Consider the following 113,464-nt stretch of genomic DNA (forward strand, 5'->3'; position numbering starts at 1 on the left):
GCCAGGAAGTCGCTGCGGACCCGGACCGCGTGCGCGTTCAGCGGGAAGCCCCGGCGGCGCAGCGTGCCGTAGATCGCCGCGTACGCCGAGTCGGCCGCCTGGTACCGCTCCTCCAGCAGCGTCTTCCACTCGGCGATCGGCTCGTCGACCCGGGACGCGAGCAGCACCAGCCAGAACACCGCGAACGACAGCAGCGAACCGATCGTGAACAGCCCGCCGCCGGGGTTGTTGCCGGAGAAGATCGACGGCTCCGAGCCGAGCGTGACGAGCACGCCGAGGAAGGCGAAGACCGCCCAGACGAGGAACGCCGACACGGCCGCGCCCAGCCAGAGCCGCACGATGGTCCAGGTGGACACCGATTCGTCGAAGCCGAGCTCGATGCCGCCGTACCGCAGACCCTGCATCCGGTACGCGACGTCGCCACTCCCCGGACCGACCGGGGACGGCTGCCGCGGTGCCTCACCGGGCATGCTCATGAAGGATTCCTTCCACTCGTGTGCCGTCAGGCCAGGGTGACCTGGATGCCGGTCGCGGACGCCTCGGCGATGCCGGTGACCCGGAAGGCCGCCTCGCCGCTCTCGGTCTGTCGCGTGCCGGAGAAGTCGGTGTACTTCGCGGTCCAGCGGACCTTGCCGGTCCCGTCGTCGGAGATCGTCGCGCCGGCGCCACCGCCCAGCCAGCCGCCCTGCGCCGGCGCCACCGAGATCTTCGGGTACGCGGTGACGCTCCACTGCACGCTGGCGTCCTGCCCCCACACGTTCAGGGCGAACGGGCAGCCCGCGGTCTGCGCCACGGTCGTCGCCGCGCACTTGTCGATCGTCGCGCGCACGGTCGACTCGATCTCCTCCTGCGCGCCGGCGGCGAGGACAGGCGTGCCGAAGTCCAGCGTGGTGGCGTAGATGCCCTGACCCATCCGCGCCGGAACCCCGGTCGCGGTGGCCCCGGAGTAGAGCGCGTTGCCCGCGACCTCGGCGGTGAACCAGCCGGGGAAGGCGGCCGGTTCGGCGAGCGCCGCCTCGGTCAGCTCGACGCCGTTGACGGTGACCGCCCGGCCCTGGACGCCGGTCAGCTGCAGCGCCACGAACGGCGCGAGCACCTGGTAGTCCTCGTCCTCGGCCGGCCGGACGACCAGGATCTGATGGTCGACCTCGGTGTCACCGGCGCGGTAGTGGACATCGACGAGCTGGGCGTCCCGCCCGTACGGGATGTCGGCCTCCCTGCTCTCGCCGACCGTGACGTCCGTCGGGCGCACCGCCGGGTCGCTGAGCGCGGCGTCGCTGATCAGCGGGTACCGGGCGGTGTCGAGCTCGCTGATCCGGTTCACGTGCTGGAGGGCGCGGCCGGCGTCGCCGTCGGCGAGCGCGTCGAAGTAGTCCTCGACCACCGACTGCGGGGTGTCGGCGAGCAACCGGGTCCCGGCGATCACGGCGGTGCCGGCGAGCAGGACCACGAGGGCCGCCCCGATCGCCACGATCAGCGGGCGGCGGGACGGCGGCGGTGGTGCGCCGAACGCGACCTCCGGCATCGGCGCCGGCGGGGTGACCGGGGGCGGCGCGACGACGGCCGGGGCGCCGGCGCCGACCAGCTCGGGCACCACCGGCATCCCGCAGTAGCGGCATGAGCCCTGGTCAGCGGTGACGCTGCCGCCGCAGCGGAAGCACACGCCGGCCGCGGTCGCCTCGGCTGATCCCATAACCGCAGAACCCCTGTCCGATACAGGAAGAATGGACCATGGTCATCTTAGGTGACCGCGGTGACCGATTGGGGGCCTCGGTCAGCGTGGGCCGTAGACCAGCCGTTGGATCGCGGTGACCAGGTCCTCCACGGCGTCGTGCAGCTCGGCGTCGGTGGCGCCGGCCAGCCGGTTGTAGCGCGAGTCGCGCAGCGCCGAGATCATCTCGGCGAGCCGGTCGGCGGCGATGTCGCTGGTCGCGGTGCCGTCCGCCTGGTCGCGGCGGATCTTGGCGGCGGCCCGCTGGTCGTACCGGATCTTGGTCTGGGTGAGCAGCGTGCGCAGCGGCTCGGAGGAGGCGGCGGCGGTCGCCGAGCAGGAGAGCAGCCCGGCGTTCTCCCGCCACAGCGTCGCCGAGGCGAGCAGTTGCTCGCGGAGCAGCTCGGGGGAGGGGCCGGCGCTGTCGAACCACACGTGCGAGGCGGCGAAGTCGTCCGAGACCTGGGTCATCAGCGCGGTCAGGACCGCGGGCTTGGTCGGGAAGTAGAAGTAGAAGCTCGTCCGCGAGATGCCGGCGCCGCAGGCCAGGTCGTCGATGGTGACCGCCTCGTAGGACCGCTCGGCGAACATGCGCTTCGCCACCTGCAGGATCGCGGCCTCGCGCAGGTCGCCCTTGGACGGGCCGACCCGGCGGCGTGACGGTGTTGCCTGACTCATGTCGAGCAGTCTCCCACTGTGATCATCGACGCGCCGACCAAAAAACTCGACGCGGCGTCGAAAAACAAGGTTACTGTACGACCGTGACCCCTCCCGTACGCCCGCGGCTGCTCCTGCTCGCCGCCGCAGCAGCCAGCTTCCTGCTCTCGTTGATCCAGTCCATCCCCGTCCCGGTGCTGCCGCAGATCGCCCAGCAGCTCGGCGCGGACGCCACCACCGTGGGCTGGGTGTCCACCGCGACACTGCTCGCCGCGTCCGCGTGCACCCCGCTGCTCGGCCGTCTCGGCCACGTCGTCGGCATCAAGCCGGTCTTCATCGGGACGCTGATCGTCACCCTCGTGGGCAGCCTGATCGCGGCCACCGTGCAGGACGTGACCTGGCTGATCGTCGCCCGGGTGCTGCAGGGCACCAGCTTCGGCCTGTTCCCGCTCGGCATGAGCCTGCTGCGCCACGAGCTGCCGCCCGCGAAGCTGACCAGCGGGATGGCGACCGTCGCCTCCACGCTCGGCGTCGGCGGTGGCGTCGCGCTCGTCGCCTCCGGCCTGCTCATGCAGGGTGACGGCGACTACCGGCGGATCTTCTGGCTCTGCGTGGCGGTCACCGCCCTCGCGCTGGCGCTCGCGTTCACGCTGCCCCGCCGGGCCGGCGCCGGCGGACGGGTCGACGTGCTCGGCGCGGTCGTGCTCTCGGCCGGACTGGTCAGCCTGCTGCTCCCGATCTCGCAGGGGCACACCTGGGGCTGGACCTCGGCCCGCGTGCTGCTGCTCTTCACCGCCGCCGTGGTCATCCTGGTCGGCTTCTACCTGCTCGAACGCCGGACCGCCGCGCCGCTGGTCTCGGTGGAGATGCTGCGGCACCGCCCGATCCTGGTCGCCAACCTCGCCGCGATGGCGGTCGGCTTCGCGATGTTCGCCCTTCAGCTGTCGACCAGCTACTTCGTGCAGAGCCCGCGGGCGTACACCGGGTTCGGGTTCAGCGCGACGGTGCTGGAGACCAGCCTGGTCTTCCTGCTGCCCGGCGCCGCGGCCAGCGTGGTGGTCGGCCCGCTCGCCGGTGTGCTGATGGGCCGGATCGGTCCCCGCAACGTGCTGGCGCTGGCCTGCGGCCTCGCGGCGGCGGGGATGGCGTCGCTGACGCTGCTGCACGACAACCGGGTCGAGACGATCACCGCGTTCGTGGTGGCGAGCTGCGCGATCGCGATGGCCTACGCGGCGATGCCGGCGCTGCTGGTCAGCCACGTGCAGCCGGCCGAGACGGGCATCGCCAACTCGGTGAACTCGATCATGCGTACCGTCGGCGGCACCATCGGCGGCGCGCTGGTGATCACGATCCTGGCCGCGCGGACGCACTCCTACGGCACGCTGGCGCTCCCGACCGAGAACGCGTTCCGGCTCAGTTACGGCATCGGCGCGGTCATCTTCGCGATCGGCGGCCTGCTGGTGCTGCTCTTCATCGACCGGCCCGCCCGGGCCCGCGCCGAGGAGCCGGTCGTCGCGGCCCCCGCACCGGCCGTGGTGTAACGCAGCCGCACCTCAGGCGCACCCCCGGCCGACTCGTCGCCGCCGCTGCCGCACCGACTTCTCTGGCATGAGCCCCAGGTGGAAGCAGGTCGCGGCAGTGGCGGCGACAGCGCTGATCAGTGTGACCGGCCTCCAGGCGGCCGGTCCGGCCCAGGCCGCGCCGGTCACCGGTTCGAAGACGGTGTACTTCACGTTCGACGACGGGCCCGGCACGGGTACGGCCGAGCTGCTCGACGCCACCGCCGCCTACGACGCCAAGGTCAGCCTCTTCTACACCGGCCGGCACGGCGAACAGTCGCCGGAGCTGGTGGCCCGCGCGGCCGCCGAGGGGCACGTCATCGGCAACCACACCTACAGCCACCGGCGGCTGCCCACCCTGACCGGCGCCGAGGTCGAGCAGGAGCTGATCAAGGCACGTACCGCGCTGGAGCCGTACGTCAGCAACTGCTGGCGGCCGCCGGGCTGGCAGACCTCCCCGGCGATCGAGCAGATCGCGAAGAGCCTCGGCCTGCGGCAGACCCTGTCGATCATGGACCCGATGGAGAGCCGCCGGGTGTTCATCCCGGCGTCCTGGACGGACGAGGACCAGATCGTCTCGACCGTGCGGGAGAAGGTCTTCGACGGCGCGATGGTGACGCTGCACGCCGAGACGTCCGGCGCCGGGGCGCAGCTGCGGGCGTTCGAGCGGCTGCTGCCGCTGCTGACCGCTCAGGGGTACCGGTTCAAGGCGCTGCCGTACTGCGGGATGCCGACGGTGAAGCTGCTCGCGGTGGGCGACGGCATCTCCGGCGCCGGCGAGTACCGCACCGAGCTGGACGCGCTGCTGCGCCGGGGCGCCGAGCCGCACGGGCTGAACTTCCGCTGGGTCGGCGACGTGGCCGGCAACCCCCGGGTGGGGATCAGCCACGACGAGTACGCAGGCTGGACCACGCAGCAGGTGGACCGCAACATCAGCCGCCTGCAGAGCGCCCACCAGCCGGACGTCATCCTGGTGAACGCCGGCGGTGTCGACATGCAGCGGGGCGCGACCGCGAACACGGTCGCCCGCCGGACGGCCGCGCTGCTGGCGCACATCCGCGAGAACCAGCCGGACGTCACCGTCCTGGTGTCGATCCCGACGGCCCCAGCCGCGACCCCGGCCCCGGCAGCGCGGCGCAGCACGGTCACGCTCGAAGCAGCGAAGCGCAAGGGAGCCAAGCCCAAGACAGCCAAGCCGAAGAAGGCGCAGCCGAAGGCGGCCAAGCCCAGCGCCGCGCAGCAGAAGGCCGCGAAGCAGACCGCGGCTCTCCAGCGTGCGATGCGGGCCGTGATCCGTGACGCCGGCGCCGGCTTCCACGCCGTCGACCTGCGCGGCCTGGCCTTGGACGGCGGCGACCGCGCCCAGCGCACGGTCGCGAACCGGTACTACCGGGCGCTGCGCGGCGCCGTACCGGGCAGCAGCACCTGGGCAGCCGACCCGCAGCCCTGACCGCGCAACAGCCCGCCCCGGAAGGGGCGGGCTGTTCGCGTTAGCGAACGTGTCCGAACCTGTTTCCTTCTGTTGACGTCAGACATGCAAATGGGCCAATGTGATCGCAATGTGTCGTTGATCGAAGGGAAACATTCGATGCCGCGATCACCCTGGAGACCCCTGTTCCTCGCCGCCCTGCTGGTCCTCTCCGTCCTCGTCGCGCCCGCCGGCGCCGCGTCCGCCCGAGAACCCGGGACGGCAGCCGCCGTGCACGGGCTCAAGGGCGAGTACTTCCGGATGTCCGCGCCGGGCGCCCGGGACTTCGCCGACCTCGGCGGGATCGCCCTCGACCCGAACATCGACCTGCCCGGCCTGGCCGGCACGTTCGAGGCGTTCACCGGGCGCACCGAGCACACCACCGCCCGCTGGACCGGGAAGCTCACCGCGCCGGCCACCGGCGACTACACGTTCCACATGATCGGCGACAACGGGTTCCGGTTCTTCCTGGACGGTCAACCGGTGATCGATCACTGGGTCGGCGACTGGGACCGCGAGCAGGTCAGCGCGGCGGTGCCGCTGGTGGCGGGGGAGGCGCACGACGTACGCATCGAGATGTTCCAGGACATCGGCGGTGCGAACCTCTTCCTGCGCTGGTCGGGCGCCGGACTCGACAAGCAGATCGTCCCGGAGAGCGCTTTCACGCCGCCGGACGGCTTCCAGATCTTCCCGGTGGACCTCACCGTCGGTCTCGGCGGCACCACCCTGGTCGCCGACTTCGCCGCCCCGGTCACCGCTCTCGGCGACCTCACCGGGCACCTGAGCGTCGAGGTCGACACGACCCGCTTCCCGATCGCCGCGGCCCGGATCGACCGCCGCGACACCTCCAAGGTCGTGATCACGCTCGGTGAGGCGGTGCAGAAGGGCCAGAAGGTCCGGGTCAACTACGACGGCGGTGGTGGCCTGACCGTCGGCGGCGAGACCGTCCCGCAGGTCATCCGCTCCGCGACGAACACGTCCGAACACCGGCTGACCACCCCGTGGGGCGACCGGGTCGACAAGCGGCGCCCGCTCCCGGAGTACCCGCGTCCGCAACTGATCCGCAAGGACTGGCTGAACCTCAACGGGCAGTGGGAGTTCGCCGGCGCGCAAGCCGGGGAGCAGCCGGTCTTCGGCCGCAGGCTGGCCGAGCGGATCACCGTGCCGTACCCGGTCGAATCGCTGCTTTCCGGCATCGAGCGCCGCGAGGACCACATGTTCTACCGCAAGCTGGTCACCGTGCCCGGCGGCTGGAAGGGCAAGCGGATCAAGCTGAACTTCGGCGCTGTCGACTACCAGGCGACGGTGTGGGTGAACGGCACGCTCGTCGCCTCGCACACCGGCGGCTACACGGCGTTCACCGCGGACATCACCGCCGCCCTGACCGGGCGGGGCCCGCAGGAGATCATCGTCGGGGTCACCGACGTGACCGGTCCGGATCAGCCGAAGGGCAAGCAGTCGCTGAACCCGGGCGGCATCGTCTACGAGCCGTCGTCGGGCATCTGGCAGACGGTCTGGATGGAGCCCGTCGCGCCGGTCGCGGTCGACGACGTGGTGATCACCCCCGACGTGCCGTCCGGTTCCGCGGTGGTCCGGGTCGCCGCTGCCACGAACGCGCCGGTCACCGTGGTGGCCCGGGACAAGAAGGGCCGCATCGCCGGCCGGGCATCGGGTACGGCCAATGCCGACCTGCGCGTGGCGATCAAGAATCCGCGCCTGTGGAGCCCCGACGACCCGTACCTCTATGACCTTGATGTTCGTCTCGGCGCCGACCGCGTGCGCGGCTATTTCGGAATGCGTCAGGTCGAGGTGAAGAACGTCGGTGGGTTCCCGAAACTCGTGCTGAACGGCTCACCGGTCTTCTCGCTCGCCACGCTCGATCAGGGTTTCTGGCCGGACGGCCTCTACACCCAGCCGAGCGACGCGGCGCTGCGATTCGACCTGGCCGAGACGAAGAAACTCGGCTTCAACGCGGTCCGCAAACACATCAAGGTGGAATCCGCCCGCTGGTACCGGCATGCCGACGAGCTCGGCCTGCTGGTCTGGCAGGACTTCGTCTCCGCTGACATCACCGGCCCGGCCGGCCAGGACGCGTTCCTGAGCCAGGGCACGGCGATGATGAAACAGCTGCACAACTTCCCGTCGATCATCGGCTGGATCGTCTTCAACGAGGGCTGGGGCGAATGGGACCGCACCGCCACCGGCAAAATCGCCGACGAGGTGAAGGCGCTCGACCCGTCCCGCATCCTGAACGCGCACAGCGGCGTCAACTGCTGCGCCTCCAAGGGTGATTCCGGGCGGGGTGACGTCATCGATCACCACGATTACAACAACACCGATCCGGCCTATCCGGACGCGACCCGGATCGCGATGGACGGCGAGCACGGCGGATTCACGCTGCGCACTCCCGGTCACATGTGGCCCGGGCCGCCCGCCGTCATCTACAGCGGCGTCGCCGACAAGGCCGCGCTGACCGCCAAATACGTCGACAACACCCGGCGGTTCTACCTGGAAGCGGCCGGCGCGGAGCTCTCCGGCTCGGTCTACACCCAGATCACCGACCTGGAGACCGAGCTGAACGGCCTCTGGACCTACGACCGGCGAGAGATCAAGGTCGACCCCGCCCCGGTACGGGAGATCAACCGCGCCGTGATCGCGGCCGGAGCGGCTGCCGCGGCGAGAACCTACCCCGGTCGCGCGGACTGGACACTGGACGAGGGGAGTGGCACGACCGCGGCCGACAGCAGCGGCGGCGACGCGGATCTGACGCTGGCCGGCGACACGACCTGGACCACCGGCGTGACCGGTTCTGCCCTGTCCTTCGACGGCGACGGCGACCATGCCGACACCGCCGGGCCGGTCCTCGACACGACGCGGGACTACACGGTCGCGGCGTGGGTGACGCTGGACGAGCTGCCCGGCAACTACGCCACCGCGGTCAGCCAGGACGGGCGCCGCACCGAGAATCCGTTCTACCTGCAGTACGGCCAGGGCGCCTTCGCGTTCAGCACGCCCGGCGGCAACCGGGCCCGGCTCATCACCACGCCCGAGCTGAACCGCTGGTACCACCTGGTCGGCGTCCGGGACCACGCCAGCGGGCAGATCCGACTGTTCGTCGACGGCGAGCGGGTCGCCACCGTCGCGGCCGGGCCGGACGTGGTCAGCACCGGGCCGCTGTCGGTCGGCCGGGCGAAGTATGCGGGCAACGACACCGATTACTGGTCCGGATCGGTCGACCGGGTGCACGTCTACGGGCGTACCCTCAGCGACGCCGAGGTCTCCGCGCTGCATGCGCAAGAGGCCCGCTGAGCTCTCGTGAGGAAAGGCCCATCCCGCCGGGATGGGCCTTTCGGATCTCCGCTCTTACTTCTCGCGCGCCTTGCGGGTGCTCTTCGCGTTGGCCTTCTGGATCGCGTCGACCAGTTCGGACTTGGTCATCTTCGAACGGCCGCTGATGTCGAGCTTCTTCGCGAGGTCCTTCAGGTGCTCCTTGCTGGCGTTCGCGTCCACCCCGCCGGCCGTCTTCGCCTTGGTGTCGCGCCCGCCGGCGGCCTTGGAATCGCTCGGGCCCTTCTTGGCCTTCGGCTCCCAGTGATCGCCGACCTTCTCGAACGAGTGCTTGACCGCCGAGAACGCGGTCCGGTGGGCGCGCTCGCCCTCGCCGTACTCCTTGACCGCGGCGTCGTGCGCCTTCACGTAGGTGTCCTGAGCCTTCTTCGGCGAACGCTTCAGCGTGCTCGGCATGTCCTTGCTCGCGGGCATCACAACCTCCTCGTCCGGTCTCCGACATTCCAGTCGTGCCCTTCCCGGGCGGCCCGAAACGCCGGGTGGCGACCACCGGCGGAAATTCGGTGTCGCCGCCGCCGGGCATCCGATAGGAAGTTACGGTGAGTGAAGAGACGCTTCCGGGCGGCAACATCACCGGCGCGGTACGGATCGGCGACGTCGTCCACAAGCCGGCCGCGCCGTGGACGCCGACCGTGCACGCGCTGCTGCGGCACCTGGCGAGCGCCGGCTTCGGCGGCGCGCCCCGCCCGCTCGGCTTCGACGAGCAGGGCCGGGAGAAGCTGACCTACCTGCCCGGCGAGGTGATCGGCGGGCAGGTGCCGTGGCCCGCCTGGGCGCGCGCCGACGCGACGCTGGTCCAGGTCGGGCAGTGGCTGCGACGGCTGCACGACGTGACGGCGGATTTCGTGCCGCCGGCGGACGCGCGCTGGTTCGCCGGCGGCCAGATGCGGCCCGGCCTGGTCGTCGGGCACCACGACGCCGCGCCGTTCAACGCCGTGTGGGACGAGGAGCGGCTGGCCGGATTCGTCGACTGGGACACGGCCGGGCCGTCGACACGGGAGTTCGACCTGGCCTTCTCCGCGCTGTCGTGGGTGCCGCTCTACACGCCGGAGGCGGCCCGCCACTTCGGGTTCGACCGCCCAGAGGACCGGTCACGCCGCCTTCACCTGCTGCTCGACGCGTACCGCTACGAGGGCGACAGGCATGCCTTCGGCGAGGTGGTCGTCGCCCGGGCCACCCGCCAGGCCGCCGTCATCCGGGGCATGGCCGACAGCGGCGACCCGGCCGCCGCGGCGCTGCTCCCGGTGGCCGCCAACCTCGAACGGTCCGCCGCCGAGACACGATCCCTGCCGCCCGGGTTCTGGAGCCGCTGACTCCCTAGCGCCGCCGCTTGCGTCGCTGCCGCCGCTCCGGGCGGGGGACGGGCGCGGGGCCGCGCCGCGCGCGCAACGGCCGGGGATCGTCGTCGTGCCCGTAGCTGATCTCGATGTCCGGCAGCTCGTTCTGCAGCAGGTGCGCCAGCCGCAGCCCCTCCTGTCCCCAGGCCTCCTCCACCTCGGCGCTCCGAAACTCGAAACCGGTCAGGGCGATGCCGTTGAACTCGGCGTTCCACGCCCGCAGCGCCGCGATCAGCGGCTCGCTGACCCCGAGTTCCGCCAGCTCCACGGGATCCATGAGGTCCCCGTCGCTAGCCCAGACCGGGTCGTCGTCCCCGTACTCCGCCCTGACCCGCAGCGCGTCCGGGCGGTACCACTCCTCCATCAGATGATCATGGCAGGCGGGCGCAGGGGCGACCCGCGTGGCCCTTTCGGTCATGGGTCGGCGTCGCGGCTCGGCAACGCGCCCGCCGCGTGGCTGAACTGGTGGCATGCCGGACACCACCCATCAGACCGCCCGGTTCGCCGAGGCGGGTGGTGTCTCCTACGCCTACCGCCGTCTCGGCGCGGGCGGGGAGACGCCGCTGGTGCTGCTCCAGCACATCCCGGACCTGTCCGCGCACGCCACGATCTTCCAGTCCTGAGGAGAGTCACATGAGCACCCTGATCGACGACATCTTCGACGGGTACGGTGGGCGCCGCGCCTGGCAGGAGGCGGAGCGGATCAGCGCCCGGCAGTTCTTCGGCGGCGTCCTGTGGGCGATGAAGGGCCACCCCGGCGCCCTCGACGACGTGCAGGTCACCGTCGACCTGCACCGCGAGCACACCCGGCAGGAGCCGTTCTTCGACGCGGGCCACCACACCGACTTCACGCCCGGCCGGATCGCGGTGGAGACCGAGGACGGGCAGGTCGTCGAAGAGCTGCTCGACCCGCGGGCGTCGTTCGCCGGGCACGAGCTGACCACGCCGTGGACGCGGTTGCAGCTGGCCTACTTCTCCGGGTACGCGATGTGGACGTACACGACCGAGCCGGCCTCCCTCGTCCTGCCGGGCGTGACGACCGAGGAGATCGGCACGTGGACCGAGGACGGGCAGACGTTCCGGCGACTGGCGGTGACGTACCCGGACAGCATCGCCACCCACACGCCGCACCAGATCCTCTACGTCGACGCCGACGGCCTGATCCGCCGGCGGGACTACACCGTGGACATCGCCGGGAAGGCGGCGAGCGCCCAGTACGCGCTCGACTTCACCACCGTCGACGGCCTGGTCGTCCCGACCAGCCGCAAGATCTACAGCACCGACGAGAACAACCGGAAGGTCCCGGACCCACTCATCGTCTCGATCGACCTGAAGGACGTCACGGTCCACTGACGCGGCGGCGGGGGCCGGCTCGCTCCGGGTTCGCGGCTCGCTCCGGGTTCGCGGCTCGCTCCGGGTTCCCGGCTCGCTCCGGGTTCCCGGCTCGCTCCGGGTTCCCGCGCGAGGGCTGGCGGGATCGCCTCGTGCCGGGGACCTGGTAGCGGCTCGCTCCGTTGGTCGCGGGGCCCGTAGCGTGGCCGATCCGCCCGCGCGTGTGCGGCTCAGCGGCCGGCCGCGTGTGCGGTTCGGCGTCTGCCCGTGTGTGCGGTTCGGCGTCTGCCCGTGTGTGCGGTTCGGCGCCTGGCCGTGTGTGCGGCTCGGCGCCCGGCCGTGTGTGCGGCTCGGCGCCTTCCCGTGCGTGCGGTGTGGCGCAGAGCGCTGTCCGATCCTTTCCGTCCCGCCCCGCGGCTGTGTCACGGTTGATGCCGATCGACGGAAGGAGGTAGTCCCATCATGAATGCCGCACCGGTTGCGTCCGCCGGCATCTCGATCATTCTGCTGGTGCTGGCTCTGCCGGCGTTGCTCCTGCTGGCGAACCCGCGCGCGCTGCGGGACCCCCGCCTGGCCACGCTGGAAACGGTCGGGGTGCTGCGTCGCCTCCGCACGGACCGGTCCCGCCGGCGCGAGCAGGCGCTGGAGGCGTTGCGGTACGCCGCGGAGGTCCGGGTGGCCACCGAACGCGCGCACCACGCCGCGCAACGTTGGCAGGACATCTGGCGTCAGTCCGAGGAGCACGTCGAGGAGGCGTGGCAGGCCTGGCAGAACGCCGAGGACCGCCTGGCCCGAACCCGCGAGGCCGCAGCGTTCCCCACGCCGCACGCACCACAGACCCCGACCGAGTACGCCGACCGCGAGCAGTCCCTGCACCGCATGCTCCAGACCGCCGCCGCCCGAGGCGACCTGCCCACCGAGGCCGTCGTCGGTGGTCACTGGGACCCGAGGCTGCACCCGGTCGAGCAGGAACTGCAGGTGCACCGCGCCATCGCCGCGCACCGGCACCGGCTGTACCGGCAGGCCGTCGCCGCCGAACGTGCCGCCTGGCACGACGCTCAGCTCGCCGTGGCCACCCGCGACAGCCTGCGCCGCGAGTGGGCAGCCGCCGCCCGCACGTCGAGCGACCTGCGGATCCCTGAGCCCATGGCGGTGCCGGCCCGGCTGCGCCGCTGGGCCCAGCGACGCGTGGTCCAGCGCGCGGCGTGACGTGACGTGCCCGGGCGACGGTTCGCCGCCCGGGCACGTCGGCGTCCTTCGGCTAGGACTCTTCACTCGCCGGAGCGAAGTGCTGCACGCCGAACGCGACGGCGGCCGCGATGTCCTCGTCGCTGGTTCCCCAGGCCTTCTGCACCGCCGCGCCCCAGGCCTGACAGCTTCGCGTCGCGAACTCCTTCGCCTCCGCGGAGTCCTCCCAGGTGGCCGGGTCGATCGGTTCGCCGCGCAGGTGCAGGTCCAGGCCGAGCAGGGTGAGATCCCACCCGCCGCCGATCCCGATCGTGCCGCCCGGACCGTACATCCGCACCAGCTCGTCGACGATCTCCGCCGGCGAGGAGTGCTCCAGCTCGAACGTGGTGCGCTCGTCACCGTCGGCGGTCAGCCGCACCTCAACCTCGGTAGCCATGCCCTCGCCGAGCACCCAGGACACCTTGAGCAGGTGCGGCTGCTCGCAGCGCAGAATCTCACCGCCGGCGTTGTCCTTGAGCTGGAACGTGCCGCCGAGCCTGAAGTCCCCGTCCACCTGGCCCAGCCAGCGACTGAGCCGCACCGGATCGGTGCAGGCGTCCCAGACGTATCGGCGCCGCGTATTCCCGCCGCAACAGCAGCGACCGGCCCGGCCCACCCGACACCGGCAGCTCGCCGATCTCGCGGTGAGTGGCGTTGATCTGATTGACGATGTCGATCACCTGTTCTCCTCACTGTCGGTGCTTGCGGTGCTTGCGGTGCTTGCGGTGCTTGCGGTGCTTGCGGTGCTTGCGGTGCTTGCGGTGCTTGCGGTGCTTGCCGTGCTTGCGGTGCCGTCCGGGCTTGGGCGGTCACTGCCCCCGCTGCCGTTGCTGGGACGCTCCGAGCCGGGCGACGTGTGCTTGCGGCGCCCGCGTGCCAGCTCGGTGGCCAGGGCGTCGAGCCGCTGGTTCCAGAAAGGACGGAACCTCTCCAGCCAGACATGGGCCTCTTGGAGGGGCTCCGCCTCGACGGCGTAGAGGCGGCGAGTGCCCTGTGCCCGGACCGACGCGAATCCGGACTCCCGCAGAACGCGGAGGTGCTGAGACACAGCGGGAGCCGAGATGCCGAACTCCGCCTTGATGGCGTCGCTGATGGCACCGGCGGACTGCTCACCGGCGGCCAGCAGCTCCAGGATCCGTCGGCGAACCGGGTCGCCGAGGATGTCGAACGCATGCACCTCCGAACTATTTCAGTGACGGCTTAATTAAGTCAATAGTGAAGTAAGTATGCCTGGTCGGGCCGCTGTCGACCCGTACCCGGGAAGGAAGCGCGAAGCGGATGGCGGCGCCGGACCACCTCGGTGTTTTCGGGTGCCGGAACCGGGCAATGAGGTCGCATGTTCCCAGCTGAGAACCTGCGTGACTGGCGCGGCGAGAACGTCGTCGACCCGGAAGGCGACAAGATCGGCGAGTTGGAGGCCGTTTACGTCGACACGGTCAACGACGAACCGGCGTTCGCCACTGTCCGCGTCGGCATCATCGGGCGGCACCGGCTCGTCTTCGTGCCGCTCGCCGGAGCGACCGTCAGTCCCAAGGCTGTGCGTGTCCGCTACGACAAGAAGCTGGTCGGCAATGCGCCCGGCATCGGTGTGGACGGCGAACTCGCCGCCTCCGACGAGCCGTCGGTCTTCGCGCATTACGGCCTGCCCTACGATTCCGGGTTCTCCGGGGCTCGGCGCCTCGCCCGCCGCTGAAATCCGCTGCGCTGCGCTGCGCTGCGCTGCGCTGCGCTGCGCGAGGTGTGAGGTGCGAGGTGCGGGGGCGTCGACCGGCCGCGGCTCCTCGCGCGCCTGAGAGGACGCGCCGGGACCGCCGCTGCTCAGCGCTGCGACTCGAAGTGCTCCTTCATCGCCGGGTAGTAGTCGTCGAAGGTCGGCGCCGGAGTGCCATCGCGGGAGGCGACCAGCAGGTCCAGGTAGTACTCCCAGCCGGGACCGACCTCGCCGACACTCTCCTTGCCGGTCAGGTGCTGGGTGAAGCGCAACTCGGTCACGCCGGCGGTCTCGGTCAGCGTGAGATCCAGGTGCCAGGCGCCGTAGTCGTCCACGGCGGAGAGCGCCAGCCGGCGCGGTCGCTCACAGGCGTCGATCGTCATGTCCATCCAGGGCTGATCCTCCTCCTGCGCCATCTGCACCTTGATCGGCCGGCCCGGCGCCGCGTCACCCTGCCACGGGCCGAACCAGCGAGCCGTCCGGTCCGGCTCGGTGAGGCTCGCCCACACGTCGTCGATCGGCGCGCGGAACGTGCGGGTCAGCACCAGGTCGTCGCCGAACAACCGTCCGGTCGGGGTGGGGCTCATGCGATCTCCTCCTGAGGTGATGGGCGCCGCTCGCGGCGAGTGCGGTAGACCTCGGTCTCGAGGGCGTCGAAACGGTGGTGCCACCCGGACGGGCGCTGCACCTGATCAAGCCAGGAGGACAGCTCGCCGAGCGGGGCGGTGTCGAGCGTGTAGACGCGGTGCCGGCCCTCTGCGGTGTCCTGAACCAGCCCTGACCTGCGCAGCACCCGCAGGTGGCGGCTGACGGCGGGCCGGCTGATGTCGAACCCGTCCGCGATCTGGCCTGCGGTGAGCGCGGCGTCGCGCAGCATCAGCATGATCCGTCGTCGAACCGGGTCGGCGATCGCGCCGGCCACCTCGTCCATTTGCTCCACGGGAAAAGCGTAACCTCCCGGTTACGCGTCAACAACTGGCGACTTCGGTGGCTACACGGTGGTGTCGGCGGTGAGTTCGTTGAGCCACGCTTGCGGCGCGGTGCGGAACTGCTCGTCGACCGGGACGGCAGCATCACGCAGCGCGCGCTGCCAGGCCACCGCCCGTGACACCCGGGTGACCCGGCAGGCCAGTGTGACCGAGCTGCGCAGCGTCGGCAGATCTGCCAGGTCGGACCACGGTTCCAGGTAGGCGTCGCGCAGCCGGCCCAGCTCGCGCTGCCGGTCCGCGGCATCCATGGCGTCGTGCATGACGTTGAGCGCGACCAGCAGCGAACCGAACGGGTGGGCGATGCTCGCGTCACCCCAGTCGAAGAAGCGCAGATCGGCGAAGACGTTGCCGTCGTGCAGGTCGTCGTGCTGCAGAGCCGGCGGGATGCCGTCGGCGGAGAGGGCCGCGCACCACTCGCTGAAGTTTGCCTGCTCGGCCGGGCCGATCGTGGCGTGCACCTGCGGGTCGGAGAGCAGGGCGGTCAGCGTCGCCGGAAGCATCGTGACGCGCTGATCGGGCACGCCGAGCGCGAGCAGCGCCGTCACGTGCGGGGCGGTGGCTCGTTGCAGGGCGGCGTATGCCTGCAGCATGTCGATCCAGGTCGCCGTCCGGTTGGCGGCTGTCCGGGTCTCGCGCAGCGTGGGTCCCGCGTCGGCGGTCACCATCCAGCCGCGCTCCGCGTCGGTCGCCAGCGGCGCGAGCGTGGCGCCGGGGGCGATCCCGGTGAGGGCGTCGGCGAGCGCGGCTTCGTACCGGCAGGCCGTGATGTTGGCTTTGAACCAGCGGGTGCCCGCGGCGGTCGGCGCACGATGGGTGACCGACCAGGGGCGGACGCGGACCCGCTCGATCGGGCCGGTCGGCGGGGTGCCGAGTTCGTCGAGCCGCGCGGTGAGCCATGCGTCGGCCTCGCTCTGCCAGCCGATGTCGTTCCAGTCGTTGGTGCGCACGAGGGTGACAGTAAAGCGCGGCGCGCACGAGGGCGACAGGAGAGCTCGGCGCGCACGAGGGCGACAGGAGAGCGCGGCGCTCCCGAGGGCGACAGGAGAGCGCGGCGCTCCCGAGGGTGACGGGAGAGCGCGGCGGGTCGCCGATCATCCGGGATCCGGCGGCGATGGCCGGCCCGGCGCCAGTGGTGTCGCGCCGGGCCGAATCGGTCACGGTCAGACGTCGATGAAGATCGGGTTGGTGTAGAACCAGGTGTCCAGCCAGGGATCGCCGTCACCGGGGGTGTGCGCCACCGGGCCGTGCGGGTCGATCCTGGCGCCGAGCAGGCCGGGACCGTTGCGGCGGCCGTCGCTGCCGCGCAGGCGCAGGTACGTCGGCTCCCGCACCGGGTCGATCGGGATGCGCAACGTGTACGTGCCGGAGCGTCCACTCACGTCGACACTGCGCGCCACCTTGGTGGCGGGCGCCCGCCACGACGTGCGGTCGGCGGCCGGGCCGCGGACCGCGCCACGGATCACGTCGACGTGGGCCAGCTCGGGCAGCACGCCGTGATAGTTCGGCCGCGACGCGGTGGTGACCGTGACCAGCAGCGTGAGCTTCTGACCCTTGCGAACGCGCAGCCGGCCACCGAGGGTCGCGCCACGCCCGGACCCGCCGGCGACCAGGCGCACGTCGATCGCGTCGATCAACTGCCCGTGATCCACCCACACACGGCCCGCCCGGAGACCCGCCATCACCTCGCGGTAGCCGTACCGAGTGACGCCGACGTGGGTGCGGCTGAACTGACCGGGCCAGAAGTCGCTGCCGGCCTGCGGGGTGCTCGTCTGCACCGGATCGGGCAGTTTGCCGGTGTTGTCGAAGTTCTTGCCGGGTGCCCAGTCACCGTTGCGCCAGGTGTCGTACACCGTACGGTGATTGTCGGAATTTGATGTGATCGAGAAGAGCTTGCCCTCGGCGAGGAGCGCGTCCCACATGCCGCCGACGGTCGCGGTCATCCAGTCGAAACCGCCGTAGGTCACATACGACTCGGCGGGGTAGCCGGTCCAGGACTGGGCGGACGGCTTGTTCTCGTACTCCCCGCGGATGCTGTTCGCGCCCCGCCAACCCGGCAGCGCGGCGCCCTGAGCACCCGGAGCGCCCTCCATGCCGATCATGATGCCGGGTGCGGCGTCACGCCATCCGCGCAGCTCAGTGGGGGAGTCGATGCCGAGCCGGGACGGGTGGTTGGCAAAGACCAGCGCGTCGGGCACGTCACCGGCCCGCTTGCGGGCGGCCAGCCATTTGAGCGCCTCGACGGCGAGAGCCTGGTTCTCCGGGGTGTCGGTGGTGCGATTGAGGAGCTTTCCGTCGTACGCCAATTCGAACTGTCGCAGGATCTCCGCTTCGTTCGGGCCGGGCGCGGTGAAGACGGTGGCGTGCTCGGCGGCCGGGATGTACCACTCCAGGCCTTGGAACAGCAGCATCCGCGGGTTCTCGGCGCGGGCCGTGACCACCTCGGCATGCTCGGCGAGGGCGCCGCCGGCGTTGGCGTGACCGATGTTGCTGTGCTCGGTGAGCACCATCCAGTCCAGACCGAACTGGGCTGCCCGCATGGCCTGCTGGCTGAACGTGTACTTCGCGTCGTGGCTGTAGACGGTGTGCACGTGGTGGTCGCCCGCCAGGTACACGAAGTCGGGATCGTCGTCCCCCTGGGACGGGCGTGACGCGCTGGTGGCGGCAGAAGCGGCGGCGGGGGAGGCGAGCACGCCGGCGGTCGCGAAGCCCGCGCCGAACAGGCCGGCGTTACGCAGCAGGCCGCGCCGGGACACGCCCTGCGCGTCGAGCTGGTCGGCGGAGACGGCGGGATCCGCCCACTCCGGCAATGGTTGTTCCGTAGACATGATCATGGAGGCTTGCCGACACGGCCGTCCGGCACACCAACGCCCGGTCAACGGTGGGCAGCCGATACCCCAACTCCTCACCGCTCAGCCTCGCTCCGCGCTACGGCGGCGGGGCGCGATGAGGCCGGACTCGTAGGCCCAGACGACCAGCTGTGCCCGGTCGTGACAGTGCAGCTTGATCATCGCTCGGTTGACGTGGGTCTTGGCGGTCAGCGGACTGATCACCATCTGGTCGGCGATCTCGTCGTTGGTCAGGCCCCGCCCGACGAGCTCGACGATCTCCTGCTCGCGGGCCGTCAGCACGGCACGGCCGGCGGCCGGGTCCCCCGGCGGCCGGCTGGACACGAACTCGCTGATCAGGGTGCGTGTCACGGTGGGGGCGAGCAGCGCCTCGCCGCGAGCCACGGTGGTGATCGCCTGCAGCAGGGTGGCAGGGTCGGCGTCCTTGAGCAGGAACCCGCTGGCCCCGGCGCGCAGGGAGGCGAAAACATACTCACTCAGCTCGTAGTTCGTCAGGATCAGCACGCGGACGCCGGCCAGGCCGGGGTCGGCGTTGATCCGGCGCGTGGCCTCGATCCCGTCCATGCCGGGCATCTGCACATCCATCAGGACGACGTCGGGCCGCAGTTTCCCGGCCATGTCGACGGCAGCGGCACCGTCGCCGCATTCACCGACGACCTCCAGACCCTCCTCGGCGTCGAGCAGCGCCCGGAACCCGGCCCGCATCAGAGCCTGGTCATCAGCGAGAAGCACCCGGATCACGCGGGGTCCCTCAGCGGGAACGCGGCTCGGACGGTGAACCCGCCGTCCTCGTCATGCGCGGCGTGCAGCGTGCCGCCCAGCCCGGTGACCCGCTCGCGCATGCCGCTCAGGCCGATCCCGGGCGCCACCGCGGTCTCCGCAGCGGGCTTGCCGTCGTCGGTGACCGCCACGGTGAGCTCGGTGGGGGAGTAGCCGACGTGGACCCAGGCGTTGGCGGGACCGGCGGCGTGCCGGGTGACGTTGGTCAGCGCCTCCTGGACGATCCGGTAGCCCGCCTGGTCCACCTCGACCGGCAGCGGCATCGGTGGGCCGGAGAAGGTGATCTCCACGGGAACGCCGGCAGCCCGGGTGCGCTCGGCCAGCTCGTCGACCCGGGACAGACCGACACGGTCGGCGTCTTCGGGAGAACGCAGGACGGCGAGGGTGGCGCGCAGCTCGCGCATCGCCGCACCACTGGCCTCCTGGATCGCCATCAGCGCCGGTGACGGCTCCTCGCCATTCTTACGATTCAGATGTACGGCTATGCCCGCCTGCACCTTGATCACCGAGATGTTGTGGGTCAGCGAGTCGTGCAGGTCCCGGGCGATTCGCAGCCGTTCCTCGCCGGCGCGCCGCAGAGCCACCTGCTCGCGGGTGCGCTCCGCCTCGAGGGCACGTTGCTCGGCCTGCTCCAGATAAGCGCGGTGCTGGCGGGCGACCAGACCCGCGACGTTGGCCGCGACGAACCAGCCCAGCAACAGGCTGGTGCGCTCGACGAGGAGTTGCGCGGGCCGGCCGTCGGGCGCGGTCGCGATGTCACGGACCAGGAAGCCGGCGAGGAACAGCACGCTGGTGACACCCGCCGCGAGCCGGCGGCCGCGCCACGCCGCCAGATAGACAGCCGCGAGGACGGGGAAGGAGGCGGCCACTCCGGCGTGCACCCGGACATGGAAGGCCAGCATCGTGCCGGCGACCACGCCCAGGGCCACGACCGGATAGCGGCGGCACAGGGCGAGCGCGGCCGCCATCACCAGGACCAGGGCAACATCGATCACGCTGAGCGGCGCGGCGTCGGGTGACAGAACCGCGTTGCCGAGCAGGAGGGCGCCGAGTGCGGCGCCTCCGAGGGCGTAGGGCAGGTCCGAGCGCATGTGCGAACTGTAGGACGCGCATCGACGGATAGGCATCCCGCGGTTGCGGTATGTGGACAGTACTGCGAGCGCGGTATCGGCGCCCCGTCAAGTGCCTGCGGCGGCAGGACGCTTCGCCGGCCCGCCCGGACGAGCATCGACGGCATGGCATACCGCTTCTTCGCGCCGCCGCCGGCCAGGGCAGCGACCGGCCGCGTCGCACAGGTCTATCAGCAGATGCGCGACGACTTCCCCGGTCCGGCGCCGACGTTTCACGCGCTCTCGGTCGCTCCGGACGTCATGGCCGCCACCTGGGCGCTGATGCGCGAGTCATTGCTGGCGAGCGACGACGGCCCCCACGAGAGGGGGAACCGGGTCGACCGGGAGGTCGTCGCTGCCGTGGTGTCGCGCGCCAACGGCTGCCGGTTCTGCACCGACGCCCACGTGACTCTCCTGCACGCGCTCGGCGAGCACGAGCTCGCCGAGACGATCGCCCGTGGTGGCTCCCCGGGCCAGCCCGGCCGGGCCGAGCTGGCCCGGTGGGCCGCGGCGAGCCGCCACCCGCGCGCGACCGGCTGGACCGGACGATCTGACCCTCGGCTGACCGGCACCCTGCTCGCCTTCCACTTCATCAACCGGGTCGTCTCGGCGCTCCTCACGCCGGACCTGCTGCCCGGCGGCCTGCAACGCTCGTCCGCCGTCCGGGCCGCCGGCGGCCGCCTCCTCGCCCGCCGACTCCGTGCACCAGTTGTTCCGGGCCGCGGCCTGGCTCTCCTGGACGATCCGGGTGAGCGACCGCCCGCGTGGGCCGGGCATGACCCGGTCGGCGTGGCCTGGGTGGCTCTGCGTGACGCCGCGGCACGCGGTGGTGACCTGCTGGGCGACCTCGCCCGGCACACCGTGACGGCGACCGTCCGCTGGGAGGACGGTGGCCATCCCGCGGACCCGGTCGCCTGGGTCGGTGACCTGGTCCGAGACCTGCCCGCCGGCGAGCGGGCCGGCGCCCGCATCGCACTGCTGGCCGCGTTCGTCCCCGAGGCGATCACCGTCGGCGACACCGGTCTCTGGCGGTTGACCCATCCGTCCGACGCCGGCCTGGTCCGGCTCGTCGCCTACGGCGCCGTCACCGCGACCGAGCACGTCGCCCGGGCGCTCGACCCCGCGCCCGCCCTGACCCACGCCCACGATGCCGACCGGGAGGAACCGTCGTGCGCAGAGCTTTCGTGATCACCAGTGGTGCGCTCCTCGCCGCGTTCGCGCTGCAGTTCGTGTTCGCCGCCGTCGGCGCCTTCACGCAACCCGCCGAGGACGGCTCCTACCTCTTGCACAGCTTCACCGGCATGGCCGTGATACCCGCACTGTGCCTGCTGACCACGTTGTTCGCGGCCCTGGCGCGGGCGCCCGGCCGGGTCATCGGCCTGACTCTGCTGCCGCTCGGGCTGGTTCTGCTGCAGGTGCTGCTCGCCGCACTGGCGAATGCCTTCACCGACCCGTCCGGCGCCAGCACGCCGCTCGGTCTCACCATCGGCGGGCTGCACGCGGTCAACGGCATCGTCGCCGTGCACGTCGTCGCCGGTGTCCTGCGCGAAGCCTTGAAGCCGTCCCCGCAATCGAGCATGGCGGGTGCCGGCGCATGACCACCGGCACACTGATCGCCCTCGACCTGGTCGTCGCCGTGGTCGCGGCCGCCGGTTGGCTGGGTGCCGGGGCTGCGGCCGCCGGTGGTCACCGCCGGACCGCGCGGATCGCGGGGACGGCTGCGCTCGCCGTCACCCTGGCCCGGGCCGCGACCGTGATCCCGCTGGCCGGCGCCGGGTGGTGGTTCGCCGCGGAGAAAGTGCTGCTCGGGGCCCCGCTGGCCCTCACCGGCGTCGTGGTCGCGGCGCCGCGCTTGGTCCGGCCGCCCGGCGACATCCGCCGGGCTATGCTCGCGCTGCTCTTCGCTGGGTACGCGCAGAGCAGCGCACTGCTCGTCACAGTGCTGCACGGGTACCCGCTGTCCACGGGGGTCGTGCTGCTCGCGCTGGCCGGAGTGGCCGCGGCGACGCTTGTCACCGGCCGGTTGACCGGTGCGCGGTCGGCACCGATGGTTCCGCGGGTGGCCGGTGTGGTGACCCTCGCGGCGGTGGCGGCCGGTGCGGGACTCGTGGTCGACGCGGGTGCCGCCGTGCCCGTTCATGATCACTCAGGTCTCTCCGCGCCTGCCGTCGGCGAACCGACCAGGCGTTTCACCCTCACAGCCGGGACGGCTGTGGTGAAGGCCGGGGGACGTGATGTGGCGGCGTGGGCGTTCGACGGGCGGGTGCCGGGCCCACCGCTCACCGCGTCGCTCGGTGACGTGATCGAGGTGACGCTGCTCAACCGGGACATCGCCCGCGGGGTGACGCTGCACTGGCATGGCTACGACGTGCCGAACAGCCAGGACGGCGTACCGGATGTCACCCAGGACGCGGTGCTGCCCGGTGAGAGATTCGTCTATCGGTTCCGTGCCGACCAGACGGGGACGTACTGGTATCACACGCATGCGGTGTCCGATGTCGGCGTGCGGATGGGGCTCTACGGCACCCTCGTGGTCGCGCCGGCTCGATCGGCGCCAGCCGTCGACGTCGTCGTGCCGGTGCACACGCTCAGCGGGCGGCTCCTGCCGGACCCGGTGGTGCAGCCCGTGAGCCCGGGAAGGGCGGTGCGGCTACGGCTGATCAACACGGACAGCGTGACCCACCGATTCGCGCTGGCGGGTGCCGGTTTCCAGGTCGCCGCGATCGACGGGATGGACCTGCGCGGGCCGCCCGAGGTGACGGAGACAGCGGTGCTGATACCGGCGGGTGGCCGATACGACCTGACGTTCACCGCCTCCGCCTCGTCGGTGGGACTGCTCGTCGACGGGCGGATCGTGTGGTCCACCGGGCCCGTCGCGGCGGAGACCGGTGGGTGGGCCGTGCTCGATCCGCTGACCTACGGAAAACCGGGGCCGGCGCCCTGGGCACGGATCGACCGGGAGTTCACGCTGGTGCTCGACCGAGGGCTGGACCTGCGGAGGCTGCTGCCGCGGTACGCGCACACGGTCAACGGGGCAGCCGCTCCCGGCATCGCGGATCAGTCCGTGCGGTACGGAGAGATCGTGAAGCTGACGATCGCGAACCGGTCACTGGTGGTGCATCCGTGGCACCTGCACGGTCATCACGTGCGGGTGCTGCGCCGGGACGGGCAGGAGTCCCGGGGTAGTCCACTGTGGCTGGACTCGTTCGACGTGCTGCCGGGCCAGGTGTGGGAGGTGGCGTTCCGGGCCGACAACCCCGGGATGTGGGCCAACCACTGCCACAACCTGCCCCACGCCGAGCAGGGGATGACACTGCATCTGAGGTATCGATGAGCTGTCTGTCGTGGCCCGGCTGCCCCCTGGTTCACGGTCGGCACCGCGGACCGGGGGCACCCGGAGGGATGTCAGAAGTTCTCGCAGTTGACCGTCGTCCCGCCGGCCAGGCTCAGTCGGCAGGTGTCACCGGCCTCGGTGCGGTTGGTGCCGCCGTCCAGCGCGTCCGGCCCGTCGAACTCGCTCACCCCGCCCTCCAGGTAGTCGTCGCCGCCCAGACCGGAGATGGTGTCCTGGCCGCTGCTGCCGTACAGCGCGTTGTCGCCGCCGTTGCCGATCAGCACGTCGTCCGCCGTGGTCGCGGTGATGTTCTCGATGCGCAGCAACGAGTCGCCCTCGCCGGGCTCACCGTCGTCACCGCGCGCGTTGTCGAGGTCGGCCACGATGCCGCTGGACCGCTCGGTGTAGAAAGCGCCGTCCCGGCCCGCGCCACCGTCGTGCAGGTCAGCGCCGAGCCCGCCGATCAGCTCGTCGTCACCGTCCCCGGCCAGCAGCAGGTCGTCGCCGTCCTCCCCGTAGAGCGCGTCGTTGCCGCCCGCGCCGTCGAGCAGGTCCCTGCCCGGGCCACCGGACAGCTGGTCGGCGCCGGGGCCCCCGCTGACCGTGTTGTCGCCGCCCCGGCCCTGCACGCTGTCGGCACCGCCCTCGCCACGGAGGTGGTCCGCCGCGACGTCCGAGCCGATCAGCGTGTCGTCGCCCGGTCCGCCGGAGGCGAGCAGCCCGATGGCGGTGTCGTTGATGACGGTGTCCGCGCCGTCGCGGACGTTGACGACCAGGCCGAGCGCGACAGGCGGTGCCCCGAGATCACAGGTGACCTGCGTGGGGTCGCCGTCCACGGATGCGCAGCCCGGCCCGGCGGTGATCGTGACGTCGTCGTCGAACGTCACGACCTGCCCGCCGCCGGTGATGAGCAGATTGTTGGCCTCACCGGCGGCGGCGGTGAAGCGGACGCTGCCGGGCGCGGTCACCGAGGCGGAAGCCGCTGCCGGCGCCGAGAAAGCCGGAACCGCGCTGAAGGTCAGCCCAGCGGCGGCGACCGCGGAAAAACCGGCGACCGTGGAAAAACCGGCGACGGTGGAAATGCCGGCGAATCGGAACATGGAGTCCCCCGTGGAGTCGATGCCGCACATCGGACGAGCGGCACGGTGATCACCATGAATACCCGAGAGCGCCCCGCACCGCGACCCCAATCCACCCGGCCGCACCGCGGATCCGAGAGCTCCGCGTCGGCGCGACCCTCGCCAAGACCGAGGTGGAGGTCGCCGCCGACGCGCTGCTGGATGCGATGGACGACATCGAACCGGCCGAGCCGCCGGTGTCCCGGGGGGCGGTTCACCGGAGCGCCGTCGTCCCTGCGTCTGCGGTTCACGCCGGCGGTTCACGCCAGCGGTTCACGGCGGCGGGCTAAGGCAGTCTCTCGGCGAGTTTGACGGCTTGCGTGCCGAGCACGTCGTCATGCCGGGCGATCTCGGCACCGTCGCGGTAAACGGTGACGCCGCCCTGCCACGCGCAGTATTCGACCTGCTGGTAACGACTGACGCTGTCGTCGTGGTGGTGAACTTCGAGGACATCCGCTCCGGTAGCAGCCATGGGTGGGACCGCCTTTCCTCATGTGGTCCGGGGACACGACCTATCGGCCGGGTGCCCGTGCACTGAAGGATTCGGGTGCGACGGGGTTGCGGATGGCTGGTTAGCTTGGTGGGGGGAGGGGTGACTGTGGACAGTGACGGTGACTACGGCATCGATGCGGTCGATGCCCCGGAGCTCAGCTCCCCGGAGTCGCGGGTCCTGGAGAGCTTCCCGGTCCGGACCCTCTGGATGATCAGCATGCTGACCGTGTTCTTCGGGTGGACGCCGCTTTATCTGCTCGACTGGGAGGAGCACTCCTGGAACGACGAGCATGCCTTCTGGTGGCGTTTCACCCTGGTCGCCTGGATCGTCAGCATCGTGATCGTGTCCGTCATCGCGGCGGCCGAGCGCATTGCGCATCGCCGCCTGCTCCGACGCCTCTCCGGCGACTCGGAGGCCTGACCCGCAACGCGCTGCGCACCGGCGAGTGCATTTCGTGCTACCGCTCGTTCATGTCGTCCTATCGATGGCTGTCGCCGCTCGCTGAGGATGTTGGTCACGCGGGTGCAACACCTCTGCCATGAAAACGAAACAATCCGGCAGCCGCGCCGATGAAACGATTCACCGTCGAGAGGACGAGCCGATGCGACTCCGATTGCTGGGGGCGGCGCTGCTGCTGACCCCCGTGGCAGCCGTGCCCGCGGCGGCGCCGGCACAGGCAGCCCCCGCGGCCACTCCGGCGCAGGCGGCCCTACCCGCGGCCACTCCGGCACCGGCATCCCTGCCCGCGGCCACTCAGGCGCAGGTGACCCAACCCTCGGCCACCCCAGCGCCGGCGGCCCCACCCGCGGTCAGTCCGGCACGGGCGAGCGGCTGCGACGCGTACCCATGGATGGACAAGCGCAAGCCGCCCGCCCAGCGTGCCCACTCGCTGCTGGCAGCGAGCACTCAACACCAGAAGTACCGCTGGCTGGTCGAACAACCCGCCAACAACCCCCAGCAGACCACCTGGCCGGACGGCGTCGTCTACCCCGAGCAACTGCCCTGCACTCCGGCCGTCGTCTACACCGACGGCCCGGACGGGATCCGCTTCACCGACGGCGTCACCGCGTTCCCGGCCACGATCGCCACGGCCGCGACCTGGAACGAGAACCTCGCGTACCTCAAGGGCGCCGCTCAGGCCGACGAGGCGTACGAGAAGGGGAAGAATGTGATTCTCGCCCCGGGTATCGCGAGCGGCCGGACCCCGCTCTCCGGCCGCACCCCGGAGTATCTCGGCGAGGACGCCCTGCTCAGCGGCCTGATGGCGGCGGCCGGGACCCGGGGCATCCAGAGTGACGACCGGGTGCTGGCGACGCTCAAGCACTATGTCGCCAACGAGCAGGAACTCGACCGGCAGACCAGTTCGTCGAACGCCGACGAGCGCACCCTGCGCCAGGTGTACGACCTGCCCTTCGAGATCGCCGCGAAGCGCAGCGACCCGGCGAGCGTCATGTGCTCCTACAACCAGATCAACGGCGTGTACGCCTGCGAGCATCCCCGCCTGAACACCGTCCTCAAAAAGAAATTCGACGGCTACGTGATGTCCGACTTCGGCTCGGTGCACTCGACCGCCGCCAGCCTGGTCAACGGTCTGGACCAGGAGCTCAACCGTCCGATCTGGTTCACCCCGGCGAAACTCGACGCCGCTCTCGCGGCCGGCCAGATCACCCAGCGGCAGATCGACGCCGCAGCCTTGCGGGTGATCACCGCGTACGTCCGGGGCGGCCTCTTCGACAACCCCCTCCCGGCCACGCCCGCCGCCGACGTCTCCACGGAAGCGCACAAGGCGATCGCCAGGACGATGGCCGAACAGGGTTCGGTGCTGCTCAAGAACAACCGCGGAACGCTGCCGCTGCGACCGCGCGCGGGGGACACCATCGCGGTCATCGGCCCGACCGCGCAGGAAACCGCGCACGAGGTGTGCAGCCTGCCGTGGCGGTTCGGCAACCCGACCACGCTGCGCTGCGAGGACCTGGTCACGCCGCTGGCCGGGATCCGGGAGCGGGCCGCGCGTGCCGGTGCGACGGTCACCTACGACAACGGCAGTGACCTGGCCGCGGCCGCCGCGAGCGCCGCCGCTGCCGACACCGTTGTCGTCTTCGGATATCAGCGGGCCGGCGAGTTCACCGACCTGCCCGATCTGCGGCTGCAGGGTGGCGGCGACGAGCTGATCGCCACGGTGGCGGCGGCCAATCCCCGTACCGTGGTGGTGCTGCAGACCGGCAGCGCGGTCGAGATGCCCTGGCTGGCGTCGGTGCCCGCGGTGCTGGAGAACTGGTACGGCGGCGAGCAGATGGGCCCGGCCCTGGCGTCGCTGCTGTTCGGCGACACCAACCCGTCCGGCAAGCTGCCGATGACGTTCCCGCGTTCGCTCGCCGACACCCCGACGGCCGGCAGCCCGGAGCGGTACCCCGGCGTACGCCCGGAGGGGGAGACGATCCGCCAGGTCGACTACACCGAGGGGCTGAAGGTCGGCTACCGGTGGTACGCCGCCGAGGGCATCGAGCCGCTGTTCCGGTTCGGCCACGGGCTGTCGTACACCTCGTTCGCCTACCGTGATCTGCGGGTGACCGGGAACAGCCGGACCGGCGTGAAGATCCAGTTCCGGCTCACCAACACGGGTAAGCGGGCCGGCGCCGAGGTCGCCCAGGCCTATGTCACGCTGCCCGCCTCGGCCGGCGAGCCGGGACCGCGTCTGGCCGGCTGGGAACGCGTCACGCTGGAGCCGGGCCGCAGCCGTACCGTCACCATCGATCTCACCCGGTCCGACCTCGCCGACCTGCACCTGCTGCAGTACTTCGACGCGGGCCGGGACGCCTGGGTGACGCCGCGCGGCACCTACGGGTTCACCGTCGGCGGCTCCACCGCCCGCATCCGCTTCGTCGACAACGCGCGATAGGCGGACGCGCTCAGCCCGTAGTGCGACTTGAACCGCCGGGCGAAGTAGTTCGGATCCGGCCAGCCCACCGACTCACCGATCGCGCTGATCGGTGAGTCGGTGTGCAGCAGCCGCGCGGCGGCCAGCTCGATGCGGTGCCGGGACAGATACGCCATCGGCGGTAGCCCGGTCGCCGCCTTGAACAGCCGCACGAGGTAGCCCGGCGCGACATGCAACTGCGTCGCGAGGTCGGTCAGCGTCCACGGATGGGCGGGTTTCGCCTCCATCAGCCGCATCCCGTCGAGCACCGCCGGATGACTGACGCTCGCCCACGACCCCGGATCGGCGGGCCCCAGCGCCCGAGCCAGCGCACTGAGAAACAGGGTCAAACCCCCGACAAGATCCCCCTTGTACGCCGAGACCGGCCTCCCGCGCAGACTCTGCAGCCGTTCGAGATGCTCCACGCACTCCCCGAACGCGGTGCCCTCGACGTGCCCGGTCAGCATGCCCCGCCGCTGATGCGCGTACGGCCCGGTCCACAACAGATGCCCGATCCGCGGATCCTCCCGGGTCCACGCCAGCTCCCGGCGCAGCAGCTCGGACGTGAAGCAGCAGTTGTAGAGGTCCAGGGCGCGGCACTGCTCGTACCCGTGCCAGACGCCCGGCCGCAGCAGCAGCACGTCACCGACGGTGAGCCGCTGCTGCCCGGCCAGGCTGTGCTGCACACCGGACCCGCCGACCACGACGGCGACCTCCACGAAGCTGTGCGTGTGCGTCGGGTGCGAGCCCTCGTGCAGGTACCGTCCGGCGAACGCCGGCGAGCCGTCGACGATGTGCATGAGCGCATCGACCTGCTCCACCGGAAGGTCGCCCATCCGGGTCAGCTGTCCTTGTTCACCAGCGTGGGGTGGTCGAGCAGGAACTGCGCCACGGAGTCGGCCTTGACCGCGTCGAAGAACTCCTGCGCCAGCTCCGGCTGGGTGAACTCCTCGCCGAGATAGTCGTTGGTGCCCTGCTCGAACTTGCCGCCACCGGGCAGCTTGATGGTGACCATGTCGTCGACGTTGACGCCCTTGAGCGCCACCGCCCACTCGATCGGGCTGTTGCCGCCGCCGGCGAACGTCAGCGACTCGCCGGCCGCTTCCAGGATCTTGCCCATCTTGCCGACGTCGGTGATGACGTCCTTGCTCATCGCCTCTTTCGCCATGGCCTTGATGAACTGCTGCTGGTGGCGCTGACGGTCGTAGTCGCTCATCGGCGGGCCGCCCTTGAACCCGTAGCGCTGGCGCACGTAGTCCAGCGCCTGCCAGGGCTCCAGCCGTACCGGCTTGGTGCTCTTCTTGTAGTAGGCCTGCGGACCGGTGTACGGGTGCTGGCAGTTGCCGCTGATCGGGCAGCTGCGCAGACGCGGCCGCTGCTTGCCCTCGGGATCGAGGTGTTCCGACTTCACGTCCATGTCGATTTTCATGGAGACGCCGCCGAGCGCCTCGACGATCTCCTTGAAGCCGCCGAAGTTGATGATCGCGGCGGCGTCGAACTCCTTGATGCCGGTGTACTTCGTGATCGTCTTCGACAGCACCTTGAAGCCGTTGACCACGTCGATCTTGCCGTTGACCTGACTGCCGTTCGCCATCGCGGAGTTGATCTTCGCGTGGTGCGAGCGGAGGCCGGCCTTCTCGTCGGCGGCGATCTCCACGTAGAGGTCGCGGGGGATCGAGAAGAGGTACGCCGTGCTCATGTCCTTCGGGATGTGCGCGATCAGGATCGAGTCGGAGAGCGGCGGCGTCGTCGGCTTCCGCGGGTCGATGCCGACCAGCAGGATGGTCAGCGGGCCCTTGATGTCCTTCTTCCCGGCCTGCGCGGCGTCGGTGTCGAGCAGCGCGTCGTTCGTGATGTCACCGGTGTATTTCGAGATCAGACTCTGCCCGGCGACCAGGGTGCCGCCGCTGATCACCATCAGCGAGCAACCGAAGACGGCACAGAGCCGCGCCCACAGTGGCGCGCGGCGTTTCGCTGTCGTACCCAACCCGCTGTCTCCAACCCCGTGCTCGGATATCGAGCACGCATGATTCCACGACCGGTCAAGAACCGGCATCTAAGGTATGGCAGTGAAGATTTCCCATCGCGCGCAGGCCGTCGCACCCTTTTACGCGATGGAAGTCGCCAAGCACGCCGCCATGGTAGAAGCCGACGGCCGTCACGTCATCCGGCTCAACATCGGCGAACCGGATTTCGGCGCCCCGCCTGCGGTTCGCGAGGCGATGCGCGAGGCCATGGACGGGCGCCCGATGCCGTACACGGCGGCGCTCGGCCTGCCCGCGCTGCGCCAGGCGATCAGTGGCTTCTACCGCGACGAACACGGCGTCGAGGTGGATCCGGCCCGGGTCGTGGTGACCGCCGGGGCGTCCGCCGCGCTGGTGCTCACCGCGGCCGCGCTCGTCGATCCGGGCGACGAGGTGATCATCGGCGACCCGTCGTACCCCTGCAACCGGCAGATCATCGAGAGTTTCGGCGGCCGGGTCCGCCTGGTCCCCACCACTGCGGACACCCGCTTCCAACTCGACCTTCCTTCGGTACGGGCACACTGGTCTCCCGCCACCGCCGGCGTGATGATCGCCACCCCGTCCAACCCGACGGGCACCTCAATCCCGCCCGCCGAGCTCGCCGCCGTGTGTGAACTGGCCCGCTCGCACGGCGCCTGGCGGATCATCGACGAGATCTACCTCAACCTCGCCCTCAACCCGTCGCCGACCGCGCTGAGCTGCGACCCGGACGCCATCGTCATCGGCAGCTTCTCGAAGTACTTCGGCCTGACCGGCTGGCGGCTCGGCTGGTGCGTGCTCCCCGAGGCCCTGATCCCGGCCGTCGAGCGGCTAGCCCAGAATTACTACATCTGCGCATCCGCGCCGGCCCAGCAGGCCGCCCTCGCCTGCTTCACCCCGGAGGCCCGCCAGGTCTGCGAGGACCGTCGCGCCGAGTTCGCGGCCCGCCGTACCGTGGTCCTCGACGGCCTGGCCCGGATCGGGCTGCCGGTGCCGGTCCCGCCGGACGGAGCGTTCTACTGCTACATCGACGTGAGCGGCACCGGGCTGGGCTCGTGGGAATTCTGCGAGCGGGCGCTGCAGGAGGCGCACGTGGCGCTGACCCCGGGCCGCGATTTCGGTCATCACAGCGCGGAAACCCACGTGCGCCTCTCCTACACCGCGTCCATGCCGGACCTCACCGAGGGACTGAGGCGTCTGGAGCGCTTCGTTGCCACCCTCTGACGATCGTCAGGGGGCGCCGCGCCCGTTCGGCCCCGGCTCGCCGGTCTGATAGAGCCAGGGCCGATTCGACCGGATCCACCGGTCCACATCGGCGATGTCCCACACCTTGCCCATCTGCAGCACCTGATAGGGCTCCGGGAAGTCCGCCCGGTTGATCAGCTGATAGGCGCGCTGCCGCGACACCCGCAGCCACAGGCGAATCTCTGCCGGGCCCACAAGGACCAACTTCTTCATGCCTGTCGAACCTAGTCCCAGGCCTAGTAGTGCGCGACAACTTGTCCCGGGCTTGGCACACTCCGGCAGCCCGGTTCCCCCGCACGGGGTATCCCGGCGTCGCCCTCTCGGCGTGGCCCGCGCCGCCTACGCTGTGGCCGTGAAGATCGGTGTGCTCGAGTGGGTCGCTCGGCGGCGTGTGCTGGTGCTGGCCGCGAGTCTGGTGGTGGTTGCCGTCTTCGAGGTTCTGCACGAGGTCACCGAGATCGGCGACGTGTGGTTCCTCGTCCTCGCGGCGCACGCTTTTCTGATGATCGGGCTCATCGTGTACTCCGGGACCGCCACCCGGCTCTACCACCCGCCGCTGCTCGTCGCCCGTCCTGACGTGCCCGCCTTCGACGTGCCGGCCAGCCCCGGCCCGGTTCTGGCCGCGGCCGGGTTCACGATCGCCGGCGCGAAGATGGGGATCGGCACCGGCCGGGACGTGGTGGCCGGGGTGGACGTCGCGTTCGGCGCGCCCCTCCTGGCGCTGTGGCTCGTGCTGATCGTGGCTCTCTGGGTCGCCGCGCTGGGCCGGAACGGTGTTCGGCTGCGCCCGGACGGCATCGTCGACCGGCAGATCTTCGGGAGCCTCTTCGTGCCGTGGGAGGCGCTGTCCACTCCGCACGCGGCGTACGCTGCCGACCCGTACCGGATCTCGCTCTTCCTGGCGCACCCGGAGCGCACCCGCCGGCGCGGCCTGCGCGCCGGGAAGCGGACGATGCTGCCGGCCACCGGCGTCGACGCGGAGCTGCTGGCCCGCGCCATCCACGAGTACGCGAACCGGCCCGACCTGCGCGATGCCATCGGCTCGCCGGACGAACTGAACCGCTTCCTGGCCGTCACGCCGGTCCGCGGGGCCCGCGCGGCGTCGTGAGAAGACCATAAGTCGTGAGAAGACCATAAGTCGTGAGAAGACCATAAGTCGTGAGAAGACCATAGGTCGTGAGAAGGCCATAATCGGACGCATGACGTATCCGCCGCCGCTCTACCACGGTTCCGAGGGTGAGGTTTCCGCGACCCACCGCCGCGCCGATGCCGCGCCCGAGCTCGTCTATCCGAACGGGACCCGCATCCACTACCTCTCCACCGGGGAGTCGACAGGTGGGCTGTTCGGCCTCTACCGCTGGGAGTGCGGGCCGGACGTGACAGGCCCCGAGCCGCACTTCCACCACACCCTGTCCGAGTCGTTCTACATCCTGTCCGGGGTGATGAACATCTATGACGGCAGCCGGTGGATCGAGGCCGAGCCCGGCGACTACGTGCACGTCCCGCCGGGCGGCATCCACGCGTTCAAGAACCGGTCCGGCGCACCGGTGTCGATGCTGCTGCACTTCTCGCCGGGCGCGCCGCGGGAGGGCTACTTCGAGGGCCTGACCCGAGTGGCGGAGATGACAGAGGCCGAGCGTACGGCCTTCTACCTGGAGCATGACAACATCTGGCAGTGACGAACGCGAACCCGCTCGTGCTGATCTCGCCCGCCATGGGGATCGGATCGAGGTACTACCGCCCGCTCGTGCAGGAGTTCGAGGCCCGGGGCTGGTCGGCGACCGCGCTGCCGCGCCGCGGGTTCGAGACGGGTGATCCGCGGGCGTCGCGGGAGCACGACTGGTCGTACGGTGACGAGATCGACGAGATGGCCCGGGCGGTGGACGCCGCGCGGGCCGGGGCGCCCGGCCGTCCGGTGATCCTTCTCGGGCACAGTCTCGGCGCGCAGATCGCGGCGGGACACCAGCTCAGCAGGGTTCCGGCGGACGGGGTCGTCACGGTCGGTGGCTGCCTGCCGTACCACCGGGACTACCCGTGGGGTGGCCCGCATCTCCTGCTGATGGGCGGGGTGATCGTGCCGGCGCTCACCGGCCTCTTCGGTCACCTGCCGAAACCCGCGTTCGGCGGCCCCGGCGCGCGCACGCTGATGCGCGAGTGGGCCCGGATGGCGGTCACCGGCCGCACACCGTTCCCGTCCACCGGAACGGTCGGCTCGCCGTCACTGGTGATCGCGCTGGAGGGCGACCGGCTGGCGCCGCCGGCCGCGGTGGACCGCTTCGCCACCCGCCTTTTCACCGCCGGAAGCGTGACGAGCTGGCTCTACCGTCACGAGGACGTCCCTGAGGGCGCGAGCAACGATCACATCTATTGGGTACGCACCCCGGCGCCCGTCGTCGACCAGGTGATCAGCTGGTCGGTGGCGGCCTCGCTGTGCTCTCCCACTTCTAAGCTATAGCCGAGGTGGGGCCTTGCCGCAAGACCGGGGGGATCGCGCAGAATCGCCCGGTCTGCGAACGAGAGGACGGTGGGCGGGTGTCCCGCTACGTCGTGAACCTGGAAGAGCTCGGCCTGGATGAGACCGGCCGGGCCGAATCCGGTGGCAAGGCCGCGCACCTCGGTGAGCTGTCCCGGATCGGCGGCATCCGGGTTCCGCCCGGCTTCTGCGTGACGACCGGCGCCTTCGAGCGGGTCGTGGCGGCCACCCCGCCGATCCGGGAGCTGCTGGGCCGGCTGGCGAAGGCCGGCCCGGACGACCGGGAGGCGATCCGGGTGCTCAGCGCGGGGCTGCGCCTCGCCGTCGAATCGGCCGATCTGCCGGACGACCTGACCGCCGAGATCAGCGACAGGGCCGGTGACGAAACCGCGTGGGCCGTGCGGTCCAGTGCGACGGCCGAGGACTCGGCGGCGGCGTCGTTCGCGGGACAGCACGACACGTACCTCAATGTCATCGGCCCGGCGGCGGTCCTCGACGCCGTCCGCCGCTGCTGGGCCTCACTCTTCGCCGAGCGGGCCCTGACCTACCGGCTGAGCAACCGAAACACCGACCGGGCCGACGACGCGGGCCTCGGCCTGCGGATGGCCGTCGTCGTGCAGCGCATGGTCCTCCCTCGGGCGGCCGGGATCCTCTTCACCGCCGACCCGGTCACCGGCAACCGCCGGATCACCTCGATCGACGCCGGGTTCGGCCTCGGCGAGGCGCTGGTCTCCGGGCTGGTGAACGCGGACGTCTACCGGGTCCGCGACGGCGCGGTCATCAGCCGCACGATCGCCACGAAACGCCTCGCCATCCACGCCGTGCCGTCCGGCGGGACCGAGCACCGGGAGATCGAGCCGGACCGCCGGGAGCGCCGGGTGCTGACCGATGCCGAGATCATCGACCTGGCCGCCCTGGGCCGGCGGATCGAGGAGCACTTCGGCGCTCCGCAGGACGTCGAGTGGTGCCTGGACGACGACGGGTTCGCGATCGTGCAGAGCCGTCCGATCACCACCCTCTTCCCGATCCCGGAGACAGCGGACGACAACCCCCATGTGTACGTCTCCGTCGGTCACCAGCAGATGATGACCGAGGCGATGAAGCCCCTGGGACTGTCGGTGTGGAAGCTGACGTCGCCGGGGCACATGGTGGACGCGGGTGGCCGCCTGTTCGTCGACGTCACGCCGAGGCTGGCGTCCCCGGCGGTCGGTGCGGCCATGGTGCGGATGCTGGGCCGCTCGGATCCGCTGATCGGCGACGCCTTGCAGGCGATCCTCGACCGGGACGGCTTCCTGCCACCGCCGCCGGAGTCCGGTCCCGCCGTCACGCCGCCGCCCGGTCTGCGGGAGGAGCCGATCGGGACGGACCCCGCCGTGGTGGCCGAGCTGATCGCGACCCGCGAGGCGTCCCTCGCCGAGCTGAAGCGGGCGATCCGGGACCTGACCGGGACCGCGTTGCTCGACTTCGTCACGGCGGACATCCAGGGCATCCGGCAGATCCTGTTCGACCCGCGGAACATGCCGGCAATCATGGCGGGGATGGAGGCGGCCTGGTGGCTCAACGAGAACCTGGAGACCTGGCTCGGTGAGCGCGGCGCCGCCGACACGCTCAGCCTGTCCGCGCCGGACAACGTCACCGCGGAGATGGGGCTGGCGCTGCTCGACGTGGCGGATGTGATCCGCCCGTACCCCCGGGTGGTGGCGCTTCTGACGGACGCCGGGGACGACGGCTTCCTGGACCGGCTGCCGGAGGTGGCGGGCGGGCCGGAAGCACGCGAGGCGATCCTGGACTACCTGGACAGGTACGGGATGCGTTGCGTCGGCGAGATCGACATCACCCGGCCGCGGTGGAGCGAGCACCCGGCCGCGATCGTGCCGCTGATCCTCAGCAACGTGCGGAACGCCGCCCCCGGTGAGCGCGCGCGGCGATTCGAGGAGGGCCGCCGGCGGGCCGAGCGGAAGGAGGCGGAGGTGCTCGCCCGCCTTCGCGAGCTGCCCGGCGGGGCGGAGAAGGCGGCCGAGACGAAACGGATGATCGACCGGTTGCGGACGTTCATCGGCTACCGGGAGTACCCGAAGTACCACCTGGTCAGCCGCTACTTCGTCTACAAGCAGGCGCTGCTCGCCGAGGCGCGGCGGCTGGTCGCGGCCGGGGTGCTCGCCGACACCGAGGACGTCTCCTATCTGACGCTGGCGGAGTTCGCCGCGGTGGTCCGCGAGCAGCGGGTGGACACGCGGCTGCTGGCCGAGCGCAGGGCGGCGTTCGCGTCGTTCCGGTCGCTGTCCGCGCCGCGGGTGCTGACGTCCGAGGGGGAGGCCGTCACCGCCACGTACCGTCGTGACGACCTGCCGCCGGGTGCGCTGGCCGGGCTGGCGGTCTCGGCCGGAACCGTGGAGGGCCGGGCCCGGGTGGTGCTCGACATCGCGGACGCCGACTTGGAGCCGGGGGACATCCTGGTCACCGCGTACACCGATCCCAGCTGGTCGCCCGCGTTCGTCACGATCAGCGGCCTGGTGACCGAGGTGGGCGGCCTGATGACCCACGGCGCGGTGATCGCCCGGGAGTACGGCCTGCCCGCCGTCGTCGGAGTGGAGAACGCCACCAGGCTGATCACCGACGGTCAGCGGATCCGCGTGCACGGCGGGGACGGTTACCTCGAGGTCCTCTAGTCGTCGATGGCCGGCAGCGTCCGATCCGGGGACGCGCCGGCCTCGGCCGCCTGCCGGTCGGGGAAGACCCGCAGCTCGTCGCCCTCCCGCACGACTAAGGGCGTGGTCCAGCGCTCGTCCGCGGTGGGCTCCAGCACCCGGGTCGACGACCGGTCCGCGTCGTGGATCAGCACCGAGTTGATCACGGCGCCGCCGAACCCGTACTCCTGCTTCGGATGGTCGTCCGGCCCGTTCACCTCGATCACGTAGAACCGGTCGTCGAGCCACCGCCCCCACTCGCCGAGGAACACGTCCTCGCCGACCGGGGCGCCGTCGATCCAGAGCCGCCCGGTCAGCACCCGGTCGTGCCAGAGCACCGCGCGATGCCTCTCGCCGGCGCTGAACGCGACCTGGAGTCTCTCCTCCGGGCCGAGGTCGCCGTAGAACGTGTCGCACGCGCCAGGCAGCGGCCCCTCCCGGTGCACCTCACGATCATCCGGCGACCGGTCCTGCGAACAGATCTCCGGCCCCTGGCACGCCCGGTCCATCCGGCGGGTGCAGCCGAACCGTGCCGCCGCGCAGTCACGCGGTTGCGCGCGACCCAAAATCCCGATCAATTGCTCCCGGTACGCGTCATCGCCGAGCAGATATCGATACTCGTCCCGTGCCGTCGCCCGGGTGTACAGCTCGACGCCCGTCGCGGATCGGCGCAGCCAGTCCTGCCAGTGATCCATCGCGTCCCGCCAGCGCCGGGCGCCCCGCACGTGGAGAGGCTCCGGCGGCCGCAGCAGCGCCCGGATGATCTGCTCCTCACGGCTGACCGAGCGCGGGGCTTCAGCGGAGTCTCTGCGCCACCATCTCACCCGGTCATCATCGCCACCGATGTCAACGGGGATTCGCGTGCCGTGTCCGGGATCTGCCCATAAGGTGATCTTCATGAAGATGCTGGCGGGACGGTTGCACCTCAAGGAACGCGGGCTGCGGATGGAGACGGTGGACGTGCCCGAGCCAGGACCGGACGAGGTCCTCGTGAAGGTCACCGCAGCGGGCGTGTGCCTCTCCGACGTGCACCTGATCGAGGGTGGCCTGACCCCGCGGCTGCTCGACGGCGACGTGGTCACCCTCGGGCACGAGACCGCGGGGATCGTCGATCGGCTCGGCGACCGGGTGGAGGGCTGGAAGCCCGGCGACCGGATCCTGCTGCAGGCCGGTCAGCGCGACCGGCGGGGCACCGTCTACACCCGTGGCGTGGACTACGACGGCGGCTGGGCGGAGTACGCGGTGGCCCGCGCCGACACGCTCGTGGCGATCCCCGACGACCTGCCGTTCGAGCAGGCCTGCATCATCCCCGACGCGGTCTCCACGCCGTGGGCCGCGATCACCGCGACCGCGCAGGTCAAGCCCGGTGACGCGGTGGCCGTCTGGGGTGTCGGCGGGCTGGGCGCCCACGCCGTGCAGCTGCTCCGGCTGATCGGCGCGGCGCCGGTCATCGCGGTGGACCCGCTGGCACCGGCCCGGGAGCGTGCCCTCGCGCTCGGCGCCGACGTCGCGCTGGACCCGAGCGAGGCGGGCACGATCCGGGAGCTCACCGGGGGCGGGCTGGCGGTCGCGCTGGACTTCGCCGGGGTGCCCGCGGTCCGCGAGCAGGCCCTGACCGTGCTCGGACGCGGCGGGAAGCTGGTGCTGGCCGGCATCGCGAACCAGCCGGTCACGATCAGCTCGGACAGCTTCTTCAACTACCTGAAGCTCTCCATCCACGGGCACTACGGCTCCGACCCGGAGCACGTGGAGGAGTTGGTCCGGCTCGCCCGCCGGCAGCGCCTCGACCTGGCCGCCTCGATCAGCGACGTGCTCCCGCTCGCCGACGCGCCGGCCGCGGTGGAACGCCTGCAGCGCAAGGAGGGCAACCCGATCCGGCTGATCCTGCGCCCCTGACCGGGCTGCCTGCGGCCTACCCCGCACGGGCCGGGCGTTTCCGTGCTGCCCGCCCGTGCGGTCAGACGCGGGCCAGCTCCGTCGACAGGCTGACCATCGTGTCGCTCACCTCGCGCGCCTGGTCGTGCAGGTCACGCAGGAGGTCGGCGGAGCCCTCCGGGTGCCGGACCGCGCGCTCCTCGAGGTCGGCGCAGATCGCGGCGAACCGGTTCGCGCCGAGCGTCGACGACGAGCCCTTCAGGCCGTGCGCCAGCCGGGCCAGGTTACGGGTGTCGCCGGCTGCCGCGGCGTCATCCATTCTGTCGAGCACCACCGGCAGCCGGTCGGCGAAGTTGTGCAGGATCTCGGCGATCCGCTGCCGGTCGTCCGGGACCGCGCCGGCGATCGCGCCGACACAGGCCCGGATGCTGGCCGGCTCCTCGGCGTCCGAGTCGACGAGCGGGCTCTGACCGGCCAGCCGCACGTCCGCGTGGGCGGCGGCGGCCGCCAGCACGGTGTCCAGGTCGGTCTCGTTGATCGGCTTGGCGAGGAAGCCGTCCATGCCGGCCAGCCGGCTCGCCTTGCGGTCGTCGACCAGGGCGTTCGCGGTCAGCGCGACGATCCGGGGCGCGCCGTGGGCGGGCGGGTCGGCGCGGATCATGCGGGTGGCGTCCAGGCCGTCCAGGACCGGCATCTGCACGTCCATCAGGACCAGGTCGTACCGGGTACGCATGACCGCCTCGACGGCCGCCTCGCCGTCACTGACGATCTCCACACGGTGACCGCGGCGTTCCAGCAGGAGCTGGGCGACCCGCTGGTTGACCGGGTTGTCCTCGGCGACCAGCACCAGCAGCGATCGGGCCGTGGCGCTGCGGTGTGCCGGGGGAGCGCTCCGGTCGTACCCGATGAGGGTGTGGGTGGACTCGGCCAGGCGCAGGGTGACCGCGAAGGTGGAGCCGTGGCCGGGCTGGCTGTCCACGGTGATGCCGCCGTCCATCGCCTCGGCCAGTCGCTGGCTGATCACCAGGCCCAGGCCGGTGCCCTCGTAACTGCGCGCGGTCGTCGCGTCCACCTGGCTGAACGGCAGGAAGAGGCAGTCCAGCCGGTCCGCCGGGATGCCGATGCCGGTGTCCCGGACGGCCAGCCGGATCGCCACCCGGCCGCTCTGCCCGGCGGCCAGATCGGGCGCCGTCGAGACCGCCACGGTGACCGCGCCGTGCTCGGTGAACTTCACCGCGTTGCCCAGCAGGTTGACCAGGATCTGCCGGATCCGGGCCTCGTCGCCGCAGACCATCTCCGGACACTCCGGCGCGAAGTGGCTGGACAGGTGCAGGCCCTTCGCGTCGGCGGTGAGCGCCACCAGGTTCATCGCCTGCTGCACGCACGCCCGCAGCACGAACGGCCGCTCGTCCAGGGTCAGCTCGCCCGCCTCGATCTTGGAGAAGTCCAGCACGTCGTTGATGATGACCAGCAGCGACGCGCCGCTCGCGTGCACGGTCTCCACCAGCTCCCGCTGCCGGTCGTCCAGATCGGTCTCCATCAGCAGACCGGTCATGCCGATCACCGCGTTCATCGGGGTACGGATCTCGTGGCTCATGGTCGCCAGGAACGCCGACTTCGCGGCCGTGGCGGCCACCGCCTCGTCATGCGCGGCCAGGATCGCGCTCATCGACGTGTTCACCGCCTGCGCCATCTGCGCCAGCTCGCGGGGCGACGTCACCTCCGCCCGCCGGGTCAGGTCACCCTCCGCCACCCGCTTCGCCGCCGCGGTGATCTGCTTCGTCGGCTGGGTGATCTTCTTGGTGATCCAGCGGGCGCAGAGCGCGACGAGCACCGACGTGGCCACCACGAACCACAGGATCAGCCAGCGGGTGTTCTGCGCGCTGTCCCGGCTCTGCGCCAGCTTGCCGGCCAGCTCCGCCTCCTCGTGCTGGTGCATTTCGCTGACCAGCGGGAACAGCAGGCTGACATCACCCTGCGGCGCGGTGATCCGCTCCTCGACCAGCGGTTCCAGACGGTTCAGCAGCTCCTGGTGGGTGGTGTCGCCGGCGGCCGCCGTACGGACGTCCCGCAACCGCCGCTCGACGGTCGCCGCGGTGCCCTCGAACGCGTCCACCCACTCGGCGCTCGGCGGATCCTGGCGACTGCGGGACACCCGGTCGAGGGCGTGGATCGCGTCACCGAGGCCGCCGATCTGACCGAGCAGCACATGCGAGTGACGCAGCGGCGCCTGACTCTCCACCAGGCTGCCGATCCGGACGTAGGCGCTGATCCCGACGACCGCCAGGGCGACGAGGGCAAGAAGGAAACCGGCCGCCAGCATCCGGCCTACGGTCCACCGGGACATGAGACTCACTCTAGGTTTTTGTGGTCGATCTGGTGGGCGTATCCGTTGTACGGGGTGACGGTTAGGTTACGCTGGGTGAATAGCTAGGGGGCGGCGATGACGTCGGTGCTGGTGGTGGACGACGATCCCACGATCCTGCAGATCGTGGAGACGGTGCTGCGGTCGGGTGGGCTCGACGTGGACACCCGTAGCACCGGACGGGACGGGCTGGTCGCCGCGCATGAGCGGCTTCCCGACTGTGCGGTGCTCGACGTCAGCATGCCGGACATGACCGGGCTCGAGGTGTGCCGGGCGCTGCGGGACGACGTGGAGACCGCGGACATCCCGATCCTGCTGCTCACCGGGCGGGGGCAGTGGCTCGATGTCGCGTCCGGGTTCGACGCCGGGGCGGATGATTACCTGGTGAAGCCGTTCACGGCGCAGGATCTGCTGACTCGGGTGGAGGCCCTGACCGCTCCGTTCGCCGGCTGACCGTCCCCGTCGCCGGCTGACCACGCTGCTCGCCAGCTTGCGCGCCCGTCGCGGGCTGGCTGCGCCCGTCGCGGGCTGGCTGCGCCCGTCGTTGGCTGACTGCCCCCTCGCGGGCTGGCCGTGCCGCTCGCCGGCTGGCCGTGCCGGCCGCGCCCGTCACCGGCTGGCCGCCCCTCGCGGGTTCGCCGTGCCGCTCGCCGGCTGGCCGTGCCGGCCGCGCCCGTCACCGGCTGGCCGTGCCCGCCATGTGCCGGTCGCGTCGCTCGCCGGTCCCGGAGTTGCGGATCTTGGAAATGGCGAGGCCGGCTGGTGCTCAGCGTTCACAAAACGGGCGCCCGGGAGCACTGCGAACCAGCCGGGCGAGGCGAGCTGGCTGTCAGTGCTCTCGAGGGCGCTCCACAAAGCACTGGGAGCCGGCCGGACCGGCTGGTCGACAGTGGCAGCGCTGGGAGCCGGCCGGACCGGCTGGTCCATAGTGCTTGCAGCGCTTCCTCAGCGTGCGCTCAGCCGCGGTTATGGATGCTGTGGGCCGTGACATCCATGATCCACGGTTTACACCTGACCATTCCCGAGCTGGCCGTCATAGTGGGCTCGATCGTGCTGGTGCTGGCCCGGTGGCTGCCGCCGGCCGCCCGTGGCCGCGCCGCTGTCGGCGCTTCGGTGGTGGCGCTCGCCGGCGCCGCCGGAACACTGCCGGAACCGCGCTGGCAGATCCTGATGGTGCTGGCCGCTGATCTTCTGATCGGGGCGGCGACCGGCGCGGCCTGGCTGCTGGGCCGCCGCAGGGCACGGCGCGGCGCCGGGCATACCGGGCAGCGCGGCGACGGCTCCGGCGAATGGCGCGGCGACGGGCCCGACGGCCAGCGCGGCGACGCGTCCGGCGAGCGGCGCGGCGACGGCTCCGGGGAGCAGCGCGGCGACGAGTCCGGCGAGCGGCGGGGCGACGGGTCCGGGGAGCGGGGCGCGGGGCGGCGTGACGGCGGTGGGGTTCGGGCTCGGTGGTGGGTGGCGCTGCCGGGGTCGCTGCTCTGCGCCGCCCTCGTGCTCGGCGGCGGCGTCGCGGCATGGGCGCTGCCCATCCCCGCGTTCCCGGAGCCGTCCGGCCCGTCCTCGGTCGGCACCACGGTGCTGCAGTGGACCGATCAGAGCCGCGAGGAGCCGGCGACCAGGGACGATGCTGACCGCCGTACCGTGGTGGTGCAGTTGTGGTATCCGGCGCAGGGCGCCGGCGCGGACCGCGCGCAGTATCTCGGACGCACCCGCCGGGAGGCGGACGTCGTCGCCGGAGCGGTGGCCGGTTACCTCGGGGCGCCCGGTTTCCTGCTCGACGGACCGACCCGCGCGCGCACGCACGCGGTGACCGGAGCGGCGCCGGCGGAGGGGCGCTTCCCGGTCGTGGTCTTCTCGCCGGGGCTCGGCGGGGTGCGCACCCAGAACACGGCGTGGGCCGAGGACCTGGCGAGTCGAGGGTACGTCGTCGCGGGCGTCGACCACCCCTACGACTCGGCGGCGGTGGTGCTCGACGACGGCCGTACCGTGAAGACGCGGATCGCGGCGACCGGCGACCGGGCCGAGGGCGAGCGGCTGCGGACCGCCTGGACGGCGGTGCGGGCGGAGGACCTGCGCTTCGTGCTCACCCAGCTCGGCCGCCTGGACTCCGGTGAGATCGCCGGGCCGTTCGCCGGGCGGCTGGACACGGCGCGGGCGGCGGCGACCGGGCATTCGATCGGTGGCGCGGCCGCCATGGAGGCCGCCGCGGACGATCCACGGTTCACCGCGGCGATCAACATGGACGGCGGTCTCAACCCCGGTCAGGGGCCGTTGCGCCAGCCGGTTCTCGCTCTCACCCATGAGGTACGGGATCAGGCGGACGCCGAGTTCGTGGCGAAGGTGGACACCGTTCTCGGCGGTGGCGCTGCGACGAGTTACCGGCTCAGTGTGCCCGGCAGCGCCCACCTGACCTTCACCGACGCCCCGCTCTACCTGCCGCCGGTGCCGGCGCTCGTCGGGTCCCTCGGCGGGTCCGGCAGTGTGCGGATGACCGAGGCGACGACTGCCGCGTTCCTCGACGCCACGCTGTCCGGCCGGGCCGTGGACCTGCGTGCGAGGCTCGCCGAGTACGGGACCCTGTCCGTTCACGATCACTGAGAATCGGCTACCGGGGGAGGGTGGCGCACAGGTACGGCGTACCCCGCAATGTTTCGACGGCGACGTGACCGCCGTGCCTGCCCACCACCGCCCGGGCCAGCATCAGCGCCATGGCGTTGCCCTGGCCGCCGCCGCCCGTGAACAGCCTGTCGGTGGGCTGTTCCGGCGGCAGGCGGAACGCGACCTGCCAGTGCCCGTCCACCACGGCCACCTCGATCGTGCCGTCGCCGCCGAGGGCGCGGACGGCCGCCAGCAGCCGCCGGAACGCCTGACCGAGCCGCTCCCGATCACCCGTGAAAGAGCCGCCCGTGACAGAGCCGCTCGTGAACAAGTCACCCGAGGCCGCAGCGGAAGCCGAGGCCGCAGCGGAAGCCGAGGCCGCCGCGGAAGCCGAGGCCGAGCCGCCGCCGGCCACCTCAGCCACCAGCTCCGGCAGATCGAACGGCACCTGATCAAGCTGGATCGTCCCGTTCTCGATCCCGCTGATCATGGCGATTTCGCCGACCACGTCGTCGATCCGGCGCAGATTGCGGGAGAGGATCGGCAGCACGTCGTCCAGCGCGGGGTCGCCGGTCTGCTCGGGCAGCAGCCCGATCACGGCCAGCGCCGCCGCGAGCGGGGTGCGCAGTTCGTGCAGCAGGGCGCTGACCAGCTCGGTCTTGGAGGCGGTCAGTTCGGCGAGGGCGCGGTTCTGCTGCCGCTGCCGGTCCCGGTCGTGCCCAGTCGGCAAAGAGGACTCCTGCGGATCAGTGAACGGCCACAATGCGAACATGAGCACAGTAACGGGGCAAAGCCGGTCCAAACGGCGCGTTCGATGGATCGGCGCGGCGATCGTGCTGGTCGCCGCGGTCGCCGGCGGGATCACGCTGGCCGTGGCGGGGGAGGAGACCACCACGACGATCAAGGTGGTCACCGTGGCGGTGGACCGCGGCGAGGTGACACTCGACGTCGCGACCACCGGGACCGTCGAGCCGGCCACCACCCGGAGCCTGGCGTTCGCGACCGGCGGCACTGTCGCGTCGGTCGCCGTGCGGGCCGGGAACAAGGTCGAGGCGGGGGACCAGCTCGCCGTCCTGGACAAGACCGACGCCACCGAGGACGTGACCGGCGCGCGGGAGAAGCTCGCCGACGCGCAGGCGCGGCTCGCGGACGCCGGCGACAACGCGGCGGCCGCCACCGCGAGCGCGACCGCGTGCGCCGTTGCCACTCCCACCGCCGCGCCGGTGGTCGCGGCCGGTCAGCCGTCGGCGCCCGTCGTGGCGGCCGCCACCACGGCGGCCACCCCCTGCGCCACCCGCGGGTTCCCGAACACCGGCAGTGACCAGGTGCTCAGCGCCGAGCAGGCGGTCAACAACGCCGTGGTGCAGCTGGAGAAGGCCGCGGAGGCCCTGGCCGGGACGGTGATCAAGGCGCCGATCGCCGGGACCGTGGTGTCGATCGCCGGCAGCGTGGGCGACCAGGTCAAGGCGGGGTCCACGTTCATCGGGCTGGCCGACACGTACGACATGCAGGTCTCCGCGGACTTCCCGGAGGCGGACGCCGGTTCGCTGGCGAAGGGGCAGACCGGCACGGTGACGCTGGCCGACTCCGACGAGTCCTACGACGCGAAGGTGGTGCAGGTCGATCCGGTCGGCACCTCCGACGGCACGCTGGTCCGCTACGGGGTCCTGCTCGCGTTCACCGACGCGCCGTCCGAGCTGCTGGTCGGGCAGAGCGCCCAGGTCCAGGTACGGACCGGCGAGGTCACCGCCGCGATCCGGGTCCCGTCGACGGCGGTGCACGACGTGGCCGGCGAGTCCGGGACGGTGCTCGTCCGCGGCGGCGAGGGCTCGGTGGAGCGGACCGTGACGGTCGGCCTGCGCGGCGACCAGTACACCGAGATCACCGACGGGCTGACCGAGGGCGAGCTGGTGGTGCGATCGTGGTGACCGGATCGTGGTGACCGGATCATGGCGAACAAGCCACCACGAACCGGTACTACCGGACAGAATGCAGATGTGAAAGCGCTTCGTCGTCCCAGTACGGCCGTGAACGCCCTGCTGGCGCTGCTCATCGTCGGCGCCGCGTTCTGGGGCTGGACCCTGCTCTCGGACACCGACTCGGACACCGAGGCGAATGCCTCCGGCCTGCGCACCGTCGCCGTCGAGCAGGGCACCGTCACGAAGACCGTGACCGCCGACGGCAGCGTGGAGAGCGCCTCGACGGCCACCGCCACGTTTGCCACCTCGGGCACCGTCACCGGCATCAAGGTGAAGGTCGGTGACAAGGTCAGTTCGGGTCAGCTGCTGGCACAGGTGGACGCCACCGACGCCGAGCGGTCCCTGGACCTGGCCGAGGCCAACCTGGACGCCGCCCGGGACGCGCTGGACCGGGCGCAGGACGCCGGCACCGACACGAGCAGCGCGACGAACGAGGTCACCCAGGCGGAGCTGAGCGTCGACGAGGCGCAGGCCGCTGTCGCGGGCACGAAGCTGACCGCCCCGATGGCCGGCACGGTGACCGCGGTGAACGGCACGCTGGGCGGCTCCAGCAGCGGCCAGTCGGAGAGCGGCAGCGGCTTCGTGGACCTCGCTGACCTGACGAGACTGCAGGTCACCGCCGCGTTCTCGGAGGCCGACGCGACCGAGCTCAAGGAGGGCCAGTCGGCCACGATCGCCTGGAACGCGCTGCAGGGCGCGGAGACCACCGGTCAGGTCGTCGCCGTCGACCCGGCCGCGACGACCACGAACAGCGTGGTCACCTACGGCGTCACGGTCAGCCTGCCCCACCCGCCGTCCGGCGCGAAACCCGGCCAGACCGTCGCGGTCTCGGTGATCACCGGCAACGTCGAGAACGTCGTTGCGGTCAACTCGGCGGCGGTCACCACCACCGGCAACCGGCACACCGTCACGGTGCTCGGCACGACCAACGGGCAGGAGACGCGACAGGTTCAGGTGGGGCTGGAGGGCGATGACACGTACCAGATCGTCTCGGGCCTCACCGCCGGGGAGCGCGTGGTGATCCCGACCTCGGCCACGACGTCCACCTCGACCACCACCGGCCGCACCGGCGGCGGGCTGGGCACCGGCGGTGGCGGACTCACCGGTGGCGGTGGCGGCGCACCGCCGGGCGGGCGCTGACCCATGGCGAATCGGCCGGTCCTGGACGTCCGCTCGATCACCAAGGTGTACGGCGACGGCGACACCACCGTGCGTGCCCTCGACGACGTGTCGCTGCGGGTGGGACACGGCGAATACGTGGCGATCATGGGCTCGTCCGGCTCCGGGAAGTCCACCCTGATGAACATCCTGGGCTGCCTGGACGTGCCGACGACCGGCACCTACCTGCTGGACGGCGTGGACGTGAGCCGGCTCAGCGACTCCCAGCTGGCCCTGGTCCGGAACCGGCTGATCGGCTTCGTCTTCCAGGCGTTCAACCTGATCCCGCGGACCAGCGCCGCGGCGAACGTGGAGCTGCCGCTCGCGTACTCCGGGATGCGGGCCGCCGAACGCCGCCGCCGCGCGCTCTTCTCCCTCGACCTGGTCGGCCTCGCGGACCGGGCCGGCCACGAGCCCAACCAGCTCTCCGGTGGCCAGCAGCAGCGGGTCGCGGTGGCTCGCGCGCTGGTCACCGAGCCGGCTCTGCTGCTCGCCGATGAGCCGACCGGCAACCTGGACAGCCACGCGACCGAGGAGGTGCTCGCCGTGTTCGACGACCTGAACGCGGCCGGCCGGACGATCGTCCTGATCACCCACGAGAACGAGGTGGCGGCGCGCGCCGACCGGCTGATCAGGCTCTTCGACGGGCACGTCGTGGAGGACGCGCGAGTCGGGCGGCACGCGGCATGAACTTCGCGGAGATCGTGCGCTTCGCGCTGCGCGGGATCGGCGCCAACAAGCTGCGCTCGGTCCTCACCATGCTCGGCATCCTGATCGGTGTGGCGGCCGTGATCCTGCTGGTCGCCGTCGGCAACGGCTCCGCGCAGTCGATTTCCGACCGGATCGAGGCGCTCGGCACCAACACGCTCACCGTGATGAGCACCAGTCGCGGGACCGGCGGCCTCACCCCGGAGGTCGCCGAGGCGCTCGATGATCGGGTGCTCGCCCCCGACGTCGCCTCCGTCTCGCCGGTCGTCAGCACCTCGGCCACGATGACCTACGAGGGCGCCGAGCACGAGATCAGCTCGTTCGTCGGGACCACGCCCGGCTGGTTCACCGCCTCGAACTTCCCGGTCGAGTCCGGCGCCGCCTTCACCGCCGACGACGAGGCGCAGGCCCGCCGGGTCGTGGTGATCGGCCAGACCGTCGCCGAGGAGCTGTTCAGCGGCGTCGACCCGGTCGGCAGGCAGGTCACCGTCGGGGGAGCGCTGTTCACGATCACCGGCGTGCTGCAGGAGAAGAGCTCGTCCGGATTCCAGGACGCGGGCGACACCGCGGTCGCGCCGATCAGCGCGGTCCAACAGGTCCTCTCCGGGTACGGGGCACTCAGCTCCATCCTCGTCGAAGCGCGCGACGCCGGCATGGTGGACACCGTCCAGTCCGAGATCACCACGATCCTGAACCAGCGGGCCGGTGCGGACACCTACCGCATCCAGAACGCGTCGCAGCTGCTCGAGACGCAGACCGAGACCGCCGACACGTTCACCACGCTGCTCGGCGCGGTCGCCGCGATCAGCCTGCTCGTGGGCGGCATCGGGATCACGAACATCATGCTGGTGACGGTCACCGAACGTACCCGGGAGATCGGCATCCGCAAGGCACTCGGCGCGCCCCGGCGGGTGATCCTCAGCCAGTTCCTCATCGAGGCCACCCTGCTGAGTGTTATCGGTGGAGGGCTGGGAGTCGCAGCCGCCGTGATCGGCAGCCGCTTCGAGATCGTCGGCGTGCAGCCGGTGATCGTGCCCAGTTCGGTCGCGCTCGCCCTGGGCGTCTCCGTGCTGATCGGACTCTTCTTCGGCGGCCTGCCCGCCGCCCGCGCCGCCCGGCTCCGGCCGATCGACGCCCTGCGCTACGAGTGAGGACCTGTGACCCCAGCGAACGACGACACCGAGGTGCTGCCCCGCGCCATCGACGACCCGCCCCCGTCATCGCCCGACGGCGATCTGAACAGCGCCATCGCCGCCGCCGCGCCGAAACGCTGGTGGAACCGCACCACCCTGGCACTGATCGGCCTGGTCCTCGCGATCGGCGGTTTCCTCGGCGGCGTGCAGGCCCAGGAGCGCTGGGGCTCGGACTCCACCGGCGGAGGCGCCGTTCCCCGCAACGCGGGCATGCCGAGCGGCGGCTTCGGCGGCAACCGTCCCGCGGCGGCGGCCGGCACGTCGGGAACGGTCAAGCTGGTCGACGGGAGCACGCTTTACGTGCAGACGGCGGAGGGCGAGACCATCACGGTACGCACGAGCGGCACCACCGCCGTGAAGCTGGCCCGGACGACGACGCTGGATCAGTTGTCCACCGGCCAGCAGGTGACAGTGCAGGGCCAGACCGACGGCGAGGGCGTGGTGACGGCGACAACCGTGACTGCCGGCTGACCCGCACCCGTCACGGGCGGCCGCGGTGGCGGCGGACCAGGACGAAGGCGAGCGCCGCCGCGAACGCGTCCACCGTGATCAGCAGCCCGGGCCAGTCGAAGAGCAGCATCACCAGCGGCACGGCGAGGAACAGCAGCACACAGAGCACCGGAATCGTCGGGAACGCCACCTCGCCGCCGCCCGGCTCGAACTGCTGCTCCAGGTCGGCGAGGATGCGGCGCTCATCATCGTCGAGCATCGATCCCCTCTCCGGAGTATCGACAAGCTTAAACCTCCGCGAGGGCCGGCAGGAGGGCGGCGAGCAGGGCGATCCGCTCACTCACCCCGGATTTCGACACCCATTCGGTACGGGCGTGAGCACCCCCGCCCCGCGGAGCGAGCCCGTCCACGGTCGGCACGCCGAGCGCTCCCGTGGTGTTGGTGTCCGCCGCCCCGTCCGCGGGCCGGCCGTCCAGCGGCTGACCGATTCCGGTCGCCACCGCACGGATCCGGTCCAGCAGCGCCGATCCGCCCGGCTGCCAGGTGGGCCGGTGCGACAGCAGTTCCGCGGCGACCCGCGCCTTCGCCCGCACCGGCCGCAGCCCCCGCAGCAGTCCGAGCACCGCCTCCTCGTCCGCCGGGTCGGCGAACCGCAACCCGAGATCGGCGTGCGCCTCGCCGGCCACCACGTTGGTCCGCCCGCCACCGGCGATCGTCCCGGTGTTGAGCAGCACCGGCCGGTCGGCGACCCCCGCCCGTACCCGCAGAAGCTGGTCGATCAATTCGTCGATCGCGTTGGCCCCGGCGTCCGGGTCGAGCGCCGCGTGCGCCTCCACCCCGGTCACCGTGATCCGCGCGCGGGTGCTGCCCCGGCGCCCGGTCTTCAGGTCGCCGCCCGGATGCGGCGGCTCCAGCCCGAGCACCGCCGCGGCCCGTCCCGCCTCCGAACGGACCAGGTCACCGGCGGTGGGCGAGCCGACCTCCTCGTCCGCCACCACGATCACCCGAATCTCCGGGTGCGGACCGGTCATCCCGGTCACGGCTGCCAGGAGCGCGGCGATCCCGGCCTTCGTGTCGTAGACGCCCGGCCCCCGGATCACGTCACCCTCGATCGACCACGGCATCGTGGCGAGCGTGCCCACCGGCCAGACCGTGTCGTAGTGGCTGAGCAGCAGAATCGGTCCCCGCGCGGTCCCGCTGGCAGGCAGGCTCCAGAGCAGATGATCCCGCTCGCGGGTCACCGTGAGACCGGCCCGCACAGCGTCCGCCTCGAGCACCTCCGCCAGCGCCGCCAGTGCCGGCGCGTCCCCGGTGGGCGACTCCAGCAGTGTGTACCGGTGCAGCGCTTCAAGAGCGGCAGCTGTCATATCCGGAACCTAAGTTGCGCCTTCCCGGTTGTCAACGTGCTGGTATACGGTCAATGTGGCAAGGATACGATCGCTATCCTAGGCACCCGGAGGTGCTCATGGCAGAGATCCGCAGCCTGGACGGGCTCGCCGAGCAGAAGGCAGCCGCCCGCCTCTACCGCTCCGTCTTCGGATACGTCGAGCCCGAGTGGGGGCTCAGCCCGCGCCTGCTCGCCGCGCTCCGGGAGAACTCCGGGACGGCCATCGGCGCGTTCGACGAGGACGGCACGCTGATCGGTTTCTGCTACGGGTTCACCGCGGTCGAGGCCGGCGAGATCTACCACTACAGCCAGGCGGCGGTGGTCGCGCCGGGCGCGCAGGGCGGCGGCATCGGGCGCCGGCTGAAACAGGCGCAGGCCGCCGTCGCGCGCGACACGGGGGCGCGATCCATGCGGTGGACCTTCGATCCGTACGCGTTGCGCAACGCCCATTTCAACCTGATGGTCCTGGGCGCCACCGGCATCCGGTTCCACCCCGATTTCTATGACGAGCCGGACACCGATCGGATCGTCGTCAGCTGGGATCTCACCGGAGCGCCGCCCGCTCGTACCGGAATGGCGGAAAGCGTGGTGACACCCGCGAGTGACCGGATCGCCGCGCCCGACCCGGCGGATCGCAGCCGGCTGCGGTGGCGATTGGCCGACCATTTCGGGGCCGGCCGCCGGCTCGTGGCGGTGACCCGCGCCGGGGACGCCGTCACCTACGCGTTCGAGAATGGCGAACCGTGACCTCCACTCCCTCCGAGCGTTTCGACCGCAACGTGCAGCGCCGTTCCGCGCAGTTGCTCAAACAGCGGGTGCTCGACCAGCAGCGCGTCGAATTCGAGAAGGCCCTCGCCTGGGCCGCCGAGCAGGACGCCATCGAACGCGCGGCCGCCCTGATCGTCTCCGCCCGGCGTCGCTATCTGCTCGGGCACGGCAAATCCTTCGGGTACGCGTCGCTGCTCGGCGCGGATCTGAGCGCCGGCCTTTCCGGGGTGCACGTGGTCGACGGCGCGGCGTTGCGTTCTCTCGACGTGCTCAGCGACATCCGGCAGGGCGATCTGCTCGTCGCCGTGTCGCTCTCGCGGTACCGCCGGGAGACCGTCGACATCGCGTCCGCCTACGTCCGGCAGGGCGGTGACCTGGTCCTCGTCACCGACGCCGAGGACGCGCCGCTCGCTCCGCTGGCCAAGGCCAGAATCGTTGCCGGCGCCGATTCCGCCTCCTACGCCAATTCGCCGGCGTCGATCGTCCTGGCGCTGCATCTGCTCGCCACCCTGACCATCGCCAGTTCCAAGGGCGCCGGCCGCCGCCTGCGAGAACGCGACGCCCTGGCCCGCGAACTCGGCCTGTACACGGGAGAATGATGAGGATTTCGCTGCGCCGGGTGCGGCTGCCGCTGGTCCACGAATTCCGGACCAGTTCGCACGCCAAACGGTTCCTGGACCACATCCTGGTGACGTTCGAAACCGCGGACGGCGCCGAGGGCTGGGGCGAGATCGCCTCACCGAGCGGCCCGTTCTACGCGGCCGAGACGGTCGATTCCTGCTGGGCGGTGTCCCGCGATTTCCTGGCGCCCCTCGTCCTGCAGACGAAATGGGACCACCCCGCGGAGCTGGCCGCCGCGATGAGCCGGGTGCGCGGCAACCATTTCGCCCGGGCCGGTTTCGACGTTGCTGCCTGGTCGCTCTTCACGGGCAGGTCCGGCATCCCGCTTTCCCAGGCCCTCGGGGGTACGCGTTCGCGCGCCGAAGCCGGAGTGTCCCTCGGCATCGAGTCCACCATCGACGAATTGCTCGCCCAGGTGTCGGCGCGGGTCGCCGAGGGCTACCGCCGGATCAAGCTGAAGATCGCCCCGGAATGGGACGTCCAGCCGGTCCGGGAGGTCCGTTCCGCATTCCCCGGCGTGCGGGTGCACGTGGACGCGAACGGCGCCTACGAGATCACCGACACCCCGATCTTCGAGGAACTCGACGCGCTCGGGCTGCTCATGATCGAACAGCCGTTCCCGCCGCGCGACCTGCTCGCCCACGTGGCGCTGCAGCGTCGGATCAGCACCCCGATCTGCCTGGACGAGTCCGTCGAGGAGGTCGCCGACCTGGCGACCGCGCTCACCCTCGGCGCCTGCCGCATCCTCAACATCAAGGTGTCCCGGATGGGCGGGCTCACCCCCGCCGTCCGCGCCCACGACCTGGCCCGCTCGGCGGACGTCGGAGTCTGGTGCGGTGGCATGCACGAGTTCGGCATCGGCCGCGCCGCGAACGTCGCCCTCAGCTCGCTGCCGGGTTTCACGCTGCCGTCCGACGTCTCCGGCTCCGACAAGTACTACGCCCGCGACGTCACCACCCACCCGATCGTCTGCACGGACGGTTACGTCGACGTGCCGTCCTCACCCGGCCTGGGCTGGGAGCCGGACCTGGCGTTCATCGAGTCGCAGACCGTCGACCGGGTGACCGTGACGTAGGGTCGCGGCATGGCACTCTCCACCGCAGCGATCACCTCGGGTTCCCTCATCGGCGGCTGGCAGCTGGCCCGCAGCACCGGCATCCGCCCACTCGGCGGCGCGGTCCTGGCCGCCGGCGGCATCCTGGCCGGCCGCGAGTGGGCCCGCACGACCAGCCCCGCCGTGACGACGGCGCTTGTCGCGACGTACATCGGCGCCTTCGGCCTCTCCCACCCGCTGGCCAAGAAGATCGGTTCCTGGCCCTCGGTCCTCGCCGTCTCCGCCGTGACCGCGGCGGCCGCCTACGCGCTGTCCGACCGCCGCGCCTGAAGCCACATGGTCAGATTGACCATGTTGCCGTCCGGGTCGAGCACATGCGCCACCCGCTGCCCCCCGGCATGTCGTTCGCCTGCCCCGGCACACCGCCCCCAGCCGCCACGACCGCGGGAAGCAGCGCGTCCACATCCGCGACCTCAGCGCTGAGAATGATCCGCACCGGCGCGCCGACCTGGGTGCCCGCCTCCTGAACCAGCCCGAGCGCGCTCCCGCCGATCCGCAGCTCGACGTAGAACTCCGGACCGTCGTCCGGCACCCGGAGACTCTGCGTGGCGCCGAGCACCGTCTCGTAGAAGGCCCGCAGCCGGGGCAGGTCAGGCGTGCTGACAATGGGGTGAATCGAGGTCATGTTCGCTCCCGAGCAGTAGGTCTCCCGAGACAGACCCCCCACCCGCCCCGAACTCATCGCCGCCGACCGCCCAGCCGTGACGCGGGCCCAGCTGACGGGAGGATCGTGGCGGGTGAGCACGCACGCCGACCGGCGGCTAAATGAGCGTGCTGGTCGGGGTGACTTGCGAAGCCGGCCGATCATCGAGAAGTCAGGAGACTGGTACCTCTCTCAGGGTGTGGCTGATGGCATGGCCATCCCCGCCGGTGAAAGCGACCGTGAGGCAACTGGCGCCCTCAGCCATCGCCGGGGTGAATATCCATTCGCAGTACAGCGCGGCGGCTCCGTTCTGATTCCCTCCGGTACTTCTACCGAGCAGCGTGAAGTCCGTGCCGGCGTCGTCGGTGAGGCCAACCGTCAAGGATTGAGCCAAGCGTTCGGCGACCGGTTCGCCGGGCGGCTCTTTCGACCCCGCTTCCCTGCGTCGGAGCCCCTCGGCTGAGCGAGCGATGTCAGCGGCCACGAGGGCTTTCGCCGTCTCGGTCGGAGCGCCGACGGTCCGTACCAGCACGAGATCGTTCCACGACTCGACGGTCAGGAGGTAGATGTCCACGCCAAGGACCCTGGCCACGACGGTCATCGGACAGAAGATCCGAGGCAGCTCTGCCATGGAGGCGAGGCTACGCGAGCAGGCCGACTATCTGAGCCCCTCCGGCGACTCTTTCTGCGGGATCAGGGCCATCGTCTCGGCCACATCTGCTCGCCACCCTGCGACCAACTCCCATAACGCGAAGACCGCCCGGATCGCGGCATGTGAATGCACGCCTGTATGCGTGTCGCTAAGCCGTCAAGTGGCACCGCCCTGGGCTTTTCGGCAGTAGCAACGATCGGGTACTAGTGTTTTTCACTGGCGCCTTTCGGCAACGTGAAGCGGCTCATCGAGGTCTTTCCTGATGTGGAACTGACCGTAGTTGTGCGCGACATCCAAGTGTCCCGTCGAGAAGCCCTCCGCCTCCAATATCTGCCGAGTCCCTTCATGGCCCAAGCCTCCATATCCACTCAGGCAGCCACTCAGCCAAAGTTCTTGATCACGATCGTCGACTAGGATCAAGCCGGTGAAGACCTCGGCGACCACGGGGGACATCCAGAGGTCGGGCGCGAAGCTCGATTCGCCCTGAAATTTATACCGTCCGCATTTTGCTTCTATGAATTCACCGAACATGCATCGCGTTAGCTTCCATAGATCAAGGCTTAACTGTGTTCGGCCGTAGGTGTCCAGCACTCGCAAACTACGATCTGCCATCGAGTCACTTTATCAAGATAATATTGATCAAACAATATTTAGACCTAACACTCGGAAACCTGCCCGGACGTATGGTGTCGAGGTTCTCTCCCAGCCGTGATCAATTGCACTCTCATCGGCGCGAGGGGGCACCGGCCAGGACGGTTGCCGTTACGCTCGGTGACCTGCGACTTGCGGCATGAGAGTTACGCTGGCACAGATGCCTCGATAGCAGTCGTCAATCGTAGTCACATTCTCCCAAGAGGTCGTCATAGGCTGCTTGCGGGTTCCTCCGCCACCGATCTCGACATCGCCTCTACGGTCGGACCTGAATGCGGCACAGGCAGCATCGTCGGCGATCCCAGCCCGTGCGCCGGTCGACCGGTTTAAGTCTGTAGCGCGGCCGAAGCGCTCATCCGGCAGCGGTCGGGGTATGGCGGACCAACTCTTCGGCCCGCTGGACCCAGCCCGCCGGCCATACGTCGCGCCGGCCGTCCGGCGGCTGCACTCGGGCAGACGACAGGTCCACCTGCCGTGAAAAGGTCGCCTTGCGGAACTCCACGATGCCCGTGAACGTCGCCTCGGGGAACCACGCCTCGTCGGCGAAAGTCGTCCCGTTGAAGGTCACACCTCCGGCGAAAGTTGCTCCGCGGAATACGGTGCCGCCAACGCAGGTCGCCGCGCTGAATCCGAGGCCACCGGCGAACGTGGCTTCGCTGAACACCGCATCGCCGGAGAAAGTCGCCTGGTCAAACAATGCGGCGCCAGCGAAGGTCGCCCCTCCGAACAGCGCGCCGCTGAAGTTTGCGGTATGGAAACTCATGTCGCCCGCGAACACCGACTCGTGGAAGATTGCGTCACTGGTGAACACCGCTCGGTCGAACCTGGCGGGACCACTGAAAGTCGTTTCAGCGAACTCCACGTCGCCGGTGAAGGTCACGCCGGCGAAGCTAACCTGACCGACGTGACTGTTGTTCATCTGCCAGCCGACGAGGTGCGCTCCGGTGAGGTTGAGGTCGATGCCGGGCCAGAATGTCTGGTCTGCAGCGGGCGTCATCGCTCCGGCCTGCTTTGGCGTGATCCCGGATCGCGGGGTGAGATGGCTGGCCAGGATCCGTTGGGCGGTGAGGCGGACCTGCAGTTCTTGGTGCGGGTCTCGGCTGGCTGGCGGTGCGCGGTGCGGCAGGGGCAGGTCAGCGACCGGCCCGATGCTCGCCGGCTGCGCTGCGGCCGGCAGAGCGTAGGGCATCCGTAGGTAGGCGCACAGCACGTTGACGATGGTCTGCCGCTGGTCAGGGTTGTTCTGCGCGACGCGCTCCAGCGCGTATAGACCGCCCAGGCGCACGGCAGCGTCAGCGGAGCCGAGTTGCTCGACGGCCTTGGTGTACAGCTCGGTGACCCGCCGTTCCGTAGCGTCGGTCTCGGTATGCGCCTGCGCCTTTACCGCGAGCTCGTGAGCGCGTTCGGCGAGCAGTTGCCGGCGAAACGACAGCAGCAACGCGGCGACCGCGCCGCCGGCGGCAAAAAATCCGATCCCGTACTTCAATGCCTCGATCTGCAGCCTCGCCTGGTCCGCGGCCGCCCCGGTAGCGATGCGCAGCATCACCACCAACGCAGTGACTCCAATGGCGGCGACCAACGCTGTCATGGCCGAGATCCCTGCGTTGGACAGCAACAACGGCCACCGCCGCCGGATCACGGAACCCCGATCAGTCATGCCTCATAGTGGCTGACTTCCACCACACTGGACAGGCGGCGGCCACCGATCGATGCCGTCACCAAGAAACTCCCTTTCCGTCGGTGCCTAAACCGGCCGCTCGACAGCGAGAGCGTGCGTCCAGAAGGAGCCGGCCAGCGTCACAGGGCGTGACGGCTCGTTGTGGGCCGCCGCCCACGCTAGGCGGCCGGATCCGGAAAACGGTTGGCGGTCCGGTGGGCTGGCACGTCAGAGTGAGCCGTGATCACTGTTCAGCGAGTGCGTGTGCGCTGGAGTGCGGCGGCGCGTGGAGCGCCCGCGGCGAACGCCCGGCGGAACCTGTGCAGCCCAGCGGTACTTTCGCCGTCAATGCCGGCTGGTGATGTGGCCATTCACGACGTGCTCGCCGACGAGACGGCCCGGTACGTACGTCGTGACGGCGTAGTCAGCGGCGGCCTGGATCGAGCCCGCGACCTGGGCCTCTGGTTGTCGGCAGAAAGCGGGGCGTTGGTCGTCGACCGCTTGCCGGCCGGGGCTGCCTATCCACGGCACAGTGGCCCGGCCCGGCTCTTCACGCTCAAGCCCGGGGAGACCGGACGGTATCGGGCAAATTTCCGGTTCACCGTCACTACCTGCGCCTGCAACCCAGGCTGGTACTACGAGGACTGGCTAATACTCATCGCGAACTGCGAGATGAAGGCCGACGGGTTCGTCTCACGCAAGCCCGACCATCACGTCGACCACCGCGTCCATCTCTACGGCGGATCACTACGGCCCAGCCGGCGACACGACAAGTAATTGCGGCTCGGCCGACCTGCACGACCGGCGGCAGAGGAGCACGTCACCTGGTGAGCCGCCGATATGTTGCATCATCGTTGATTGCACGAGCGCATCACGCGCGAGATGCCCGCCAGACACGAGCTGGCGGGCTCCGATCAGTCCTTCGTCGCTTCGAATCCGTGCGGTCAGTTCCGTCGGCGTTTGGTCATAGCGGTGACATCACTAGCCGGACATGCCGTGCCTGCGCCGGGTCGTCAACATCGAACTGCAGCAACCAACGCCCGGACTGAACTGCGATCTCGTCGCTGTCGTCGGCGTCGCCAATGTAGAGCCGTCCGGAAGGAAGCTGGAAGGCGACCTCATGCGACAAGCCGTCAATCCGCTGAGGTGCCACCCGAACGTCGACGGTGACGTCTGCATCTGCCTTATCGACTGTGCGGGCATTGACCACCAGAACGGAAACGTGGGAGGCAGTGGCGAGCACCGGGCCTCCGCCGTCGTGGAAGTCGATATCGAAGTCCTCTTCGCAATCGGCGTCGTTGAGATAGATGGCACCCCAGTAGTACGGGCGGATGCGAAGCAGGCGTTGATCCTCGGCCATGATCTCGGACCATATCCCAAGTTGGCACACGCGAGAGCGGGCATGAGGGCTGCCAGCCCAGCGCGAACCCATGCCACCAAGACAGCCAGACCTTGACATTCTGACGGTCTGCGTATCCTCCACGGCTAGATGAGCGCACCCTTTCGGCGTCCACCGCCACCAAGTAGATCTCCGTGGCCGTCAGTCGGAGCGGCGAATCTTGCGCATCAGCATCGCCCAGACTCCGTATCCGGACCCGACGTTGTTCGTGATCGCACCGGCTGCTGAGCCCATAAACAGCGCGTTCGCGCAGTCCGGGCAGACCTCCCGCCCGGTAATCGTCTTCTCGAACGGCTCGCGGACACTACGACCGCAGTCAGGACACTGTTGACCCGACAATCCCATGCCATGCCTCCTGCGATCGGGTACCTCAGGGTACGACCAGACCGCACCTTCCCGGGGCGACTACAGCGAGTGCCGACCAGCGCGCTGGGCGCGGACATAGGCGGGACGGAGCGCGCGTTGTCTGCGGCACGATGGTATGGCCTGACGCCCTTACCGTCGGCGCGTGAGGGACGCATCGTTCATTGCGATCATGGGCGCTACGTTGGCTCTCGTGGCACTTGGCTTGGCCGTGATGTTGCGACGACGACGAACAACAAGTTCTAGATGTGATGTCCAGGGACGTTGGTCGAGGAAGTGCGACCACTCGATCTGACGATCAAGACCTGATCTTGTGAACAGATGAAGGCCTCCAACGGTGCAGTGGAGCTGTCACGGAACCACTCTCACCAGGCTGGAGGCCTTCATGTCCCACGCTAACGCCGCGCTGACCCCACGAGCGCGATTGCGGCTGGCGCGTCTGATCGTGGACCACGGCTGGTCACCCGCACGAGCAGCCGAACGCTACGACGTGTCCTGGCGCACCGCCGCGAAATGGGCCGGCCGCTACCGCGCTGAAGGCGAAGCCGGCATGCACGACCGCTCGTCACGACCCCACCGACAGCCGAACCGGACCCCGGCACCGGTGGTACGCAAGATTCTGCACCTACGCCGTAAACGACGCTGGGGTCCGGTCCCGATCGCCGATGAGATCGGCCTGGCAGCTTCCACCGTGCACGCCGTCCTGCTCCGCCAGCGAGCGAACCGGCTGTCTCACCTCGACCGTGCCACCGGCGAACCGATCCGCCGCTACGAACACGCCCAGCCCGGCGACCTGCTGCATGTCGACGTCAAGAAACTCGGCAACGTGCCTGATGGAGGCGGCTGGCGCTACCTCGGCCGTCAGCAAGGCAAGAAGAACCGGGCCACCACGATCGGCAAGCCACGCAACAAGCACTACAACCCCATGATCGGCACCGCGTTCGTGCACACCGTCATCGACGACCACTCCCGCGTGGCCTACGCCGAAATCCACGACGACGAAACCGCGGTCACCGCCACCGCAGTCCTACGCCGCGCGACCACCTGGTTCGCCGAACGCGGCGTCACCACCCGGCGAGTGCTGTCGGACAACGGCTCCGCCTACAAATCACACCTCTGGCGAGACACCTGCGCCGAACTGGGCATCACGGTGAAGAAGACGCGCCCTTACCGGCCTCAGACAAACGGCAAGATCGAGCGTTTCCACCGCACCCTGGCCGACGGCTGGGCCTTCGCCAAGCTCTACACCTCGGAGAAAGCCCGCCGCGCCGCACTACCCGCATTCCTGCACGACTACAACCACCACAGACCCCACACCGCCATCGGCAAACTGGCACCCATCACCCGGTTGAACAACCTGGCTGGACATCACATCTAGATCCGAGGTCATGCTGGCCGCTCGTCGCGCCATCAAACAGAGCACAGGCGAACGCAAGCGTCGATCTCGTGGGACTACACGCGGGCAAGGGTACGGCGGGGACGACAATCGGGCCTACGACGCCGGCTACGGCAGCAGCGGTGGCACTCCTTGATCCGGCTTCCCTGATCGCCACACCGATCGCGACACGAGAGTGCGTTGAGCAGCGGGCTCTGCCAACGGCGCCTCACTCGAGTTTCGCTTTTTGATGTAACTGATCAAAGATGATTTGATCGACGGCTGAGACTTGGTGCCGGTTGGCGTAAGTAAGCCAGGCGATCTCCTCGATCTCGCTGTTCGGCCTCAACTCTCCTCGATATTCGGCTGTGTAGCAGGTCATGCGCACCATTATTCCGTCAGGATGCCCATGCGCCTGCGCGTGAAAAGTGCCGGCATGCGTGGCACTGTCGGCGACAATAATGACATCGAGTTCTTCGTTTATCTCGCGAATAAGAGTGTCGATGTCGCTCTCGCCCGGCTCCCGTTTGCCGCCCGGCAGGTAGTAGACGTCTTTCCCGATGGAGCGAGTGCTGAGGATCGCGCCGTCCTTCAGATGGATCCAAGCAACCTTGTCGATCATGGCCCGGTTCAGCCTTCCCCGGTAGTCGGTCGTCGGTGGGCGCGGCGGTGCCGCACGGACGACTCCGGCGGCATCCGGCGGGACGTCAGGTCAGATGGGCGGTGTCGTTGAGGTGGACGACTCCGCGGTTGTGGAAATAGTCGTCCTCACGCAGAGATGTGATGCTGCCGGACGAAACCTGGAAGCTGACGAAGCCGGCCGCGTCCACGGGCATGCCGATCCACGCTGCGATGAGGAATGTAGCGGTGCCTCCGTGCGTGACCACGATTTGGTTCTCGATGTTCGACCGCAGAATGCGATCCAGGGCTGAGTAGGCTCGGACGGCCTGCTGCCACTTGGTCTCCGCGCCCGGAACGCCCTCGTCATGGCGCATCCGTTCACCGGCGGCCGGGGGCGGAATGAACCGCCCGTCCAGCCAAACCTGAGGCCGTCCGCCCGCCTCGCCGTAGGATTTCTCGCGCAGATCGGCGTCGAGGACCACGTCGATGCCAAGCCGCTTCGCAACGATCTCCGCCGTACGCCGTGTGCGAGTCAAGTCCGACGAGAACAATTCGACGGGGGCATCCACCACGAGCCGGCCGGCCAGTGCTTCGGCGATCTGTTCGGCCTGTGCCAGCCCGCGAGGGGTGAGGTCGGAGTCGAACCAACCGCCGACCAGCCCGTCGACGTGGTGTGTCGCCTCCGGATGCGTGACCAGATAAACGGTCCTCATCCCCACCTCCTCGAGTCGTTCCCTGTCGTCACGGGCCGAACCCAGATCCCGCTCCTCGCCGGTTCCGCAGCGGTCACTTTATTGGTTCGCCCTCACGCGACCAAGCCTCGAACCCACGCGGGCGGGCCGGGAGCCGAGGCGAACACCCCGCCAACCGACATTGCCGTGGCGGTCGAATCGGACCGTCTCGGAATGGACTTCGTGCCGACGGATCGCTGCCGCGGCAGACGACATCATCGACGCGTCATTCGCAACAATGCAAAGAGTGTCGGCAATAGGCCATGGATGCGCGGCAATGGGCCATGGATGCGTTGAGCGCGAGCCGAATATCGCCCGGCGACGCACTCAATCCCGCAGGAGTGTGCGTGGGAAGTTGATCGTCCAGCGCCTGGCAATCGCGGTGATCATGGGCTTGACACCGCGATTCCTCAACGCTGGCAGATCAAATCCGCGTGCTGGAAGGATTCGGATCGCGGTGGACGAGCGCCTCAGCGTTGGCCGGCGGTGTGGATGAGGCCACACGCAGCGTCGGCGCCGCGGGGACGAGGCCACATACAACGCCTGCGTGGCGATCCATCCACGCCAGGGCAGGGATGTGAGCACACGAACCGCTTCCGTGCGACCCCATCATGGCAGGCGTGGACTTCGGTGCGCCGTCACCTGCGTGCGAGCCCACCGTGGGCTGCCACCCACGTGCGAGCCCACCGTGGGCCGTCACCCACGCGCGAGCCCACCGTGGGCCGCCCTGTCGTTCACCGCCCGACCCGGAGATCAACTTAGGCTGAGTGGCATTGGCGCAGGCCCCGTCAGGGTCAGCTCGGCCGGGTCGTAGTGCCGGGCCGGCGACGTGAACGGGGTCGCGGCGAAGAACCGGGTAGCCGCCGCCACCCGGGCAGCCGCCGCCACCCGGTCAGCAGTGAGCAGGCGGGGCGCGTCATGGGCCCAGGGCTCCGGCGTGAACGGCTCCCCGCCGCCGATCACGTCGACCGACGGGCCAGCAGCTCGGCCAGCTCCTCGGTCCGCAGGCGGACGTACGTGGTGATCACGCTCATCGGCTGGTTCCCTCTGGTCGCTCGCGGGCATCCAGCGGCATCCAGCGGCATCCAGCGGCATCCAGCGAGGATCTCAACGGCGCCGCCGGAGATAGCCGCCCAGGTAGGCCAGCGATTCCGGCGCGTCCTCGCCGCGGCGCAGCTCGTCGGTGAAGACGGCGATGTCCGCCAGTGTCCACCACAGCGGGTAGAGCGCGAGCCCGGCCTCGGAGACGGTCCGACCCGTGCGGGCGGTGTACCGTGCCAGCACCTCCTCGTCGCCCGGATCCGGCTGCGCCCCGACCAGGGTGGCGAACCGGCCGGTCAGCATCCACAGGTCACGCTCGGGCGGCGCGACCGCCACGGTGTCCCAGTCGATCAGCAGGAGGCCGTCCGCGGTGCGCAGGACGTTGCCGGGGTGCGGTTCGCCGTGGGTGAGCACCCCGTCTGCCGGCAACTCCGCCACCAGGCGATCGAATTCGGCCAGCCAGCCGTGGATGTCGTCGGCTCGTCCGGCCAGCAGGGCCCGTGCCTGCTCCGCGTACGGTCCGGCGTCCCACACGCTGCCGAGGTCACCGAGCGCCACCTCCAGCGAGCTGCGGCCGGGCAGCGCCGGAGTGATCCGCGGCGCGAGGCCGGGTGGGGCGTCGTGCAGGCGGGCGAGCAGGTCGACGATCTCCGCGCGGTCAGCGGGCGGGTGCGGCGCGAACGGCCCGGCAACGCCGTCGACCAGGGGATACAGCGATAACGCGTACCGGGAGGAGAGCCGCCGCAGAGGCGCCCCGGTCTGGTCCGGCAGCGGGGCGAGGACGAAGTCGAGCCCGGAATCGTTCCGCAGGGACACCGCGGTCGCCAGTGAGCGGTGCAGTTCGGCGAACGCTTCGTCCCGGCCGGCCGGATCGAAACCGAGATCGTCCACCCTGGCGAACCAACGGCCCACGACCGACCAGGAGTAACTGCCCGCACCCAGCGGCAGGAACTCGATCTTCCCGGCCGCTGGAGGCCAACCGGCGCGCAGCGCCTTCAGCAGGGCGGTTTCGGTCAGGTCCGGGGGAGGCTTACGCATTTTCCCGGGTACGGCCGACCGCAGCGATCCACTCGAGAGCCGCCTCGTCCTGCGCCGTGAGCACCGAGATGTGCCCGGCGCCCGGCGTGAGGCGCAGTTCCGCCCCCTTGATCCGGTCCGCGAGCCAGACGCTGTGCGACGCCGGCACCATCCGGTCGTCCTCCCCGTGCGCGAGCAGCACCGGAACGGTGATCGTGGCCGGGTCGAAGCCCCACGGGCGTACGTAGGCCAGGTCGTCGTCGATGAGCGGCGCAGGGCCGTTGGCGATCGCCGGTTCCACCACCGAGCCGAACCAGCCCCAGGCGCCCTCGAGAGCCGCCCAGTCCGCCGCGGTGAAGTCCGGATCGGTGATCGCCGGGTTCCCCGCGTAGGCCTCCTTGGCGGCCCGGCCGGCGGCCGCGGACCGCAGCGACGCGACACCACCGGGGCCCATGCCCGCGAACCAGTCCAGACCCTCGGCGTCGAACGGGGCGAGCCCGGCGCCCGCCACCGCGGCGGTCACCCGGCCGGGGAGCAGCGCCGCGCAGGCCAGCGCATGCGGGCCGCCGCCGGAGTGACCGAACACCGCGAACGTACCGACGCCGAGCGCGTCGGCCACCGCCGCGGCGTCACCGGCCGCCGAGGCGATGTCGCGGTCGGGGCGGGGAGTGGAACCGCCGTACCCCGGGCGGTCGTAGGCGATGAATCGGATGCCGAGCCGCCGCGCCGCCGCGAAGAGCGGCGCGGGCGGGGTGCCGATGTTGGGTGTCCCGTGATGCCACATCACCACCAGGTCGCCGTCGCCGTGCGCGTAGGCGTGCAGCGTCCGCCCGTCCACCGTTACATCGGTTTCGATCATTCGACCACCCTAGTTATTTTTCACCGGGACGCTCCACATTTTCGGCCGCCGGTGGCGTCACGAGGGCGGAGGGGAGCGCTGTGACATTCGAGGACTTTCTGACCGCACGGCTGCCCGCGCTGTTGCGGTACGCCACCGTGCTGGCCTGTGACACGCACCTGGCCGAGGACATCGTGCAGGAGGTTCTCGCCCGGGCGCAGCCCCGCTGGGCTCGGATCGCCGCCGCGGACGTGCCGGAGGCATACGTGAAACGCATGATCATCAACGAGCTGGCCTCGTGGCGGCGGCGCCGGGCCGCGCGTGTCGTGCCGCTGTCGCACGACGCGCTCGACGCGGTCAGCGCGCCGGCCGACGAACCGCAGCGGGCCGTCGGCGAACGCGACGAGATGATCCGCCGGATCGCCCGGCTCCCGCTGAAGCAGCGGATCGTGATCGCGCTGCGGTTCTACGAGGGGCTGAGCGACCAGGAGATCGCCGACCTGCTCGGCTGCCGGCCGGCCACGGTCCGCAGCCACACGTCGCGGGCGCTCGCCAGCATGCGGGCCAACTTTCCCACCGCATCTTCTGCCGGCACTTCCCGGATCGGAGGCTGACCGCCGTGAACGACGAACAACTGATCAAGGACGCTTACGAGGCCATCGCCGGTACCGCGGTCTCGCCGGAACGGGTGCGGGCCCGGCTCAACGCCCGCGTCACGGCACACCGGCAGCGGCGGTTGCTGCTGGCCGGCGCCGGTGTCGCCACGGTTGCTGTCGCGGTGGGCGTACCGGTGGCGCTGCGTGAGCGGCGCGGTGAGCCCGCCCTCCCTGTCGCGTCGCCCTCGGTCAAGACCTCGCCGAGGACCGCGCGCCGGGTGTCGCTGCTCTTCACGCCGCAGTGGCTGCCGGACGGGCTGGTCGAGCGCTTCCGGTCGGTGAAGTTCGACGTCGCCACCGGGAAACCGCTCGGCGGCAACCGGTCCTGGTACCCGACCGGCTCGCCGTACACGGTGGAGGTGCCGAAGGGCAGCGTGTCGTTCTCGGTCGGCGAGCGGATCGACGACGGGTCCGGTGAGCCGGTGATGGTCGGTTCGGTGCGGGGCACGCTGCGGGTCACCGACAGCGCGTGGGTGGAGTGGCAGCCGACGGGTAAGCCGTCGATGATCGTGTCGGTCTACGGCACCGCCGACGACACCGAGATCGCCCTGCGGGTCGCCCGGTCGGTCGCCGCCACCGAGGAAACCATGCTGGTCACGATGGATGTGCCGGAGGTGCCCGACGCCTTCGCCGGGTCCGCGACCTTCGAGGTCAACCCCACCGGCGAGGGTACGGGGGTGCAGACGCTCGGCTACACGTCGGCCGACCTGCGCAGCGGGTTCCAGCTCACCACCGATGCGCCGCAGCCGAACCAGACGTACCTGTCGGTGGAGCGGGACGGGATGACCGTCTACCTGCTGGGGGAGGAACCGGGAGTGGTCGGCAGCGGGTTGACGCTGTCCGAGACGGAGAGCCGGAACATCATCTACCGGGTGACGTTCCGGCCCCCCGACGTCTCGTGGGCGGGCTTCTAGGCGGTCAGCTCCTTGAGGGCGGCGTCGAAGATCTCGTGGTGCCGGGAGACGTCGGCCATCGTCGTCTCCGGGCACATCAGCGCCATGTTGTGGAACGGGGTCAGCAGCACCCCGCGGTTCGCCAGGTAGACGTGCAGGAAGTCCTCCAGCTCGCCGTCCGCGCTGCGCGCCGATTCGGTGCCGTTGCGCGGGGCGGGGTTCGCGAACCGGTATTCCACGCGCGCTCCGAGCCGGCTGACCGACCACGGCAGGCCGTACCCGTCAATGATCTTCGAAATGCCGGCGGCGAATGCCGACGCCGTGCCGATCATGTGGGTGAAGGCGTCCTCGGTGAGCACGTGCTCGAGGGTGGCGCGGGTGGCTGCCATCGAGACCGGGTTGCCGGCGAGGGTGCCGCCGACGCCGCCCATGTCGACCAGGTCGAGGTCGCCGCGGCCGCTGAGCGCGTCGGCGAGTTCCCGGGAGAGTCCGTAGGCGCCGACCGGCACGCCCCCGCCGATCGCCTTGCCGATCGTGACGACGTCCGGCGACAGGTCCCAGAACGCCGTCGCGCCGCCCGGACCGGCCGAGAACGTGTGCGTCTCGTCGTTGATCAGGTACGTGCCGTACTTGCGGGTCAGCTGCCGGACGCCCGCGAGATATCCGTCGTCGGGCAGCACGATGCCGATATTGGTCAGCGCCGGCTCCATCAGCACGGCCGCCACGTCACCGTGCGCGAGCTCCCGCTCCAAGCCCTCCAGGTCGTTGAACTCGGCGACCCGGCTGGTCCGGGTGACGTCGGTCGGCGCGCCGACGTTGCCCTCGCGACTCATGCCGTTTCCGTCCGGACCGACAACGATCAGCGACTCGTCGACCGAACCGTGGTAGCAGTAGCTGTTCACGAGGATTTTGGAGCGGCCGGTGACCGCGCGCAGCAGCCGGATCGCCCACCGGTTCGCGTCCGTCGCGGTCAGCGCGAAACTCCACGCCGGCAGCCCGAACCGGCGGGCCAGCTCCGCGCCCGCGACTGCGGCGTCCTCGGTCGGCAGCATCGTGCTCAGGCCGCCGAGGTCGCTGATCCGGCGGGTGACCGCCTCGACCACGGGCGCGGGGGAGTGGCCGGCCATCGCGCCCGTGTCGCCGAGGGCGAAGTCGACGAACTCGTTGCCGTCCACATCGGTGATGCGGTTGCCGCGCGCCCGATCGAGGTAGATCGGGAAGTCCGCGGCCGTCTTGTTCATCCACGTCATCGGCACGCGGCCGAACAGGTGGTCAGCTTCCTTATAGGCTCCCGCAGACCGGGGGTGGCGCTCGGTGAAAGTGGTCCGCTCACGCTCGGCAAGACTGCGGAGACGGGCGCGATCGATTCCGGAATCCGTCGACATGGCGCGACGTTACCAGGGAATCGTCACTCTTCCGTGGTCCTGAGCACGGTAACCGTACGTCCACCCCCATCCGTCACGTAGAGTCGCAGACCGTCCGGGGACAGCGCCACGACCCGGGGACTGTCACCGACCTTCACCGTCGAGACCACCTTCGCGGCCTTCATGTCGATCACGGACAGGGTGTCGGAGCCCTCGTTCACCACGTACGCGTGCTTGCCGTCCGTCGACGTCATCACCGCCTGCGGCTCCTTGCCCACGCCGACCGCCTTGATCCGGCGCAGCGTCGCGGTATCGAAGATCTCCACCCGGTCCAGGTCGTAGTTCGTGACGATCAGCTTCGCGCCGTCCGGGGTCAGCGCTATCGCGTGCGGCGACCGCCCCACCTTGATGTTGCGCTGCACGATCCGGTCCGCCGTGTTCACCACCGAGATCTGGCTGGACTCGTGGTTCGCGGTGTAGGCGGTGTTGCCGTCCGGCGAGAACGTCACCCAGTGCGGGTTCGGCGGCACCGAGATCCGGCCCGACTCGGTCAGCGACTGGTCGTCGTAGATCTCCACCCGCGCGCCGTTGTGAATCGGCACCCACACGTCCCCGTCCGGCCCGACCGCCGGCTCGAACGGCCGCGGACCGGTGCGGATCGCCTTCACCAGCTTGCGGTCCTTCGTGTCGATCACGGCGAGGCCGTTGCCGGTGAAGTCGTTCTCGAACATGCTCGCGTACAGCCGGCTGCCGTCCTGCGAGACGGCGATGAACCGCGGCGTGTTCGGCACCGTGACCTTGGTGATCTTCCGGCTCGCGACCTCGATGAAGTGGACGTCCTTCGAATTCTGGTCGGCCACGTAGACCATCTTGTTGTCCGGCGAGACGACCACGCCCTCCGGCTCCTGCCCCAGCCGGAACCGGTCCACCACGACCGGCTTGGTCAGCGACGCGGGGACCTCCGCGGCCGGCGGCGGGGCGGTCGTCGTCTCGCCCTCGGCCGGTGCGCCGGGCTCCTGCCCCTGCTGCTGTTGCTGCGGGGGTGCCGCGGTGTTGTCGTCACTGCGCAGCAGGCGCACGCCGAGATAGCTCCCGGCCGCGAGAACCGCCACCGCAAGAAGGATGATCAGGGCCAGGCCGGCTCGCCGCCGGGGCTTTTCCGGGTACGGGTCCGAGCCCGGCCCGCCCGGCGGAGGCGCTCCGGGGTGCCCCGAGCCGGGCTGAGCCGTCCCCCGAACGGTCGCCGGGAAGGCAGCCGCCGGGGTAGCCGGGTACCCGGAGCCCGGCGCACCGGTATAGGCAGCTCCGGGGGTTCCGGGATAGGCGGCGCCCAGGCTGTTCGGATAGGCGGGCGCCGGCGTGGTGGGTGGGCCCTGCCAGCCACCGTCGGCGGGGGAGGCGGGCCAGGTGGAGACGCGGGCCGTGGGCTGGCCCCAGGGGTCGGCGGGGGTCGCTTGAGTCCAGGGGTCGGCGGGGCTGCCCGGAGACTGCGCGGCCCAGGGGTCGGGCTGCGCGGCGCCCGGCCAGGTGTCGGGCGTGGGTGCTGCGCCTGATGTGGGCGCCGTGCCGAACCCGGGCCCTGCCCCGGATGTCGGTGCCGCCCCGGATGTCGGTGCCGCCCCGGATGTCGGTGCCGCCCCGGATGTCGGTGCCGCCCCGGATGTCGCTGCCGCCCCGGATGTTGGAGCGTTCGGTGCGCCCGAGACCGGGCCGGGCGGCGGGCCCGCGCCGGCCCACGGATCGTCGGAGCCGGGACCGCGGCCGGGCCACCCCGACGTGGGTGCGCTGGCAGCAGGCGCGGACGGCCACGACGGCTCGGACGGCGCAGCCGACACCGGCCGCGGCGCCGAAGGGCCACCCGCACCGGAGGCCGGGCGTGCGGGCAGCGGACCGGTGAGGTCGGTGTCCGGCTGCGAACGGGTCCGGGCGGGCGGCGTCAGCCACGGATCCCCGGCGACACCGTGATGACTGGGCCAGGGGTGCGCAGGCGTCGCCTCTTCCGGCGGTTCGCCGATCGGTGCAGGCGTCGTTTCCGCAGCCCGGGCCGTCTCGGGAGGCACGGTCGAATCGGATGCCGACGCGGGTTCCGGCGCCATGGCCGCAGGTGCCGAGATCGGTTCAGAAGCCGGGAGGGGATCGAGGGCCGGACGCGGCGCGGGCTCCGGCGTGGCGGCTACCGGCGCGGGCTCCGGCGTCGCGGCTACCGGCTCGGGCTCCGGCGTGGCGGTCACCGGCTCGGGCTTCGGGCGCTCCGAGATCGCTTCACCGGGGGACTCACCCGACGACCCGCTGGAACCGGCTCCACCAGCGTCTTCGGCCGCAGACTGGGTCCGCAACCAAGCCGCCCCCGCAACCGAAGCCGTCGGCCACGACCCGGCCGCGCTCCACCCTTGATAGCCACCAGCATCCGACTTCTCACCCTCGGAAGCCGGCTCAGCCTCCGCCGCGACAGGCCCACCACGATCCGGGGGCCCATCGCTCGCGGACCCGGAATCCGTCGACGCGCGATCAGCGGCTCCACCATCCGCAGCCGCCCCCGGCGGAGCTCCAACATCTGCCGGAACCGCACCGGACGAACCATCTCCCCGGCCCCACCCGGCGACAGCCCCGAACCCGGCCGCGACCGCCCCGAACCCCGCCGCAGCCGACGAAGACCCGTCACCGGCCCTCTCCGGCCGGTCCTCGGAACTCTGCCGTGGCCCAGGCACCGGTCCGCCGTTCCCCGAACTCCCCTGACCCGCCGTGGCATCCCCACCAGCGGGAACATCAGCCTCCTTCGAGGTTACGGCGGGCGGCGGGTTCACGATGCCCGTACCCGATGGGTGGTCTGACCCGGACCCGGACGCAGCCGGAACCGGATCGCGGGGTTGCGGCGGCCGCACGCTCCAGCCGAATCCACCGCCGGCAGCCGCCGGCCACCCCGTCTCAGCCGCAACCGGCCCCACGGCAACAGGCGCAACCGGCTCCGCAGCGACAGGCACAACCGGCTCTACAGCAAGAGGCGCAACCGGCTCCGCGGCGACAGGCGCAACCGGTTCCGCGGCAACAGGAGCCGCCGGAAGCGGCATCGCAGCCGCAGGTGGCGCGGCAGCCTCCGGCCCGGCCGGCAACTCTGACGCGGCCTGCCACCCGGCACCGGCCGGCAACTCCGACGCCGCCCGCGCGCCGTTCGCACCCGGCGTGGGCTGGAACCCGCCGGTAGCCTCCAGTTCCTCCGCCACCTCACCGGTCACGACCAGCCGCGCCGACCCGGCCGGCCCCTCCAGCGTGACCACCCCGTCGAGGCGGCCCACGGTCGGGAACCAGGAAACCTTGAGCACGCTGCCCTCGAGCCGCGCGTGCAGACCCTCCACCGAACTGGTCACCGCGGACGCGACGGTCAGCGGCGGGCCCTGCACCGGGATCCCGGCGGCCAGCTGGCGGGTGCCGGGCGGGACGCGGCCGAAGTCGAGGGCGGGTTCGGCCAACCGTACCGATGTGCGTCGCAACGCGGCCGCAGCCGCGGCAGCCACCCGGCCCTCACCGGTGGTCATGCGTCGCAGGGTCTCGCGGGCCTCGACCGCGCGGGTGAGATCAGCGCCGGCGGCCGCGACGGCCAGCTGGGCGATCATCGTCATCTGGTCGCTGCCGGGGCGGCGGATGCGGGACAGGTAGGGCTGGCGGCCCGACCCGAACACCCACTGGCGCACGCCGGGGTCCCGTTCCCTCAGGTGGTCGTGGAGCTCGCCGATGCTGACGAAACCGTCGCGGTCGCGGTCGGCGGCGCCGGTGCGAATCCCGTCCGCGATCATCCCGGCGAACGTGGGCGGCTCCAGCCGCGCCGTCGTCGCGATCACCATCCGGCTCTGCCACTCCGCCGCCCGCGCCGCGCGGAAGTGGTGCCCGGCGTCGACCGGCCCGCCGGTGCGCCCGTCGAGCAGCACCACGGCCTGCCCGGCACGGCTGCGCTGCATCATCACGGCGAGCCGCGAGACATCGACGGCCGTCTCCTGCGGCCGGGCCATCGCGGTGTCCGAACCGGCCAGATAGAGCCCGCCGCCCGGCCCGGTCAGCATGATCCCGCGGAAGTACAGCAGAACGAGATCGTCCTGATCGCGCCCCTCGAAGAGCGCCGTGATCCGCGCTTGCGTCTCCGCGGTGCCCGGATCGTGCAGGAACGCCACGTCGAACCCGCCGAGCCCGCCGTCACCGAGCGCCTGAGCGAGCACAGGCACGTCCGCGGACGGCACCGCGAACCTGCTCAGCACAGGATCGTCCTGGTGCTCGACCGTCACCACCACTGCCAGCCGTCGGCCGCTCATCGCATCACCCTTCATCCATGGTGCGATGCCGGGGCCCCGCCCCGAAACCCCTGGATGATTACGAACCGCCATACCGCGGAAACGTTGAGTGGTTGATCTAGCCGGGTACCGCCCCGGCCGCCATGGCGATCTACCTGCGGTGATGTTGCTCCCGAGCCGCCGAGATCGGCAGGCTTCGCGCCCGCGCCGAATTCACTGGATTCAGTGGATCTGGCACGCTGACGGATATTTGTCTTTCATCGGGTACGGGGTGATCACTCCCCAAACGCACGAGCGCGTCCCCGACTGGCCGCGCGACCACCTGCCCACTCCCGGCCGTCCGGCGTCCGCCGGCGACGGGTGCATGGTCACCCGCCGCGTGCCGACGTCAGGTGCGAAGCGAACCCGGTTTGGCACACTCAGCCGACCGGTGCTGGACGTCGCCGGCGGTTCCCCGGCGCTCTCGGAGATCGGTTGGAGCGATTGAGCGGTGCCTCAGACCATGACGTCGATGGTCTGGTGGTTGTTGCGGATGCGGGCGAGCTCGGTGGCCCGGGCCGCTTCGACGCGGGAGATCTCGGAGGCCGCGTTCTGGATGGTCGCCCGGATCGTGGTGAGGGTGCCGTTGTCGGCGGTCTCCGAGGTGAGGGACTCGGCCAGCTTCACCCGGCTGCTCTGCAGGCGGCTCCAGGCGACCGAGCTGTTCCAGGTGAAGGTGGTCGCGGCGCTGATGTTCATCGAGGCTCCTCGGCGGTGCCGGTTGGGGACGGCCGCAAACATCGTCGGGGGCGCTCCTGACCTGCAACTTTTCCCGGTGAGCTATGCAACAGCTGTGCAACCTGGGTGGTTGCTGTGCAAAAAGCCGCGATCCGGTACGGGGATACCGGATCGCGGCTTCGCGACGGGGTCAGCTCTTGACGGCGATGAGCTCGCGGGCCTTGTCCGGCCAGGTCTTGAGCGTCGGGGCGAGCCGCATCCCGGCCGAGGTGACCGCCTGCTTGAGCGTGTCGGCGTCGGAGTCGGCCAGCTTCGCGTAGGTCGTGATGCCGGCCGCCGCGAGCGCGATCGCCATCTTCGGACCGATGCCGGGGATCTTGGTGAGGTCGTCGGGCTCCGGAACGTCGGCCGGAACTGCGGCCGCGATCTCGGCAGGCGTCAGCGGAGCGGCTTCCGGCTCGTCGTCGACAACCGAAGAAACAACCGGCTCAGCGGCAGCGACAGGCTCAGCAGCAGCGACAGGCTCAGGCGCGGCGACGGGCTCGGGCGCGGCGACGGGCTCGGGCGCGGCGACGGGCTCGGGAGCGGCGACGGGCTCGGGAGCGGCGACGGGCTCGGGAGCGGCGACGGGCTCAGGAGCGGCAACAGGCTCTGCGACCGGCTCGGCGACCGGCTCAGGAGCGACAACCGGCTCAGCCGCGGCAACAGGCTCAGGCTCAGCGACAGGTGCGGCAACGCGCTCAGGCGTGACGACCGGCTCGACCTTCTCGGGCTCCTCGATCGGCGCAACCTCCGAAGTGACCGCCGGCGTCACCACCGGAGCAGCCGCAACCGGCTCAACCGTCGGCTCCTCCGTCACCGTGGACGACACCGTGGACGACACGGTGGACGGCGCCGTGGACGACGATGACGACGACGACGCGGGCGACACCGTGGACTCGGGCTCGGGCGACGGCACGACGACCGGCGCGGCAGCAGGAGCGGCGGACGCCGCAGAAGCGGCCGGTGCGGGCTTCGCGGCGCCGACGCGTCCCTTGATCAGCCAACCGGCTATCGCGCCGATCGCGAGCCCGCCGACAAAGTAGAGGAATGATGCCATATCGGGCCTCCGGACAGGAGATGGGGATGCATGTGGTAGCGGGCAGCTTTCCACATCCCCGTCAACCAGCAGGAACGAGGGCCCGGTGTGCCGTTTACCGCCGTGAAACAGCGTCCGGAAGATAGCGGTTCGCCGCGTACGTAAGAGCCCACAGCACCACGCCGATCAGCAGCAGCACCCCGGCGACCCGGTAGTCCGCGCCGGCCCGGCCGGAGAGCGGGCTCGCGAGGAAGGCGCACGCGAGCGCTCCGAGGACCGGGATCACGGTGGGCGCCTTGAAGTGATCGTGGTCGACCGGATCCCGGCGCAGCACGAGAACCGCCACATTGACCACGGTGAAGACGCAGAGCAGCAGCAGCGCGGTGGTGCCGCCGAGCGCGGTCAGGTCGGCGAACCAGATCAACCCGAAAGCGATCACGGTGGTGAAGACGATTCCCACCCACGGGGTACGCCGGGTGCGGTGTACCCGGCCGAGCACGCGCGGCAGCACCCGCTCGTTCGCCATGCCGTACAGCAGGCGGCTCGCCATCATCATGTTGATCAGGGCGCTGTTGGCGACCGCGAACATCGTGATGAACGCGAAGACCGAGAGCGGGAAGCCCGGCGCCCCGGCCGAGACCACCTTGAGCAGCGGGGTGTCGCCGGAGCCCAGCTCGGCCGGTGTCACCAGCGCGACCGAGGAGATCGCCACCAGCACGTAGATCAGCCCGGTGATGCAGAGCCCGGTCAGCATCACCTTCGGGAAGATCCGTACCGGATCGCGGGTCTCCTCGGCCATGTTGACCGAGTCCTCGAAGCCGACCATCGCGAAGAAGGCGAGGGCCGTCCCGGCGGTGACCGACAGGGTGATGCTCTCGCCGGGCGGGGTGTTGAACTCGGTCAGCCGGGACAGGTCGCCCTCGCCGCCGCCGAGCGCCCACGCGCCGATGAAGATCACGATCAGCAGGCCGGTCAGCTCGACGCAGGTCAGCACCACGTTGGCCTTGACGCTCTCGCCGACGCCCCGGAAATTGATCAGCGCGACCAGGGTGATGAAGGCGAGCGCGACAGCGGTGAGCGCGAAGCCGTCGCCGAGTGACAGGTCGAACGCCTCGGCGAAGTTCCCGGCGAACGCCTTGGACGCGCTGGACGCCGAGGTGAGCCCGGAGCACATCACCGCGAAGGTGACCATGAAGGTGAGGAAGTGGATGCCGAACGCCTTGTGCGTGTAGAGCGCCGCCCCGGCCGCCCGGGGGTACTTGGTGACCAGCTCGAGGTAGCTGAACGCGGTGAGCAGCGCGACCACGAACGCCAGCAGGAACGGCAGCCACACCGCCCCGCCGACCTCGTTGGCGACCTTGCCGGTGAGGGCGTAGACGCCGGTGCCGAGGATGTCCCCGACCACGAAGAGCAGGAGCAGCGCCGGCCCGATGACGCGATTGAGTGTCGGCTGTTCCTCATGGGTATCGGTCACGTCCGCCACCCCCGGAAAATGGTCCACTGCGGAACAGTGACGTTACCCGTACCTTGAGTGACGGGAAACCTGGGAGGACACCATGAAAATCGTGCTCGCGGCCAATCCTGAGGCCGATCAGCCGTGGGTCACCGACGCGGCCGCCGACCTGGTCCGGCAGACCGGCGCGACGGTCGCGGTCGTGGCGGTGGACGAGCTGGAGAGCGAACATCTGGCGCCGATGCCGCGCAGCGTCTACACCGAGCGCGCGGAACGGGCCCGGGACGCCGCCGTGCGGCGGCTCGCCGAGGCGGGCATCGAGGCGACGGGTACGGTGCTGCCCGGTCGCCCGATCGACCAGATCATCCGTTTCGGTGAAGAGCAGTCGGCCGACCTGATCGTGGTCGGGTCGAGCGCCCGCCCGCTGGTGGCCCAGCGGCTGCTCGGAAGCGTGCCGCTGAGTCTCATCCAGCGGGCGGGCCGTCCCGTGCTAGTGGTCACGCACCCCGCGAAGGCTCAGGGGTAGTCGACGACGTAGACCGGCTGGCCCACCTTCGTCATGTCCGCGGCCTCGCCGACCCCGTTGACGACGTGGTTGATGACGCCGGCGCTGAGGTTGACGGTCATGATGTGGTGCAGCTTGACGCCGGGCGTCTTCGGAACCTCGAAACCGTTCTCGGTCTCGATCGTCGGGTTGTTCTGGTTGAAGACGTAGACGCCCCCGCCGTACAGGGAATGGATCTTGACCTTGGATCCGACCTTGTAACCGGCGTAGCCCTTGACCTTGCCGTTCATCCAGTCGGCCTGCGTCGGCGGGTCGTAGGGGAGCTCGTTCTGGTAGAGCACGGTGGTGCCGCGCTCGCCGTTCCAGACGGTGTTGTACTTCTGGAAGTGCTCGACGAACAGCCCGGTCGCGGTGACGTCGTCGCCGTTGATGACGGCGCCGTAGCGTCCGGTGTTGGTGCGCCACCGGTCGGTGTCACCGTTGACGCCCTCGGTGAACCCCTCGACGCCGTGGTCGCCACGCCACACCCAGGTGTGGTCGATGAGGACGTCGTCGCTGTTCACCTCGAGCGCGATGTTGGTCTTGCCGATGTGCGGGCCGCCGACCCGGAAGTAGACGTCCTGCAGCGTGGTCGGGTTGTTCGGGTTCGACAGGCCGTGACCATGCTTCGAGCCGACCCGGAGCAGAACGGGCGACTCCTTGGTGCCGGCGTCGATGGTCACGCCGGCCACGACGATGCCGGGCACGTCCGCGACGTTCAGCGGGGTAGAGCCGTTGACCGCGGTCAGCGTGGCGTGGCCGAGACCGAGCACCACGGTGTTCGGGCGCCAGACCTCGATCGAGCGCGCGATGTCGTAGACGCCGGGCGTGAGCAGCAGGTGCTTGCCGAGCGCCAGCGCCAGGTTGATCTTCGTGACCGAGTCGCCGGGCTTCGCGACGTAGAAGTCCGACAGCGGGATGGTCCGGCCCGGACCGCCCCACGAGACGCCGCTGGTGTTGCGCTGCGCGGCGGGCACGCGAACCTGGTACTTGCCCTTGGCGTCGACGAACAGGTACGGCTTCTCCCGGCTGACCGGGGTCTTCTCCAGGGTGGTGTACTGCGGGTCCGGGAAGGTCGCGTCGTCCGGGGCGCCCTCGACGCCCGAGAAGACCTGGTTCCAGACCGCGTTCGACCAGCTGGCGACCTGGCTGTTGCGGGTCAGCCACTGCTGCTGCGAGCCGTTCGTGGTGGCCGGCAGCTTGGAGTCGGCGATGAAGCCGCCGCTCGCGTACTGCGGGCCGGCCGTGCAGTAGTCCATCAGCGACAGGCCACCGCCGGTGAACTGCACCCGGCGCAGCGAGGTGGCCTGCGAGACCGCCCAGAAGTTCGCCGTCGACCGGCAGCCGTCCTGGCCGGCCGCATTGATGTTGACGGTCAGGTTGGAGACGGTACGCCAGAAGTTGACCAGGGCCAGGCAGTTGTCAGCGGTAAGGCAGCGGTTGTAGACCTCCACCTTGCCGTTGATCACCACGTCGCCGGGGGTGGCGCCGAGGCCGGTCACCTCGGTGTAGTAGCCGACCTTGATCTGCAGCGGCTGCTCGGCGGTGCCGTAGGTGCCGGGCTTGAACAGGTACGCGTACCGCTGCGTACCCATCTCGTTGTTGACCTGCGCGGCGTGCGTGGCGTCCAGGGTCGCCTGGATCTCGCTGACCGGCATGCTGGGGTCGAAGACGGTGACGTTCGGGCCGAGGTTGGGCGCGGCTGAGGACGGCGTGGCCGCGGCTGGGCTGGCCGAAACGCCGGCAACCGCGAGCACGAGACCGAGAGCGAGAGCTCCGGCGGTGGTGCGGCGTCGCGTCATGCGGAGGGTTCCCTTCCGTAACAAGATCGCAATGATCCCGGTCACAGAAGCAATCCTCGAACCTCGATGTCAAGGGCATCGATCCGGCATACCGGGGTGCACCGGGGCGAGACACCCGGGTTCCGGAACCTCAACGCCTCGAAACCGGTTCCGCAACCGATCCCGGCGTCCCTTACGCCGCTATTTTCGCAGCGACGCGTAAACCACCACGTTGTCCCGATAACTACCCCGGCTGCGGTCGAAGCTCCCGCCGCACGTGATCAGGCGGAGCTCGGGCCGGTCGGTGGCGCCGTAGACCTCGTCGGTCGGGAAGGCGTGCTTCGGGTAGGTGGCGACCCGGTAGACCTCGAAGGTGGCCACGGTGCCGTTCTTGCGCCGTACCGTGATGGGGTCGCCCAGCCGGACCTCCCGCAGCCGGAAGAAGACCGCCGGGCCCTCGCGGGCGCTGTCCACGTGACCGATGATGACCGCCGCGCCCGGCTCACCCGGCGTGGGCGAGTGCCGGTACCAGCCGGCCGGCGCGTCAGCCGTGAGCGGCGGAACCTCCAGGGTGCCGTCCCGGCGCAGCCCGAGCCGGCTGACCGCGGTGTCCAGCCCGATGCGTGAGATGGCCAGCTTGACCGGCTCGGAGCGGGCCAGGCTGCCGGGCGCGGCCTTCCTGGGAGTGGCAGAAGCCGGCGGGGGAGCCGGCACGGAGTCGTCGGAGGCGGCCCCGCCGGTCGCCGTGGCCGGTCGTGTGCCGGGTGTGGTGGGTGCCGGGCGAATCGAGGTCGTGTTCTTCGAAGGCTCCTGGCGTGCGGGCTCGGCGGCCACCGGTGCGGGGGTCGCCGCCTCGCTCTGCAGCCCCATCGCGGTGCTGGCTGCTCCCAGGACCGCCAGCAGCACGGCAAGCCCCGCCGCCCGGCGGTCACGAATCTGCGGCATGCCGGCTCCGGGCTCGCAGTCGTGGCCGCTCAGGCGCGCGGGCGGCGGCCCACCGCGTAGGCGGCCGTGCCGGACGCGGCGAGCAGCAGGAACACGCCCATCACCAGGAACGGGACCCGCCGGTCCTCGGCGCCACTGCCGCCACCGGCGTCGACCCCGCCCTTGGGCGTCGGCGCGGTGGTGGCGCTGCCGTCGTCGCCCCCGCTGCCGTTCCCCTCGTCGTCGTCCCCTCCGTTGTTGCCGCCGCCGTTTTCGCCCCCGTTGTTCCCGCCCCCGTTGTCTCCGCCGCCGTTGTTCCCGCCCCCGTTGTTCCCGCCGTTGCTCGGGGCGTTTCCGCTCGGGTAGGGATCGACGCCACCCGGATCCGGGCTGCCGTTGCTCGGCCCGCCGCCGCCCGGGTCGATGCTGGCACCGGGACCGGGATTGCCGCTCGGCCCCGACGAACTTGCCCCCGGCACCGGCTGCCCGGTGTTGTCACCGTTGTTGTCGCAGGTGGCGAGCACGATGAAGAGCAGAAGCAGCGCCAGGAGCAGCCCGACGCCCAGGGCGATGGCCCGATCACGGCGCCCACGGCGCGCCGGTGCCGCGTGACTGTAGGACACGAGGTGCCTTCCGCCGAAAACCGGCACATCCCAGTCGGGACGGTGGCCGCCACGTTAGTGACCTCCGAGCCGCACCGCATCCCCGTGTCCGTGATCAGTCACTTTCAATGTTGCCACCACCGGTTGAATCCGCCCACGCCGGCCGCGATGAGGTCGCACCGAAACGGTTCGTGTGCTGCAATCCCGGTCCTGGCGTTGATGGATCGCCACGCAGGCGTTGTGTGTGACCTCGTCCCCGCGGCGCCGGCGTTGCGTGTGGCCGTGGCGGTGTGGCGCGCCCTACGAGGGCTCGGTCTGGGCGCTGGTGATCAAAGGAGATGGTTCAGGAGCAGGACGAAGGCGACGTGGGTCAGCACTCCGGCTGTGCCGAGGCTTATCGCGAGGACGGCCATGGGACGGGAACCGGCGAGCCCGCGGACTCCGAGGACGATCGCCAGGATCGAGCAGAGCAGCAGCGGATTGACCAGCAGGCTGACCGCCCCGACGATCACGGCCCGGTTCCGGACCGAAGCCGCACCGGACCGCCCGTCGTCACCGCCCGCCGGCGAGCCCCACGGCCCGGACGAGGGCCCGGACGAAGGCCCGGGAGACAGCGCTGACGGGGACGACGGCCCGGAAGGCGGCGCTGACGGGGACGACGGCCCGGAAGGCGGCGCTGACGGGGACGACGGCCCGGAAGGCGGCGCTGACGGGGACGACGGCACGGAAGGCGGCACGGCCGGCGTCGTGTAACCGAGCTGCGCCGACACCGCGTCGATCGGCTGCATGGAGTACCCACGCGGGGAAGCGAACGTCGGCCGCGGGCTCGTGTGCGCGCCGGGCAGCGGCTCCCCGGCGGGCGCTGCGGCGGGCATCGCCGGCGGCACCGCTGCCGCGCCCGGCTGGAGGTGCGCGGTCCACTCCCGGCCGTCCCACCAGCGCAGGGCCGGCAGGCCGTGCGGATCGGTGTACCAGCCGGCGGGCGCCCCCGGCGGCTGCGCGGGACTGCTCATGGCGGTGCGTCCTTTCCGACCCGGCTGGAATTCCCGATCGGCCCGCCGCCCGAACCTCTGAGGATTACCCCGGCGCCGGTGGCCCCCGCCGCAGACGAGCGACGGAGGCCACGGGCAGGCGCCGGGAGCCGGCTGCAGACGAGCGGCAGGAGCCGCCCGGTGAGAGCCGGACCGGTCAGGACTGGGTGATCTTCAGGCTGTCGACTGCGGCCTCGACCAGCGACGCCGTCCCGGCGTCAGCGGCCTCCACCTGCAGGCGGACGGTCTGCCCCGCGTACGAGGAAAGGTTCGCCGATGCCGTCGCCCAGGCCGCCGCCCGGTTGCTCGCCGCGGCCGACTGGGTGAGTACCGTCGTGGTCGTCGAGCCCGACACCACGCGCACCCGCAGGTAGTCGGCGCTCGTCGCGTTGTTCAGGTGCGCGAGGTACCAGGACAGCGACAGCGTCAGCGTCCCCGACGACGGCAGGGTGATCGACGGCGAGAGCAGCGAGGTGACGCCCCCGTCCACGTCGTTGGCGCCCGCGCTCGATCCGGCCGTGGCCCCGGTGACGAGGGCGTAGCTGCCGCCGGCCGCCGCGTCCAGCTGTGTCGCGACGCCGGAGCTGCTGGTCGCCGCGGGGTTGCCGCGTTCGAACAGCCCGGAGGTGGCGGTGTCGGCCGTCCCGCGTGTCCACGAGGTGGCCGTCTCCAGGTCGTCGGACCAGACGGTGGTGCCGCCGCCGGGCGACCCGGCGCCGGCCAGGGCCCACACCGTGTACGCGATGGCGTCCGAGTTCCGGTCCAGGGCGGTGTCGTTGATGTTGGAGATCGTGTCGCAGGACGCGTGGTAGCAGGGGTCGAACCGGGAGGCCGTGCCGCCCCAGAGCGCCACCTGCGCCGACGTCTTGGTGCCCTCGGCGCCGGTGAAGATGCCCCCGGCCGGGATCCCGGCGGAGATGAACGGCCCGTAGTCGCTGCGCCCGTCGAAGTCGGTGCCCCGGGTGGGCACGCCGATCGAGGAGAAGTACGCGGCGAGCGTCGCCTCGATCTGCGCCGAACCGGCCGGCCCGGGACCTGCCCCGGTGCCGTCCGAGTTGTCACCGTCGTACAGGAAATAGCCGGGGTTGGGGGAACCGATCATGTCGAAGTTCAGGTAGCCGGTGATGGCGGACCGCTGCGCCGACGTCAGGGAGTTGACGTAGGCGGTGGACCCGCGCAGTCCCAGCTCCTCCGCGCCCCACCAGGCGAAACGCAGGTGCCGGTCGGGCTTGAAGCCGGTCCGCGCGACCTGGAGCGCGACCTCGAGGATGCCGGCCGACCCGGAGCCGTTGTCGTTGATGCCGGGTCCCGCGGTGACGCTGTCCAGGTGTCCGCCGATCATCAGCGTGTTGGACGTGTTGCCGCCCGGCCAGTCGGCGATCAGGTTGTACCCGGTGGCGCCGTTGTAGGTGAACGACTGCTGGGTGGTGGTGAATCCGGCCGCGTCGAGCAGGTTCTTCACGTAGGTGACCGAGGCGAGGTACCCGGGCCGGCCGTGTGCCCGGTTGCCGCCGTTGGCGGTGGCGATGCTCTGCAGCTGGGAGAGGTGAGCCTTCACGTTGGTCAGCGAGATGTCCGGCGCGGCGGCGGCGGTGACCGGGGCCGGGGCGGACAGCAGGCCGGCGATCAGCAGGCCGGCGACGGGGAACTGAAGCATGTCGATGAGGATCGCAGGAGCGGACGTCAAACCCTTCATATCAATCGATACATATCAAGGTTTCCGAATCGCAATCGTAAATTCGGCGTTGCAGGAGCTGCACATGCCCATGTCTGGATGTTTAGAGTGCGGAGTCACGACGACCACCTGTGACTCGTTCATACGGAAGGCATGGGATGCGAAGAATCCTTGCGGCCACCATCGCCGCATCCGTCGGTCTCCTGATCGGAGCCGGCGCGATCCCGGCCACGGCCTCCGCCCATGGCAAGGGGCCGGGGTACACCCCACCCCCGATCGACTGGGGTAAGTGCGCCAGCGCCGGGCTGAACGCCCGGGGCGCGGAGTGCGGTTTCCTGGTCGTTCCGCTGGACTACGCGAAGCCCAAGGGCGCCAAGATCAAGATTGCGGTGTCCCGGATCAAGCACAAGTCCAGCGCGGCGCAGTACCAGGGTGTCATGCTCACCAACCCGGGCGGCCCCGGTGGTTCCGGGCTCACGCTGTCGGTCCTCGGTGAGTACGTGCCGGATAACGCCGGCAGCTACTTCGACTGGATCGGCTTCGACCCCCGCGGCGTCGGCTCCAGCGTTCCGGCGCTGACCTGCGACGTGAACTACGCCGGCTACAACCGGCCGTTCTACGTGCCGGTCACCAAGCAGCTCGAGAAGACCTGGCTGGCCAAGGCCAAGGGCTATGCGAAGGCGTGCGACAAAGCGGGCGGCGCACTGCTCGACCACGTCAAGACCACCGACACCGTGGCCGACATGGAGAGCCTGCGGAAGGCCCTCGGCCAGAAGCAGATCAACTACTACGGCTTCTCGTACGGCACGTACCTCGGCCAGGTCTACGCCACGCTCCACCCGGACAAGGTGCGCAAGTTCGTCTGGGACGGCGTGGTGAACCCCGAGCGGGTCTGGTACGACGCGAACCTCGACCAGGACATCCAGTTCGACAAGAACATGGACGTCTACTTCGCGTGGGTCGCCAAGTACGACTCGATCTACCACCTCGGCAAGACCGCCAAGGTCGTGAAGCAGAAGTACTACTCGACCCTCTACTCGCTGATCAAGAAGCCGGCCGCCGGCAAGATCGGTCCGGACGAGTGGAACGACATCTTCTCCTCGGCCGCCTACTACGTCTTCGGCTGGGAGGCGACGACCGAGGCGTTCGCCGCCTGGGTCAACGACAAGGACCCGTCGCTCCTGCTCGAGCAGTACTCCGAGCCGGGCGCCGCGGGCTCCGACAACGGTTACGCCATGTACCTCGCGGTCCAGTGCACCGACGTCAAGTGGCCCACCAACTGGTCCAAGTGGCAGCGGGACAACTGGAAGATCTACGCGAAGCACCCGTTCATGGCGTGGAACAACGCCTGGTACAACGCTCCCTGCATCACCTGGGGCGCGAAGCCCGGCAAGCCCGTCGAGATCAACGGCAAGAAGGCTCCGAAGATGCTGCTGATCGCCGAGACGAACGATGCGGCCACGCCGTACTCGGGCGCTCTCGAGGTCCGCAAGCGGTTCCCGAAGTCGGTCCTGGTCGAGGGTGTCGGCGGCACCACGCACTCCGGCTCGCTGAACGGCATCGCCTGCACGGACAACATCATCGCGGCGTACCTGGCCACCGGCGACCTGCCGGACCGGGTCCGTGGCAACCGTTCGGACGCGCAGTGTGACCCGGTTCCGCAGCCGGTTCCGGCCGGCGCGCCGGCGTCGACGTTCTCCAAGCGTTCTGCTCCGGCGGGTCTCCCAGCGGACATCCGCGCGGAGATCGGTGTCCGCTGAGGATCAGAACCATGCGACGGCCCGGGCGGGAGCGGATTCCGCCCGGGCCGTTCGTTTCCCCCGGGTACGGGGTCAGCGTGCGGCCGCCGCCTTCTTGGCCAGCTGGATCTGCTCGTACACATGGGTGCGCAGTTCGACGAAGCGCGGGTCGGCCCGGGTGTGCAGCTGGTCCCGCTCGGCCGGCAGGTCGATCGCCAGCTCGTCCTGCACGACGGTGGGCGAGGACGACAGCATCACCACCCGGCGGCCCAGGTAGACCGCCTCGTCGATGTCGTGCGTGACGAACAGGACCGTCACCTTGAGCCGCTGCCACAGTTCGCGGACCAGGTCCTCCAGGTCGGCCCGGGTCTGCGCGTCGACGGCCGCGAACGGCTCGTCCATCAGCAGCGTCTCCGGCTCGTAGGCGACCGCCCGAGCGATGGCGACACGCTGCTGCATGCCGCCGGAGAGCTGCCACGGGTACGCCGACTCGGTGCCGGTGAGCCCGACCGCGTCGAGCGCCTGCTCGACCAGCTCCTTACGCCGGGACCTGTCGACCTTCTTCTGCTTCAGCGGCAGCTCGACGTTGTCGCGCACGCTCATCCAGGGGAACAGGCTGCGCCCGTACTCCTGGAAGACGACCGCCATGCCCGGCGGCGGACCGGCGACCGCCTTGCCGTTCACCTTCACGTCCCCGCTGGTCGGGTCGAGCAGCCCGGAGACGCAGCGCAGCAGCGTCGTCTTGCCGCAGCCGGACGGGCCGACCAGACAGACCAGGTCGCCGTTCTCCACGGTGAACGTGAGATCGCGGAGCGCCTCCACCTCGCGGCTCCCGGAGCGATAGACCTTCCTCAGGCCTTTGACCTCTAACACGGGGTCACCTCGAGCATCATGAACCTCCTAGCCGGCCCGGCGCTGCGACTCGCGCAGCCCCTCGTACCACCGCAGCGCCCGCTTCTCGGCGAGCCGGAACATCAGCGACAGCGCGAAGCCGAGCAGCCCGAGCAGGATGATCCCGCTCCACATCTCGGGGATCGCGAAGCTGCGCTGGAACTGCACGATGGTGAAGCCGAGACCGTTGCTGGCCGCGAACATCTCGCTGATCACCATCAGGATGATCGCGATGGAGAGCGCCTGGCGCAGTCCGGCCGCGATCTGCGGTCCCGCCGACGGCAGGATCACCTTGGTGATCCGGGCCGGCCCGGTCACCCCGTACGACCGTGCGGTCTCCAGCACGACACCGTCCACCGCGCGGACGCCCTCCACCGTGTTCAGCAGGATCGGCCAGACACAGCCGAAGACGATCACGATGATCTTCATGGTGTCGCCGATGCCGGCGAACAGCATGATCACCGGCACCAGGACCGGCGGCGGGATGGCCCGGAAGAACTCCAGCACCGGCTCGCAGACCGCGCGCAGCCGGCGGTTGAGCCCGATCGCGAGCCCGAGTCCAATCCCGATCAGGGCGGCGAGAAGGTACCCGGCGAGCAGCCGCAGCAGGCTCGGCAGCACGTCGGCCTTCAGCGCGGCGAGCGTCCAGGTGTCGCCGAAGGCGGTCAGGATGTCGGAGAGCGGGGGAGCGTAGAAGCTCTCGCTGCCCGCGCTGAGGACCCACCATCCGGCGAACAGCACCACCGGCAGGGCCAGGGCGTAGATCAGCCGTCTCATGCCGGCACCTCCCCGCGGACCGACTGGTGCCAGGCGAGCAGGCGGCGCTCGCCGGTACGAGCCAGCAGGTTGATCAGCACGCCGAGGATGCCGGTGACGACGATCAGCGCGTACATGGTCGGCACGGCCTCGGAGGCCTGGGCCACGGCGATGTCCTTGCCCAGCCCCGGCGACCCGATCACCAGCTCCGCGGTGATCGCCAGGATGAGCGCCACGGACGCGGCGAGCCGCACGCCGGTGAAGACGTAGGGCAGGGCGGTCGGCCAGAGCACGTGCCGGACCCGGGCGGCCGCCGAGAACCGGTAGCTGCGCGCGGTCTCGTAGGCGACCGGGTCCACGTCGGCGACGCCGTAGAGCACCTGGACGAGCACCTGCCAGAACGCCGCATAACAGATCAGCAGGAGCGAGGAGCCGATCTCCGTACCGTAGAGAAGGACCGCGAGCGGGATCAGCGCGACCGACGGGATCGGCCGGAGGAACTCCACCGTGGAGGCGGTGAGGTTGCGCAGCAGCGGCACGGATCCGATCCCGAAACCGGCGAGCACGCCGGCGCTGACCGCGATCAGCAGGCCCCAGCCCCAGGCCACCAGCGTGTCCTTCAGCGAGATCCAGAACTGGCCGGTGCCGGCCTCGTCGGCGAGCGCCGAGACGATCGCGCTGGTGGGCGGCAGGAAGCGGTCGTCGACCAGGCCGAGCGTCGGCAGCAGTTGCACGATGAGGAGCAGCCCGGCCAGGCCGGCCACCCCGAGCAGAGCGGGGTGGTCGAGCCGGGCCGGGCTGCGGCGGCGAGCCGAGGTCACGGGAGCAGCTTCTCCAGGTCCGGGGCCTCGGCGAAGATGCCGTCCTCCACACCCAGCGTGGCCAGGGTCTGCACCGAGGCCTCGTTGATCGCGACGGGCCACTTCGGCAGGATCAGCGCGGCGCGGTTCTTCTCGTCGATCTTGGTGTAGTCGGCGAGGACCGTGCGGACCGCTTCCGGGTTCGCGTCGGCGTACGCGAGCGACTCGTTGATCGCCTCGGTGAACCGCTTGACCAGGTCCGGGTTCTTGCCGATCAGCTCGGTCGAGGCGAAGTACGCGGCCACCGACAGGTCCGGCGCGGCGTCCACGAACGTGGAAGCCACCTCACGGCCGCCGGCCGCCTTGACCGCGGTCAGTGTCGGCTCGACCACCCACGCGGCGTCGACCTGGCCGCCGTCCAGCGCGGCCGGCATGTTCGGGAACGGCATCTCGACGAACTCGATCTTCGAGGGGTCGCCGCCGGCCTTGCGCACGGACTGCCGGGTGATGGTGTCGCCGATGTTCTTCAGCGTGTTCACCGAGATCTTCTTGCCGGCCAGGTCAGCGGCGGTCTTGATCGGGCTGTCGCCCTTGACCACCACGGCGCCGAAGTCCTTGCCCTGCACGCCGGTGGAGGAGACGCCCGCGGCGACCGCCTTGATCGGCACGTTCTTGCTCTGCGCGATCATCAGCGAGGTCCAGTTGCTGAAGCCGAACTGGAACTGACCGCTCACCACGCCGGGCACGATGGCCGCGCCGCCCTGGCCGGCCTCCATGGTCAGCTCGATGTTCCGCTTGCTGAAGAAGCCCTGCTTCTGGCCCAGGTAGATGGGCGCCACGTCGATGATCGGGATGACGCCGACCTTCACCTTGTCGACGCTGCCGCTGTCGCCGCCCGCGGAATCGGAGTCACTGGAGGTGCCGCACGCCGTCAGGGTGCCGGCGAGGGCCACCGCCACCATCCCCGCGAGGAGTCGCCGCCGCATATCTACTCCTTAGAAATATGTGCGCATCACGAACATGAGTTCTCATGAAGAACGCTATGATGTGCCCCGTGTCACGTCAACGATTGACTTCGATCATCTGATGCCGCGGGAACCGTACTACGTGCAGTCGTTGGAGCGGGGTCTCGCGGTGATCCGTGCCTTCGACGCACACCATCGCCAACTGACCCTCAGTGACGTGGCCCGGACCTGCGGGCTGACCCGTGCGGCGGCCCGCCGCTTCCTGCTCACGCTCACCGACCTGGGGTACGTGCGGACCGACGGCCGGCTGTTCTCCCTGGCACCGCGTGTTCTCGACCTGGGGTACTCGTTCCTCTCCAGCCTCTCCCTGCCGGAGGTCGCCGAGCCGCACCTGGAGCGTCTGGTGGCCCGGGTGCACGAGTCGTCGTCATTGTCCGTGCTGGACGGGGACGATGTGGTTTACGTGGCTCGTGTCCCAACCAGCAGGATCATGCGAGTTGCGATCAATGTCGGGACCCGCTTCCCGGCGTACGCGACGTCGATGGGCCGGGTGCTCCTCGCCGCGTTGCCGGAGAGCGAGCTCGACGCGTACCTGGGGAAAGTCAAGCTGGAACCACTGACCGACCGCACCATCGCCTCGCCGGGCGAGCTCCGCGCCGAGATCGCGCGGGTCCGCGAGCAGGGGCACGCGCTGGTCGACCAGGAGCTGGAGGAGGGGCTGCGGGCGCTGGCCGCGCCGATCCGGGACCGCAACGGGGTGGCGGCCGGCGCGGTCAACGTGTCCATCCACGCGGCGCGGGCGACCGTGGAGGAGATCCGGGAGAGGCTGCTGCCGCCGCTGCTCGAGGCCGCCGCGGCGATCGAGGCGGATCTGCGAATCGGATCGCGGTGAGCTGAACGGCCTCAAGGTTCGCGGGAACCGGCCGACATGACAGACCGTGATGGGGTGGCGCACCTGGCTGGCCTGCGGTCTCGGCGCCGCGGTGCTCTACACCCTGCTGCCCTCCGGTGGGCTCGCGCGGACCCTGGCGATCACCGTCGCGCTCGCCTCGATCACGGTCATGATCATCGGTGCTCGCCGGAACCGCTCGCTGGTCGCCGGCAGCTGGTACGTCTTCGCCGCCGGTATCGCCTCGTGGGTGCTCGGTGACGTCCTCTACCCGATCGGGCTGCCGTTCCCGTCCTGGGCGGACGCCTTCTACCTGGGCGCCTATCCGCTGCTGACGGTGGCGCTGTTCCGGCTCACCCGGCAGCGTGGGCCGGTGTGGTCCGGCAACCTGATCGACGCGGCGATCATCGCGGTCGGGCTCGGCATCGTCTACTGGACGTTCCTGATCGAGCCGATCGTGGCGGATTCGTCGACGCCGCCGCTGACCCGAGCGGTGATCGCCGGATATCCGACCGCCGGCGTCCTGCTCTGCGCGGTGATCATTCCGATCCTGCTGCGCCCCGGACCCCGGACCGCGAGCCTGTGGCTGCTCACCGCGGGCAGCGCGGTGACCCTGGCCGGCAACGTGGTCTACACGCTGGTGCCGGAGGCCGAGAGCCGCCTGCTCTACGCCGGCTACCTGGTCGCCTACGTGCTCTTCGCCGCTGCGGCGGCCCACCCGTCGATGAGCCGGCCGGTGGCCGGCGACGGCGACAGCCTCGGCCGCAGCCGGCTGACCGTGCTCACCGCCTCGACGCTGCTGGTCCCGGCCGTGCTGCTGATCCGCGGTGACTGGCACCGCTGGGGCGTCGTCGCGGTCGGCTCGATGGTGCTGTTCGTGCTGGTCGCCAGCCGGATGTCCGGATATGTCACGCGGGTCGACAGCCAGGCCCGCCAGCTGCGGCACCTGGCCATGCACGACGACCTGACCGGCCTGCCGAACCGCCGCGAGCTGGAACACCGGGTGACCGTCGTGCTCGCCGCAGGTGGCGGCTGCACGGTGATCGTGATCGACCTGGCCGGCTTCCGGCACATCAACGACCGGCTCGGGCGCGCGGCCGGCGACCAGGCCTTGATCGCGGTCGGTGAGCTGCTGCGATCCTGCGTGCGTGACGGCGACCTGGCCGCGCGGATGGGCGCCGACGAGTTCGCGGTGCTGGTCCGCTCCGGCGGCACGGCCGCCGCCAACCGGCTGCTCGAAGCGCTGCGTCATCCGGTCCAGGCCGGCGAGCACGAACTGCTGCTCACCGCCCGGCTCGGCCTGGCGTCCGGTGGCGCCGGGCTGACCGCCACCGAACTCGTGCGACGCGCGGACACCGCGCGATACGCGGCCAAATCATCGGGTACGCCCCTGGTCGTCCACACCGCCGAACTGGACGAATGCGCCGAGGCCGCCGAGCGGCTCGGCGCCGACCTGCGGCACAGCCTGGACGACGGCGACTTCACCGTCGTCTACCAGCCGATCGTGGCGCTGCGCACCGGCCGCGTCGTCGCCGTCGAAGCCCTGGTCCGCTGGACGCACCCGATCCGCGGCCAGGTCAGCCCGGCCGACTTCATCCCGGTCGCCGAGGACAACGGCCTGATCGTCGAGCTCGGTGAGTGGATCATGCGGACCGCCTGCCGGCAGTTCGCCCGGTGGCGCGCCGAGCTCGGCGACACCGCGCCGCAGTACGTCAGCGTCAACGTCTCCGCCCGCCAGCTCAGCGAACCCGGCTTCCCGGACGTCGTCGCCGGCATCCTGATGGACACCGGCGTCCCCGCTGCCGCCCTGCTCGTCGAGGTCACCGAGACGGCGCTCTTCGGCGGGGGAGTGGCGATCGACGCCGTGGAGAGCCTGCACCGCGCCGGCATCCGGATCGCCCTGGACGACTTCGGCACCGGGCACTCGTCGCTCGGCCTGCTGCGGGCCGTGCCGGTCGACGTCCTCAAGGTCGACAAGTCGTTCGTGGACGAGATCACCGAACCGGGCCGCCAGGCGGTGATCGTGGACGCGCTGATCCACGTCAGCAACGGGCTCGGCCTGCGGGCCGTCGCGGAGGGCGTGGAGACCGCGGAGCAGGCCGATTACCTGCGCGAACTCGGGTACGACTGCGCGCAGGGCTGGCATTTCGGCCGCCCGGTCGCCCAGCCCGATTTCGGCGCGGTCGCGTTGATCCCCGCTAGGACCGCTGTGATTGACTAGCAGCTATGGTCATGTGCCCGCCCCCGTCTGCCCGAGTGCGCCGGTGACCGCCGGGCCGGCCGCGGCGACCCGCCCGCACAACCGTAAGCAGCTCATCGTCGAAGCGGCAGGTCAGGTGTTCAGCGAGCGCGGCTATCACGCCGCCTCGATGGAGGAGATCGCCGCCGGCGTGGGGATCAGCGCCGCCGCGCTGTACCGGCACTTCCCGAACAAGTACGCGCTCTTCGCCGAGTGCGCGAACGTCATGGTGGACCGCCTCGTCGCGGCCCTCGACGAGGCGCCGCCCGAGACGTCGCTCGCCGACCTGCTCGCCGCGCTGATCCGCGTCACCGTCGCGCACCGCGCGTCCGGCGGCCTGTACCGCTGGGAGGCCCGTTACCTCGACCGCGACGACCGCCGGCTGCTGCGCACGAAGTTCGCCCAGGTCGTGGACCGGGTGACCGAGGTGGTGCGACGGGAGCACCCGATGCCCGGTGAGCGGCTGCGCGCGGTGGCGGCGCTCGGCGCGATCGGATCGGTGACGATGCACCACACCACGATCGCCCAGCGCCGGCTCGAGGAGCTGCTGCTGGAGTCCGCGATGCGGGTGGTCGCCACCGATCCGTCCGCCACGCCTGGCAGCGCCGGGCTCGTCGAGTTGCCGGCGCAGCCGGTGCCCCGGACCCGGCGCGCCGAGATACTGGCCGCGGCCATCCCGCTCTTCGCCCGGGACGGGTTCGCGAACGTGACGAACGGGCAGATCGCCCAGGCGGTCGGGCTCGCCCCGTCCGCGATCTACCGGCACTACCCCGGCAAGGTGGACATCCTGGTGGCCGCGTGCCTGCAGGCGGCCGGCCTGCTGACCCAGGCGGTGGACCGCAGTCTCCACCAGGCGGCCGGCCCGCGGGAGACGGTGGTCGCGCTGACCGCGGCGTACGTCGCCTACAGCTTCGAGCACAACGCCCTCAACAGCGTCGCCGAAGCCGAGATCCGCGGGTTGCCGGCCGACCTGCGCCGGCCCCTGCTGGTCGCCCAGCGAGAGCACATCGCGGTCTGGGAGCAGCAGCTCCGCTCGGCCCGCCCGGAGCTGGATCCGCGTCAGGCCCGGCTGCTCGCGCACGCCGGGTTCGGTGTGGTGGTGGAGGCCGGGCGCGCCCTGCGCTGGCAGGACACGCCCGGCAACCGGGACGCGGTCACCGCGCTGGTGACCGGCGCCCTGACGATCTAAGTGCCCGGCCGGTTCCAGGTCGGGATCGTGATCGGGGTGTACGTCGGCGACGTCCCGTTGTTGAGGAACAGCATCGCCAGCCCGCGCACGAACCGGTCGAAGAGCGAGAAGCTGTTCGGGAGGATCGGCGACAACCCCTCGCGGAACGCGACGTAGGCGGGCCACCCGACCTCGATCAGGGTACGGGAGGCGTAGTCCCGCGGCAGCTTCAGCCAGTCACCGATCTTGTCGCTCAGCACGTACCGGGCGAACTCGCGCTGGAAGCCCCGGGTCACGCCGAGGTCCACCTGCGAGACCAGGTTCAGCAGGATGCTCGCCAGGTCGACGCCCTCCGGCGTGGACCCCATGATCGGGGTCAGCGCGTACGCCGACTGCTGCTTCGCCGCCGCCCAGGACGCCGGGATGAAGTCGTCCCGCACGCCCAGCAGGTGCAGCGCGACCTGCCACTGGTGCAGGTACGCCTCCTCCTCGGCGGCCGACATCCGGATGCCCCACTGCTTGAGCTTGCCGTACACATAGGTGCCGAGGCTGTGGAAGGTGACCAGGATGTCGCCGTTGCTGATCGGGATGAAGTCCTGGTCGTCGGTGACCGCCCGCCACTTCGCCGACTGCGGCAGCAGGTGCCGGACCGCCGCGTGGGTCAGCCGCGTCTTGTTCGACGTGACGACGAAACCGCCGGACGGCTGGAACGCGTCCATCGCGCTCAGGTCGTACCCGTAGGTGAAGGTCTTGGCCGCGCGCGCCTTCATGTCGCCGCCGCCCTCGGACCAGTAGACGTTGCGCGCCTCCCGCGGGATCACCGTGCTCATGATCCCGCTGCCCAGCCCGTAGAGGAGGAACAGGTACATGCTCATCCGCTTGTTGAACTGGGCGGCCCGGGCCAGCTTGGCCTGGTCGGCCCAGGCGGGCAGCTTGTTGTGCCGCTGCAGCCACGCGGTGAGATCGGCGGGCACGCCGGCCGGCAGCGCGTCACCGTTGCGCCGCCACGACGCGAACGCCGTGTTCACGGCCGGGATCTGACCGTTCTCCAGCAGCGAGGCGAGCAGCGGATCGGTGTCGTCGTCCCAGACCCCCCAGGGGTCGGTGACCGTGTCAGTGCCGGCGATCGATCCGGCGGACGACCAGCCCCAGGCGGCGGAGGGGGCCGCGGCGCCGGCGATGCCCAGTGCGGCACCGAGCGTGAGAACGCTTCTCCTGCTGAGATTTTGCATTCGCTTACCTGCTTCCTGTCCAGGTGTAACGTGCAGATTTCACCGTTCGCCGGACTGTGATTTTCCATTAACATAGCGGCGGCCGGTGTCATCGGCAAGGCTCGATGTTTTCGCAGTTCGGGGAACCTGCGGACAGGCCTGCGGAAGTAAGGTCGCCCTAAGTCAGAGGGGCAGGAGCGGGAGGAAGCCGGCGCGGCTGCAGGCCGCCAGCAGTTGCCGCAGCCGGTCGTCGTCGTCCGCGCGGTGCGGGTCGCCTTGCCGGTCGGCTTCCTGAGGGCTTAGCGGGCCGGCTTTCTGGGCGCCTTCGAGGCGGGCGAAGTAGCGGACCACGAAGTCGCTGACGATCGTGCTCCGGATGCGGTCCGGGGTGGGGCTAACCTCGTCGTCGGACTCGATGACGAGAAAGAGGAGGCCGCTCAGGCGTCCGGCGCCGGGTGACAGCTCGGGCAGCAGATAGGGGACCGGCACTCGGCGGCCGCCGAACCCGGCGTAGAGCCGCAACCGAGCGTCATCATCGCCGTAGTCGGCGGTCGGGTCCTCGTCCTTGCTCACGCTGCTGCCGCCGGCCGGGCGTAGGGGGTCCTCGGCCTCGGCGAAGACGACGTGCGGCCGGAGCGTCGCCCGCCAGTGCGGGCCGGCGACGGCGACGAGCCGCTGCCCGATGCCACGCCCGCGCAGGTCCGGCCGTACCGCAAAGTAGCAGAGCAGCGCGGCCCGGATGTCACCGAACCACTCCAGGAACAACGCGCCGACCGGCTCCCCGTCCGGCGCCAGCGCGATCGCCCCGCGCAGCTCGTCGGCGGCCAGCACCCGCCGTAGCCTGTCGAGGGGTTCGCGCTCGCCGGGACTGAAGCTCGGCACCAGAACCGCCTCGTAGAGCCGGCGCAGGACCCCGGCGTCAGCCTCACCGTCGAGGAAGCGAACCGTCACGTCCTCCACGGGAGTGCACCCCCAGCCGGGACGTCACCGTCGCACGGTGCAGGAGGTCACGGCTCTCGCGCGCGGGTTGCTCTCCGACCTGACCTCGACCGGCACCTTCGCCACACCCTTGACGTAGACCTCGACCGAAGCCGGCTGGCGCCCGGCCACCCCGACGACTTCCCGGGGCAGCACCGCTCCCGGCGCCGAGATCCGGAAGACGTCGGCGTCCCGGCCGGTGTTGCGGATCGGGATCGTGCACCGGGCCCAGCCGGACGGCCCGGGGCGGGCGCCGGCCGACGAGGCCCGCACACCGCGGGTGGACGGCCCGGCGCCGTCGAGCGAGCGCACCGCGACCTGGTACGAGAGCACCCCGTGCCGGTCCCGCTTCCGGTCGAGCACGTAGAAGTGCAGCCGGTTGGCCGTGTCCGTGTACTCGAACAGGCTGCCCGAGCCGGTGCCGGCGTGGAACAGCGCATCGGAGAGCTGCCGGTAGTCGCCGATGGTCATCTTCTGGGGTGTGCCGTCCGGCAGCACGAAATCGACCTTGTCGATGTCCTGCGGGTTGGCGTCGATGGTCCAGATGAACGGCGCGGCGTCCGCGTCCTTCGTCTTGGCCAGCAGCACGCCGGAGTCCGGGGTGAACGAGTCGAAGCCCATCCGGTCGACGACCTCGAGGGTGTAGTTCTGGTACCCGCCGCCGTCGCAGTAGGGATCCGTCGCGGGGCTGCAGGCGGGGCTGCGGTCGCCGCCGTCCAGGGTCACGTTGATGCCGGCCAGCCGGCGCCCGCCGGGGTCGACCGCGCGCGCCGTCACCCGCGTCATCACGACGCCGGACTGGGCGAGCGCGTCGCGGGACAGTTTCAGCACCGCGTCGTCGTCGACGATGCCGAGCTTCATCTTGTTGCGCAGCATGTGCTGTGCGCCCATCGAGGCGCCCGCGGTTCCCGGGATCAGCCACCGGCTGTGCGGTCCGCCGGGTCCGTTGAAGGTGCCGCGGCTGAGCATCTCCCACGGTCCGCTGTAATCGCGGCGCGCCGGTACGCCGTACGGATTGTTGTAGTTGTCGCCGATCCCCAGGATGTGGCTGAACTCGTGCGCGTACGTCGACATGCCCGAGCTCTCCGCCTGCAGGGAACTGCCCTGGGTGGCGTTCGGCCAGATGTTCGCCGAGGCCTGCCACGACGTCCATTCGACGTATCGGGTCGCGTTCCAGTTCGGCAGTGCCGCGTCCGGCGGGCCGAACTCCTCGCTGACGTCCTCCTTGGTGGTGAACTTCATCTGGCCGAACTCCTGCCAGGTCGCCGACTCGTCCTGGCCGGCCGAGAGGAAGAACACGAAGTCGTACGCGGCCGCCTCCTGCTCGCCGACCGCGGCGATCCAGGCCGCGCGGGCGTCGGCCCGCAGATCACGGCCGCACACGTCACCGGCCGGGCAGCCCAGGCCACGCTGCATGGAGTTCTCGATGCCGTACTCGTGACTCGCGTGCGGCATCTGGTAGACGCCGAACGCGCTCAGGTCGATCCCGAAGCGCCCGTTCGAGTCCTCCATCCAGTACTCGTGGATGGTGTGGCCCCGGTTGAGCGTCCCCGGCGTGTTCAGGAAGTCCCGGTAGAACGCCGGAACTTCGGAGCGATCCAGATTCTGTACGCCGGAAGGGTTGCCGTAGATCGTGGAGTTCGCCGGCTGGGTGACCACGAACGGCTGGTTGGGGTAGTCGACCAGCACCAGGGCGCCGTTGAAGGTGCGTTCCGAGCCGCGCACCGCTGGGTCGGCCCAGTCGGTGCCCGGCACGGCCCGATAATCGTCCCAGGTCATCGTGTCCGGCAGCTCGTAGCGCTGGGGGTCGATCGGCTGCGGCGCGCCGGCCGGGCCGCCGCCCAGGGCGACCACCTCGTCGACCTGCCACGGCTGTGTCTGCGGCCAGTGCCGCATGCGCCACGGTGTGTCCGGATCCGCGCCGGGCGGCGCGGCGGTCGCCGGTACGGCGTTGAGGGCACCGCCCACCGCGAGCAGCGCTACGGACAGTGCCGAGAACAGCCGTCGACCCGTCGTCATGGCGTCATCCTGGCAAATCTATCGACGCAGCTCAATGGTCAAAAACGTACTCCACAAAGGAAGGCAGGCAGGCTAGCGTCAGGAGCGGCAAAGATGCCGATCGATTCTTGGAGGTCGAGTGAGCCTACGCAGACGGACAACAGTCGTCGCCGGCGCGCTGATCACGGTTGTCACTCTCGCGGTGGGTGGCGCGGCGACCGCCGCCGTCGCCTCGCCGCCGGGTGCCCCGGCAGGCGTCACATACGAGGAGAACCCCCGCGTGCCGGAGGGCGCGGTGTGGACCGAGGCCTACTTCCCCTCCGCCGACAACAGCGGTGTCGAGCTCCACGCCGACGTGTTGCGGCCGGCCAACCTGTCCCCGCGCGCCAAGACACCGGTGATCCTCGCCGTCAGCTCGTACTTCAGCCATGCCGGTCAGACCGGCCCCGAGGGCTGGACCCGCACCGGCCCGTCCAACCGCTTCGCCGACTTCACCAGCGGCACCGGCCTCTTCGCCCGCGGCTACACCTACGTCATGGTCGACCTGCGCGGCTTCGGCGGGAGCACCGGCTGCCTCGACTGGGTCGGCCCGGGTGAGCAGGCGGACGTGAAGGCCGCGATCCGGTGGGCGGCGACGCAACCGTGGTCGACCGGCAGAGTGGGCATGTACGGCAAGTCGTACGACGCCGTCACCGGGCTGGTCGGCAACAACCTGCGCATGCCGGCGCTGAAAGCCGTCGTGGCTCAGGAACCGGTGTGGGACATGTACAACTACCTGTTCAGCAACGGGGTTCCGCGGCCCAACGTGACAGGCACCCCGAACGCCTACAACAGCATCGCCACGATGGGGTCGCTGCCCGACGACACCGCCCGCTACCAGGCCAACGCGGCGTACGAGCAGAGCCACCCCGAGTGCCTCGCCGACAACCTCACCAACAACAACAATCCCGACCCGGACTCGTCCTACTGGCGCGCCCGTAACCTCGCGGCCCAGGCCAGGGGTACGAACACCCCGCTCTTCGTCACCCAGGGCTTCATCGAGAACAACACCAAGCCCGAGGACATGCAGGAGTTCCTCGACAACCACCACGGTGTCGAGCGGGGCTGGCTGGGGCAGTGGGAGCACGTCCGCGGCAATGAGACGAACGAGCAGGGGCAGCTGCTGATGGGCCGCGCCGGATTCTTCGACGAGGTCATGCGCTTCTACGACCGCTTCCTGAAGGGCATCCGCCCGGCGGTGCACGACCCGGCCTACGCCATCGAGGACAACACCGGCGCCTGGCGGGCCCAGCCGACCTGGCCGATGCGGTCGTCATCGACCACGGCGAACCTGTCCGACGGAACCTACGTCGACGACGGCATCGCCTCCACCCTGAAGGCCCCGGCCGGCCAGCAGTGGGACATGGAGCACTTCACCGATGCCGCCCCGCCCACCGGTCAACGCCTCGCGCCGATGACGGCGGCCGGCGACACGCACAGCTACTTCAGCTGGTCCACGCCCGTCGCGTCCCGGCTGCGGATCACCGGGACCCCGCAGGTCAGGCTGCGTGCAAGCGCGCCGGGCAACGTCATGGTACGGCTGTGGGACGTCGCCCCGGACGGGACCGCGGTGATGTTCGACGAGAACGTCGCGCTGATCGAACGAGCCGGCCGGGTGGCGTTCGACCTGAAGTCCACGGACTGGACCCTCGAGGCCGGCCACCAGCTGGGTGTCCAGACCGGAACGATCGGCAGCGGAAACTGGCGCGACACCCCGAGCGGCAACACCATCGAGATCACCCGCGCGCGGCTGGATCTCGAGCTGCAGAACCCGCGGTTCGACGTGCCGACCCAGGGTGACCGGTCGCCGTTCCTCGACACCTACCTGAGGCAGTACACCCGCACACTCACCGCCGTCGGCGAGGGAACCTTCCCGCTCGCCTTGCGCCACCGGCACTGACGAACCGGCGCCGGCGTGGGCTGCCCGTGCGGCCCACGCCGGCTGGCCAAGTCGCGGCATGAGTGGGGTCTGGACCTGGTACTGGTCCTGCGTTACCGCAAGGCGGTGACTTGCGGCTTCCACGTGCTCCTCGACGCCCTGGGGGAGCACGAGTCTCCCACCCGCCACGCGGTGCGCTTCGGCGAAGGCGCCGAGGAGACCGCCCGGCACATCCGGGAGGCTGGCGACGCCCGTACCGTGTGCCCTGGTCTTTCTATTCGCCGGACGCGGCGGAACTCCAGCAGATCCGGAAGCTCGCCGATGACCCGGCTGGCCTACCGCGCCGCCACCGGCAATCTGGTCAGGACCGGCAAGGCGAAACAGCGCGACCTCAACGATTTTCCCGGGTTCGTCTCAAGTGGGAAAGGTTCAACGCCCTGGAGATCACCGCGGCTGCATCTACGCCTGCGCGTACTAGCCCGAACTGCGCACATACCCCGAACCCCCTGCCAGGGCAGGATCTACTTAGCTCAGGTTGGTGGATCTCCAGACGGGCGACCTCTGCAGATGCCCTAACCTCAGGCCCGATAACTCTCCAGTCGATCAGTGGCCCAGACTTTATTGGTCAAGGCGAGCACTAAATCGATCCGCTCACCCAACTCGACATCGCCGAATTTTCGGTAAGGCTTGAACGGCAGCCCTTCACGGTCGGCAAAACCGATGAACTGAGGCTGATGTTCATAGGTTGAGGCGGTAAGGCTAGCGGCGTAAAAATTCTGCTTGGCGTAGTGCGGAGCCTTGGCCTTGAATGGCTTGTCCTGGTAGCTTCGGTTGACGTCGGCAGGAAGTAGTAGCAGGGCGCCCACATGATTGCGGTAGTCCCAGAAATCCTGTTCCTCTGGATATTCGTGCATATAAGGAGAGTAGTCGGCTGCCCAGATGTGCTCGATGTCGAACGGGTTCTTGACTCGCCGATTCACATAGTTTGCGAACTGCTCAGGTCTGCCGGAACCGACCTCGACATAAGAGGTTATTCGGGCCAGTAAGTGAAAGATGTACCGGCGGGTGAATTGGTTTAAGAAGAGTCCTTCGATGCCGGTTCTGCCTCGAGATGGGCTGCCTTCGAAAGTGGCGTCGTCGTCATCCTCGAGACGCTCCTGAAGGATGTCGATCAGCTCATTCAAGGGTTTGTTGCGGATGTCCCTGCAAAGCACCCACATCGCGTAACTAACGTTCGAGTAAGAAACGCGAATGTAATTCACCACGCGGCGCATCAGCCAAATGTCGAGATACGTGGCCGTTGCCCCGATTTTTCGGTGAAGGATGTCGTCGTCGTCACCTGCGTTTAGGGGGGGCCAGAAGAACGGTATTCTGCCAAGTGAATTCATTGTGGGCGTTGTAGAAAATTGATTCGAGTCCGTCCGTGTACCGGCGGCCCGCATCCAAGATCCTTCGGTAGGCCCTTGCAAAGAAGGGGAATTCTTCCGTCATCAGGAGGAAGTTACTTTTATCGTCGCCCACTCCAACATGCGTCGCCCGGTCCCGAATCCACCGATGAAACGTTGTGCTAATTAGCTCCCAGTCCTTGTCGGATGCTCCCGCCTTGCGGTCACGGATGGTTTCTGCGTATTTTGCACGCAACCACGCCTTTATGAATGATGAATCACGCTCCGGATTTGGATCGGGCTCCCAAGAAGTAAGCTCATGTACGGTCTTTCGCCATACCCGATTCGCCACGGAGCGCCGATCTGGGTCATCGATTGGCGCGAGCAGGTAGGCCTTCAGCATGTCGACGGGGCTCAACGGTTTGCCGCGGTCATTCATCGTCTCGAAGATGGCGTAGGCGTCTGTATCGTTCTCTGTGGTGATCTCGATGAGTCCAACATTGCGCAAGAGCCAATAGACGAAGTTCGGAAGCGCCTGTCCGAGTTCGTCACTCAACCCAGAAGATTGAATGTCTCCGTATCGATGGACGATAGTCTGTGTGGACTCGTCTTTGCCGTCCGGCGTATAGTCTTCACCGTTGAACAGTGCCTGGATGGCTGGCAGTCGGTCCTCAATCTTAAGATTGAAGTTCTGCTCACCCAGATCGTCCGAGAAAATTAGCGGCTCAATGGTCGTAAAAACGGACAAATCACGCGCTTTAGTTTCGCGATAAAGGTAGATCAAAAGCAATGTGAGAGAAGTGACCCGCTGCTGGCCGTCGACGAGGAAGTCGGTGCTGCCTCGACGGGTGACGATAATCGAGCCAAGGAAGTAGGTGGGGTAACCGCTCACTGCGCGCGGGGGGTCACCGTCGCGGTAAGCGTTCTGGAACGCGCCTACAAGATCCGACAAGAGTTCATCAATGTTGGGTTTGTCCCATTTATACTCGCGCTGGTAGTCATCGACCGAAAATGAACGACTTTGTAAAAGTTGAGTGATCGTCCGGTAGTAAGGGGTAGGCGAACCCATTCACAGCCTCCAGCTCATGTCATGTCGAACGAATCTAGCTGATGAAGTCTCACCGGAGCGCCCGTGTCAAGCGATCGGAGTCGCCTCCGCCCGCACTCCGGCTTGCGCGGCGAGATGAGTCTTGCAACGACTTCATTCGCGTGAGTAACCGCGGCGTTTGGAGCGGCCAAGGTGGCTTGGCGCTGAAGTCATAGGATGGTGAAGCTCGTGGGGGCCATGCCTGCGGGCTCGGCGTGTGGTCCGCCGCGCCTGGCAGATCGCGGCATGGGTGGGCCCTGAGCTGGTCGTGGTGCTGCGCTACCGCAATGCCGTGACGTGTGGCTTCCATGTACTGCTCGGCACGTTGGGTGAGCATGAGACGCCAACTCTTCAGCGGGTTTCCGCCATGTGCCAGCGCTACTCCGGATGCCGGCACTCCGGGTGACGATCACGGCGCTCGACCGATTAGGAACCCTTGCGCGCTAACCCGAGCACCGCACGCTCCGGGGGCATCACCCGCTGTGTGTGGACTTGAGGTGCGGAACGCGCCCCAAATTCACACCCTCGGTGCCTGCGCTCGGCAACGTTGCCAGCGCCGAGCCGGAAAGCTGTGGAGGCCGGGACGCGCCGCCCGACCAGATCGAGGCGTTCAGGGCGGCCCACGCCACCCCGAGCACCACCGCTGCCGCTGTCTCGCTGGTTCGGCTCCAGCCGAGGTAGATCCAGGATCCCGCGCAGAACACCACGATCGTCGCCGCGACGGTCCAGACCGTCACGTTCCACCGCCAGGGGAGGCCCCGGGCGACCAGCCACGCGAGCAGCCCCGCCGCCGCCGCGACCTGCGCCGTCTGACCGGCGGACATGGTGGCGAGGGCGACCGCCGCCGAGTCCAGCGGCAGCGCCCCGCCGAATTCCTCCGGTGTGGGAAAGACCAGCGTCTCCGCAGCCCGCCATCCCGGCGGGACCGTCATCGCCAGCACCACGGCGAGGATCACCGCGGGCAGCACCGGCCCGAACGCGCTGCCGAGGGAGCGCCATGTGACCGGGCGGCGCAGGGTGCGGATCAGGGACACCAGCACCGCGAGGGCGATCAGCACCTCGGGGACCAGCGTGGTCGCGGTCTCCAGCGCGAAGAGGTAGCCGTCCGATGTCCACTGACTGCGCATCCAGGCCGCTATCGCCTCGTCGGTCGCGGCCAGGCCGGAGAAACGGATCACGGCGGGGACGGCGACGACGAGCAGAACGGCGACGGCGATCAGGAATCCGAGGCTCAGCGATGCCATCGCCATGGGATGCGACCGGACGGCCGGAAAAGCACGGAACGGGGTTGATCTGCGGATGGTGACGGCTATCGCCCGTACCGGATCGGGGTTGTGACCCAGCCAGCGGCCCGCAAGCATCAGTCCGAGAATGAGCACCGTGAGCGCGGCGAGCGCGCCTGCCGCGCGCCCTGCGCGCGCCGCGAGAACGTCGTAGCTTGCGCCGGCGGCGTAGCTTGCGCCCACCATCCAGACAGCCCAGAGGCTTGCCGCCGGCGTGTGCCAGATCAAGAACCGATTGAGGGGTACGCCGTTACGCGCGGCCAATCGAGGCATGAGTGTTCTGGCTCCGACCACCCACTGACCGAAGAAGATCGCACGACCGCCATATCTTTCGAACAGTCGCTCGGCCCGTTCCGCATGTCGTCCCATGCCGATGAAGGAGCCGTGGTGGTACGCGAGGTTGCCACCGAGCAGAGCCGAACCGATCGCGACGAGCAGGGCGGGCACGGGGGAGACGACGCCGGCGTTGGCGAGCAGCCCCATCGCGATGAGCGCTGTCGCGGCCGGCAGGACGAGCCCGGCCAGCAATGCCGTTTCCAAGGTCACGAGCGCGGCGACCACCAGGTAGACCACGATCGGCGGAAGCCCCCCGAGCAAATCCTCGATCATGAAACGACCGTAGGGGTTGGACTGCGGCGGGGGATCGGTGAAGCTCCTTAGGACATCCACCGATATCTGTAGGAGTGACGATGCAGCCGACGTTGCGCCGCCTGGACGAACTCGCCACCTTCCTCGCTGACCGGGACGACACTCTCGCGGTGCTCGGGCTCGGCTCGGCGGGCGCCCAGCGGGCCCGGCTGGATGAGCACTCCGACCTGGACTTCTTCGTGGTCGTCGAGGACGACGCGCGGTGGCGGTACGTGGAACGGATCGACTGGCTGGAAGCGCCGTGTCCGCTTCTGTTCAGCTTCGCCCACGAGCGCAACGGCCGGAAGGCGCTGTACGAGGACGGCGTCTTCGTGGAGTACGTGGTGCTGACCGCCGCCGAGCTGGCCCGGATCCCGTTCTGTGCGGCGCGGGTGGTGTGGCGGCGGGCGGACGTGCCGGCCGGGCTGGCCCAATCGGAGGCGCCGATGCCCCGCACGCCGTACGACACCGTCGATTTCCACCTCAACGAGGCGCTTACCAACCTCTATGTCGGTCTCCACCGTGAACTGCGCGGGGAACGGCTGAGCGCCTTCCGGTTCATCCAGTCGCACGCGGTGGACCGGGTCGTCTCGCTGATGCGGCTGAGCAGCGGGGAAGCGCCGTACCGGGATCCGTTCGACGTGACCCGGCGGGTGGAGCGCGCCTACCCGGCGGACGTGCTGCCGCTGGCCGCGATGGTCCCCGGATACGCGCACAACACGGCCGCCGCGCGGACCATCTTCGAATGGCTCGGGAAGCGTTATCCGGTGCACCCCGGAATCGGCGCGGCGATCACCGCACTACTGACCCGTTCGGGGGATTACTCCTGATCTTTGCAACGAGGACGGTCTATGCCATGGCGGATGTGGTTCCGAAATGGAGAGCGGTCGTCCTCGACTTCGTGGAGCGGGGCGGGTGGTCGGCCGGGCAGGTCTTCTTCGCGACGCTGCTGGCCGGCGGGATCGGCTCGGTCGCCGACCTGCCGTGGGCGGAGGCGCTCACTCTCGCGGTCAGCGCCTTCGTCTCGTCGGTGATCCTCACCGGCGTGCAGTACCTGTCGAAGCAGACCAACCTGGCGTTCTGGCCGGATCTGATCGTCCGGCTGGCGAAGACGTTCCTCAGTTCGCTGTCGGCGTCGATCCTGGCCGGCGCGTTCGACGTGACCACGTTCGACTGGGAGACCGCCCTCAACGTGGCGTTCCTGGCGACGCTCGCCTCGCTCGGCAAGGGGCTGCTGGCCCGTGAGCCGGCCGCGCCGAACGGGCAGGTGCCGCCGGACGCGTCGCCGTCGACGCTGCCGACCGGCACCTACCGCGAGGCCGTCGATCACGCGCCGGCCCCGCCCACGATCGACGCGACCAACCCGCCGGCGTCGGGGGGCTCCTCAGTACCCGATCGGTAGCCCGGCGTAGTTCTCGGCGAGGCCGGTCGCCCCGGCCTCGCTGTTCGCCACCCACTTGAGCTGCGACAACTGCAGCTGGGCGTCGAACGGGTCGCCGGACGTGTGCAGCATCGTCGTCATCCACCAGGAGAAGTGCGTGCACCGCCAGACCCGCCGCTGCGCGTCGTCGGAGTAGCTGTCGGCTTTTCGGGGGTCGCGGTTTTTGATTTTGTCGATCAGGGCCTTGCTGAGCAGTGCGACGTCGGCGATCGCCAGGTTGAGGCCCTTCGCGCCGGTCGGCGGGACGATGTGCGCGGCGTCGCCGGCCAGGAACAGGTTGCCCTGCCGCATCGGGGTCTGCACGTAACTGCGCATCGGCAGCACGCTCTTGTCGGTGATCGGGCCGGGGGTGAGCTTCCAGCCGTTCTGGCCGTGGCCGAGGCGGGTGGCGAGCGCCTCCCAGATCCGGTCGTCGGACCACGACTGCGGGTCGGTGCCGTTCGGGACCTGCAGGTAGAGCCGGCTCACCGTGGCGGAGCGCATCGAGTGCAGGGCGAAGCCGTCCGGGTGCCAGGCGTAGATCAGCTCGTCGGTGGAGGGCGCCACGTCGGCGAGGATCCCGAGCCAGGAGTACGGGTAGATCTTCTCGTACTTCTCCGCCGCCGCCACGGCGTTCCGGCTCGGGCCGAAGGAGCCGTCACAGCCGGCGATGGCGTCGGCATCCAGCCGATGGCTCTGCCCCGATGCGTCGGTGAAGGTCACGTGATCGTCGTGGACCGCCACGTCGGAGACCTCGTAGTGGATCTCCTGGCCGCCGGCTCGGCGGGCCGCGATCAGGTCCTTCTGGACCTCGGTCTGACCGTAGACCCACACGCTGCGCCCGGCCAGGTTCACGAAGTCCAGGTGGTGCCGCTCGCCCGGCCACTGCAGGTAGATCCCGCGGTGGTGGTCGCCCTCGGTGCGGATCCGGTCCCCGAGCCCGGCCTTCTCAAGCAGCTCGACGCTGGAGTGTTCCAGGATGCCGGCGCGGATCCGGGCCGCGACGTACTCCTCGGAGCGGGTCTCGAGGACCACCGATGCGACCCCGCCCTGGGCGAGGAGGTGGGAAAGAAGCAGGCCGGCCGGGCCGGCGCCGATGATGGCGACCTGGGTACGCATGCCCCTCAGAGTTCGGCACCCGGCGGCCGCCGGGCAAGGCCCTATTTCCACTGAACGGAAGAAGACCCCGCAAGGGTACGGCCGATGCCGTGCGCCGCGACCTGCAGAGCCGACACCAGCCGGGGCAGTTGGCGGCGCAGATCCGGGACGACCATGCCGAGCGCGGCCACCACCGCGTCGCCGTTGCGCACCGGCACGGCCACTGAGCAGGCGCCGAGGCTCATCTCCTCGCCGGTCGTCGCGTAGCCCTCGGCGCGCACCCGTTTCAGCTGCTCCAGCAGGCGGGCCGGCTGGGTGATCGTGTACGCCGTGATCCTGGTCAGTTTCGTGAGGGCCTCGGTGCGGATCTCCTCCGGGGCATGGGCGAGCAGCACCTTGCCGACCCCTGTCGCGTGCATCGGCAGCCGCGACCCGACCCGGCTGACCACCGGCACCGACACATGCCCGGCGAGCCGCTCCACGTACAGCACCTCCAAGCCGTCCCGCACCGCGAGATGCACCGTGGCGAGCGTCGTCCCGTACAAATCGTGCAAAAATGGGGAAGCCGCCTGGCGCAGGCCGCTCTGCACCGGCGCGAGCAGCCCGAGCTGCCAGATCCGGCGCCCGATGACGTAGTCGCCGTTCGGCTCGCGGGCCAGCGCGCCCCACCGGTGCAGCTCGCCGACCAGGCGATGTGCGGTCGCCAGGGGGAGCTCGGCACGGCGGGCGAGATCGGTCAGCGACAGGGCCCGATGCTCCCCGTCGAAAGCGCCCAGAACGGCCAGGGCACGCGATGTCACGGTGGCCCCCATCACCACCCCCTTCCGTTGAATGGAAGAAGATTATCGCCGGATCGGCACCAGCCGCCTAGCGTCCGGAGCGTGAACATGGAGTCGTCACAAGCTGACATCAACCGGGAGATCGAGGCAGCGGCGCAGCAGCCGGGCGGACCGCAACCGAAGATCGACTATGCCCCGTACCGCAGCTCGATCCTGCGGCACCCGAAACAGCCGGCGCACCTGGTCGACCCGGAGTCGGTCGAGCTCTGGGCGCCCGCGTTCGGCCACCGTGACGTCGCGGTCGACGAGGCCGATCTGACCATCCAGCACGCCGGCACCCCGATCGGCGAGCGGATCGTGGTGACCGGCCGGGTTCTCGACGGCGACGGGCGCCCGGTGGCGAACCAGCTCGTCGAGGTGTGGCAGGCGAACGCGGCGGGCCGGTACCGGCACCAGCGCGACCAGCACCCGGCGCCGCACGACCCGAACTTCACCGGGGTCGGCCGCTGCATCACCGGGCCGGACGGGTCGTACCGGTTCCAGACCATCAAGCCGGGGCCGTACCCGTGGCGTAACCACCTCAACGCCTGGCGGCCCGCGCACATCCACTTCTCGCTCTTCGGCCACGACTTCACCCAGCGGCTCGTGACCCAGATGTACTTCCCGGGCGACCCGCTCTTCGCACTGGACCCGATCTACCAGTCGATCACCGATCCTAAAGCCCGCGAGCTGCTGGTCGCCGCGTACGACCACGACGTCACCACCCCGGAGTGGAGCACCGGCTACCGCTGGGACATCGTCCTGACCGGCACCCACCGCACCCCGCTCGAGAGCGACACTGAGGAGCACGACGCATGAGCGCCGTTCCCGGACAGACCGTCGGCCCCTTCTTCCACCTGGGCCTGGAATATCCGCAGATGAACGAGCTGGTCCCGCCGGCCAGCCCGCGGGCGGTCCGCCTGCACGGCCGGGTCACCGACGGCGAGGGCAATCCGGTCCCGGACGCCGTGATCGAGATCTGGCAGGCCGACCCGCAGGGCGCCGTCCTGCGCACGCCGGGCTCGCTGCGCCGCGACGGCTGGACGTTCACCGGCTGGGGCCGCGCCGCCACCGACCCGGACGGCCACTACCAGTTCTTCACCCTGGAGCCGGGCGCGACCGAGCCGGATCGGGCCCCGTTCTTCGCGGTGACCGTCTTCGCCCGGGGTCTGCTCGACCGGCTCTTCACCCGCGCGTACCTGCCGGACCACCCGGACCTGCTGGCCGGCGACGCGCTGCTGGAGTCGGTCGCCCCCGAGCGCCGCGCCACGCTGATCACCCGTCGCGAGCCCGGCGGCCTGGTCTTCGACATCCGCCTGCAGGGCGACGGCGAGACGGTGTTCCTGACCTACCCGCGTCTGCGTGACTCCTGGGCATGAGTCCGGTGAGTGACCTCCTCTGGCCGGGGGACCACCGGGCCGGCCGGATCTTCGACGACAGCGCGGTCCTCGAGGCGATGGTCCGGGTCGAGGCCGCCTGGCTGAGCGCGCTCGTGCTGCACGGGGTGGCCGACCCGGCGGCCCGCGACGACCTGACCGGGCTGATCGGCCCGGACGACGTCACGGCGGTGGCGCGCGACGCCGAGGCCGGCGGTAACCCGGTGATCCCGATGCTGAAGCTGCTCCGGGCCCGGCTCGGCGAGCGCAACCCGGTCGCCGCGCAGTGGCTGCACAAGGGGATGACCAGCCAGGACGTGCTCGACACCGGTCTGATGCTGTGCCTGCGGGACGCGCTCACCCGGATCCGCGCCGACCTGCGGGACCAGATCGCCGCGCTGGTCCGGCTGGCCGGTGAGCACCGGGCCACACCGATGGCGGGCCGCACGCTGACGCAGCACGCCGTTCCGATCACATTCGGCCTCAAGGCGGCCACCTGGCTGACCGGCGTGCTCGACGCGCGGGACCGCCTCGCGTCCGCCGCCGACCTGCCGCTGCAGATCGGCGGCGCGGCCGGCAGCCTCGCCGCGCCGGTGGCCCTGGCCGGATCGCCGGCCGTCGTCGCCGACCTGGTCGAGGCCACCGGGGACCTGCTCGGGCTGCGGGTCCGCGATCCCTGGCACACCGCGCGGGCGCCGTTCACGGCCGCCGCCGACACGATGGTGACCTGCACCGACGCGTGGGGGCGGATCGCCAACGACATCCTCGTGGCGGCCCGCCCGGAGATCCACGAACTCGCCGAGGGCGCGGTCGCCGGCCGCGGCGGCTCGTCGGCCATGCCGAACAAGCAGAACCCGGTGCTCTCCATCCTGGTACGCCGTGCCGCGCTGGTCGCGCCACTGCTCGCCGCCACCGTGCACGCCGGCGCGGCGGCCGCCGTCGACGAACGCCCGGACGGCGGCTGGCACGTCGAGTGGTCCGCGCTGCGCACGCTCGCCCGGCACACCGTCACGGCCGGCGCGCAGACCGCCGAACTGCTCGGCGGCCTGCGGGTGGAGACCGCGTGGATGACCGCGAACCTGACGGCGGCCCGGCCCGGGATCGACGCCGAGCAGCGGTCGATCGCGCCGGACGCCGCACCGGACGAGCCCTACCGGGGCGCCACCGACCAGATCATCGACGCGGTCATCGCCCGCGCCAAGGAGTGAGCATGCTGAGCGCCACCGTTTTCGCCGAGGCGCCGGACCGGCCGTTGTTGCTGCTGGGCCCGTCCGTGGGCACCAGCGTCGAGGCGTTGTGGCGGCAGTGCGCGACCCGGCTCTACGGCCGTTACCACGTGGTCGGCTTCGACCTGCCCGGACACGGCGGCAGCGCTGCTGCGCCCGGACCGTTCACGGTCGCGGACCTGGCCCGGTCGGTGCTCGACCTGGCCGACCGGATGCGGCCGGACAGTTCTTTCCTGTACGCCGGTGACTCCCTCGGCGCCGCGATCGGCCTGCAGCTGCTGCTCGATCATCCGGGACGGGTGAGTGCCGCCGCGCTGCTCTGCACGGCCGCCCGGATCGGCACCGCGGAGATGTGGCACGAGCGGGCGGAACTGGTCCGGTCCGAGGGCACCGCGGCGGTCGTCGCCGGCTCGGCCGACCGCTGGTTCGCGCCGGGCTTCGCCGACCGCTCGCCGCAGGTCGCGGAGCCGCTGCTGGACGCGTTGCGGGCCGTGGACGACGCCAGTTACGCGTACGCCTGCGAGGCCCTGGCCGGCTTCGACGTGCGGGACCGGCTCGCCGAGATCGCCGCGCCGGTGCTCGCCGTCGCCGGCGCCGCCGACAAGCCGACACCGCCGGACGACCTCGCGCTGATCGCCGACGGCGTGGTGCACGGCCGCCTGGTGGTCCTCGACGGCGTCGCCCACCTCGCGCCGGCCGAGTCACCGGAGGTCGTGGCGTTCCTGCTGGACCAGCACTTCGACCCGGAACGCTCGGCCGGGATCGCGGTGCGGCGCGAGGTGCTCGGGCCGGAACACGTGGACCGGGCGACGGCGGGGACGACCGCGTTCACCCGCGACTTCCAGGACCTGATCACCCGGTACGCCTGGGGCGAGATCTGGACCCGTGCGGGCCTGGCCCGCCGTGATCGTTCGCTGATCACGTTGACTGCGCTGATCGCCCTCGGTCATCACGAGGAGCTGGCGATGCACGTGCGGGCGGCGCGGACGAACGGTCTGTCGGTGGAGGAGATCAAAGAGGTGATCCTGCAGACGGCGATCTACTGCGGGGTGCCGGCGGCGAACACGGCGTTCCGGATAGCGCAGCGGGTCCTGGAGGAGTAGCGGATCGCTGCCTGCGCCGTCCTGCGCTCCGGTCGCCGGGGTCGCGTCCTGCGGTCCCCGGGTTCGCAGATCTTGGAAACGTCGAGGCCGGCTGGCGCTCAGCGCGGACAAACCGGGCGCGCCACAGCACTGTTAGCCAGCCGGGCCAAACGAGCTGGTTAACAGTGCTGTCGCCGGTGTGCTCGGACAGCACGGAGCACCAGCCGGACCAGCCGGACCAGCTGGACCACAGTGTCGTCGCGCCGGCGGCTGCGTGCGCTGGCCGCCCGCGTGGATGTCAGCGGGGGACTGCGCTCCCGGCGTACCCGGTGATATGTGTTGCTTTTGAGGTTGCATTTCTGTGCTTTCATCACCGGATGACTGGTAGCACGGCCGACGGGCTTGCCCGGCAACTGTGGCGGATCGTGGAACCGTTGCACGCGATCCTCTACTACGCCCCCGAGGTCAGTGAGGAGGCGGCGAAGCTCGGGTACGACGTCGAGACCCGCTGGCCCAGCTACTTCGCGTGGCGGGCGGCACCGCTCGGCGCGGCCGGGCCGGTGGCGGTGTCGTCGGCGTTCTACAGCTTCAGTCCCGCGCTCGTGTCCCGTTTCATCCCCGCGGCGTGGCAGGTCAGCGACCCGGCCACCGTGCTGGAGCGCCGTCTCGTCGCGGTCGACCGGGCGCTGCGCGGGCTGCTCGGCGACACCGCGGTGGGCAGTCCGGAGGTGGCCGAGGCGGCGCGGCTCGCGCGGCGGGCCGCGCAGTCCGCGACCACGGCGGGCCGTCCGCTGGCGGCCGCGAACGCCGATCTGCCCTGGGCCGCGGAGCCGCACCTCGTCCTGTGGCAGGCCGCCACGATTCTGCGGGAGCATCGCGGTGACGGGCACGTGGCGGCGGCGCTGGTGTCCGGGTTCGACCCGTGTGAGCTGCTGGTGTCGTTCGCCGCGGTGGGGGCGGCTCCGGAGTCGGTGTTCGCGAGCCGGGGCTGGACGCCGGACGAGTGGGATGCGGCCCGGGGCCGGCTGGAGTCCCGTGGCTGGGTCCGGTCCGACGGCACGGCCACCGAGCGGGGTGTGCAGGCGCGGGGTGAGCTGGAGCAACGTACCAGTGAGCTGGCCGCCGGACCGTGGCAGGCGCTCGGCACCGAGGTGGGCCGGTTCGTGCAGCTCGCGGGACCGCTGGCCGGGCGGATCGCGGCGTCGGGGGTGCTGCCGCGGCAGAGCACGCTGGGGTTGAGCGCGGCGCGCCAGTGACGGCCGGCAGGGGATGACGGGGAACGAGGTGGGGCGGCCTCGCTCCCCGTCGATGGAGTACACAGCACTGGCGTGGACGGAGCCGTTGCCACGCGGGTGGGCTTTGCCTCCGTTTCCTGGGGATGATGTGTTGGGGGACGGGCGGAAGCTGGGAGCGCTCCCATTAACGTCAATGTAACAAAGTTCGATGTCTTACGCGAGATGTCACGTGGTGGCGCTGCAGCTGACCGTCGGCGCGGACGGCGTCCCGGATCCGAGGAAACCGAAGCTGGTGCTCGCCCCCGCCGCCACGCTGCCGTTGTAGCTGACGTTCGTGGCGTTGACGGCGTTTCCGCTGGTCGTGAGCGTGGCGTTCCAGGCCTGCTGGATCGGGGGAGTGCCGCCGAAGGCCAGCGTCACGGTCCAGCTCTTGATCGCCGCGCTGCCGGCGGTCACCTTCACCTCGCCCTGGAATCCGCCCGACCACTGCGAGGTCACGCCGTAGCTCGCGGAGCACGCCCCGGTGACCGGCGGCGTGGACACCGACGGTGAGACCGACGGCGACACGGACGGTGAGACCGAGGCCGAAGCGGAGGGTGACGCCGACGCGGAAGCGGACGGCGACGCCGACGGCTGGCTGCCGCCGAAATTGACGTCACTGCAGAAGTAGTACGACTGATCCAGGTGGCTGGCCTGCCAGATCGTGTAGACCATGGCGCGCCCGGACCGTCCCGACACGCTCACCGGGATGTCGATCTGAACCCCGTTCGACTGCTGGTGGGTCCAGTTCGCCGCCGGCGTGTTCGGCACCGTGGTGATCAGCTGAAGATCCGACCACTTCAGCGGAGTGGTCACCGGGTTGTAGCCCGGCTTCGTCACATAGACACGGATGTAGTCAGCGCCATGCCGGGCGCCGTCGAAGAGCTGCACCGTGAAGGAGTTGCCGATCGACGTGGCCTTCCAGTCACCGACCGTGTCCATCGCGTTGTACCGGCCATTCTCCGTGTGACCGGCGCTGCACAGCTGGCCGTCCGGGATGGCGGTCTCGTGCTGACCGGCCACATTCTCCCGGAACAGTCCGTTCCAGTTCCACATCGCGTTCGGATTGGCCTGCCAGGCCTGCCAGCACATCGGATCCTCGGTCGCCATGGCCGGGTCCTGGAACTTCGAACCCCACCGCTCGTAGCAGCCGTAGTTGCGCGAGGCGGGACCGATCACGTTGCCGTGCGCCGCGGCCGGGTTGCCGGGGGCGATCAGCACGGCGAGAGCCGCGAGAAGGGCAGCGGCAAAAGCAGAGATCAAGAGCTTGTTTCGTGCGGGTGAGGACATGTGCGCTCAGCACTCCGGAAGATCGGGCCGTCACACGGTGACGGCCGACTGCGATGGATTCGCCGGGAGCTGCCCGTGCTCCCGTGACCGCGTGGCTCCGGCGGCTGCGCTGTGCTGCCCAGACTGGCTGAGTGATCGACCAAAGTCAATAAGTGCTCACGCGTACCCGATCGTCCAGTTCTCCCCGTCGCCGGTGCCGCTGCAATGGTCGTCCCCGGCCGCCTCGACACAGACCCGGAACAGGACCTTCCGGTTCTCCCCGAAGTCATGATCGAAGGTGACCGTCACGCCGACCGTGTCGCGTCCCCGGTGCGTGCCGGACTGGAATGTGCCGTCGGCCCGGATGTACTTGTACTGCACGTAGGCGCGCCCGCCGTCCGCTGACTGCTTCGTGACATGGAAGGTGTCACCGGCCGACGCGAAGTGAGCTTCGGCGAGAACGTGACTGTTCTCGTCGTACACCCGGGCCAGCGCATCCAGACTCGACGCGGCAGGCGCGGCACCCAGGGTGAGAGTCGCCGTGATGGCGGCGATGGGAGCCAGCATGATGCCTCCAGGGATCGCCGATGCGGCACGGCGGATCCGCCGCGTCGCCCGAACCGGAGGTTCTCTGATGATTACCCCGGGAGGGCGGGTCTATGCGGATGCCGCGTTTATTCGGATGCTGTGGGATGGTGTCCCGCTTACGGTGCAGGGATGTCCATTGCCGCCGCGCGCGCCGCTGACCTCCTGATGCAGTTGTCCCGCCCGGCACGGTTGCGGGCCTTCGCCGAACTGGTTCGCGCCGGCTCCGACGGTGCGACGATCGCCGAGCTGTCGATCTATCTGGACCAGCCGAAGCCCGAGGTCGCCGAGTTGCTCGGTCGACTGGTCGGGGCGGGGCTGGCCGGCGGCACGGGGAACGGCGTTTTCCGGGTACGGGCTGACGTGTTGCGCGAAGCGGCGCAGTTGCTGGACCGGGAGCAGCCGATCAACGCGCTGTTGATTGATTTTCCGCAACTCAAGTCGTATTTCTCGCACGGCAGGTTGACTGGACTGCCGCCCACGTTGAGTGACCGGTATCAACAGATCGCCGAATTGTTCGCCCGTTTTCTGGCTGTCGAGGGCGTGCTCACCGAGGACGAGGTCAACGCCAGGATCGCTCCGGTCGCTGACGACGTGGCCGCAGTGCGTCGCATGCTCGTCGAGACGGGCTGGCTGGAGCGCGATCGTGCGGGTAGGTCGTATGGATCGGCGCGCCTGCCGACCAGTTGATCCGTATGACGCCCGTCGTGTCGGCAGTGCTGCCCAGTTCGCCACGCATTGTCAGTGAGCGTTAACACGGTGGCAAACTCCCAGGTCGCGAACGTGCTTTTCCGCTGTTAGCGTCGTGATCAATTTCTGTGGGGGGCAGACGACTACATGACGCAGACGTACGTATCAGATCCGGCCGACGCGCAGCGCTGGCAGGAGAACTGGGTTCCGGTCGACCGGCGCCTGCTCGGGCTGGACAAGCGGACACTGCTGCCGGCCGCAGTGGTCCTGCTGCTGTTCGCGGTCGCGGTGTGGATCCTGCCGGCGATCAACAATCGGGTGACGGTCGAGGATCCCGTCGTCGCCGGTGACGTGATCCAGGTGGGCTCCGCGGTGGAGTTCGTGCCGGCCGTGGGCGCCAACCTTCTTCTCGGCCTGCGGAAGGGACAACCGGGTCCGGGCGGCGAGTACCCGTCGACGGCGGCGGTGTCCTATCAGGGCACCGTTTTCGAGATCATCACTGACACCTACGACGGCACGCCGGCGCAGCTGCTGGAGCAGATCAAGAAGAATGACGCGGGACTACGCGTACCGGATGGTGGTGGTCTGCATGTCACCAGCGAGCCGGTGACGATCACCAACGCCGCCGGCGAGCACGGCGTGGCCGCCCACTACGACGGCACGCAGTCCGTCGGACTGGTTGCCGCGTTCGTCTTCGGCGGCACCGGCGTGGAGATCGAGATCGTCGGACCGCAGCAGGTGCAGGACAACGTGACGCAGCAGATCGCTGCCATGCTGCGGTCGGTGCGGTCGATCGCCCCGGGAAGTGGATCATGACGACGACGTCCGAACCGGTGCCCGTGGCCGTACCCGAACCGGCGATCGCCGCCCGGCAGGCCGCGATCGAGCGGACCGGCTGGGGTAACCCGGTGTACCTGTGGCAGCCCCGCAACGCCGCCTTCTGGCTCTACCTGTACCTCGTCGGCTACGGCGTCTGGCGCCTGTTCGGCCAGGTCAACTACAGCGTTCGCCTGTACGCGCCGGCGCTGGCCGCGAGCACCATCATCTTCGCCCTCTACGGCGTGCTGTTCTGGTGGTTCACGACCCGCATCGACCGCTACTCGCGGCAGCCGCTGAAGCTGATCGTCGCGGCGTTCGTGTGGGGTGGCTTGGCCGCGCCGTGGGCGATCGCGCTGTCCGGCAACTCCGCGTTCGTCGACCTGCTGCAGAAGTGGTTCGGCCAGGACTTCGGGTTCGGTCCCGCGTTGAGCGCGCCGATCTTCGAGGAGCTCGGCAAGGGCGCCGCGGTGCTGTTGCTGCTGTTCATCGCGCCCCGGGTGGTCCGCACCGCCTACGACGGGTTCATCCTGGGGGCGTTCGCCGGTCTGGGCTTCGAGGTCTTCGAGGACATCTTCTACGCCCTCAACGCCGCCCCGGCCGAGTTCGGTTCGAATCAGATCGGGGCCAGCCTGCACACCGTCGGGCTCCGGCTGCTGAGCGGCTTCTCCTCACACATCCTCTACTCGGCGGTCGTCGGGGCCGGTGTCGTCTACCTGGTCGGCACCGTGGCGCAGCGCCGCCGTGCCGGGCTCGGCATCGGGCTGATCCTGACCTCGATGCTGCTGCACGGGCTGTGGGACAGCGCCGGCGGTTACAGCAACGGCGTGATCGCCTCCGCCGTCATCATCCTCAGTCTGCCGGGGTCCTTCGCCGTCGTCATCGCGGTCTTCCACCTGACCGTGCGTCCGGAACGCGCGGCGATGCGGGACGTGATGCTGCCGGAGGCGGAAGCCGGGGTGATCACCAGTGAGGAGCTCGACGCCCTGGCCGGTGGATGGAAGCAGCGCCGGGCCTACCGCAAGGCGGCGCACGGCAAGGCCGACCGGCGAGCCCGTCATCACCGGCTCGAAGCCGCTCACGACCTGGCCGATCAGCTCGCCGTTTCGGCCGGCGCCGACAGCGCCGGAGTCCGGCACGCTCGTTCCGAGGTGGCCCGGCTGCGCGCTGCTTGACCGGCGTCATCAATGACGATCGCGGACGTTACCCGGGCAGCCGGGAAACGTCCGCGATCGTCTTTCATGTTGATGCGCCCGACAGGCAGAGGTCGAGTTGACTTGAGTGGTCAATGTTCGTCTCAAGTCAACGTGCCCGTCTCAAGTCAACA

The 113,464-nt window shown here is 70.1% G+C and carries 106 protein-coding genes and 1 pseudogene (1 of these 107 only partly in view); 51 read left to right on the plus strand and 56 right to left on the minus strand.

The window, feature by feature from the left end:
- From AMIS_RS17535 to AMIS_RS17545, 3 genes are all read right to left on the minus strand, one after another.
- Positions 1-476: the start of an adhesin gene (locus AMIS_RS17535; protein ID WP_157434910.1), read on the minus strand. It extends 544 nt beyond the left edge of the window; the window shows 476 of its 1,020 coding nt (coding positions 1-476); the start codon lies at positions 474-476; its stop codon lies off the left edge, out of view.
- Positions 477-502: 26 nt separating this feature from the next.
- Complete coding sequence (locus AMIS_RS17540; RefSeq protein WP_014443683.1) at positions 503-1,693, minus strand: hypothetical protein; 1,191 nt, start codon at positions 1,691-1,693, stop codon at positions 503-505.
- Between the two features lie 81 nt (positions 1,694-1,774).
- On the minus strand, positions 1,775-2,389 hold the full coding sequence (locus tag AMIS_RS17545) for a TetR/AcrR family transcriptional regulator (protein ID WP_014443684.1): 615 nt from the start codon (positions 2,387-2,389) through the stop codon (positions 1,775-1,777).
- A gap of 83 nt (positions 2,390-2,472) precedes the next feature.
- Here AMIS_RS17545 and AMIS_RS17550 point away from each other — a divergent pair, with 83 nt between their 5' ends.
- From AMIS_RS17550 to AMIS_RS17560, 3 genes are all read left to right on the plus strand, one after another.
- Entirely contained in the window at positions 2,473-3,909 is a 1,437-nt protein-coding gene (locus tag AMIS_RS17550) for an MFS transporter (protein ID WP_014443685.1), read from the plus strand.
- Positions 3,910-3,976: 67 nt separating this feature from the next.
- A complete protein-coding gene (locus AMIS_RS40620) occupies positions 3,977-5,377 on the plus strand; it encodes a polysaccharide deacetylase family protein (protein ID WP_014443686.1) in 1,401 nt (466 codons plus the stop codon).
- Positions 5,378-5,515: 138 nt separating this feature from the next.
- Positions 5,516-8,704 (plus strand): glycoside hydrolase family 2, encoded by a 3,189-nt coding sequence (locus tag AMIS_RS17560; RefSeq protein WP_014443687.1) that lies wholly within the window; start codon positions 5,516-5,518, stop codon positions 8,702-8,704.
- Between the two features lie 54 nt (positions 8,705-8,758).
- On the opposite strand, the gene AMIS_RS17565 is transcribed toward AMIS_RS17560, so the two are convergent.
- Positions 8,759-9,157, minus strand: coding sequence for a ChaB family protein (locus AMIS_RS17565; RefSeq protein WP_014443688.1), 399 nt, complete (start codon positions 9,155-9,157; stop codon positions 8,759-8,761).
- Positions 9,158-9,282: 125 nt separating this feature from the next.
- Between AMIS_RS17565 and AMIS_RS17570 the strand changes: the two genes are divergently transcribed.
- Positions 9,283-10,056 carry a phosphotransferase gene (locus AMIS_RS17570; RefSeq protein WP_014443689.1) on the plus strand — a complete coding sequence of 258 codons (774 nt, stop codon included), beginning with the start codon at positions 9,283-9,285 and terminating at the stop codon, positions 10,054-10,056.
- Positions 10,057-10,060: 4 nt separating this feature from the next.
- Here the strand turns inward: AMIS_RS17570 and AMIS_RS17575 are convergent, their stop codons facing one another.
- On the minus strand, positions 10,061-10,444 hold the full coding sequence (locus tag AMIS_RS17575) for a hypothetical protein (protein ID WP_014443690.1): 384 nt from the start codon (positions 10,442-10,444) through the stop codon (positions 10,061-10,063).
- A 106-nt stretch (positions 10,445-10,550) separates the two neighbouring features.
- On the opposite strand from AMIS_RS17575, the gene AMIS_RS42730 reads away from it, so the two are divergent.
- The 3 genes from AMIS_RS42730 to AMIS_RS17585 all read left to right on the plus strand — a co-directional run bounded on the left by AMIS_RS42730 (position 10,551) and on the right by AMIS_RS17585 (position 12,621).
- Positions 10,551-10,703 carry a hypothetical protein gene (locus AMIS_RS42730; RefSeq protein ID WP_014443691.1) on the plus strand — a complete coding sequence of 51 codons (153 nt, stop codon included), beginning with the start codon at positions 10,551-10,553 and terminating at the stop codon, positions 10,701-10,703.
- A gap of 10 nt (positions 10,704-10,713) precedes the next feature.
- Positions 10,714-11,433 carry a hypothetical protein gene (locus tag AMIS_RS17580; protein ID WP_014443692.1) on the plus strand — a complete coding sequence of 240 codons (720 nt, stop codon included), beginning with the start codon at positions 10,714-10,716 and terminating at the stop codon, positions 11,431-11,433.
- 441 nt (positions 11,434-11,874) lie between these two features.
- Positions 11,875-12,621 (plus strand): hypothetical protein, encoded by a 747-nt coding sequence (locus AMIS_RS17585; protein ID WP_014443693.1) that lies wholly within the window; start codon positions 11,875-11,877, stop codon positions 12,619-12,621.
- A gap of 52 nt (positions 12,622-12,673) precedes the next feature.
- Here AMIS_RS17585 and AMIS_RS17590 read toward each other — a convergent pair whose 3' ends face one another.
- Together AMIS_RS17590 and AMIS_RS44140 are read right to left on the minus strand one after the other, a co-directional pair.
- Complete coding sequence (locus tag AMIS_RS17590; protein WP_014443694.1) at positions 12,674-13,180, minus strand: SRPBCC domain-containing protein; 507 nt, start codon at positions 13,178-13,180, stop codon at positions 12,674-12,676.
- 264 nt (positions 13,181-13,444) lie between these two features.
- A pseudogene (locus AMIS_RS44140) lies at positions 13,445-13,816 on the minus strand (ArsR/SmtB family transcription factor); the annotation flags it as partial.
- A 159-nt stretch (positions 13,817-13,975) separates the two neighbouring features.
- Here AMIS_RS44140 and AMIS_RS17600 point away from each other — a divergent pair.
- Entirely contained in the window at positions 13,976-14,332 is a 357-nt protein-coding gene (locus AMIS_RS17600; RefSeq protein ID WP_014443696.1) for a PRC-barrel domain-containing protein, read from the plus strand.
- 125 nt (positions 14,333-14,457) lie between these two features.
- On the opposite strand, the gene AMIS_RS17605 is transcribed toward AMIS_RS17600, so the two are convergent.
- The 6 genes from AMIS_RS17605 to AMIS_RS17630 all read right to left on the minus strand — a co-directional run bounded on the left by AMIS_RS17605 (position 14,458) and on the right by AMIS_RS17630 (position 20,056).
- Positions 14,458-14,937 carry an SRPBCC family protein gene (locus tag AMIS_RS17605; protein ID WP_014443697.1) on the minus strand — a complete coding sequence of 160 codons (480 nt, stop codon included), beginning with the start codon at positions 14,935-14,937 and terminating at the stop codon, positions 14,458-14,460.
- On the minus strand, positions 14,934-15,281 hold the full coding sequence (locus AMIS_RS17610; RefSeq protein ID WP_014443698.1) for a metalloregulator ArsR/SmtB family transcription factor: 348 nt from the start codon (positions 15,279-15,281) through the stop codon (positions 14,934-14,936). The genes AMIS_RS17605 and AMIS_RS17610 overlap by 4 nt, the downstream gene beginning before the upstream one ends.
- Before the next feature lie 60 nt (positions 15,282-15,341).
- Positions 15,342-16,286 carry a phosphotransferase gene (locus AMIS_RS17615; RefSeq protein WP_014443699.1) on the minus strand — a complete coding sequence of 315 codons (945 nt, stop codon included), beginning with the start codon at positions 16,284-16,286 and terminating at the stop codon, positions 15,342-15,344.
- A gap of 213 nt (positions 16,287-16,499) precedes the next feature.
- Positions 16,500-18,164 carry a PHP domain-containing protein gene (locus AMIS_RS17620; protein WP_172666598.1) on the minus strand — a complete coding sequence of 555 codons (1,665 nt, stop codon included), beginning with the start codon at positions 18,162-18,164 and terminating at the stop codon, positions 16,500-16,502.
- Between the two features lie 84 nt (positions 18,165-18,248).
- Entirely contained in the window at positions 18,249-18,926 is a 678-nt protein-coding gene (locus AMIS_RS17625) for a response regulator (protein WP_014443701.1), read from the minus strand.
- Positions 18,923-20,056: a sensor histidine kinase gene (locus AMIS_RS17630; protein ID WP_041829860.1), complete on the minus strand. Its 1,134-nt coding sequence runs from the start codon at positions 20,054-20,056 to the stop codon at positions 18,923-18,925. Before AMIS_RS17630 ends, AMIS_RS17625 begins: the two co-directional genes overlap by 4 nt.
- A gap of 144 nt (positions 20,057-20,200) precedes the next feature.
- On the opposite strand from AMIS_RS17630, the gene AMIS_RS17635 reads away from it, so the two are divergent.
- The 3 genes from AMIS_RS17635 to AMIS_RS17645 are packed head-to-tail and all read left to right on the plus strand — an operon-like array spanning position 20,201 to position 23,408.
- Positions 20,201-21,262 (plus strand): carboxymuconolactone decarboxylase family protein, encoded by a 1,062-nt coding sequence (locus AMIS_RS17635; RefSeq protein WP_014443703.1) that lies wholly within the window; start codon positions 20,201-20,203, stop codon positions 21,260-21,262.
- Positions 21,244-21,672 carry a DUF6220 domain-containing protein gene (locus AMIS_RS17640; protein ID WP_041829861.1) on the plus strand — a complete coding sequence of 143 codons (429 nt, stop codon included), beginning with the start codon at positions 21,244-21,246 and terminating at the stop codon, positions 21,670-21,672. Before AMIS_RS17635 ends, AMIS_RS17640 begins: the two co-directional genes overlap by 19 nt.
- Complete coding sequence (locus tag AMIS_RS17645; protein ID WP_014443705.1) at positions 21,669-23,408, plus strand: multicopper oxidase family protein; 1,740 nt, start codon at positions 21,669-21,671, stop codon at positions 23,406-23,408. Before AMIS_RS17640 ends, AMIS_RS17645 begins: the two co-directional genes overlap by 4 nt.
- A gap of 71 nt (positions 23,409-23,479) precedes the next feature.
- Here the strand turns inward: AMIS_RS17645 and AMIS_RS40625 are convergent, their stop codons facing one another.
- Complete coding sequence (locus AMIS_RS40625; RefSeq protein ID WP_157434913.1) at positions 23,480-24,508, minus strand: calcium-binding protein; 1,029 nt, start codon at positions 24,506-24,508, stop codon at positions 23,480-23,482.
- Between the two features lie 304 nt (positions 24,509-24,812).
- Positions 24,813-24,998, minus strand: coding sequence for a hypothetical protein (locus AMIS_RS17655; protein ID WP_014443708.1), 186 nt, complete (start codon positions 24,996-24,998; stop codon positions 24,813-24,815).
- 120 nt (positions 24,999-25,118) lie between these two features.
- Here AMIS_RS17655 and AMIS_RS17660 point away from each other — a divergent pair, with 120 nt between their 5' ends.
- On the plus strand, positions 25,119-25,439 hold the full coding sequence (locus AMIS_RS17660; protein WP_157434914.1) for a hypothetical protein: 321 nt from the start codon (positions 25,119-25,121) through the stop codon (positions 25,437-25,439).
- A gap of 181 nt (positions 25,440-25,620) precedes the next feature.
- Entirely contained in the window at positions 25,621-27,918 is a 2,298-nt protein-coding gene (locus AMIS_RS17665) for a beta-glucosidase (RefSeq protein WP_231859334.1), read from the plus strand.
- On the opposite strand, the gene AMIS_RS17670 is transcribed toward AMIS_RS17665, so the two are convergent.
- Both AMIS_RS17670 and AMIS_RS17675 read right to left on the minus strand, forming a co-directional pair.
- Positions 27,858-28,772, minus strand: coding sequence for a helix-turn-helix transcriptional regulator (locus AMIS_RS17670; protein WP_014443711.1), 915 nt, complete (start codon positions 28,770-28,772; stop codon positions 27,858-27,860). The two genes, AMIS_RS17665 and AMIS_RS17670, sit on opposite strands and share 61 nt — an antisense overlap.
- A gap of 5 nt (positions 28,773-28,777) precedes the next feature.
- A complete protein-coding gene (locus tag AMIS_RS17675) occupies positions 28,778-29,992 on the minus strand; it encodes an LCP family protein (protein WP_063711152.1) in 1,215 nt (404 codons plus the stop codon).
- A gap of 13 nt (positions 29,993-30,005) precedes the next feature.
- On the opposite strand from AMIS_RS17675, the gene AMIS_RS17680 reads away from it, so the two are divergent.
- Positions 30,006-31,163 carry a pyridoxal phosphate-dependent aminotransferase gene (locus AMIS_RS17680; protein ID WP_041830981.1) on the plus strand — a complete coding sequence of 386 codons (1,158 nt, stop codon included), beginning with the start codon at positions 30,006-30,008 and terminating at the stop codon, positions 31,161-31,163.
- 6 nt (positions 31,164-31,169) lie between these two features.
- Here AMIS_RS17680 and AMIS_RS17685 read toward each other — a convergent pair whose 3' ends face one another.
- Complete coding sequence (locus AMIS_RS17685) at positions 31,170-31,397, minus strand: helix-turn-helix transcriptional regulator (RefSeq protein ID WP_014443714.1); 228 nt, start codon at positions 31,395-31,397, stop codon at positions 31,170-31,172.
- 139 nt (positions 31,398-31,536) lie between these two features.
- Here AMIS_RS17685 and AMIS_RS17690 point away from each other — a divergent pair, with 139 nt between their 5' ends.
- The 4 genes from AMIS_RS17690 to rph all read left to right on the plus strand — a co-directional run bounded on the left by AMIS_RS17690 (position 31,537) and on the right by rph (position 36,326).
- Positions 31,537-32,292: a hypothetical protein gene (locus tag AMIS_RS17690; protein WP_157434915.1), complete on the plus strand. Its 756-nt coding sequence runs from the start codon at positions 31,537-31,539 to the stop codon at positions 32,290-32,292.
- 91 nt (positions 32,293-32,383) lie between these two features.
- A complete protein-coding gene (locus AMIS_RS17695; protein WP_014443716.1) occupies positions 32,384-32,863 on the plus strand; it encodes a cupin domain-containing protein in 480 nt (159 codons plus the stop codon).
- Positions 32,860-33,639 (plus strand): alpha/beta fold hydrolase, encoded by a 780-nt coding sequence (locus tag AMIS_RS17700; protein ID WP_014443717.1) that lies wholly within the window; start codon positions 32,860-32,862, stop codon positions 33,637-33,639. The genes AMIS_RS17695 and AMIS_RS17700 overlap by 4 nt, the downstream gene beginning before the upstream one ends.
- A 77-nt stretch (positions 33,640-33,716) precedes the next feature.
- Positions 33,717-36,326: a rifamycin-inactivating phosphotransferase gene (gene rph, locus AMIS_RS17705; RefSeq protein WP_014443718.1), complete on the plus strand. Its 2,610-nt coding sequence runs from the start codon at positions 33,717-33,719 to the stop codon at positions 36,324-36,326.
- Here the strand turns inward: rph and AMIS_RS17710 are convergent.
- The gene (locus tag AMIS_RS17710) at positions 36,323-37,168 is read right to left on the minus strand and encodes a hypothetical protein (protein ID WP_014443719.1); all 846 of its coding nucleotides are present in this window, start codon (positions 37,166-37,168) and stop codon (positions 36,323-36,325) included. The two genes, rph and AMIS_RS17710, sit on opposite strands and share 4 nt — an antisense overlap.
- 73 nt (positions 37,169-37,241) lie before the next feature.
- On the opposite strand from AMIS_RS17710, the gene AMIS_RS17715 reads away from it, so the two are divergent.
- A complete protein-coding gene (locus AMIS_RS17715; RefSeq protein WP_014443720.1) occupies positions 37,242-38,240 on the plus strand; it encodes a zinc-binding dehydrogenase in 999 nt (332 codons plus the stop codon).
- Between the two features lie 61 nt (positions 38,241-38,301).
- Here AMIS_RS17715 and AMIS_RS17720 read toward each other — a convergent pair whose 3' ends face one another.
- Positions 38,302-40,566 carry an ATP-binding protein gene (locus tag AMIS_RS17720; protein WP_231859335.1) on the minus strand — a complete coding sequence of 755 codons (2,265 nt, stop codon included), beginning with the start codon at positions 40,564-40,566 and terminating at the stop codon, positions 38,302-38,304.
- Between the two features lie 96 nt (positions 40,567-40,662).
- Here AMIS_RS17720 and AMIS_RS17725 point away from each other — a divergent pair, with 96 nt between their 5' ends.
- On the plus strand, positions 40,663-41,037 hold the full coding sequence (locus tag AMIS_RS17725; RefSeq protein ID WP_014443722.1) for a response regulator transcription factor: 375 nt from the start codon (positions 40,663-40,665) through the stop codon (positions 41,035-41,037).
- Positions 41,038-41,577: 540 nt separating this feature from the next.
- Complete coding sequence (locus AMIS_RS17730; protein WP_051042041.1) at positions 41,578-43,185, plus strand: alpha/beta hydrolase family protein; 1,608 nt, start codon at positions 41,578-41,580, stop codon at positions 43,183-43,185.
- 7 nt (positions 43,186-43,192) lie between these two features.
- Here the strand turns inward: AMIS_RS17730 and AMIS_RS17735 are convergent, their stop codons facing one another.
- Complete coding sequence (locus tag AMIS_RS17735) at positions 43,193-43,915, minus strand: sensor histidine kinase (protein ID WP_041829864.1); 723 nt, start codon at positions 43,913-43,915, stop codon at positions 43,193-43,195.
- Positions 43,916-43,955: 40 nt separating this feature from the next.
- Here AMIS_RS17735 and AMIS_RS17740 point away from each other — a divergent pair, with 40 nt between their 5' ends.
- The 5 genes from AMIS_RS17740 (at position 43,956) to AMIS_RS17760 (ending at position 48,694) form a co-directional block, all read left to right on the plus strand.
- Complete coding sequence (locus AMIS_RS17740) at positions 43,956-45,113, plus strand: efflux RND transporter periplasmic adaptor subunit (protein ID WP_014443725.1); 1,158 nt, start codon at positions 43,956-43,958, stop codon at positions 45,111-45,113.
- A gap of 99 nt (positions 45,114-45,212) precedes the next feature.
- Entirely contained in the window at positions 45,213-46,304 is a 1,092-nt protein-coding gene (locus AMIS_RS17745; protein ID WP_014443726.1) for an efflux RND transporter periplasmic adaptor subunit, read from the plus strand.
- A gap of 3 nt (positions 46,305-46,307) precedes the next feature.
- Complete coding sequence (locus tag AMIS_RS17750; RefSeq protein ID WP_014443727.1) at positions 46,308-47,012, plus strand: ABC transporter ATP-binding protein; 705 nt, start codon at positions 46,308-46,310, stop codon at positions 47,010-47,012.
- Positions 47,009-48,181 (plus strand): ABC transporter permease, encoded by a 1,173-nt coding sequence (locus tag AMIS_RS17755; protein ID WP_014443728.1) that lies wholly within the window; start codon positions 47,009-47,011, stop codon positions 48,179-48,181. The genes AMIS_RS17750 and AMIS_RS17755 overlap by 4 nt, the downstream gene beginning before the upstream one ends.
- Positions 48,182-48,187: 6 nt before the next feature.
- Complete coding sequence (locus tag AMIS_RS17760; protein WP_014443729.1) at positions 48,188-48,694, plus strand: hypothetical protein; 507 nt, start codon at positions 48,188-48,190, stop codon at positions 48,692-48,694.
- Between the two features lie 10 nt (positions 48,695-48,704).
- Here AMIS_RS17760 and AMIS_RS17765 read toward each other — a convergent pair whose 3' ends face one another.
- Positions 48,705-48,932, minus strand: a complete 228-nt coding sequence (locus AMIS_RS17765; protein ID WP_014443730.1) for a hypothetical protein — start codon at positions 48,930-48,932, stop codon at positions 48,705-48,707.
- Positions 48,933-48,960: 28 nt separating this feature from the next.
- Entirely contained in the window at positions 48,961-50,040 is a 1,080-nt protein-coding gene (locus AMIS_RS17770; RefSeq protein WP_014443731.1) for a M20/M25/M40 family metallo-hydrolase, read from the minus strand.
- A 98-nt stretch (positions 50,041-50,138) separates the two neighbouring features.
- On the opposite strand from AMIS_RS17770, the gene AMIS_RS17775 reads away from it, so the two are divergent.
- From AMIS_RS17775 to AMIS_RS17790, 4 genes are read left to right on the plus strand one after another with little or no spacing between them, the layout of a single operon-like run.
- The gene (locus AMIS_RS17775) at positions 50,139-50,807 is read left to right on the plus strand and encodes a GNAT family N-acetyltransferase (RefSeq protein WP_014443732.1); all 669 of its coding nucleotides are present in this window, start codon (positions 50,139-50,141) and stop codon (positions 50,805-50,807) included.
- Positions 50,804-51,427, plus strand: coding sequence for a MurR/RpiR family transcriptional regulator (locus AMIS_RS17780; protein WP_014443733.1), 624 nt, complete (start codon positions 50,804-50,806; stop codon positions 51,425-51,427). The genes AMIS_RS17775 and AMIS_RS17780 overlap by 4 nt, the downstream gene beginning before the upstream one ends.
- Positions 51,424-52,524: an o-succinylbenzoate synthase gene (gene menC, locus AMIS_RS17785; RefSeq protein ID WP_014443734.1), complete on the plus strand. Its 1,101-nt coding sequence runs from the start codon at positions 51,424-51,426 to the stop codon at positions 52,522-52,524. The genes AMIS_RS17780 and menC overlap by 4 nt, the downstream gene beginning before the upstream one ends.
- Positions 52,525-52,533: 9 nt before the next feature.
- Positions 52,534-52,833, plus strand: coding sequence for a hypothetical protein (locus tag AMIS_RS17790; protein WP_014443735.1), 300 nt, complete (start codon positions 52,534-52,536; stop codon positions 52,831-52,833).
- Between the two features lie 10 nt (positions 52,834-52,843).
- On the opposite strand, the gene AMIS_RS17795 is transcribed toward AMIS_RS17790, so the two are convergent.
- The 4 genes from AMIS_RS17795 to AMIS_RS17810 form a co-directional block, all read right to left on the minus strand.
- Positions 52,844-53,188, minus strand: coding sequence for a VOC family protein (locus AMIS_RS17795; RefSeq protein ID WP_014443736.1), 345 nt, complete (start codon positions 53,186-53,188; stop codon positions 52,844-52,846).
- 190 nt (positions 53,189-53,378) lie between these two features.
- Positions 53,379-53,837 carry a hypothetical protein gene (locus AMIS_RS17800; protein WP_014443737.1) on the minus strand — a complete coding sequence of 153 codons (459 nt, stop codon included), beginning with the start codon at positions 53,835-53,837 and terminating at the stop codon, positions 53,379-53,381.
- Between the two features lie 234 nt (positions 53,838-54,071).
- On the minus strand, positions 54,072-54,470 hold the full coding sequence (locus AMIS_RS17805) for a hypothetical protein (protein ID WP_157434917.1): 399 nt from the start codon (positions 54,468-54,470) through the stop codon (positions 54,072-54,074).
- A gap of 391 nt (positions 54,471-54,861) precedes the next feature.
- Positions 54,862-56,097, minus strand: a complete 1,236-nt coding sequence (locus AMIS_RS17810) for a pentapeptide repeat-containing protein (RefSeq protein ID WP_157434918.1) — start codon at positions 56,095-56,097, stop codon at positions 54,862-54,864.
- 417 nt (positions 56,098-56,514) lie between these two features.
- On the opposite strand from AMIS_RS17810, the gene AMIS_RS17815 reads away from it, so the two are divergent.
- Positions 56,515-56,943 carry a hypothetical protein gene (locus AMIS_RS17815; protein ID WP_014443740.1) on the plus strand — a complete coding sequence of 143 codons (429 nt, stop codon included), beginning with the start codon at positions 56,515-56,517 and terminating at the stop codon, positions 56,941-56,943.
- A 187-nt stretch (positions 56,944-57,130) separates the two neighbouring features.
- Here the strand turns inward: AMIS_RS17815 and AMIS_RS17820 are convergent, their stop codons facing one another.
- Positions 57,131-57,526 carry a hypothetical protein gene (locus AMIS_RS17820; protein WP_014443741.1) on the minus strand — a complete coding sequence of 132 codons (396 nt, stop codon included), beginning with the start codon at positions 57,524-57,526 and terminating at the stop codon, positions 57,131-57,133.
- A gap of 787 nt (positions 57,527-58,313) precedes the next feature.
- Between AMIS_RS17820 and AMIS_RS17830 the strand changes: the two genes are divergently transcribed.
- Positions 58,314-59,306, plus strand: a complete 993-nt coding sequence (locus AMIS_RS17830; RefSeq protein ID WP_014443743.1) for an IS481 family transposase — start codon at positions 58,314-58,316, stop codon at positions 59,304-59,306.
- Positions 59,307-59,532: 226 nt separating this feature from the next.
- On the opposite strand, the gene AMIS_RS17835 is transcribed toward AMIS_RS17830, so the two are convergent.
- The 4 genes from AMIS_RS17835 to AMIS_RS17855 all read right to left on the minus strand — a co-directional run bounded on the left by AMIS_RS17835 (position 59,533) and on the right by AMIS_RS17855 (position 63,572).
- On the minus strand, positions 59,533-59,925 hold the full coding sequence (locus tag AMIS_RS17835) for an NUDIX hydrolase (RefSeq protein WP_014443744.1): 393 nt from the start codon (positions 59,923-59,925) through the stop codon (positions 59,533-59,535).
- A gap of 85 nt (positions 59,926-60,010) precedes the next feature.
- Positions 60,011-60,637, minus strand: coding sequence for a histidine phosphatase family protein (locus AMIS_RS17840; RefSeq protein WP_014443745.1), 627 nt, complete (start codon positions 60,635-60,637; stop codon positions 60,011-60,013).
- Between the two features lie 1,125 nt (positions 60,638-61,762).
- Entirely contained in the window at positions 61,763-62,734 is a 972-nt protein-coding gene (locus tag AMIS_RS17850) for a phosphotransferase (RefSeq protein WP_014443746.1), read from the minus strand.
- On the minus strand, positions 62,727-63,572 hold the full coding sequence (locus tag AMIS_RS17855; protein WP_014443747.1) for an alpha/beta fold hydrolase: 846 nt from the start codon (positions 63,570-63,572) through the stop codon (positions 62,727-62,729). Before AMIS_RS17855 ends, AMIS_RS17850 begins: the two co-directional genes overlap by 8 nt.
- Before the next feature lie 80 nt (positions 63,573-63,652).
- Here AMIS_RS17855 and AMIS_RS17860 point away from each other — a divergent pair, with 80 nt between their 5' ends.
- Both AMIS_RS17860 and AMIS_RS17865 read left to right on the plus strand, forming a co-directional pair.
- Entirely contained in the window at positions 63,653-64,165 is a 513-nt protein-coding gene (locus AMIS_RS17860) for a SigE family RNA polymerase sigma factor (RefSeq protein ID WP_014443748.1), read from the plus strand.
- Positions 64,166-64,170: 5 nt separating this feature from the next.
- Complete coding sequence (locus AMIS_RS17865; RefSeq protein ID WP_014443749.1) at positions 64,171-65,121, plus strand: hypothetical protein; 951 nt, start codon at positions 64,171-64,173, stop codon at positions 65,119-65,121.
- Here the strand turns inward: AMIS_RS17865 and AMIS_RS17870 are convergent.
- From AMIS_RS17870 to AMIS_RS43390, 4 genes are all read right to left on the minus strand, one after another.
- The gene (locus tag AMIS_RS17870) at positions 65,118-66,485 is read right to left on the minus strand and encodes a transaminase (RefSeq protein WP_014443750.1); all 1,368 of its coding nucleotides are present in this window, start codon (positions 66,483-66,485) and stop codon (positions 65,118-65,120) included. The genes AMIS_RS17865 and AMIS_RS17870 overlap by 4 nt on opposite strands.
- A 23-nt stretch (positions 66,486-66,508) precedes the next feature.
- A complete protein-coding gene (locus tag AMIS_RS42740) occupies positions 66,509-70,765 on the minus strand; it encodes a beta-propeller fold lactonase family protein (protein ID WP_157434919.1) in 4,257 nt (1,418 codons plus the stop codon).
- Between the two features lie 474 nt (positions 70,766-71,239).
- On the minus strand, positions 71,240-71,482 hold the full coding sequence (locus AMIS_RS17890) for a hypothetical protein (protein WP_041829870.1): 243 nt from the start codon (positions 71,480-71,482) through the stop codon (positions 71,240-71,242).
- A 169-nt stretch (positions 71,483-71,651) separates the two neighbouring features.
- Complete coding sequence (locus AMIS_RS43390; protein WP_172666599.1) at positions 71,652-72,278, minus strand: helix-hairpin-helix domain-containing protein; 627 nt, start codon at positions 72,276-72,278, stop codon at positions 71,652-71,654.
- A gap of 43 nt (positions 72,279-72,321) precedes the next feature.
- Here AMIS_RS43390 and AMIS_RS43395 point away from each other — a divergent pair, with 43 nt between their 5' ends.
- Entirely contained in the window at positions 72,322-72,546 is a 225-nt protein-coding gene (locus AMIS_RS43395) for a hypothetical protein (protein ID WP_041829871.1), read from the plus strand.
- 108 nt (positions 72,547-72,654) lie between these two features.
- Here the strand turns inward: AMIS_RS43395 and AMIS_RS17905 are convergent, their stop codons facing one another.
- Positions 72,655-74,013 carry an APC family permease gene (locus AMIS_RS17905; protein ID WP_157434920.1) on the minus strand — a complete coding sequence of 453 codons (1,359 nt, stop codon included), beginning with the start codon at positions 74,011-74,013 and terminating at the stop codon, positions 72,655-72,657.
- An 82-nt stretch (positions 74,014-74,095) separates the two neighbouring features.
- Here AMIS_RS17905 and AMIS_RS17910 point away from each other — a divergent pair, with 82 nt between their 5' ends.
- Entirely contained in the window at positions 74,096-74,518 is a 423-nt protein-coding gene (locus AMIS_RS17910; RefSeq protein ID WP_014443755.1) for a universal stress protein, read from the plus strand.
- On the opposite strand, the gene AMIS_RS17915 is transcribed toward AMIS_RS17910, so the two are convergent.
- The 5 genes from AMIS_RS17915 to AMIS_RS17935 all read right to left on the minus strand — a co-directional run bounded on the left by AMIS_RS17915 (position 74,509) and on the right by AMIS_RS17935 (position 80,531).
- Entirely contained in the window at positions 74,509-76,338 is a 1,830-nt protein-coding gene (locus AMIS_RS17915; protein ID WP_014443756.1) for a hypothetical protein, read from the minus strand. The genes AMIS_RS17910 and AMIS_RS17915 overlap by 10 nt on opposite strands.
- A gap of 180 nt (positions 76,339-76,518) precedes the next feature.
- Positions 76,519-77,262, minus strand: coding sequence for a class F sortase (locus AMIS_RS17920; RefSeq protein ID WP_014443757.1), 744 nt, complete (start codon positions 77,260-77,262; stop codon positions 76,519-76,521).
- 29 nt (positions 77,263-77,291) lie between these two features.
- Positions 77,292-77,864: a hypothetical protein gene (locus tag AMIS_RS17925; protein WP_014443758.1), complete on the minus strand. Its 573-nt coding sequence runs from the start codon at positions 77,862-77,864 to the stop codon at positions 77,292-77,294.
- Positions 77,865-78,172: 308 nt separating this feature from the next.
- Positions 78,173-78,856, minus strand: coding sequence for a DUF2510 domain-containing protein (locus AMIS_RS43690; protein ID WP_014443759.1), 684 nt, complete (start codon positions 78,854-78,856; stop codon positions 78,173-78,175).
- A 175-nt stretch (positions 78,857-79,031) separates the two neighbouring features.
- A complete protein-coding gene (locus AMIS_RS17935) occupies positions 79,032-80,531 on the minus strand; it encodes a M28 family metallopeptidase (RefSeq protein WP_041830989.1) in 1,500 nt (499 codons plus the stop codon).
- Positions 80,532-80,707: 176 nt separating this feature from the next.
- On the opposite strand from AMIS_RS17935, the gene AMIS_RS17940 reads away from it, so the two are divergent.
- Entirely contained in the window at positions 80,708-82,309 is a 1,602-nt protein-coding gene (locus tag AMIS_RS17940; RefSeq protein WP_014443761.1) for an alpha/beta hydrolase, read from the plus strand.
- Between the two features lie 72 nt (positions 82,310-82,381).
- Here the strand turns inward: AMIS_RS17940 and AMIS_RS17945 are convergent, their stop codons facing one another.
- From AMIS_RS17945 to AMIS_RS17960, 4 genes are read right to left on the minus strand one after another with little or no spacing between them, the layout of a single operon-like run.
- Positions 82,382-83,161, minus strand: a complete 780-nt coding sequence (locus AMIS_RS17945) for an ABC transporter ATP-binding protein (protein WP_083888654.1) — start codon at positions 83,159-83,161, stop codon at positions 82,382-82,384.
- A gap of 27 nt (positions 83,162-83,188) precedes the next feature.
- The gene (locus AMIS_RS17950) at positions 83,189-83,956 is read right to left on the minus strand and encodes an ABC transporter permease (RefSeq protein ID WP_014443763.1); all 768 of its coding nucleotides are present in this window, start codon (positions 83,954-83,956) and stop codon (positions 83,189-83,191) included.
- Positions 83,953-84,756: an ABC transporter permease gene (locus AMIS_RS17955; RefSeq protein ID WP_014443764.1), complete on the minus strand. Its 804-nt coding sequence runs from the start codon at positions 84,754-84,756 to the stop codon at positions 83,953-83,955. Before AMIS_RS17955 ends, AMIS_RS17950 begins: the two co-directional genes overlap by 4 nt.
- On the minus strand, positions 84,753-85,721 hold the full coding sequence (locus tag AMIS_RS17960; protein WP_041829872.1) for an ABC transporter substrate-binding protein: 969 nt from the start codon (positions 85,719-85,721) through the stop codon (positions 84,753-84,755). Before AMIS_RS17960 ends, AMIS_RS17955 begins: the two co-directional genes overlap by 4 nt.
- A 100-nt stretch (positions 85,722-85,821) precedes the next feature.
- Here AMIS_RS17960 and AMIS_RS17965 point away from each other — a divergent pair, with 100 nt between their 5' ends.
- From AMIS_RS17965 to AMIS_RS17975, 3 genes are read left to right on the plus strand one after another with little or no spacing between them, the layout of a single operon-like run.
- A complete protein-coding gene (locus AMIS_RS17965) occupies positions 85,822-86,592 on the plus strand; it encodes an IclR family transcriptional regulator domain-containing protein (RefSeq protein ID WP_041829873.1) in 771 nt (256 codons plus the stop codon).
- A gap of 49 nt (positions 86,593-86,641) precedes the next feature.
- Complete coding sequence (locus AMIS_RS17970; RefSeq protein ID WP_014443767.1) at positions 86,642-88,810, plus strand: putative bifunctional diguanylate cyclase/phosphodiesterase; 2,169 nt, start codon at positions 86,642-86,644, stop codon at positions 88,808-88,810.
- 43 nt (positions 88,811-88,853) lie between these two features.
- A complete protein-coding gene (locus AMIS_RS17975) occupies positions 88,854-90,017 on the plus strand; it encodes a TetR/AcrR family transcriptional regulator (protein ID WP_014443768.1) in 1,164 nt (387 codons plus the stop codon).
- Here the strand turns inward: AMIS_RS17975 and AMIS_RS17980 are convergent.
- The 3 genes from AMIS_RS17980 to AMIS_RS17990 form a co-directional block, all read right to left on the minus strand.
- On the minus strand, positions 90,014-91,228 hold the full coding sequence (locus AMIS_RS17980; RefSeq protein WP_014443769.1) for an oxygenase MpaB family protein: 1,215 nt from the start codon (positions 91,226-91,228) through the stop codon (positions 90,014-90,016). The two genes, AMIS_RS17975 and AMIS_RS17980, sit on opposite strands and share 4 nt — an antisense overlap.
- A gap of 162 nt (positions 91,229-91,390) precedes the next feature.
- Complete coding sequence (locus AMIS_RS17985; protein WP_014443770.1) at positions 91,391-92,167, minus strand: GNAT family N-acetyltransferase; 777 nt, start codon at positions 92,165-92,167, stop codon at positions 91,391-91,393.
- Between the two features lie 24 nt (positions 92,168-92,191).
- On the minus strand, positions 92,192-94,204 hold the full coding sequence (locus tag AMIS_RS17990) for a M6 family metalloprotease domain-containing protein (RefSeq protein ID WP_014443771.1): 2,013 nt from the start codon (positions 94,202-94,204) through the stop codon (positions 92,192-92,194).
- Positions 94,205-94,322: 118 nt separating this feature from the next.
- Here AMIS_RS17990 and AMIS_RS17995 point away from each other — a divergent pair, with 118 nt between their 5' ends.
- Positions 94,323-96,122, plus strand: coding sequence for a CocE/NonD family hydrolase (locus tag AMIS_RS17995; protein WP_014443772.1), 1,800 nt, complete (start codon positions 94,323-94,325; stop codon positions 96,120-96,122).
- Positions 96,123-96,679: 557 nt separating this feature from the next.
- Here AMIS_RS17995 and AMIS_RS43695 read toward each other — a convergent pair.
- The 3 genes from AMIS_RS43695 to AMIS_RS18005 all read right to left on the minus strand — a co-directional run bounded on the left by AMIS_RS43695 (position 96,680) and on the right by AMIS_RS18005 (position 100,465).
- Positions 96,680-97,375, minus strand: coding sequence for a GmrSD restriction endonuclease domain-containing protein (locus AMIS_RS43695; RefSeq protein ID WP_014443773.1), 696 nt, complete (start codon positions 97,373-97,375; stop codon positions 96,680-96,682).
- A gap of 61 nt (positions 97,376-97,436) precedes the next feature.
- The gene (locus AMIS_RS43700) at positions 97,437-98,555 is read right to left on the minus strand and encodes a DUF262 domain-containing protein (protein ID WP_014443774.1); all 1,119 of its coding nucleotides are present in this window, start codon (positions 98,553-98,555) and stop codon (positions 97,437-97,439) included.
- A gap of 491 nt (positions 98,556-99,046) precedes the next feature.
- Positions 99,047-100,465 carry a DedA family protein gene (locus tag AMIS_RS18005; RefSeq protein WP_014443776.1) on the minus strand — a complete coding sequence of 473 codons (1,419 nt, stop codon included), beginning with the start codon at positions 100,463-100,465 and terminating at the stop codon, positions 99,047-99,049.
- A gap of 80 nt (positions 100,466-100,545) precedes the next feature.
- Between AMIS_RS18005 and AMIS_RS18010 the strand changes: the two genes are divergently transcribed.
- Both AMIS_RS18010 and AMIS_RS18015 read left to right on the plus strand, forming a co-directional pair.
- On the plus strand, positions 100,546-101,313 hold the full coding sequence (locus tag AMIS_RS18010; RefSeq protein ID WP_014443777.1) for a hypothetical protein: 768 nt from the start codon (positions 100,546-100,548) through the stop codon (positions 101,311-101,313).
- Positions 101,314-101,339: 26 nt separating this feature from the next.
- Positions 101,340-101,885 (plus strand): hypothetical protein, encoded by a 546-nt coding sequence (locus AMIS_RS18015; protein WP_014443778.1) that lies wholly within the window; start codon positions 101,340-101,342, stop codon positions 101,883-101,885.
- On the opposite strand, the gene AMIS_RS18020 is transcribed toward AMIS_RS18015, so the two are convergent.
- Positions 101,868-103,022 carry a 4-hydroxybenzoate 3-monooxygenase gene (locus AMIS_RS18020; RefSeq protein WP_014443779.1) on the minus strand — a complete coding sequence of 385 codons (1,155 nt, stop codon included), beginning with the start codon at positions 103,020-103,022 and terminating at the stop codon, positions 101,868-101,870. The genes AMIS_RS18015 and AMIS_RS18020 overlap by 18 nt on opposite strands.
- 41 nt (positions 103,023-103,063) lie before the next feature.
- Entirely contained in the window at positions 103,064-103,801 is a 738-nt protein-coding gene (locus AMIS_RS18025) for an IclR family transcriptional regulator (protein WP_231859336.1), read from the minus strand.
- Between the two features lie 87 nt (positions 103,802-103,888).
- Between AMIS_RS18025 and pcaH the strand changes: the two genes are divergently transcribed.
- The 5 genes from pcaH (at position 103,889) to AMIS_RS18050 (ending at position 108,759) form a co-directional block, all read left to right on the plus strand.
- Positions 103,889-104,638, plus strand: a complete 750-nt coding sequence (gene pcaH, locus AMIS_RS18030) for a protocatechuate 3,4-dioxygenase subunit beta (protein ID WP_041829875.1) — start codon at positions 103,889-103,891, stop codon at positions 104,636-104,638.
- Positions 104,635-105,198 (plus strand): protocatechuate 3,4-dioxygenase subunit alpha, encoded by a 564-nt coding sequence (gene pcaG / locus AMIS_RS18035; protein WP_014443782.1) that lies wholly within the window; start codon positions 104,635-104,637, stop codon positions 105,196-105,198. The genes pcaH and pcaG overlap by 4 nt, the downstream gene beginning before the upstream one ends.
- On the plus strand, positions 105,195-106,403 hold the full coding sequence (locus AMIS_RS18040; RefSeq protein WP_014443783.1) for a lyase family protein: 1,209 nt from the start codon (positions 105,195-105,197) through the stop codon (positions 106,401-106,403). Before pcaG ends, AMIS_RS18040 begins: the two co-directional genes overlap by 4 nt.
- Positions 106,404-106,405: 2 nt before the next feature.
- Positions 106,406-107,524 carry a bifunctional 3-oxoadipate enol-lactonase/4-carboxymuconolactone decarboxylase PcaDC gene (gene pcaDC / locus AMIS_RS45090; RefSeq protein ID WP_014443784.1) on the plus strand — a complete coding sequence of 373 codons (1,119 nt, stop codon included), beginning with the start codon at positions 106,406-106,408 and terminating at the stop codon, positions 107,522-107,524.
- A 356-nt stretch (positions 107,525-107,880) separates the two neighbouring features.
- Positions 107,881-108,759 carry an SCO6745 family protein gene (locus tag AMIS_RS18050; protein WP_014443785.1) on the plus strand — a complete coding sequence of 293 codons (879 nt, stop codon included), beginning with the start codon at positions 107,881-107,883 and terminating at the stop codon, positions 108,757-108,759.
- 204 nt (positions 108,760-108,963) lie between these two features.
- Here AMIS_RS18050 and AMIS_RS18055 read toward each other — a convergent pair whose 3' ends face one another.
- Together AMIS_RS18055 and AMIS_RS18060 are read right to left on the minus strand one after the other, a co-directional pair.
- A complete protein-coding gene (locus tag AMIS_RS18055) occupies positions 108,964-110,067 on the minus strand; it encodes a lytic polysaccharide monooxygenase auxiliary activity family 9 protein (protein WP_014443786.1) in 1,104 nt (367 codons plus the stop codon).
- 156 nt (positions 110,068-110,223) lie between these two features.
- Positions 110,224-110,613: a hypothetical protein gene (locus AMIS_RS18060; protein ID WP_014443787.1), complete on the minus strand. Its 390-nt coding sequence runs from the start codon at positions 110,611-110,613 to the stop codon at positions 110,224-110,226.
- A gap of 150 nt (positions 110,614-110,763) precedes the next feature.
- Here AMIS_RS18060 and AMIS_RS18065 point away from each other — a divergent pair, with 150 nt between their 5' ends.
- From AMIS_RS18065 to AMIS_RS18075, 3 genes are all read left to right on the plus strand, one after another.
- Complete coding sequence (locus AMIS_RS18065) at positions 110,764-111,321, plus strand: DUF2087 domain-containing protein (RefSeq protein WP_014443788.1); 558 nt, start codon at positions 110,764-110,766, stop codon at positions 111,319-111,321.
- A gap of 147 nt (positions 111,322-111,468) precedes the next feature.
- Entirely contained in the window at positions 111,469-112,137 is a 669-nt protein-coding gene (locus AMIS_RS18070) for a hypothetical protein (protein WP_014443789.1), read from the plus strand.
- Entirely contained in the window at positions 112,134-113,312 is a 1,179-nt protein-coding gene (locus tag AMIS_RS18075) for a PrsW family intramembrane metalloprotease (protein ID WP_014443790.1), read from the plus strand. The genes AMIS_RS18070 and AMIS_RS18075 overlap by 4 nt, the downstream gene beginning before the upstream one ends.
- The last annotated feature ends 152 nt before the right edge of the window (positions 113,313-113,464 follow it).

The sequence above is a fragment of the Actinoplanes missouriensis 431 genome (genome assembly GCF_000284295.1).
Lineage (GTDB): Bacteria > Actinomycetota > Actinomycetes > Mycobacteriales > Micromonosporaceae > Actinoplanes > Actinoplanes missouriensis.

Coding starts and splice junctions, on each gene's coding strand:
- AMIS_RS43690 (WP_014443759.1), bottom strand. CDS start 78,856: ATGAGCAGTCCCGCGCAGCCGCCGGGGGCGCCCGCCGGCTGGTACACC.
- AMIS_RS17600 (WP_014443696.1), top strand. CDS start 13,976: ATGTTCCCAGCTGAGAACCTGCGTGACTGGCGCGGCGAGAACGTCGTC.
- AMIS_RS17580 (WP_014443692.1), top strand. CDS start 10,714: ATGAGCACCCTGATCGACGACATCTTCGACGGGTACGGTGGGCGCCGC.
- AMIS_RS18010 (WP_014443777.1), top strand. CDS start 100,546: ATGCAGCCGACGTTGCGCCGCCTGGACGAACTCGCCACCTTCCTCGCT.
- pcaDC (WP_014443784.1), top strand. CDS start 106,406: ATGCTGAGCGCCACCGTTTTCGCCGAGGCGCCGGACCGGCCGTTGTTG.
- AMIS_RS17810 (WP_157434918.1), bottom strand. CDS start 56,097: ATGACAGCGTTGGTCGCCGCCATTGGAGTCACTGCGTTGGTGGTGATG.
- AMIS_RS18015 (WP_014443778.1), top strand. CDS start 101,340: ATGGCGGATGTGGTTCCGAAATGGAGAGCGGTCGTCCTCGACTTCGTG.
- AMIS_RS18040 (WP_014443783.1), top strand. CDS start 105,195: ATGAGTCCGGTGAGTGACCTCCTCTGGCCGGGGGACCACCGGGCCGGC.
- AMIS_RS17805 (WP_157434917.1), bottom strand. CDS start 54,470: ATGGCAGATCGTAGTTTGCGAGTGCTGGACACCTACGGCCGAACACAG.
- AMIS_RS17635 (WP_014443703.1), top strand. CDS start 20,201: ATGGCATACCGCTTCTTCGCGCCGCCGCCGGCCAGGGCAGCGACCGGC.
- AMIS_RS17665 (WP_231859334.1), top strand. CDS start 25,621: ATGCGACTCCGATTGCTGGGGGCGGCGCTGCTGCTGACCCCCGTGGCA.
- AMIS_RS43700 (WP_014443774.1), bottom strand. CDS start 98,555: ATGGGTTCGCCTACCCCTTACTACCGGACGATCACTCAACTTTTACAA.
- AMIS_RS18005 (WP_014443776.1), bottom strand. CDS start 100,465: ATGATCGAGGATTTGCTCGGGGGGCTTCCGCCGATCGTGGTCTACCTG.
- AMIS_RS17815 (WP_014443740.1), top strand. CDS start 56,515: ATGCCGGCTGGTGATGTGGCCATTCACGACGTGCTCGCCGACGAGACG.
- AMIS_RS17770 (WP_014443731.1), bottom strand. CDS start 50,040: ATGACAGCTGCCGCTCTTGAAGCGCTGCACCGGTACACACTGCTGGAG.
- AMIS_RS17790 (WP_014443735.1), top strand. CDS start 52,534: ATGGCACTCTCCACCGCAGCGATCACCTCGGGTTCCCTCATCGGCGGC.
- AMIS_RS17630 (WP_041829860.1), bottom strand. CDS start 20,056: ATGCGCTCGGACCTGCCCTACGCCCTCGGAGGCGCCGCACTCGGCGCC.
- AMIS_RS42740 (WP_157434919.1), bottom strand. CDS start 70,765: ATGAGCGGCCGACGGCTGGCAGTGGTGGTGACGGTCGAGCACCAGGAC.
- AMIS_RS40625 (WP_157434913.1), bottom strand. CDS start 24,508: ATGTTCCGATTCGCCGGCATTTCCACCGTCGCCGGTTTTTCCACGGTC.
- AMIS_RS17800 (WP_014443737.1), bottom strand. CDS start 53,837: ATGGCAGAGCTGCCTCGGATCTTCTGTCCGATGACCGTCGTGGCCAGG.
- pcaG (WP_014443782.1), top strand. CDS start 104,635: ATGAGCGCCGTTCCCGGACAGACCGTCGGCCCCTTCTTCCACCTGGGC.
- AMIS_RS17835 (WP_014443744.1), bottom strand. CDS start 59,925: ATGATCGACAAGGTTGCTTGGATCCATCTGAAGGACGGCGCGATCCTC.
- AMIS_RS18060 (WP_014443787.1), bottom strand. CDS start 110,613: ATGCTGGCTCCCATCGCCGCCATCACGGCGACTCTCACCCTGGGTGCC.
- AMIS_RS17920 (WP_014443757.1), bottom strand. CDS start 77,262: ATGCCGCAGATTCGTGACCGCCGGGCGGCGGGGCTTGCCGTGCTGCTG.
- AMIS_RS17715 (WP_014443720.1), top strand. CDS start 37,242: ATGAAGATGCTGGCGGGACGGTTGCACCTCAAGGAACGCGGGCTGCGG.
- AMIS_RS17610 (WP_014443698.1), bottom strand. CDS start 15,281: ATGGACGAGGTGGCCGGCGCGATCGCCGACCCGGTTCGACGACGGATC.
- AMIS_RS17695 (WP_014443716.1), top strand. CDS start 32,384: ATGACGTATCCGCCGCCGCTCTACCACGGTTCCGAGGGTGAGGTTTCC.
- AMIS_RS17725 (WP_014443722.1), top strand. CDS start 40,663: ATGACGTCGGTGCTGGTGGTGGACGACGATCCCACGATCCTGCAGATC.
- AMIS_RS17940 (WP_014443761.1), top strand. CDS start 80,708: ATGCGAAGAATCCTTGCGGCCACCATCGCCGCATCCGTCGGTCTCCTG.
- AMIS_RS17910 (WP_014443755.1), top strand. CDS start 74,096: ATGAAAATCGTGCTCGCGGCCAATCCTGAGGCCGATCAGCCGTGGGTC.
- AMIS_RS17850 (WP_014443746.1), bottom strand. CDS start 62,734: ATGCGTAAGCCTCCCCCGGACCTGACCGAAACCGCCCTGCTGAAGGCG.
- AMIS_RS18020 (WP_014443779.1), bottom strand. CDS start 103,022: ATGCGTACCCAGGTCGCCATCATCGGCGCCGGCCCGGCCGGCCTGCTT.
- AMIS_RS43695 (WP_014443773.1), bottom strand. CDS start 97,375: ATGCGCCGCGTGGTGAATTACATTCGCGTTTCTTACTCGAACGTTAGT.
- AMIS_RS17540 (WP_014443683.1), bottom strand. CDS start 1,693: ATGGGATCAGCCGAGGCGACCGCGGCCGGCGTGTGCTTCCGCTGCGGC.
- AMIS_RS17935 (WP_041830989.1), bottom strand. CDS start 80,531: ATGCTTCAGTTCCCCGTCGCCGGCCTGCTGATCGCCGGCCTGCTGTCC.
- AMIS_RS17585 (WP_014443693.1), top strand. CDS start 11,875: ATGAATGCCGCACCGGTTGCGTCCGCCGGCATCTCGATCATTCTGCTG.
- AMIS_RS17730 (WP_051042041.1), top strand. CDS start 41,578: ATGATCCACGGTTTACACCTGACCATTCCCGAGCTGGCCGTCATAGTG.
- AMIS_RS17720 (WP_231859335.1), bottom strand. CDS start 40,566: ATGTCCCGGTGGACCGTAGGCCGGATGCTGGCGGCCGGTTTCCTTCTT.
- AMIS_RS17855 (WP_014443747.1), bottom strand. CDS start 63,572: ATGATCGAAACCGATGTAACGGTGGACGGGCGGACGCTGCACGCCTAC.
- AMIS_RS18055 (WP_014443786.1), bottom strand. CDS start 110,067: ATGTCCTCACCCGCACGAAACAAGCTCTTGATCTCTGCTTTTGCCGCT.
- AMIS_RS42730 (WP_014443691.1), top strand. CDS start 10,551: ATGCCGGACACCACCCATCAGACCGCCCGGTTCGCCGAGGCGGGTGGT.
- AMIS_RS17915 (WP_014443756.1), bottom strand. CDS start 76,338: ATGACGCGACGCCGCACCACCGCCGGAGCTCTCGCTCTCGGTCTCGTG.
- AMIS_RS17960 (WP_041829872.1), bottom strand. CDS start 85,721: ATGCGGCGGCGACTCCTCGCGGGGATGGTGGCGGTGGCCCTCGCCGGC.
- AMIS_RS17655 (WP_014443708.1), bottom strand. CDS start 24,998: ATGGCTGCTACCGGAGCGGATGTCCTCGAAGTTCACCACCACGACGAC.
- AMIS_RS17685 (WP_014443714.1), bottom strand. CDS start 31,397: ATGAAGAAGTTGGTCCTTGTGGGCCCGGCAGAGATTCGCCTGTGGCTG.
- AMIS_RS17980 (WP_014443769.1), bottom strand. CDS start 91,228: ATGCAAAATCTCAGCAGGAGAAGCGTTCTCACGCTCGGTGCCGCACTG.
- AMIS_RS17840 (WP_014443745.1), bottom strand. CDS start 60,637: ATGAGGACCGTTTATCTGGTCACGCATCCGGAGGCGACACACCACGTC.
- AMIS_RS17765 (WP_014443730.1), bottom strand. CDS start 48,932: ATGCTCGACGATGATGAGCGCCGCATCCTCGCCGACCTGGAGCAGCAG.
- AMIS_RS17775 (WP_014443732.1), top strand. CDS start 50,139: ATGGCAGAGATCCGCAGCCTGGACGGGCTCGCCGAGCAGAAGGCAGCC.
- AMIS_RS17565 (WP_014443688.1), bottom strand. CDS start 9,157: ATGCCCGCGAGCAAGGACATGCCGAGCACGCTGAAGCGTTCGCCGAAG.
- AMIS_RS17830 (WP_014443743.1), top strand. CDS start 58,314: ATGTCCCACGCTAACGCCGCGCTGACCCCACGAGCGCGATTGCGGCTG.
- AMIS_RS17645 (WP_014443705.1), top strand. CDS start 21,669: ATGACCACCGGCACACTGATCGCCCTCGACCTGGTCGTCGCCGTGGTC.
- AMIS_RS18070 (WP_014443789.1), top strand. CDS start 111,469: ATGACGCAGACGTACGTATCAGATCCGGCCGACGCGCAGCGCTGGCAG.
- AMIS_RS17755 (WP_014443728.1), top strand. CDS start 47,009: ATGAACTTCGCGGAGATCGTGCGCTTCGCGCTGCGCGGGATCGGCGCC.
- AMIS_RS17670 (WP_014443711.1), bottom strand. CDS start 28,772: ATGGGCGACCTTCCGGTGGAGCAGGTCGATGCGCTCATGCACATCGTC.
- AMIS_RS17890 (WP_041829870.1), bottom strand. CDS start 71,482: ATGAACATCAGCGCCGCGACCACCTTCACCTGGAACAGCTCGGTCGCC.
- AMIS_RS17820 (WP_014443741.1), bottom strand. CDS start 57,526: ATGGCCGAGGATCAACGCCTGCTTCGCATCCGCCCGTACTACTGGGGT.
- AMIS_RS17605 (WP_014443697.1), bottom strand. CDS start 14,937: ATGAGCCCCACCCCGACCGGACGGTTGTTCGGCGACGACCTGGTGCTG.
- AMIS_RS17675 (WP_063711152.1), bottom strand. CDS start 29,992: ATGCCGGTTCTTGACCGGTCGTGGAATCATGCGTGCTCGATATCCGAG.
- AMIS_RS17950 (WP_014443763.1), bottom strand. CDS start 83,956: ATGAGACGGCTGATCTACGCCCTGGCCCTGCCGGTGGTGCTGTTCGCC.
- AMIS_RS17965 (WP_041829873.1), top strand. CDS start 85,822: ATGCCGCGGGAACCGTACTACGTGCAGTCGTTGGAGCGGGGTCTCGCG.
- AMIS_RS17990 (WP_014443771.1), bottom strand. CDS start 94,204: ATGACGACGGGTCGACGGCTGTTCTCGGCACTGTCCGTAGCGCTGCTC.
- AMIS_RS18050 (WP_014443785.1), top strand. CDS start 107,881: ATGACTGGTAGCACGGCCGACGGGCTTGCCCGGCAACTGTGGCGGATC.
- AMIS_RS18075 (WP_014443790.1), top strand. CDS start 112,134: ATGACGACGACGTCCGAACCGGTGCCCGTGGCCGTACCCGAACCGGCG.
- AMIS_RS17970 (WP_014443767.1), top strand. CDS start 86,642: ATGGGGTGGCGCACCTGGCTGGCCTGCGGTCTCGGCGCCGCGGTGCTC.
- AMIS_RS17620 (WP_172666598.1), bottom strand. CDS start 18,164: ATGTCTACGGAACAACCATTGCCGGAGTGGGCGGATCCCGCCGTCTCC.
- menC (WP_014443734.1), top strand. CDS start 51,424: ATGATGAGGATTTCGCTGCGCCGGGTGCGGCTGCCGCTGGTCCACGAA.
- AMIS_RS17740 (WP_014443725.1), top strand. CDS start 43,956: ATGAGCACAGTAACGGGGCAAAGCCGGTCCAAACGGCGCGTTCGATGG.
- pcaH (WP_041829875.1), top strand. CDS start 103,889: ATGGAGTCGTCACAAGCTGACATCAACCGGGAGATCGAGGCAGCGGCG.
- AMIS_RS17795 (WP_014443736.1), bottom strand. CDS start 53,188: ATGACCTCGATTCACCCCATTGTCAGCACGCCTGACCTGCCCCGGCTG.
- AMIS_RS17545 (WP_014443684.1), bottom strand. CDS start 2,389: ATGAGTCAGGCAACACCGTCACGCCGCCGGGTCGGCCCGTCCAAGGGC.
- AMIS_RS40620 (WP_014443686.1), top strand. CDS start 3,977: ATGAGCCCCAGGTGGAAGCAGGTCGCGGCAGTGGCGGCGACAGCGCTG.
- AMIS_RS17750 (WP_014443727.1), top strand. CDS start 46,308: ATGGCGAATCGGCCGGTCCTGGACGTCCGCTCGATCACCAAGGTGTAC.
- AMIS_RS17575 (WP_014443690.1), bottom strand. CDS start 10,444: ATGGAGGAGTGGTACCGCCCGGACGCGCTGCGGGTCAGGGCGGAGTAC.
- AMIS_RS17560 (WP_014443687.1), top strand. CDS start 5,516: ATGCCGCGATCACCCTGGAGACCCCTGTTCCTCGCCGCCCTGCTGGTC.
- AMIS_RS18065 (WP_014443788.1), top strand. CDS start 110,764: ATGTCCATTGCCGCCGCGCGCGCCGCTGACCTCCTGATGCAGTTGTCC.
- AMIS_RS17870 (WP_014443750.1), bottom strand. CDS start 66,485: ATGTCGACGGATTCCGGAATCGATCGCGCCCGTCTCCGCAGTCTTGCC.